The sequence below is a fragment of the Kitasatospora sp. NBC_01246 genome (assembly GCF_036226505.1).
Lineage (GTDB): Bacteria > Actinomycetota > Actinomycetes > Streptomycetales > Streptomycetaceae > Kitasatospora.
In genome coordinates, this window is record NZ_CP108484.1 from 8209011 (window position 1) to 8323787 (window position 114777).

The window sequence follows — 114777 nt, forward strand, 5'->3', positions numbered from 1 at the left end:
GGGCGGCGACCAGGTCCGCGGCATGGGCGGCCGTCGTGGTAGTCATCGGGGCTCAGCCTTTCGAGAACATGGACAGCATGCGGCGGGTGACGGCGAAGCCGCCGAAGATGTTCACGCTCGTCAGCAGGATGGCCACGAAGGACAGGACGGTGACGAGCGCACCCCCGTGTCCGATCTGCAGCAGCGCGCCGACCACGACGATCCCGGAGATCGCGTTGGTCACCGACATCAGCGGGGTGTGCAGGGCGTGGTGGACCTTCCCGATCACGTAGTAGCCGATGACCACCGCGAGCGCGAACACCGTGAAGTTCTCGGCGAGTTGGGCCGGTGCCACGGCGACGAGGAGGAACATCGCCAGCATGCCGAGGCCGATCAGGCCGAAGCGGGCGGCCGGGGTGAGCCGGGGCCGCTTCGGTTCCGGCGCGGCCGGCGCGGCCGCGGGCTGCGCGGCGGGGGCGGCCGAGACGGCCACCGGCGGTGGCGGCCAGGTGACCTCGCCCGCCCGGACCACGGTCACCGCGCGCTGGACCACGTCGTCGAGGTCGAGGACCAGCCGCCCGTCCTTGCCGGGGGTCAGCAGGGTGAGCAGGTTGACCAGGTTGGTCCCGAACAGCTGGGAGGCCTGGGCGGGCAGCCGGGCCGCGAGGTCGGTGTAGCCGATCAGGGTGACGCCGTTGGCGGTGACCACCGTGCGGCCCGCCACAGTTCCCTCGACGTTGCCGCCCTGGGCGGCGGCCATGTCCACCACGACGCTGCCGGGCTTCATCGCCGCCACGTCCGCGGCGGTGAGCAGCCGCGGGGCGGTCCGCCCGGGGATCAGCGCGGTGGTGACGACGATGTCCACGTCCTGGGCCTGCGCGTGGTACAGCTCGGCGGCGGCCCGGTCGTAGTCGGCGGAGGTCGCCTTGGCGTACCCGTCGGTGCTCGCCTCCTGGGCGACCCGCACGGGGAGGTACTCGCCGCCCAACGACTTGACCTGGTCGGCGACTTCGGGCCGCGGGTCGGTCGCCCGGACGATCGCCCCCAGGCTGGAGGCGGCGCCGATGGCGGCGAGCCCGGCCACGCCGGCGCCGGCCACCAGGACCTTCGCCGGCGGGACCTTGCCCGCGGCGGTCACCTGGCCGGTGAAGAAGCGGCCGAACACGTGGGCGGCCTCGATCACGGCCCGGTACCCGGCGATGTTCGCCATCGAGCTGAGCACGTCCATCGACTGCGCGCGCGAGATCCGGGGCACCGCGTCCAGGGCGAGCGCGGTGACCGGGCGCGCGGACAGCGCCTCCAGCAGGTCGGGCCGCTGGGCCGGTGCGAGCAGGCCGACCAGGGTCGCGCCGTCACTCAGCCGGGCGATCTCGTCGGTGGACGGCGCGTTGACCTTCAGGACGATGTCGGCCCGCCAGGCGTCCCCGATCCGCGCGCCGGCCTCGGTGTAGGCCTCGTCGGCGAAGCCGGAGGCCGCGCCGGCCTCGGACTCGACCGCGACCTCGTAGCCGAGCGCCAGCAGTCCGCGCACCGTCGAGGGTGTCGCGGCGACGCGGGTCTCCCCGGTGGCCGATTCGGCGACCACACCGATGCGCAGCGGGGGGTGGTGCGTGGCGTCCTGTGCAGACATCACTCGTGCCTCTCTCGTCGGAGGAACTCTTGACGGCGGGACCTGCGCCCGAAGGGGGAGTCTCCTCCCCTTGGACGCAGGAACCTACCCGCCCGGGCCCTGCCGGGGGACGGGGCGAAGCCGTGACATGCTTCACCCGTTCGCGCCCTGTCGGGCGGGTCGGGTCGCGTGCTCGCCACCCGGGTGCGCCCCGGGTGTCGAGCCATCCTCGCTCCGCAGCAAGGTTTCTGACACCCCGTCCGATCGGCCGTCGCTTCGCGCCCGCGTTCGGTAACAAAGGTTGCCAGATGCGTTTTCGGAAACTAGGGTTGTCGCATGACTTCGGCTGGGATCACCCTGGAAGAGCAGGCGCAGCTGGCCAAGGCGCTCCTCGACGCCCTGAATCCGCTCGCCTCGGCCCTCCACGCGCGCACGTCCGGGCTGCCCGAGGAGCGGATGTGGGAGGCGGAGCCGGTCGAGGTGGCCCTGTCCGTCCTCGCCGCCTGGAAGGTGGTGGACGCGGAGGTCAAGCGGCTGACGGCGATCGCGGCCGGCACCGCCGGCTCCTACGGCGCGAGCTACGAGCAGCTCGGTGCGGTGTGGGGGATCACCCGGCAGGGCGCGCGCAAGAAGTGGCCGGAGGCGGTCACCCGCCCCGCGGCGCGGGCAGGCGCGGCCCTGCGGCTGTTCGGCGGTACGGCCGAGCTGGTGCGGGCCCCGGAGTCCGGCGGCTGGAGCTGGTCGGGCGAGGGTGCGGACGGCACGCACGGCGCCGCTGACACCTGGTGCGCGAGCAAGGAGGAGGCCGCCGCCCACGCCGGAGCCTTCCTGGCGGCGCACGCCGCCTGACAGTGACGATGTTCATGAGCGTCTCCCGGCGGGGTCTGACCCACCGCCTGACTGACCCTCGCTGACCGGCCACCCCGCCGGACGGAGGTGGCCGGGGCGGTCGGGCTCGTGTGATCATCTCCGGATGATCTTCCGTGCTGCCACCGCAGACCCCTCCGACCTGGACCGTGCCGTCGCCTACCCGGCCGACGGCCCCGTCCCCGCCCTGACCGCCGAGAAGGTCCGCGAGGAGCTCGCCGAGAACCGGATCCGCCCCGAGTGGGTCTGGGTCGCCCAGGACGAGGACGGCGGGATCCTGGCCCGCGCCCTGTGGTGGGGCCGTTCCGACAGCGAGCGCCCGATCGCGCTGGACTGCCTCCAGGTCCGCGCGGGGGTGGCCGATCCGGCCGCTGTCGCCACCGCCCTGCTGGAGGCCGGCCACGCCGCCTTCGGGAACCGTCCGGGCTACCACATCTCGCTGCCGCGCGGCTGGCGGGCGGAGCCCGAACTGGCCGAGGCGGTCGCCTGGCGCCGGCAGGCGGCGGAGCGGGCCGGTCTGACCCGGGAGATCGAGCGGCTCCGCTACGAGTGGACCCCGCGGCGCGGGACCGCCGAACCGACCGGGCGGCTGGTCTTTCGCGAGGGCACCGACGAGGAGTTCCTGGAGGCCTTCGTGCGCCTCTCGCAGGACAGCCTCGACCTGGCGACGCAGAACGAGCTGCTCACCATGGATGCCGGGCAACTGGCCCGGGAGGACTTCGACTTCTACCTGAGCTGCCCCGGCGAGCGCTCGTGGTGGCGGCTGGCCGAGCTCCCGGACGGCACGCCGGCCGGGATGGCGATCCCCTCCGCGACGCCCTACCACCGCAACGTCGGCTACCTGGGCGTCGTGCCGGAGCAGCGCGGCAGGGGCCTGATCGACGAGATCCTGGCGGAGATCACCCGCTTCCACGCGGCGGCGGGCGCCGAGCGGATCACCGCGACCACCGACACCGTCAACGTCCCGATGGCCGCCGCGTTCGACCGTGCCGGGTACGAGGTCACCGAGATCCGCCTGGTCCTGGAGTGCCCCCCGCGGTAGCCCGGGGACCGGTGGCGACCGGCGCAGGTCGCCACCGGCTTCCGGAATCTGACGCGCCGTCATCCACTTGTGTCCGGTTCGGAACACGGTGCGCGGCGTGCCCGTGCCACGGGCGGGGGAGGCTCGGGGAATGCGCGGGACGGGGGAGTGGGGAGCGGTCCGGCCGGTCGTCCGCTGGGCGGGACACCCGGGGACGTCGGGCGCCGTGCTGGTGCTGCTGGTCAACGACCATGTCGCCAAACGGCTCTGGCCGGGCGCGGTCACCGGGAAGGTCAGCGACCTGGCGTGGATGCTGGTCTCGCCGGTGGTCCTGGCCCTCCTGCTGACGCCGCTGCCGCGCCTGCGCGGTGACCGCCCGGCGATCGCCGGGCTGGCGGTCACGGCGGTGATGTTCACCGTCGCGAAGTCCGGCGAGGCCGGTGGCGAACTCGCCTCGACCGTCTGGTCGTGGAGCGGCGTACCGAGCCGGATCCAGGGGGACCGGAGCGACCTGCTGGCCCTGCCGGCGCTGGGCGTCTCCTGGTGGCTGTGGAAGCGGTCGCGGGCGACGCGGCGGCCCCGGCGGTGGGCGGCCCTGCTGGGCGTGCCGCTGGCCGTGGTCGCCATGGTGGCCACCTCCAAGATCGGGGAGCCGCCGCGGCCCGTCCTCTGGCACGCCGGGGCGCGGGCGATCCTGGACACCGAAGCCGGCCGGTGGGCGTCGCAGGACGGCGGCGCGACCTGGACCGAGGAGAAGCGGTCCGGTGACGTCGAGAAGTCCCGGCGGAACAGCCGGCCGCAGGACGGCCACTGCCTGGAGGGCGAGCCGGGGCCGTGCTTCCGACTGCTCGACTCCACCTCGCCGATCGAGATCAGCGAGGACGGCGGCCGGACCTGGCGGGCCGCGTTCGACCCCGGTCCGCCGTGGCGCGACGAGCCGCTCCCGCCCCCGACTCCGTCACCCACCGGCGTGGACGGGGAACCGGTCGACCCCGCCGTGCCGTCCCCTGCCGTGCCGTCCCCTGCCGTGCCGGCCCCCGGCGCGGAACCGACCGGGGGCCGCGCCGGGTACCCCGCCGACCTGTTCATCGTCCCCGCGCCGGAGGGCTGGGCGGTGCTGGCCCACTACCCGGGCGGCGGACTGGTGCGCGGCACCCCCGACGGCACCTGGTCGCGCCGGAGTTACCCCGTCCACCAGGCGATCGTCGTCCCCGAGCAGCCCCGCCGTCCGGCGCTGGGCCTGCCCGTGGCGCTGACCGCCGGTTTCGCCGGCGTGCTGGCGGCCACGGGCGCCCGGCTGCTGGTCGCCGCCGGACCGGCGGGGCGGTCGCGCGAGCTGCTGCTCCTGCTGCTCCGTCAGGGGATCTGCCTCCTCTGGGTCCGCCTCGCGGCGTACCTCTGCGGCGGCGCGCTGTTCTGGAAGGTGCCCGGGGTGCTGCCGGCGAGTGTGCTGACGGTGGGCCTGCTGCCGATGCTGTGGTTCCTGCGGCGCGGCCCCGCGCCGACCGGCCGCGCGGTTCCCGTCCTGGCCGTCCTCGGCTCCGGGGCCGCCGCGGTGGCGCTGATCCCCTACGTCCACTGGGCGGCCCACCGGCTGGCGGCCTGGTCGGACGCCTCGGACCAGGCCTTCCTCTGGGCCCTCGCCGCCACGGCCGCCGGCGCGGCGGTGGGCGCGGCGGTGGGCGCCCTCGGCCGCCCCGCGAGGCGGCCGAGGCGGGTGTGACGCGACGAGGCGGGTGTGACGCGACCGCTCGGGGTACGAGCGGCCGGTACCGGAGCGCCTCGCCGGTGATCGCCTCGATCCCACGAGCTCGCTCCCACCGGCGGGGGAGCGGTTCCGGTCGGTTCGGCGGGGCCCGTCACCGTCCGACGCACGGGCCCACCCCGCGGGCGGCTCCCGGGGGCCGCCCGCCGCCGTGACCGCTCCTACCCGCCGTGCACGAGCTGGATCAGGTTGCCGCAGGTGTCGTCCAGCACCGCCGTGGTCACCGGGCCCATCTCCTGCGGCTCCTGGGTGAAGCGGACCCCGAGCGCGCGCAGCCGCTCGTACTCGGCGGGCACGTCGTCCACGGCGAAGGAGGCTGCCGGGATGCCGTCCTCGACCAGCGCCGTCCGGTACGGCCGCACCGCGGGGTGGCCGCTGGGCTCCAGCAGGAGCTCCGTGCCGCCCGGATCCTCCGCCGAGACGACGGTCAGCCACCGGTCCTGGCCGAACGGGATGTCGTGCTTCGTCACGAAGCCCAGCACCTCGGTGTAGAAGCGCAGGGCCTCGGCCTGGTCGTCGACGAAGACGCTGGTCAGGTGGATCCTCATGGACTACTGCTCCCGGGGTCACGATGCGTTCGGTGGGCACGTGGGTGACGGCGGCCGGAGCCGGCCGGTCCGGCCCGGCGTGCGGACGGCTCTGACGCCCCGGGCCGGCCGTCCCGTTCTACCAGGCCGTCCGGAGCGGAGGCAGCCTCGGCCCCGCCGTGTCGCGACCGGGAACGCCCCCTGGGGGCGCGCCGGGAACCGGGTGGTTTGTCCGGCCGGATCCGGGTGAGAAGAGGACCGGGTGGGAAGACCGTGACCCGGGCGGCGGGTACCCCCACTCCCCGCCGTCCGGGCCCGTCCCGCCACGGCTCAGAGCCCGGCCACCGTGACGACCGCTACCGGCGGCCGGGCGGCACGCCGAATCCGTGCCGCGTCCCGCCGTGACGCCCTGAGCCCGCACCCTCCTCCCGGGGAGGGCCACGGCCATTCGGCGCAGCCCGGCCCGCGCGTCGCCGACCCGGTGCCTAGCGTGGGCGGATGACCGATCGTCGGATCGCGCGGCCGGCCGCCGGACGGCTGGGCTACCTGGGGGCTGCCGCCGCCTTCGCCGTCTGCATGGCGGGCACCACGCTGCCCACCCCGCTGTACGGGCGCTACCAGGCGGAGCTCGGCTTCTCCGAGCTGATGGTGACGGTCGTCTTCGCTGTCTACGCGTTCGGCGTGATCGGTGTCCTGCTGCTCGTCGGCAACGTCTCCGACTCCGTCGGCCGCCGGCCCGTGCTGCTCGCCGGGCTGGCGCTCGCGGCCTGCAGCGCCGTCGCCTTCCTGGCGGAGGGCGGTCTGCCGCTGCTCTGCCTGGGGCGGCTGCTGTCCGGCCTGTCGGCGGGTCTGTTCACCGGGACGGCCACCGCGTACGTGCTGGAACTCGCCCCGCCGGGGCGCGAGGCCAGGGCGGGTTTCGTGGCGACCGCCGCCAACATGGGCGGCCTGGGCTGCGGCCCCCTGCTGTCGGGGCTGCTCGCCGAGTACGCGCCCGGGCCGCTGGTGCTGCCGTTCGTCGTGCACCTGGTGCTGCTCGCCGCTTCGTTCGCGGTCCTCTGGTTCCTCCCGGAGACGGTCGACGGGGCCCGGCCGCTGCGCACCGCCCGGCCGCACCGGCCGTCGCTGCCACCGGAGGTCCGGGGGGTGTTCGTGCCGGCCGGGATCGCCGCCTTCGCCGGCTTCGCCCTGCTGGGCGTCTTCACCTCGGTCAGCCCCGCCTTCCTCGCCGAGAGCCTGGACGTCCACAACTCCGCGGTCGTCGGCCTGATCGTCTTCACGGCCTTCTTCGCCTCCACCCTCGGGCAGCTCCTGGTGCCCCGCCTGGGTACGGCACGGGCGATCCCGCTCGGCTGCCTGGTGCTCATCGCCGGGCTGGCCCTGCTGGCCGCCTCGCTCGCCCGGACCACCCTCCCGCCGCTGGTGCTCAGCGCCCTGGTGGGCGGCGCCGGCCAGGGCATGGGCCTGCGCGGCGCGGTGGGCGAGATCGCCGCCGCCGCTCCCGCCGAGCACCGCGGTGGCGCGCTCTCGGCGCTCTTCGTGGTCGCCTACTTCGGCATCTCGATCCCGGTCATCGGGGTCGGCCTGCTCGCCGAACCGCTCGGCCTGGCCGACGCCGGCCTCGTCTTCGCCGCCTGCATGGCCGTCCTCGCCGCCGCCTCCGCGCTCTACCTGCTGCGCCGGGCCCGCACCGCCCACCGACCGCGCGCCGGCCAGTGACCCCGCACCGCCCACTGACCGCGGCCGGCCACCCGCTTGCCGCCCGGCCTCCCGCTCCGTCGGCGCGGGAACCGCCCGTGCGGCGTCCCACCCGCTATCCATGATCCATGTCGCCTGCGCACCCCCGTAGCCCCCGGTCCCACCGCCGGCCCCCGACGCCGGGCGGCCGCCCACCCGCGCGTGGTGCCGGGCCGGCGGGCGCGGCGGCCGACGGTGCGGCATGCGGGTGAGACGGCCCGGGCCGCGCAAAAGGCCGGCTCCCGCGGCGGCCGCTCCCGGCGCGGGCCCGGGGCTGCGCCGGCTCTCCGACTACGCCTGGCGACTGCTGGTCGTCGCGGTGGCCGCGTACCTGGTGCTGACGGTGCTGGGGCAGTTCCACCTGATCACGCTGGCCGCCTTCCTCGCCCTGGTGATCACCTCGGTGATCCGCCCGCTGGTCGACCTGGCGGCCCGCGCGGTACCCCGCCCGCTCGCCGTCCTGATCGGCCTGGCGGTGGCGCTGCTGCTGCCGGCCGGCCTGCTCGCGCTGATCGGCGAGAACGTGGCGGACGACGTGTCACGCCTCGCCAGGGAGTTCCAGGGCGGCCTGGACCGGCTGGAGAAGCTGCTGAAGGGACCGCCCCTCCACCTGGAGCCGACGTCCTTCGACGACCTCAAGCAGAAGGTCTCCGACTTCGCCGCCAAGCACCGCGCGACGCTGATCAGCACGGTCGTCAACGGCGCCCACCGGGCGGTCGAGATCGGGACGGGCGCGGCGCTCGCGCTCTTCATGTCGGTGTTCTTCCTGCACTCCGGCGAGCGGATGTGGCGCTGGACCGCCGCCCAGCTGCCGCCGGCCGCCGCCGACCACCTCGACCGGGGCGGGCGGGTGGCCTGGCGGACCTTCGCCGGCTACACCAGGGGCATCTTCGTCGTCGCGGCGAGCAACGCGATCATGGTCGGCATCTCGCTGTTCCTCCTCGACGTGCCGCTCGCCCTGCCCCTGACGGTGCTGGAGTTCCTCGCCTCGTTCGTCCCGCTGGTCGGCTCCCCGATCGCGATGCTGGTCGCCGCCCTGGTGGCGCTGGCCGCCCGCGGCCCGGTGATCGCGATCGTGGTGCTGCTGCTGATCGTGGTGATCGGCCAGATCGAGGGCCATCTGCTCCACCCGCTGGTGATGAGCCGGGCGGTCAGCCTGCACCCGGTGGTGGTCGCGGTCTCGGTGCTCGCGGGCAGCATCGCGGCCGGGGTGATCGGCGCGGTGGTCGCCGTCCCCGCCGTCTCGGTGCTCTGGTCGGTCTACGCCGAGCTGCGCCGCCCGCGACCGGCGCCGCCGTCGACGCCCTGACGGCGAGGAAGGATCCACCGGGTACGAACGGATGGCGAGCTCCGGCGGCGCGGGGCGAGGTCTTTCGGACGCGCCGTCGGTGCGCGACCGGCGGTGGCACGCAAGGCCGTTCACGACCGGGTGTCGGACAGGTGTTCAAGAGATGCCAAAATAATGGCGCACCCCCTTGCGGATTGTGTGATCAGATGTGAGGTCGCTGTGGCGCTTCCTGCCACAGGGGAGGGATCGGCCTGCCCCCGCACCAGGCCCCGTCACACAGGAGACGTACCATCAACACCGCTATCCGCCGGGCCGCGCGCGGCGCAGTTCCCGTCGTCGTCAGTGCCTCCGTCCTCGCCGCTGGCCTGACCGCCTGTGGGACGGTCGAGCAGCTCACCGCCGCCCAGAAGGTGACCAAGGCCTTCGACAAGCTCGGCGACAGCAAGGCCGCCGGCCTCACCTTCTCCGTGGACGCCTCGCCGGAGCAGATCGTCGCCTTCGGCAACGCCACCGGTGACAAGATCGAGCAGAAGACCGCCGAGGCGCTGTCCGGCCTGAGCATCTCGGTCGCGATGGCCGCCGACAAGCCGCTCAAGGACCTCGACACCTTCAAGAACACCCGGGGCGCCGGCAAGGAGGTGACGCCGGACAAGTCGCTGCGCGTCTCCTACCTGCTCGCCGACAAGAAGGGCACCGCGCTCCTGGAGTTCCGTCAGGTCGACGCCAAGGCGTACGTGCGCGCCGACGCCAAGGGCCTGGTGAAGCTGGTCGGCGAGGACCCGGCGGAGGTGGACGCGGTCGCCGAGGACCTGCCCACCGAGCTGAACCCGGTCAAGGACGTGCTGGCCGGCAAGTGGGTCGCCTTCGACCTGCAGGAGCTCGCGGACACGGCCAAGAAGCCCGCCGACGCCGGCACCCCCGCCCCGTCCGGCCGGCCCACGCTGGACCCGGAGACCGCCGAGCAGCTGGCCGTCTCGCTGAAGGACGTCTTCTCCCGGACCGTCACCTTCGACGACAAGGGCAAGAAGGACGGCGCCGAGCACCTCCTGGTGAGCGCCCCGGCCCGACAGCTGACCGACGAGCTGCTGAAGGCGCTCAAGCCGCTCTCCGCGAAGCTCCCCGAGCAGTTCGGCAAGCTCCCCACCAAGGTCCCGGACGACCTGGCCGACACCAGGATCGGCGTCGACCTGTACCTGAAGGGCGGCACCTTCTCCTCGGCCACCTTCGACCTCGCGCAGCTGGAGCCCAAGGCCGGCCCGGGCAGCACCTTCCCGGTCAAGCTCGCGTTCAACAGTTCCGCCCCGGCGGTCCAGGCGCCCGCCGACGCGGTGAAGATCACCGACAAGGACATCCAGAACGCGACGCTCGCCCTCGTGAGCGCCGCCGCCGGTGAGGCCGGTGGCCCCGGTGCCCCCGCCGGCGCCGGCCGGCCCGGCACCCCGGGCAAGCCGCTGACCGACGCCCAGGTCAAGGAGCTGGTCGGCCTCGGCATGCCCGAGCAGCAGATCCAGGTCTTCAGCCGGCTCGGCATGGACTACGAGGAGATCAAGAGCCTCGCCCAGGAGGGCTGAGAGCGGTCCGGAGGAGCCGGGGCGTGATGAGTCGGTTCAGCCGGCCCGCCACGCCCCGGCGCTCGTCGGGGCCCGTCCGGCCGCGGCCGTCGTCGCTCAGAACGTCCACCGGGTGTGGCTGTAGACCCCGTCGTCCCGGCCGAAGCCGTACGCGGTGACCGGCGCCACCGCGAACACCGTCACGCTCCCGTTCCGGAACGCGTCCCCGATCCCGTGGAAGGTGCCCTCGGGCGAGGTGATGTGCGAGCCGTACTGCGACTCGTACGCCGTGATCACCGCTTCCAGCACCGCCGGATCGGTCACCGGCTCGGCCGTGCCCTCGATCACCAGGTCGAGGCCCTCGGTGAGCGAGTTCCCCCCGGTCGTCAGCGCGCAGTGCCCGTCATGGGCGAGGTTCCTGGCCTTCTGCTCGTCCGGGCCGGTGGAGAAGTACAGCACCCCGTCGTGCCAGGCGGCGATCACCGGAGTGACGTGCAGCCGGCCGTCGGGCCGCACCGTCGACACCCAGAAGATCTCGGCGGCCTCCAAGCGGCGCCGGGCCTCGGCCCACGGCGTGGCCGTGACCTCCTCGGCGCCCGGACGGGGGCGGAGCGCGGAGCTGTAGCGGGCGTCGAGCTCGGTGGTGGGCTGCTGCGCGGATCCGTGGGCCTGCATGGCGGTTCCTCCTCACCTGTGGTCACCCTCCGGGTCATTCTCCCCGCCGCCCGCCGGCCCTGCCACGCGTCCGTCCCCCGCCGGCGACCCGGGCGACCGGGGCCGGGTGGTCGGCCTCGGCGGCCTCGGCCACGTGGCCGTCAAGCTCGCGCACGCGCTCGGCGCCGAGGTCACCGTCCTGTCGCAGTCCCTGCGCAAGAAGGAGGACGGCCTGCGGCTGGGCGCCGACCACTACTACGCCACCGGCGACCCGAAGACCTTCGAGGCGGCGGGCCGGTACGACCTCGTCCTCAACACCGTCTCCGCGCCGCTCCGCCGCCTACCTGTCGCTGCTGCGCACGGACGGCACCATGGTGAACCTGGGCCTCCCGGAGGAGCCGGTGCGGCTGACCCTCCAGGCGCTGTCGGGCAACCGCCGCAGCCTCAGCAGCTCGGGCATCGGGGGCATCGCCGAGACCCAGGAGATGCTGGACTTCTGCGCGGCGCACGGCGTCGGCGCCGAGATCGAGCTGATCGGCGCGGACGAGATCAACGAGGCCTACGAGCGGGTCCTCGGGAGCGACGTCCGCTACCGCTTCGTGATCGACACCGCCACCCTGTGAGGCCCCGCGCGCTCGGCCGAGCGAACGCGGGATCAGGTCGAAGCGCGGCCCGGCGCCGACAGCCCGGGGTCCGGCCGCCCGCGGCCCGAGGCCGCCGTAAATGCCGTGCGCGGCGGCCGGGTTGCGGGTTAGGGTCCTGAACATGTGCTTCCACCAGATCTACGGCTGACGGGACGGGGCAGGCCCCCGTCCCGTCTCGCAGACCCGAGTGACGCTCCGCCGGCGGGCTCTCCCGCGCCGGGCCGGGCGCACGGGTCTGCCGTGTCCTCCCCGCCGCAGACCTGAAACGAGTGATCGCCCATGTCCCGTCGCCGTGCCCACATCGCGATGGTCGGTGTCCCCGCCGTCAGCCACGTCCTGCCCAGCCTTGAGGTCATCCGCGAACTGGTGGCCCGCGGCCACCGGGTGACCTACGCCAACGACCCGGCGGCCGCCGCGCTGATCGAGGCCACCGGCGCCGAACTGGTCCCCTGCGCCTCCGTGCTGCCGGTCGGTGACCAGAGCTGGCCCGATGACCCGATCGCCGGGATGGACCTCTTCCTCGACAACGCCGTCCAGGCCCTCCCGCAGCTGCGCACCGCCTACGACGACGACCCCGCGGACCTCTACCTGTACGACATCGGCGGCTACGCCGCGCGTGCCCTCGCCGAGTCCCAGGGCCGCCCCGTCGTGCAGCTGTCCCCGACCTTCGTGGCCTGGCAGGGCTACCACCAGGAGGAGGCGGTCCAGCTGCGGGAGCTGCCGGGGGCCGCCGCCCACCGGGCGAGGTTCGCCCGCTGGTTGGCCGAGAGCGGCGCCACCACCACCGACGTGGACGCCTTCGCCGGTCTCCCCGTCCGGGTCCTGGCCCTGATCACGCGGGCGATGCAGCCGAACGCCGACCGGGTCGACGCGGACGCGGTGACCTTCGTCGGCCCCTGCTACGACCTGAGCGCGGGCGCGGACGCCTGGACCCGCCCCGCCGGTGCCGAGAAGGTCCTGCTGATCTCGCTGGGTTCGGCGTTCACCCGCCGCGCGGAGTTCTACCGGCAGTGCCTGGCGGCCTTCGGCGACCTGCCGGGCTGGCACGTCGTCCTGCAGATCGGGAAGTACACCGACCCGCGGGACCTCGGCACCGTCCCGTCCAACGTCGAGGTGCACCCGTGGGTCCCCCAGCGGGCGATCCTGGCGCAGGCGGACGCCTTCGTCACCCATGCGGGGATGGGCGGCTGCGGCGAGGGGCTGCTGGCCGGGGTGCCGATGATCGCCGTCCCGCAGGCCGTCGACCAGTTCATGAACGCGGACCGTCTGGTGGAGCTGGGGGTGGGCCGCCGGATCGACACCGAGGACGCCTCGGCGCAGACCCTGCGGACGGCGCTGGCCGAGCTCGTCGGCGACCCGGAGGTGGCCCGCCGCTCCGCGCGGCTGCGGGCCGGCGCCCGGGCCGAGGGCGGCACCCGGCACGCCGCCGACCTCATCGAGCGCATGCTGGACTGATCGCCCGGGCGACCCGGCCGGGGCGGTGGGCCCGACCCGGCCGGGGGCCGCGCGGGATCAGCGGTGCGGTGTGCCGCCGACGAAGTCCTTCAGGGCGTCGAGGCGGGTCCGGCGGTCGGGCGGGTAGCGCCGCAGCGCGCGCTCGGCCTTGCGCGAGCCGGGGCGGTAGCGCCAACGGGCCCAGGGGGAGGTCGGCTTGGCCAGCCGCAGGATGCCGACCAGCCCGACCACCAGGGGCACCAGCAGGCCGATCACCCCGAGCGCCGTCTTGCCCTTGAGGATCGTGCCGACGCACAGCGCCAGGTTGACGAGCATCAGCGCGGCGAAGACCAGGTGGTTGGCCGTGCCCTGACCCACATCGGAGAACGGGTTGAACCCGGCGACCAGCAGCAGGCCGACCGCCACCGCGAGGAACGCCGCGTCGACCGACTTGCGGCCCTCCTTCGCCCAGTAGACGTCCTCCAGGTGCAGCCAGAGCGCGAACTCGTCCACGGCCAGGGCGGCGCCGGCGCCGAACAGCACGGCCAGCACCTGCGCCCCGGGACTGTCCGGCCGGTAGGAGAACTCGATGGCGCCCGCCACCAGCATCGCGAGGATGCCGTACACCTGGTGGTGCACATGGGTGCCGCCGACCGCGACGTCGCGGAACGGTCCGCGGCCCGCCCTGATCAGCCGGGTGACCACCCTGGTCCCGGCGAAGGTCAGCACGAACGCGCCGAGCATCCAGAGCCCGACGCCGTGGTTGGGGACGGTGATGACCACCTCGACCTGGACCGATGCGCTCCGCACGGCGGTTCCGTTCCCGTCAGCCGTGGTGCGCGGGGACCTTGAGCAGGTCGCGCATCGTGGCGGAGGGCAGGTAGCAGCGCAGCAGGGCCAGCCCGATCCGGGGCAGGTCGGCCTCGTCGCGGTAGAGCAGGAACATCGGCTCGTAGCGCGGCTGGAACTTCGCCTTGAAGGAGTGCAGCGAGCGGAAGCCGTAGTACGGCTCCATGGCCGCGCCCAACTGGTCGAGGATCCGGTCCAGCACGGTAGGTGCGTGGGTGGGGCCGGTGCGTGCCAGCGGCGCGCCGGAGAGCGAGAGGTAGTGCGCGCCGTCGTCGCGCAGGGCGAGGCAGCTGGAGGCGATCATGAACTCGACGACCGGCCGGAAGCCCTCGCGGCGGCGGCGCATCATGTCCAGGGTCCAGCCCTGCGGGACCCCGTCCGGGCCGTACACCGGCATCCACGAGGTCACCCCGTGGAGGTGTTCGTCGCCCTCCAGCGCCAGGCCGACCCGCATCCGCGGATCCATCGCCTCCTCCACGCCGCCGAGCGTGAAGCCCATCTCCGGCAGCCCCATGTCACCGACCCACTCCTCGGAGATGCCGCGGACCTGGGACAGCACCGGTCGCGGCTGTTCGGCGAGGGCGCCGAGCCGGTACTCGACGCCGTCCTTCCTGGCGCGGTTCAGGGCGGTGCGCACGTCCTGCCAGGCCTTGCCGCGGAACTCCAGGTCCGGCAGGTCGATCACGGTGTCCTCGGCGACCTGGACGGACCGCCAGCCCAGCGCGTCGGTGGCCCCGGCGGCCCGGGCGGTGGCGGAGAACAGGCACGGGACCAGCCCCGCGCGGTCGCACATCTCGGCGAAGCGGGTGATCGTCCGGCCTCGGTCGTCCGGTGCTCCCACCGGATCGCCCAGCGCGACCGCGACGCCGGCGTGGGCCCGGTAGGCGATGTAGCTCCCGTCGTCGCCCTCGGGGAAGAAGTAGGAGTTGTCCGGCCAGGTGGTCATCCAGGAGAGGTTCGCCCCGCCGCGGTGGACCAGCAGGTCCGCGGCCCGGGTGCGCGGGTCCCCGTCGGACGCCGGCGCGGCTGCGGGCGCCGACTCGGCACCGGGCACCTGGGCCCGGCCGCGCGGCCGCCTGGCCCGGAACGCCTCCCGGCCGGCGATCAGCACCACCAGCTCGGCCGTCCACACCACCGAGGTGGGGACGAACACCGCCGCGCCGGTGACCGTGACCTGCTCGTCGAGCGCCTTGCCGATCAGGTACGCGACCGCCACGAACAGGCCCAGCAGCGCGTTCAGCGCGCAGAGCAGCACCGTCCAGCGCCAGGCGGTGCGGCGCCCCCGGCGCAGCCCGTTGACCAGCAGGGCGATCAGCGCCACCGAGAGCAGCACCTGCCAGCCCGGTCCGCCCAGCCCTCTGGTCTCCCCGACCGGACCGCTGCCCGGTACCAGCCAGACGACCAGCAGGATCGCCGCGATCAGGACCAGGCCCGCCACCGCGAGCAGCCGCCACTCCCGGCGGCTGAGCCGGCCGGAGGTCCGGGCCGCGCCCGGGACCCGCAGCCAGTGGGTCGCCACGAGGCCGCCGGCGACCGCCAGCGCGTGCTCCAGGTCGTCGAGCCCTCCGACGTACAGCAGCGAGACGCCGGCGTAGGCGGCCAGGGCCAGCCGCAGCCGCTGCCGCCACGGCGAGGCGAGGGCCGCCGAGGCCACCGCGCCCGCGCAGAGCGCGCCCGCCGAGATGCCGACGTCGACGGTGCCGGCCAGGTCCTTCGCCCAGGTCCACGCGGTGTGCCGGAGGGCGAACAGCAGCAGGGCGGCCAGCAGGACGGCGCCGAGCTGGCCGGCCACCGTCACCGCGGCGGTCCAGCGCGTGCCGAGCCTCGCCTCGGCGAGGCCGCAGAGCAGCACGACGGCGACGAGCACCGGGAGGTAGTCGATCGGTGTCGAGCAGAACAGCGGACCGGTGGCCAGGGTCCACCAGCGGCCCTTCTCGAACGAGGGCAGGCCGTACGCGACGTTCGCGTACCACGACCGGTCGGACGTCGCGTCCCACAGGCCGCCCACGGCCAGCCCGACCACCAGCACCACCACGGCGGTGGCGACGGTGAAGGGGAAGCGCCGCAGCGCGGCGGTGACCGCGGGCAGGACGTCACGCCGCCACCGCGGCTCTGATTCTCCCGGCACCTCGCACCTCCGCACGGTGTGGCCGACACCCCCGCCTCGGGCCCGGAGCCTCCTTGCTCAGCGTAGCCGGATTCGGCGGACGGGGCCGGGCGGGGAGACCGGACCGGGGCGGGCCCGTCCGGGCGACGGGACGGCCGCCCTTCGCTAGGCTCGGCGGTATCCGCGGCCCCGGTCACGGCCGGTCGGCCGGCGGTGTGCCAGGGCGCCCCCGGCGCCACGACGGCATGACGGGAGGACACCGGATGTCCACCGACCCGGTCGCGCCGGGCCCGGCCGGAGCCGACGGCGGGTACGGCGAATCCCTCTTCGAACCCTGGCAGCCCGGCGAGGGCGAACGCATCGATCTCGGCTCCCTCGCCTACGACCACGTCACCCGCGCCCGGCTGCGCGCCCTCGGGGTCGGCGCGGGAGTGCGTTGCTGCGAGGTGGGAGCCGGTACCGGCACGATCGCGCGCTGGCTGGCGACCGCGGGCGGGGCCGGCGAGGTCCTCGCCGTCGACCGGGACACCCGCTTCGTCGAACCGTTCGCGGGCGGGGCGCTGCGGACGCTCACGGCGGACGTCTCCTCGCCCGACTTCGACCCCGGCGGCCGGTTCGACCTGGTGCACGCGCGCTTCGTGCTGATGCACCTGCCGGAACGGCACCGCGTCCTGGCCCGCCTGCGGGACCTTCTCGTCCCGGGCGGGTACCTCGTCCTCGGGGACCCGGTCGACCTCACCACGGCCGCGCCGCCGGACACCCCGTACCGGCTCGCGATGCGGGCGATGTGGCGGGCGCTGCGGACGTCCATCGGCACGGACATCAGCTGGACCCCCGACTGTCCGCGGCTGCTGCGCGACCTCGGGCTGTCCGAGGTCGGCGCGGAGGTGTTCGTGCCCGCCCTGGTCGCGGACGCCCCGATCACCGCGTTCTGGCTGGACACCTGGGACCGCACCCGCGAGGCCATGCTCGCCACCGGCCTCGTCGACGCCGGGCTCCTCGACGAGGCGCGGGAGTCCCTCGCCACGGGCACCGTCGCGGACCTCTCGCCCGGCCTGGTCACCAGCTGGGGGCGGCTGCCCTGAGCGGCGCCCGCCCGGGGGCCGCCATCAGGAACGGCACGGCCAGCGCCGTCCGGTGACGGACCGCCGTGTGCGGCCGCCGCAGCGCGACGGCCAGGTCGTACCCGTGGCCGAGCATATGGGTGATCAGGTACGAGGCCGGCGTGGCCAGGTCCATCGGTCCGAGCGGGTTCAGCCCCCCGGTCGACGCGGGCCCCTCGTCGGACTGTCCGTCAGAGCGTTCGCCCCGAGGGCGTGGCGAATGCTCGCCCGAGGTCCGGTCGCCACCATCGGCCGACCGCTACCGGCGGGTTGGGTGCCCGGCGTGCGGTGGCGGGGGCCGGTCGGGCCGGACCCGCTGTCCGGGGCCCCGTTGACGATCCGTGGAAGCTGCCCGCCGCCATCACATATCAGGCAATTAAGACATTTGCCGTGTTCGGGTGAGAAGTGTCACCCGGTCCGCCCGGCCGGAGCGCGCGGAGCGGTGCTTCCCGGGCCTGGCAGGCCGAAGCCCCCGCCGCACGGGTCCCAGGGCCCGTCCGGTTCGGGACCAAGGGCCCGGAACCGGCGGACCTTCGTCCCCGTCGGGACCGGTTCGGAGCGGGCAACCGTGGACGGTCGCCCGGTGGGTCCGGGTGACGGGGTCGTCCGACCGGGCGGCCCCGACTTCTGCCGTCTACCAGGCGCACGGAGTGCGGGAGCACTGCCGTACGCCCCGGAGGACCCGAATTCCATGTCCCGAACCATCGACAACGCCCCGTATACCGCCTTCCACCGGAGACTGGCCCTGGCCTGTTCCGGTGGGCCCCTGCTGGACGGTTACATCCTGAGCATCGTCGGCGTGGCCCTGATCGGGATGCGTCCCGAGCTCGGCCTCTCCACCGCCGAGGTCAGCCTGATCGGCGCCGCCGCCCTGGTCGGCATGTTCGTCGGAGGCGCGCTGTTCGGCGTGCTGACCGACAAGATCGGCCGGGAGGTGATGTACACCGCCGACCTGCTGGTGATGGTCGTCTGCTCGGTGCTCTCCTTCTGGGTCGACCAGGTGTGGGCGATCGCCGTGCTGCGCTTCGTGCTCGGCCTGGCCGTGGCCGCCGACTACCCGATCGCGACCTCGCTGCTCGCCGAGTGGCTGCCGGCCCGCCACCGCGGGCGGCTGCTCGGCCAGCAGATCATCGCCTGGTACGCCGGTTCCGTCCTCGCCTACCTGACGGGCTACCTGTTCCTTCGGATCGGCGGGAACGGCAGCTGGCGCTGGATGCTGGCCAGCTCCGCGGTGCTCTGCGTGGTGTTCCTGGTGATCCGGCGCGGGTCGCCCGAGTCGCCGCGCTGGCTGGCCGCCCACGGGCGGGTAGGGGACGCGGTGCGCGTGGTCGAAAAGCACCTGGGCGTCCGGGTCGACGGGCGGGAACTGATGCCCGACCCGGCCGAGGCGGGCCGTCCCAGCGGCCTGCGGCTGCTGATGACCGAGCCCTACCGGCGCCGCACGCTCTTCTGCGGGCTGTTCTTCCTCTGCCAGGTCGGCCCGCTCTTCGCGATGCTGACCTTCGGCCCGCAGATCCTGGCCTCCTTCGGCATGCCGGGCGGCACCGTGCTCGACACCCTCGGTACGGCCCTGGTGAGCCTGGTCTTCCTGCTGGGCTGCTTCCCGGCGCTCCGGCTGATCGACACCTGGGGCCGTCGTCCGGTGATCATCTGGTCGTTCGCCCTGATGATCGTGCCGCTCGCCCTGCTGGGTGTCTGGCCGGCCGCCCCCGCGGCCGTCGCCGTCATCGCGCTGTGTGCCTACGCGTTCCTGTGCGGCGGCCCGAACGTGCTCGACTGGACCTACCCGAACGAACTCTTCCCGACCGAGATCCGGGCGACGGCGGTCGGTGTCGCGACCTCGGTGAGCCGGATCGGCGCGGCCGTGGGCACGTACCTGCTGCCGCTGTCGCTCAGCGGCCTCGGGACCGGGCCGACCATGCTGATCGCGGCCGGTACCACGGCGGTCGGCCTGCTGGTGTGCGTCCTGTGGGCCGAGGAGACGCGCGGCACCGGCCTGGGGGCGGCCTCGGCCGCCGGCCCCGCGTCGGCCGCGCCGGCCCGGCCGACCCCTGAGCCGGTCGGCTGACGGCCGGGCGTCGTAGTCCTGCCGGAGTGGGACGTCGGCCCGTCCGACGTCCCACTCCGGCGTCAGCGCGTCGTACGGGGGGTGCCGGGGACGGACTCCAGCCGGTAGGCGTCGCCGTGGGCGACCACCCGGCCGGCGGTGGGCGGGGGGAAGTGGGTGCCGAGGACCAGCGTGCCGGTGCCGGCGAGCGACTCCAGCAGGGACCGCCGGGTCGCCCGCGACCGGGCGGGGTCGATGTCGACGCAGCTGCCGATGGCCGGGTGGGCGAACTGGACCGGGTGGTGGACGCAGTCCCCGGTGACGAGGGCCGCGCCGCCCTCGCCGGACAGCTCGACGGCCAGGTGGCCCGGGGTGTGGCCGGGCGTGGGGAGCAGCCGCAGGCCGGGGGCGACCTCGGCGCCGCCCGCCGGGACGTCGACCAGGTCGAGCAGCCCGGCCTCCGCCACCGGGTCCACCGAGTCGCGGAACATCCGGCGGCGCGGCTCGTCCATCTCCCGGCCGGCCCAGAACTCGCGCTCGGTGCGCGAGGTGAGGTAGCGGGCGTTGGGGAAGGTGGGGACCCACGCCCCGTTCCCGTCGGCGCGGGTGTTCCAGCCGACGTGGTCGGTGTGCAGGTGGGTGAGGATCACGAGGTCGACGTCGGCGGGCGGGTACCCGGCGGCGGTCAGCCGGTCGAGGTAGTCGGTGTCGAGGTCGTGCCAGGCCGGGTTGGCGCGGTCCTTGCCGTTGCCGATCCCGGTGTCCACCAGGACCTTCAGACCGCCGACGGTGAACGCGAAGGTGTGGCTGTCGATCAGCAGCCGGCCGGCCGGGTCGGCGAAGTCGGGGCGCAGCCAGTCCTGCCCGCGCACGACCTCGGGCGTGGCGTCCGGCAGGAGCCACTGCCCGGTGTCGGGCGGCAGGGGGATCTCGTCGATCCGGTGCACGGTGAGGTCGCCGACGGTCCAGGCCGGGATGGTGCCGATGGCGGGTGAAGCACCGCGCGGGTCGTCGGACGTCGTGTGCATGGACCGGGGTTCCCTTCGTACGGGTGGCGTCGTCGCGGCGGCGGGAGCCGTTAAAGCTCCGCCTTTGCGTTAGTCGATCGTAGATCACGCCGGGTCGCTAACGCAACGTCTTCGCTTTTAGGGCCACGGCGCTGGCCGGGTGGCTACCGCAGGGCCGCCAGGTGGTCGAGCACCTCCTGGCGGGCCGTCGCGGGGGCGAGGAGGGCGAGGTGGTTGTCCGGTCGGACGAGGGCGAGGGTGTCGGTGGCGATCCCGTAGGTCCGGTGGGCGTCGCCGGAAGGGTCGTCGAGCAGGACGGGCCGGACGTGGGCCGGGAGTCCGGCGAGTGCGGGGCGGGTTCCGGGACCGAAACCGAGCAGGGTGTAGTGGTCGCCGGCGAAGTGCTCGAAGAGTCGGGCCGGCCTGCCGTCGGGGCCGGTGAAGACGGCGTCCGGGGCCCGGTCGCCGGCCCGGAGCGGGCCGTCGGGACCGGGGGCCGCGAGCCGGCTCCATCGGTAGCCGAGCGAGAGGCCGGTGAGGTCGCCCACCCGGCCGGCCTCGACGCCCACGCCCGGAGTGCCGATGCCCGCCATGACGTTGGTCATGCCGGCCGTGGTGACGTCGAGCGTCCAGGCGGCGACCGGCCTGCGTTCCTCCTGGTAGGTGTCCAGCAGGGCCGGTGCGGCGAGGCCGCGCAGGACGTGCCCGAGCTTCCAGGCGAGGTTCCAGGCGTCCTGGATGCCGGTGTTCATGCCGAGCCCGCCGGCGGTGGGGTGGACGTGCGCGCAGTCGCCGGCCAGCAGGACCCGCCCCCTGCGGTACTCCTCGGCGATCCGGACGTTGACCCGCCAGGTGGAGAGCCAGGTGGCGTTGGTCAGCGCGAGGTCCGTCCGACCGGTGTGCAGGGCGGCCAGCCGCCGGAAGCTCTCCAGGGAGGGGGCGACCGCCCGGCCGTCGGCGTCCGTCTCCGGGCTCGCCTGGAGCTGCCAGCGGCGGGTGCCCTCGAAGGGGCAGAGCATGAACACGCCCTGCGGGCCGAACCACTGGTGCCAGGCGCCGCGGTCGAGGCCCTCGACCTCGACGTCGCCGCAGACCATGAGCGGCTCCGGGTCGCCCTCGCCGACGAACGGTATCCCCAGCAGCTTGCGCACGGTGGAGCGGCCGCCGTCGCAGGCGACCAGGTACTCGGCGGAGATCCGTCCGCCGTCCGCGAGGTGGACCTCCACGCCCTCGTCGTCCTGGGTGAAGTCCACGAGTTCGGTGGCGAGTTCGACCGTCACCCCGTACTCGGCCAGCTTCTCGCGCAGCAGTCGCTCGACTCGCCTCTGCGGCAGCCACAGGCTCGCCGGGTAGGGGGTGGCCGTGCTGCGGCGGGCGCCGGCGAACGGTTCGGTCTCGTTGACGAACTCGCCGCCGAAGTACTTGCGGAACGGGAGGTGCGTGCGGCCGGCGGCCGCCAGCCGCTCGCCGAGCCCCAGGTCGGCGAGGACCTCCAGGCTCCGCGGGTTGAGCGTCTTGCCGCGTGAGCCGGTGTGGAACGCGGCCGCCTTCTCGACGACCCGCACGGCGACCCCCTGCCGTGCCAGCCCGCAGGCCAGTGTCAGTCCGGTCGGTCCCGCCCCCACGATCACCACGGTTGTCATGGTGTGCCCGCCCTTCCGTCTCGTCGGTGATGCACACCAGCAAACTGCAACTCGGTAAGAAAAGCAACCGAGTAACAAACATTTCCTGGTTATGATCGAGTCATGAGCGAGTCGGACACGGGTCTGCGGACCCTCAAGAAGCAGCGCACGCGGCAGGCCATCGCGGAGGCGGCGATCGCCCTGTTCCTGGCCCGCGGGTTCGACCAGGTCTCGGTGGCCGAGATCGCCGCCGCCGCCGAGGTCTCCAAGCCCACCCTCTTCCGCTACTTCGGCAGCAAGGAGGAGCTGGTCCTGCACCGTTTCGCCGACCACCTCGGCGAGGCCGGACGGGTGGTGCGCGCCCGCCCGACCGGGACCACCCCGCTGGACGCGCTGGAGCGCCACCACCTGGAGCGGCTGGCCGCGCGCGACCCCAGCAGCGGGCTGACGGACAGCCCCGAGGTGCTGGCCTTCCTCCGGCTGGTCTACGAGACCCCCAGCCTCTCCGCCCACCTCTTCGACTACCTCGACGCCGACACCCGCGCGCTCGCCGAGGCGCTGGGCCCGGACGGGAACGTCACCGCCCGGCTGCTCGCGGCCCAGTACACGGCGGTGCGCCAGGTCCTCGCCCACGCCACCTGGGCGAGGCTCGCCGAGGGGCAGGACGTCGGCGAGGTGGCCGTGCTGGCCGCCGCGGAGACGGCCGAGGCGTTCGCCCTGCTGCGCGACGGCGCCGCCGCCCGCGGATTCTGAGCCCGGCGCGCGGGCGGCGGCCCCACCCGGGGCCGGTCGGCCGCCCGGCTCGCGGCGGTGGTGAGGTCCGGGTCGTGCTCCTGGGCGTCGCGGTCGCTACCCCGCCTGCGCGCTGCTCACGGCCGCCGCGGAGTCGCCGGCCGGGCGTGGCCGGGGAATCCGGCCCCGCGCCGCGGTCAGGAGCCGGCGCTCCCGGGGGCGGCCCCGCGGTTCTCGACGAAGTGCTTGAAGCGCCGCAGGTCACCGCTGACCATCCGGTCGAGCACGCCCAGCTTGTCCGCGGCCTTCTCGGCGAATCCGGTGGGCTCGAAGTCCATGGTCATCCTGACCCGGGTGTGGGTCGCGTCGATCGGGTGCAGGGAGACCGTGCCGGTGTGCTTCACATTGCTGCTGCTGGTGCGCCAGGACACCCGTTCGTCGGGGACCCGTTCGACGATCTCGGTCTCGAACTCGCGGGACAGCCCGGCGATCCTGGTCTTCCAGTGGGCGTGCAGGTCGTCCAGCTGCCGGACCTCCTCCACCCCCTCCATGAACTCCGGGAAACGCTCGAAGCTCGTCCACTGGTCGTAGACGACGCGGACCGGCACGTCCACGTCGATCGACTCCTCCACCTTGCTCATCGCCACACCCACCTCGACCTCGTCGGGCGGCCTGCCGGTGGACGGACTCCCCGGGGCGGGTTCCCGCCGACAGCGCCACCACGAATGTCCGTCCTCCGGCGGTCGTCGGCAAGCCGCCCCGCCGGTCCGCCGCGTGTCGGTCGGACGCCCGGACCGTGCGCCGACCGGTGGCTCCCGGCGGCCGGGCGGAAGAGGCCCGCGGGCGTGGGGTTTGGCCCGGCGGAGCGGGGTGAGAAGAGGGCGCGGTGGGTGCGCCCGCCGCGCCCGGACGGTGGCCGTCCCCCCTCGCCCGCCGTCCGGGCCGGGCGGCCCCCGACCACGACCGGCGGGCCCGCGTCCCTGACGCCCGGCGGTGGCGGGCTCAGGAGGCGGGGCCGAGCACGGCGCCGGCGATCAGGCGGGCCACCGCGTCGGGCTGTTCGAGCAGCACCAGGTGCCCGCTGTCGGGGACCACTTCCAGGGTCACCGTGGGGCAGGCCGTCAGTGCGGCCCGTTCGGCGTCGGTGAGCCCCACCTCGTCCCGGTCGCCGCGGACCACCAGGGCCCGGGCGCCGGAGCGGCACAGCCGGGGTACCAGTTGGCCGTGCCGGTCCAGGTACGCGAAGTACTCGATCATGGCCCGGCGGCAGAACGACGCGGAGTTCTTGCCGAGGTCGGCGAGCAGGGCCTCCCGCCGCGACTCCGGAATGCTGTCGGCCAGCGCCTTCGGCGTCAGCCACAGCATCGCCGGCCAGGCCAGCGAGCCGAGCCCGGGGACCCGGCCGATCGCGGCGGCGATCGCCAGCGCTCTGGACTCGTCCGGTCGTGAGAACGTCGGGGAGAGCAGCACCACCGGCCCGGAGAAGTGCCCGCCGGCGACCATCTCCAGCGCGATGTTGGCGCCGATGCTGTGGCCGACCACGGTGGTGCAGCCGTGGTCGGCCGCGAAGGCACCGGTGATCGCCGCGTAGTTCTCCATCGACACGTCCGCGGGTGCGACCGTCCCGGCGTGGCCCGGGACGGTCGCCGCCACCAGCCGGACCGGCGCGCCGGCGAGCGGCGGGGCGGCCATCACGTCCTCGTAGAACGCCGCGCCGCACAGCCCGCCGGGCAGCAGCAGGACCCGGTGCGGGGCGTCGGCCGGACCCGACTCGCGGACGTCCCAGGCGCGGAACTGCGCGGTGCTGTCCATGATTTGACCTCCAGTCTCGTACGACCTCCGGCATTGTTCCGCGCCGTCGGCCGCCCGTCGGCGACCTTGGGCCGTGCGCGGCATGTCGGGCGGCGAGGGGGTGCGTGGTGCGGCACCGGGATGAGGACCGTGACCGGGACCGGACCGGGCCGGAAGGAATTCGGTTGCGCCGATCTTGGAAGTCGCTAAGCTTTCACCGTTCCCGCCGCGGTGTCGCCCGTGGCGTCGCCGCGGCGCTCTCGTGCCGTGGCACGAGGACCGACGTGGAGAAACAGAGGAGGTGCGTACCCATGGTTGCCGCCGTGATGCGGCGCGCCCTCGTGTGCGCGCCAGACGCCTCTTCCTCTCGTCTTTCGCCCACCGGCTGACGACGCCTCACGACTGGCGCATCGGTGGGCCGTTCCTCAGGAGCCACCGCAGTGCGTGAGCGCTTTGCCGACAACGATTCCTTCTCCCGTATCCGCCCCAAGGGCGCACCCCGTCGCGGCCGCCGGTCCGAGCGGGACGGCGACTTCGAGCCCGAGGTGGCCTACCACTTCGAGGCCTTCGAGCCCGCGGGCCACCCGCACGACACCCACGGCGCGGACAGCGCCGACGACTTCGCCGACGCGTACGTCACCGACGATGACACCCCCGACGGCAGCTACGACGACGGCTCGACGCCGGTCGCCGACGGTCCCGCCGAGGGCGATCGCTGGTCCACCTGGGACCAGTCCACCCCCACCGAGAAGGGCCCCGCGCCGCGCCCTGCCTGGGTGGTGACCGAACTCGCGGCCGTGGACACCGAACTCGGGCTGGTCAAGACCGGCAAGGAGGCCGACGTCTTCCTCCTGGAGCGCGGCGTGCCCGGGACCGACCGGCGCACGCTGATGGCGGCCAAGCGCTACCGCGACGCCCAGCACCGGATGTTCCACCGCGACTCCGGCTACCTGGAGGGCCGCCAGCACAAGGAGTCCCGGATCGCCCGGGCCATGGCCAAGCGCACCGCGTTCGGCAAGGAGGCCATCGCCGGCCAGTGGGCGGCCGCCGAGTTCACGGCGCTGTGCCGGCTCTGGTCGGCCGGCGTGGCCGTCCCGTACCCCGTGCAGATCCTGGGCACGGAGATCCTGATGGAGTTCGTCGGCGACGCCGGCGGCACCGCCGCGCCCCGGCTCGCGCAGCTGCGCGCCGAGGAGGTGGACGTCGAGGACCTGTGGGAGCAGCTCGGCCGCAACCTGTCGCTGCTCGCCGTCGACGGCTACGCGCACGGCGACCTCTCGGCGTACAACATCCTGGTCCACGACGGGCGGTTGGTGATCATCGATGTGCCGCAGATCGTGGACGTCGTCGCCAATCCGCGCGGCCGTTCGTTCCTGGAGCGCGACGTGCGCAACGTCGGCGCCTGGTTCGTCTCGCGGGGCCTGCCGGAGCGCCGGGTCGGCGAGCTCGTCGAGGCGCTGACCTTCGACGCGCGCCTGCGGTGAGCGGGCCCGCTCGCCCCTTCCCGGAGTGTCGGGCCGCGCGCCGGCACCCCGGGCGGGGGCCCTCCCGGCGTGCACCCGACTACGTCATTTGACCGAAGGTCAGGCCGCGCCCCGCGCGCACGGGGGCACCGGCTTCCGAATCCCGTCAGTCATTGGACGGATCCGCCCCGGGCGGATCACGGCCATGCTCGATGTGCGCCGCCCCGCAGCTGCCGGGCGGCCCCCATCAACTCCTGACGAAACAGGGAGACATGAACAGTTCCTCGCTGACCGGCCCGGCCACCACGGCCCAGGGCTCCGCGACCGGGCGCGCGACCCGCACCCGGGGCCGGATCGGGACGGTCCTCGGCGCCGGTGTCCTCCTGCTCACCTTCTCCGGGCCGGCCGCCCAGGCCGACTCGCTGCCCAATCTGCCGCAGCGCGCCGGCGGCTACGAGGCTTCGTTCTCGCCCGCCTACGACTACGACGTGGACGGCTGCTACGCCGTCTCGGCCATCGGCCCCGACGGCACCCTCAACCCGGGTCTGAAGACTTCCGGCGCCATCAACGGCAACTGCCACGACCAGTCCGACCTGGACCGGTCCCAGACCTACGCCCGGTCCAAGTGCAACAACGGCTGGTGCGCGATCGTGTACGCCAGCTACTTCGAGAAGGACCAGACGGTCAACGGCTCGGGCGGCCACCGCCACGACTGGGAGCACGTCATCTCCTGGGTCAAGCAGTCGTCCAACCAGGTCGAGTTCCTGACCGTGACCCAGCACGGCGGCCAGGCCACCTACCCGCGCTCGTCGGTGCGCTTCAGCGGCAGCCACCCCAAGGTCGTCTACCACAAGGACGGCCTGCCGGCGCTCACCCACCTGTTCCGGCTGGCCAACAGCAACGACGAGCCGCCGGAGAACCACTACCACAGCTGGCGCCAGCCGCCCATCGTCGACTGGAACGGCTGGCCGAGCACCTGGCTGCGCGACCGGCTCAACAACGCCGACTTCGGCTCGGCGACCATCAAGACCACCGACAAGGACGACCGCTTCCGCAACCTGCTCAACGCCTCCAAGCCCGGCGGCATCCCCTTCAACCCCTGGGCGTGACGCCACCGGGCCCGGGCACCGCACGGTGCCCGGGCCCGGCCGCGTCAGCCCCCGCGCTTCCAGAGCCCCCGGTCGGCGAGGAGCGGCAGGACGTTCTCGCCGGCCCAGTACGCCTCCTCCAGGTGCGGCGCCCCGGAGAGGACGAACTCGTCGATGCCCAGCCGGTGGTACTCCTCGATCCGGGCGGCCACCTCGTGATGGCCGCCGACCAGGGCGGTGCCCGCGCCGCCGCGCACCAGGCCGATCCCGGCGGGGGAGGCGGGCGGGTGCGTGGGAGGGGGCGCTGGGCGTGGAAGGGGCTCCTTCGCGGTAAAAGCAATTGATTTGCTTTAGCTGGCCGTAGAACCTACGTTCGGCTAAAGCAAACTGTTAGCTTTTGGGTCGGGAGTGCTTCGCGGCTCCCGACCCGACGAGGAGAGGACACCCATGTCTGCCGCCGAACTGACGCCGCAGGAGGCGGCCCGCTGGGCCGCCCGGGCGGGCCTTCCGTTGCCCGACGACCGGCACGGGCCGGTCGCGGCCACCGCCGACCAGCTCCACGCCGTCGTCGCGGTCCTGCGGGAGCTGGACTTCGGGGACACCCCGCCCGCGATCGCCTACCGCGCGGGAACGGAGCTGTCCGATGCGGCCGTATGAGCTCACCGTCGCCGCCGCGGCCGACGAGATCCGGGCCCGGCGGCTGTCTCCCGTGGAGCTGGTCGGCTCGGTGCTCGACCGCATCGAACAGGTGGAACCGCGGCTCAACGCCTATGTCTCGGTCCTCGCGGAGCAGGCGCGCGGTGCGGCGCGCGAGGCCGAGCACGAAGCGGCGCACGGCCGCTTCCGGGGGGCGCTGCACGGCATTCCGATGGGTCTCAAGGACCTGATCGACGTCGCGGGCACCGCGACCACGGCCAGCTCCCGGGTCCGCGAGGGCCACCGCGCGCAGGCCGACAGCACGGTCGCCGCGCGGCTGACGGCGGCCGGCGCGATCCTGCTCGGCAAGACGCACACCCACGAGTTCGCCTACGGCCTGACCACCCCGCAGACCCACAACGCCCGGGACCGCGCCCGGGTCGCCGGCGGGTCCAGCGGCGGCTCCGCGGTCGCCGTCGCCTCGGGTGCGGCGGCTTTCGCGCTGGGCACCGACACCGGCGGCTCGATCCGGGTGCCGGCCGCGCTCAACGGCGTCGTCGGCCTCAAGCCGACCTACGGCCTCGTCCCCCGGCACGGCGTCACCTCGCTGTCCTGGTCGCTGGACCACGTCGGTCCGATCACCCGCACCGTCGAGGACGCGGCCGTCGTCCTGACGGCGATGGCCGGTCACGACCCGCGCGACCCCGCCTCGCTGGCCGCCGCCGCCGTGGACCACCGGCCCGGCCCGGGCACCGACCTGACGGGGCTGCGGGTCGGCGTGCCGCGCGACTACTTCTTCGACCACCTCGACGCGGAGGTCGAGACCGCCGTCCGGCGCGCCATCGGGCACCTGGCGGATCTCGGTGCGGAGCTCGTCGACGTCGGGATCCCGATGGCTCGCTACATCCGGGCGACCCTCTGGGGGCTGGTGGCGCCGGAGGCCAGCGCGTACCACGAGCGCACCCTGCGGACGGTGCCCGAGCTGTACCAGGCGGACGTCCGGGTCCTCCTGGAGGCCGGCGAGCTGATGACCGCCGGGGACTACCTGCGGGCGCAGCGCTCCCGGACCCTGATGCGGGAGGAGTGGGCCCGTGTGCTGGCCGGGGTCGACGTGATCGCCGCCCCGACGGTCCCGACGACCGCGGTGCGGGCCGGTCAGACGACGGTGACCTGGTCGGACGGCACGTCCGAGGGTGTCGCCGACGCCCTGGTGCGCCTCAGTGCCCCCGCCAACATCACCGGGGTGCCGGCGCTGACCGTCCCGGTCGGCCACGACGCGTCGGGCCTGCCGATCGGGATGCAGCTGCTCGGCCGGCCCCTCGGGGAGCGCCTCCTCCTGCGGGTCGGTCACGCCTACGAGCGGTCGCGGCCGGCCCCCGTGCCGGCGCCGGTCGGTACCGGGGTGGGCGCCCCCTAAACGCAAGGACTGTGCTTTAAGCTGGTCCCATGAGTCGCAAGCAGATGCTGCGCCCCGGCGGTCGCAGCGCCCGGGTCCAGGCGTCGGTGCACACCGCTGTGCGTGAACTCCTCGCCGAGGTCGGCCGCGACGGGCTGACGGTTCCGCTGGTCGCCCAGCGGGCGGGCGTCACCCCGTCGACGGTGTACCGCCGCTGGGGCGATCTGCAGGAGCTGCTGTCGGACGTCGCGGTGGAGCGGCTGCGGCCCGACGCGGAGCCGGCGGACCACGGCGACCTGCGGTCCGACCTGACGGCCTGGGCCGAGCAGTTCCTCGACGAGATGGCGTCCCCGTCGGGGCGTGCCTACATCCGCGACGCCCTGCTCGGCGACCCGGACGGCAGCAACGCCGGCCAGTGCTCGGCCTACGCGGCCGAACAGGTCGACGTCGTGCTGGCCCGGGCGGGCGACCGCGGGGAGGCCGCCCCCGAGGTGGAGACGGTGATGGACCGCGTGGTGGCCCCGATGATGTACCGCATCCTCTTCCGCCCGGCCGGCCTCGATGCCGGATACGCACGCCGGCTCGTCGGGGAGCTCCTCGCCGGGTGACGCGCCGGCTCCGGAGCGGCCCGCCGTTCCTCCGCCCGCTCCCCGCGCGGGCCGCGCTCAGGAGCCGTCGGCGAGCCGGTGCCGGAGGTGGTCGTAGGCCCAGGCGGCGAGCGTGGTCGGCGTGGTGGTCCGGACGCTGCGGTGCTGTTCGGGCGTGAAGTCCGCACGGAGGCCGGTCGACATGCCGAGCACGGCCTCCACCAGCCCCTCGGTCATCCCGGACCGCCTGAGCCCGGCGCGCATGGCGTCGTCGGTGATCCGCTCGACGCCGATCCGCCGGCCGGTCGCGGCGGTGAGGATTCCGGCCACCTGCCGCCAGGTCAGGTCCGCCGGTCCGTGCACCGCCCGCACGCACCGCCCGGACCAGGCGGGGGAGAGCAGACGGGTGGCGGCCACCTCGGCGATGTCGCGCGGTGCCACCCAGGCCATGGGCTGATCGAGGGGGAGGACCACCTGGAGCGTGCCCGCCCGGAGGGAGTCGAGCTGGAGTTCGAGATTGGTGAAGAAGTAGCCGCACCTCAGATGGGTGACGTCGACCCCGAGGTCGTCCAGGGCGGTCTCGGTCCCCGCCAGGCCGTCGATCTCGCCGGCGCCGTGCCGCTTCTCGGCGCCGACACTGCTCTGGAAGACCACCCGGCCGATCCGGTTGCCGGTGACGGCACGGACCACGGCGGCGGTGGCGCGGGCGTAGTCGGCGAGCGGGTCCTCGCCGCCCGTGGTCGGGTCCACCCAGTACAGCGCGTCGACGCCCTCGGTGGCGGCCGCCACCGCCTCGGGGTCGAACTGGTCGACCCGCACGGCGTCCACCTCGCCCCTGACCTCGGGAGCCAGCCGGCCGGGTTCGCGCAGCAGGACGCGCGGCCGGACGCCGGCCCGGATCAGCGTGGCGACGACGTGGCGGCCGACGTTGCCGGTCGGGGTGGTGACGGCGATCTGCATGGGCTTCCTCTCGTCCGGGGGAGGCTCGGCCTCGGGCCGGGCACCTGGGGCGGCCCGAAGCTCCCATCCTTCCTCCGGTGCGGCCGGGGACGCGTTCGACGGGCGCCGCGTGTCGCCGCCTTCCCCGGAGACCCCGGCCGACACCGGGGGAGTCCGGGCACCGTCGGCGACCGTGTCACCAGCCCCGGACGAACGCACGGCCGGGTGCGGGTGGTGTTCCCGGCCCTCGCGCTCCGCTCATGGTGACGCAGGCTGTCGGCGGTGCGGGCCAGGCGGGTCGGGCTCCTGCGCCGGGGCCGGTCCGCCGCCCGCCGCGGCCCGGCCTCAGTCGCCCGTGACCGGCAGGAGGCCGCGTTCGGCGAAGACCTTCTTGGCGACGAAGGTGGCGTTGAGGGCCCTGGGGAAGCCGCAGTAGCCGGCGGAGTGCAGCAGGGCCTCGACGATCTCCTCGGGGGTGAGGCCGACGTTGAGGGAGGCGTTGACGTGGACGTCGAGCTGGGACTCGCAGCCGCCGAGCGCGGTGAGCATCCCCAGGGTCACCAACTGCCGGTCGCGCGGCGCCAGCCCGGGGCGCCGGTAGATCTCGCCGAACCCCCAGGCCACGATCTGGTGGGCGAGTTCGGGGCTGATGTCGGCCAGCGCGTCGACCACCCGCCGGCCGGCCTCGCCGTCGATCCGGGTGAGCGTCTCCAGGCCGCGGTCGTAGCGGTCCTGGCGGGTTTCGGCGGCGTTCGGGGGGATGTCCATGGGGTCACACTCCGTTCCCGGCGGCGCCTCGGCGCCTGCCCGTGGTGTCCGGTCCTCGCCCGACCGTAGGACCTGGAGCGTGCCCGCTCCCGGCTCCGACATGCGGCCGGCCGTCGCGCGCAGGTGCGTCTGGAGATATTCCTTGACACGAATATTCTTTGTGGCGAATACTTCTCCTCATGGAAGCACTCCTCGCCGCACTGGCCGATCCGGCGCGCTGGCGCCTCGTGAGCCTGCTGGCCGAGCGGCCCCGCCCGGTCGGGGTGCTCGCCCGGCTCGCCGAGGCGCGCCAGCCGCAGACGACCAAGCACCTGCAAGCCCTTGAGCGTGCCGGTGTCGTCACCTCCGAGCGCATCGGTCAGCGGCGTGTCTACGCGCTCCGTTCCGCCCCCCTGCGGGAGCTGGCGGCCGAGCTCGCCCGGCTCGCCGACAGCGCGGACCGGCCCGGCGGCCCGGGCGAGACCCACGAGCGCTATGGGCTCGGCGTCCACGCGGAGCGGCGCGCGGCGGGAGAGGCAGGGTGGGCCGACGGCCGCTCGTTCCGGTTCCACCGCGAGCTGCCGGGGCGCCCGGACCTGGTCTGGCGCCACCTGGTCGAAGCCGCCCTGCTCGCCCGCTGGTGGACGCCCGACGACCTCCGGGTCTCCGAGCTCGTCTTCGAGGCCCGGCCGGGCGGCCGGATCGTCCAGGAGTACCGCGACATCGAGGACACCGACGGCTCCGGCCCGGTCGCCGGCCGAGCGGAGGGAGTCGTCGAGGACGTCCGCCCGGGCGAGCGCCTCGCCTACCGGCTCTCCCCGCTGCGCCCCGGCGGCGGCACCGCCTTCACCGCCCACGTCGAGCTAGGCCTCCGGCCGACCGGCACTGACCCGGGCACCGGGCTCGACGTCCACTGGCGGATCACCGACAGCACCGTCGACTCGGCGGACTTCGTCGCCGGGATCGAGACCGGCTTCGGCCAGAGCCTCGACAAGCTCGCGGCGGCCCTCACGGCCGCCGACGACGGCCGGCGACGGCGACAGCCACCGACGACAGCCACCGACCACTGACGACAACGACACGAGGAGTACGCAATGACCGAGCAGACCGCAAGCCGCCGGGTCGTCACCAACATGAGCCTCTCCCTCGACGGCCGCTACGCCCGGCGCGACCCCCGGGACATGAGCTGGGTGATGCCCTACGCCCACACCGACGTCGCCCGCGACCACCTGACCGGCCTCTGGGAGCCCGCGACGACCGCCCTGCTCGGGCGGGTCAACGCCGAGGGTTTCCTCGGCTTCTGGCCCACCGTCATCGGTATGCCGGGCGTCGACCCGCGCGACGAGGGCTTCGCGAAGTGGCTCGTCGCCGCCGACAAGGTGGTCCTCTCCGGCACCCTCGGCGAGTCCGCCCCCGGCGGGGCGCCGTGGGAGCGGACGACGGTCGTCGACCGGCCGACCACCGAGGTGGTCGCCGGCCTCAGGGCCACCGGGGGCGGCGACATCCTGGTGCTCTCCAGCGCGAGCGTGATCAAAGCACTGCTGGCGGCCGACGAGGTCGACCGGCTGGCACTCACCGTCTTCCCGGTCTTCCTCGGCGACGGACCGCGCCTGTTCGACGACGGCCTGCCCGCCGCCGAGTGGGCGCTCGTCAGCCAGACCGCGGGGGAGCACGGCACGCTGGCCCTCGTCTACGACCGGATCCGCTGAGCCGGGCGTGTCGCTCCTCCGGGGCGGCCGGCCGGAGTGCCCGTTCGGCCGTGCCGGAGGTGCCTCTTCGGTCCATGCTTCGCCCGGGAACCTTCCGGTCCCGGGCGCTGTTCTGGCACCATCGGCCGCTACTGCGTGACGGACCGTCGGTGACCGCCGTCCTGCCCCGACGGAGGTTCCCGTGACCAGCTCCGACCCCACCCGGCCGGCGAGCCCGGCCCGTCCCGCCCGCCCGGTGACCGCCGGTGCCCACCGGCCGGCCCGGTGGGTGCGGACGAGGCTGCGCACCGGCCCCTGGGCGGCGCTGCTCACCGCCGGACTGGCCTTCGTGCTGGTGTTCCTGGCGGTGGCGATCCCGAGAGTGCTGGACCGCGGCGCGGACGCGGCGCTGCGGGACTTCCTGCACGACCGGGGCCCGCTGGAGACGAGCCTGCTCAGCACCGCTCGCTCCCCGGAGGGCGGCGGGACGGAGGCGGAGCTGGAGGCGGTGGCGGCTCAGCTGGTCGCCCGGGCCGGGGCCGGCCTCCCGGTGGCGCCGTCGGGACCGGTGTTCGGCGCCGAGGCCCTGCTGCGCCACGCGCTGACCACCCCCGGCCTGGACCGCCCGGACGGGCACTCCCCGCCGACCCTGCACCTGCGCTATCTCCACGGCTTCACCGAGCACACCACCCTGGTCGCCGGCGCCTGGCCGTCCGGCGGGAGCAAGGGCGAGCCGATCCCGATCGCGGTGGCCCGCGGCGCGGCGGAGACGATCGGGATCCGGCTCGGTGCGGTCCTCGACGACGACTCGGTGCCCCCGCAGCGGGTGCGGGTGACCGGCCTCTACACCGTCACCGACCCGGCCGAGCCGTACTGGGCCGACCTGCCGTGCACGGGCCGGGCCTGTCTGGAACGCTCGCTCAGCGACCCCGACATCAGGAGCTGGCACACCGCCGCGGTGATCGGGGGCGACGACCTGGGCGCCCTCGGGCGCTGGGGGCGCAACACGCGTGACTTCTGGCGGCTCCCGGTGGACACCGGCGTGCTGCGGGCCGACCGGCTGGCCGGGGTCAGGCACGATGTCGCCGCGTTCCTCACCGGGCCGACGGCCACCGCACTGCTCGCCGCCACCGGCCGCTCCGACCTCTCTACGACGTCCCGGCTGCCCGGCCACCTCGACCGGGCGGCGGCGCGGCAGGCCACGGTCGCGCCGACGGCCCTGATCGGGCCGGCCGCCGTGGCGGGGGTCGCGGGGGTGGTGCTGGCCCTGGCCACCGCGCTCACCACCGACCGGCGCGGCGCGGAACTTCGGCTGCTGAGGGCCCGGGGCGGGTCCGGCACCGGGGTCCTGCTGCGGCTCTGCGGGGAGGGCGCGGTCACCGTCCTGCCGGCGGCCGTCGCGGCCACCGCGTCGGCGCTCTGGCTGTGGCCCACGCCGCGCTGGGCGGCGGCGGTGGCCGCCGCGCTGGTCACCACCGCCCTCGCCCTGCTCGCCGTTCCGGTCCGGGCCGCGCTGCCGCCGGCCGACGGCTCCGGCAGGGCCGCGCGCCGGGGCCGGCTGATCGCCGAACTCGTCGTCCTCGCCCTGACGGTGGCGGCGGTGTCGGGTGTCCGGCGCCGCGGCGTCGCCCCACCGGACGCGGGCCCCGACCTGCTGCTGGTGGCGGCCCCGCTGCTGATCGCCCTCACCGCGGCGCTACTGCTGGCACGCCTGCTGCCCGTCCTCGCGGGCGGCCTGGCCCGGGCGGCCGCCCGTTCCTCCAGCACGGTGGCGTTCCTGGGCCTGGCCCGCGCCGCCCGGGGCTCCGGTGGCCGGGGCGGCCGGCGGTCGCGGCCCTCCGTCCTGCCGCTCCTGGCCCTCGTGCTCGCGGTCACCACCGCCGGCTTCGGCGCGAGCGTGCTGGCGGGCGTCGGGCTCGCCCGGGAGCAGGCCGCGAAGCTCGTGGTCGGGGCGGACGCCTCGGTGGCGGCGCCGGCCGGGATGACCCTGCCGCCCGGGTTCGCCGCGGCCGCCGCAGCGCTGCCGGGGGTCACGGCCGCCACCGCTGTGCGGCTGGAGAGCGAGGCGTTCCTGCTGGAGGGGGTCCCGGGCGTGCGCGCGGGTGTCGACCCGGAGGCCACCCAGGTCACCCTGGTGGTCGCCGAACCCCGGGCCTACGCGCGGATCGCCAGGACTGTCGGGGCGGGCACCTTCGACCCGGCGGCGCTCGACGCGCCGGCCGCGGCGGATCCGGGGGCGCCGCCCGTCCCCGCCCTGTTCAGCGCCGGCCTCGCCCGCCACCTCGGCCCCGGCGGCCACCGGCTGCGACTGCCCAGCGGCGGCGAAGTCCTCACAGCCCACGCCGGCACGGTCGACGCGACCCCCGCCCTGCCCGGCGCCACCCGCCCCTTCATCGTCCTGCCCACCCCCGCCGCCAGCGCCGCGCTGCCGGAACTCGCCCGCATCACCGACTGGTTCGCGCTCGGCCGGATCGACGAGCCGGCCCTGGCCGGCCTGGTCCGCGCGCTGCCGGCCTCCTCCCTCACCGACCCCGCCGCCCCGCCGCCGCCCGGGCCGACCGCCGCCACCGCCGTGGTCGGCAACGACCCCGACGCGCTGCGCAGCGGCTACGTCACCCGGACCAGCGCCGCCGTCGCCGCCGACCTCGCCCAGGACCCCCTCCAGCACGCGGCGGGCCGCCTGTTCGGCCAGGCCCAGGCCGCCGCGGGCGCCTTCACCCTGCTCGCCGTCCTGCTCACACTGCTGCGCGCCGCCCCCGACCGGGCCGCCCTGCTGGCCCGGCTGCGCACCATGGGCCTGCGCTCCCGGCAGGGCCTCGCGCTCGTCCTCGCCGAGACGCTGCCGCAGACCCTGCTGGCCGCGGCCGGCGGCGCCCTGGCCGCGCTAACCGCCGTCGCCGTGCTCGGGCCGGCCGTCGACCTGTCCACCCTGGTCGGCGCCCCGGTGCCGACCGGGTTGCGCCCCGCGGCGGCGCCCCTGCTCCTCCCGGCCGCTGCGCTCGCCGCGCTGACCGCCCTCGCGGTCGTCGCCGAGGCCCTGACCGGCGGCCGCCGCCACCTCACCACCCACCTACGACTCGGCGACCGGCCCTGAGCCGTCCGGCGTCGGGGCGACCGGCCTTGAGCCGACCCGTCCCGAGCGGACCGGCCCTGAGCAGACCCGCCCCGAGCCGACCGGTCCTGCCGGGGCGCCGACCGGTCGCCGGCACCGGTCGGGCCCGCCGCGCGCCCTCCGGGGCTCGGCCGAGGAGGAGGCCGAGCCGCGATCCGGGGAGCCGCTGTCGGGCGATGACCAGGGGAATCCCCCTGCGAAGGGCGGTACGCCGAGGCGGGCAGCGGCTCCCCCGATCGAGGCCGGACCGCCGGCCCGGCCTCACGGCACCGCCCGAGAAGTGACGAGCCCACAGCACCGTCGGCCCGGGCCGTGAGCGCGAGCGGCCGCGCCGGTGGCCTCCTGTGCCCTGGGCACGGCACCGTTCCCGACCTGATCGTCTCCATCGCGGCCCCCGGCGAGACCGCCGGGATCAGGCCCGGCATGACCGGTGGAGAGGCCGATCGGCTGTTGGGCGGCGGGACCGGCCTGGACCGGGCCGGGGCCCACCACCGGGCGAGGGGCCGGTCACAGGGGCGGCAGCCTGGAGGTCCGGGGCGGTCCCCAGGGGAGCTCTCGGACTCGACCCGGTGGACACCGGAGGGCGGTTCCGCGTTCCCTCGCACCTGGCCATCGGCGAGCGCGACTCCGCCGGCCCCGTGACGTACGAGACGGTTCTCGGCCGTCTCGCGGCACGCGGCTGCGCTTGGCGCCAGGACGAGGCTCCGACCTTCGACGACCAGCTCCGCGTCCGCACGGAGGCCGGCGTCCCTCGGCTTCGTGCGCGCGCCCGACGGGTGGCTGCCGCCGATCCCCTACATGTCGGCTCTCACGAAGGCCGGCCGAGCTCCCCGGTGCGGGCGGCGGCTGCCTCCTCCAGCAGCGACCAGCCGTCGAGCTCCACCGCTCGCCGGTCTCCCGGCTGCCATCCACGGGCCGCGGCCGTGCCCAGCAGGGCCCGGACGGCGCCCGGTTCGTGCAGGTTCAGTGAGCCACCCCGGACGAACCCGACGTCCCCGGAGCCCAGAGGGAACCCGCCGGGGACGTACCGGTCGGGTCCGCCGGCGAAGACGATGCGCAGCGTCCCGCCGGAGCCGGCCGGCTGCGGGTGCAGGGTGGGGGTCTCGCGGCAGTCGGTGAAGGCCTCGCCGGCCGGTCCGGGGTGGCTGTGGCGGAGCGACCACAGGTACGTCCGGCCGTCGGCGACCAGTCGGCGGGGCTTTCTCGGGTGGCGTGGCACAGAGCCGAGCGTACGCGGCGCGGTCCGCCGGGTCCGGCGGGGCCGGGGGCCGGAGAGGGCGCGGACCTACGGTGCGGCCGGTCCGCGCGGGTCGGCGCCCGAGGTCAGCCAGGCCCCGATCCCGGGGAGGGCGTCCGGCCCGTTGTCGGCCTCCACCGTGGCGGCCAGGTCGGCGATCGTGACCCCGGCCAGCGAGGCCCGCCAGGCGGCGTCCGCGGCCCCCATCGCGCGGGCGATGGGGCACGGCTCGGTGCACTGCTCAGCTGGTGTCGCGAACGGCCCGCGCCGGCGTATCTCGGTGCACACGAACGCCGGGGTTGCGCCGTCGACGGCCTGGACGACGTCCAGCAGCGTGATCTCGTGGGCCGCCCTGGTGATCACGTAGCCGCCGGTCTTGCCCTGGACCGAGCGCACCAGACCCGCCCGCGAGAGGGCCTGCAACTGCTTGGCCAGGTAGCTGGGCGACACCTCGTGCAGCTCGGCCAGCCGGGCCGCCGGTACCGGCTCCCCGGCGGCGGTCAGGACCACACAGCAGTGCAGCGCCCATTCGACGCCGCCGGACAGCTTCATGTCGCCTCCACATTGACTCGGACATAGACTATCCGAGTATTATCCCGGACATCTGATATCCGGGTTTGCCCCCAGGGGAAGCCCCCGCCACGAAGGAAGGCACACCATGAGGATCACCGTCATCGGCACCGGCCTGATCGGCTCCCGGCTCGCCGACGTGCTTGAGCGGCAGGGTCACGACGTGACGGCGGTGTCCCGGTCGTCCGGCCTCGACCTGCTCACCGGCGAGGGCCTCGACCAGGCGGTCGCCGGCGCCCACACGGTCGTCAACGTGACCAACTCCCCGACCTTCGACGAGCAGTCCCTCGACTTCTTCCGCACCACCGTCGGCAACCTGCTCGACGCCGGCGACAAGGCGGGCGTGCGCCACCAGGTCGCCCTGTCGATCGTCGGCGTGGACCAGGTGCCCCAGCTCGACTACTACCGGGCGAAGACCCTCCAGGAGGACCTGCTGCGCGGCGGCCCCACCCCCTACTCGATCGTCCGCGCCACGCAGTTCTTCGAGTTCGTGGAGCCCACGATGTCGTGGACCTCGGACGACAGCGCCGTCCGGCTGCCCGCGACTCCCCTCCAGCCCATCGCCGCCGACGACGTGGTCGACGTCCTCGCGGAGGTGGCCACGGCGGCCCCGCTGACCGGCACCCTCGACATCGCGGGCCCCGACCGGTTCACGCTGGACGAGCTCGGCCGGATCACCTTGGCCGCCAAGGGCGACGGGCGCCCCGTCGTCACCGACGACCAGGCGGGCCTGTTCGCCGCCGTCCGCGGCGACGTCCTCACCCCCGGCCCCGAGGCCCGCCTCGCGCCCACCCACTACCGCGACTGGCTGGCGGCCGCCATCGCCGGCTGAGGGCCGCGCCGGGCGCGAGCCCGGGCGCCCGGCGTGTGGTGCGGGTGTCGCGCCCCTGGGTCGGACGCCCGGCCCCGTCGGTACTCGGACGCGCACCGTTTGCGCGGGCCCGTAGCGGAAAGGCGCGGCGCATGGCAGTCATCGATCTCACCCGGACCACTCCACTCGCCGCGGACGGGGCGGGCGCACACCTCTGGCTGATCGCCGTGGGCGTCCTCCTGGTCGTCGCACTCATGCTCGCCTTCGTCCTGGGGCAGCGCCGCAAGGACCGCGAGCCGCCGCCCGTCGACCTGTCGGGGGCACGGGAGTCCGACCCGCGGCGCCAGCCGCCGCCGGGGTGACCCCGCTCGCCGGACCGCCCCGAAGGGCCCCGGGCCGGTCTGCCGACCCGTGAGCACCCGGCCTCCGCCGCACCTGCCCCAGCACGACCTCCGCCCCGGTACCGGACCCCGGTACCGGGGCGGACGTGTGCGGTGGTGGTGCCCGCGGGGCCCGTGAGCGGTGGTGGCGGAGTCCGGGTGGACGGTGGCGACGGCGGGATCGAGCCTGTCGCCGATGGTCCGCACCACGCGGTGCGGACCATCGGCGGTTGGGCGGGGGTGCGGTGAGGCTTCGGGCCGGTGGGGGAGCCGACAGTGCCCGATGGGCCGTCAGGCACCCGGGGGGTCAAGCGGCGGACGGGTGGGCCGGGTTTCGGCCAACCCGGCGGGCGGGTGCTGACATGTCCGCGCAAACATGGCACGCTGCCGCTAGCCGTTCGCGTCCAAGATGGCCGTACAACTTCGGTAGTTGACGTTGAGTCAGCACTTTGGTTCCCGCCCCCTGCTCCGTCGGACGAACACGGTTCCGCTCCACCCGGACGGCCAGGGTCCTGCCCGTCCGGGCCTGCACCGGCCGAGGTCGTACATCGGCCGCCTCCACGAGGAGTTCCGTTGAGAGGTTCCCCCCGCAAGGCCGTCGCTGCAGGTGCGTTGATCGCCGCATCCGCGATGATCGCCGTCACCTTCCCGGCACACGCCGCCCCCGCCCCCGTGTCCGAAGCTCCCGCCCCCGTGTCGGAAGCCCCCGCCCCCGTGTCCGAAGCTCCCGCCCCCAGGGCCGGTGCCCTCGCGGCGCCGTTGGGCGAGGAGGAGCGGACGGCGCTGCTGGCCGACGCCCAGGAGCGCCGCGCCGCCACCGCGAAAGCCCTCGGCCTGGGCGCCCAGGAGGAGTTGGTGCCGAAGGCGGTCGCCAGGGACGCGGACGGCACGGTGCACACCCGGTACGACCGCACCTTCGCCGGACTGCCCGTCCTCGGTGGTGACCTGGTGGTGCACACGGCCGCGAACGGCGCCACCACCGGCGTCGACAAGGCCACCGGCGCGGCCATCGCGATCGCGCCCGCCCTCGCGGCGGTCACCGCCGAGTCCGCCGACTCCGCCGCCCTGGAGCGCGCCAGGGCCGAGGGGGCGAAGGACGCGAAGTCCGAGTCCGTCCGCAAGGTGGTCTGGGCGGCCTCCGGCAGCCCGGCGCTCGCCTGGGAGAGCGTCGTCGGCGGTCTGCAGCACGACGGCACCCCCTCCGAGCTGCACGTGATCACCGACGCGGTGACCGGCGGCAGGCTGTTCGAGTACCAGGACGTGAAGAACGGGGTCGGCAACAGCCAGTACTCCGGTCAGGTCACCATCGGCACCGCCGGGTCGGCCGGCGCGTACAGCCTGACCGACAACGCCCGTGGCGGGCACCGGACGTACGACCTGCAGCACCAGGAGACCGACGACACGCCGGGCACGCTGTTCACCGACGCGGACGACGTGTGGGGCGACGGCGCCACCGGCAACGCGCAGACCGCCGGTGTGGACGCGCAGTACGGTGCCCAACTGACCTGGGACTTCTACCGGAACGTGCTGGGCCGCAACGGCATCAGGAACGACGGCGTCGCCGCCCACAGCCGCGTGCACTACGGCACCTCGTACGTCAACGCGTACTGGTGGGACGGCTGCTTCTGCATGACGTACGGCGACGGCGAGGGCGATGCCAACCCGCTCACGTCGATCGACGTCGCCGCCCACGAGATGACGCACGGCGTCACCTCCGCCACCGCCGACCTCGTCTACGGCAACGAGTCCGGCGGCCTGAACGAGGCCACTTCCGACATCATGGGCACCGCCGTGGAGTTCTGGGCGAACAACGCCGCCGACCCGGGGGACTACCTGATCGGCGAGAAGATCAACATCGACGGCGACGGCAAGCCGCTGCGCTACCAGGACCAGCCCTCCAAGGACGGCTACTCCAAGGACTACTGGTACTCCGGCGTGGGGTCCGAGGACGTCCACTTCTCCTCGGGCGTGGCCAACCACTGGTTCTACCTGGCCTCCGAGGGCAGCGGCGCCAAGCGGGTCAACGGCGTGAACTACGACTCGCCGACCCACGACGGCCTGCCGGTCAACCCGGTCGGCCGCGACGCCGCCACCAGGATCTGGTACCGGGCGCTGAGCACCCACATGACCTCCACCACCGACTACGCCGCCGCCCGTACGGCCACCCTCAAGGCGGCCGCCGACCTCTACGGCGCCACGAGTCCGACCTACAAGAACGCCGCCAACGCGTGGGCCGCGGTCAACGTCGGCGCGCGCCTCACCCAGGGCGTGACGGTCACCAACCCCGGTGACCAGGTCACCAGGACCGGTACGGCCGTGAGCCTGCAGACCAAGGCCGTCAGCAGCAATCCCGGCGCCCTGGCCTACTCGGCCACCGGGCTGCCCGCCGGCCTGACGATCAACGCCGTTACCGGCCGGATCACCGGCACCCCCACCGCTCAGGCCGAGAGCACCGTGACGCTCACCGTCAAGGACTCCACCGGCGCGCTGGACGTCGTGTCGTTCCTCTGGACCACCTACACCCTCGGTCAGTGCGCGACGTCCCAGCGACTCGCCAACCCCGGCTTCGAGTCGGGCCCGACGGCCTGGTTCGCCTCCGGCGCCCGGGTGATCGACTCCACCAATCCCTACACCGCGCCGCGCAGCGGCAGCTGGAAGGCGTTCCTGGACGGCTACGGGAGCACCCACACCGACACGCTGTCCCAGACGGTGTACATTCCCTGGGGGTGCCGGGCCACCCTCGGCTTCTGGGTGGACATCACCACCGACGAGGGCACCAGGAGCATCCCCTACGACAAGCTCACCGTGCAGGCCGGGGACACCGTGCTGGCCACCTACTCCAACCTGGACGCCACCACCGGCTACGTCCGCAGGAGCGTCGACCTCTCCGCATACGCCGGTCAGTACGTCAACCTGCGGTTCGTGGGGTCGGAGGACCTCGCCGCCCGGACCACGTTCCTGATCGACGACACCTCGGTCGACCTCGGTAACTGAACCGTCCGCCCGGACGGTTCCGCCGGCCAGTGACGGGCCGGTGCACCGGGGTGCAGGGCGAGGCCCGGCCCGGCGGGGCCGGGCCTCGCTCCGCGCACCGGTCGGTGCGGCCGGTCATTTCGGTACGGCGGTGGGCCAGTTGTTCTTGACGACGGTCTGCGCCTTCGCCACCTGGGACTCCTTCGGGAAGGCCGGGGTGCCCTCCACCGTCGGCAGTTTCGCGGCGAGCGCGGTGTCGAGGGTGCCGTTCTTGGCCATGGCGTCCATCAGGACCGGGCGGGCGAAGTCCACCAGCCGCAGGTTCTGGCCCTCGGGGGAGGCGAGGTACTCCTCCCAGAGGCGGGCGGCGGCCGGGTGCGGGGCGTCCTTGTTGACGGCCTGCGCGTAGTACTGGGAGAAGCTGCCGTCGAACGGGATGGAGACCCTCCAGTCCACGCCCGCCGGGCGCAGCTGGTCGACGTGCTGGAGGTTGAGGAAGTCCCACTCGATGCTGATCGGCGTCTTCCCGGTGGTGATCGCGGTCAGGTCGGAGTTGGCGTGACTGAAGTTGCCGGCCTCGTTCAGCCGGGCGAAGAAGTCGATGCCGGGCTGGATGTCGTCGAACGACCCGCCGTTCGCCAGGGCCACGGCGTACACGGCGGCGAAGGCCGACCCGGCGCTGGTGGGTTCGCCGGTGAACGCGATCATGCCCCTGTACTGCGGGTCGAACAGCTCGGCGAAGGAGTTCGGGCAGGTCTTCACCCGGTGGGCGTCGCAGCCGATGGAGACGTAACCGCCGTAGCTGTTGTACCAGCGGGCCCGGTGGTCCTTCTGGGCGGCGGGTATCTGGTCGTACCCGGCCGTGCGGTACGGGGCCAGCAGGCCCTCTGCGGCCGCGGACTGGGCGAAGGAGTCGCCGAGGTCGAGCACGTCGGGCGCGCCGGGCTGCCCCTTGAGCCGCTTGATGTCGTCGATCTCCTGCTGGCTGGAGCCCTCCGGGTTGTCGTTGACGACCCTGATCCCGTACTTCTTCGAGAACCCGTCCATCAGGCCGCCGTAGTTCGCCCAGTGGGGGAGCAGCGTGGTGGTGTTGAGCTGGCCCTCCGCCTGCGCCTGCCGGACCAGCTCGTCCATGCCGCCGATGTCCTGGGCGGAGGCGGAGCGGGCCGCCGCCACCGGCGTGCCGGCGCTCTGGCCGCCGCAGCCGGCGAGTCCGACGGTCACCAGGGTCAGGCAGGCGGCGAGAGCGGCCAGGTGGCTTCGACGAGGTGTGACCACGACGCCTCCAGAAGGAGTGCAGGGAAGTTCGGGGGCCGGGCCGCCGCCGGAAGGGCGGGGGCGGCGAGGTCTCGGCGGGGGCCCGGTGCCGGGCGGCGGGGTGTCCGGCGACCCGTGGACCCACGGGTCCCGCGTCCGGCCCGTGGGCCGGGTGTCGCCGACCGGAGGACTGCCGACCGCGGGGTCGCCCGGCCGGGCCACGGAGCCTGCGGCCGGTTCCGATGTGGTGACGATGAGTTACGGATCCCGGGTCGCGGTGACGCTGAGTACCAGACTACCGGTCCGGTGGGCGGTTCCGCCGGAAATGGCCGGCCGGCCTCACGAATCCCCGCCCGACCCCGCCCCGTGACCGGCCTCAGAGCTCGATGTCGTCCCAGGAGCCCAGCAGCATGGCGCCCAGCGCCTCCTCGTCCTGCGCCCCGCCGCTGTCGAGCGTCTGGGAGGCCCAGATGGTCTTGCCCCGCGGGGAGTACCGGGTGCCCCAGTGCTGGGCGTACTGGGCGACGAGGAACAGGCCGCGGCCGCCCTCGTCGGTGTCCTTGGCCCGGCGGATGTGCGGGGCGGTGCTGCTGCCGTCGGAGACCTCGCAGACCAGCGTCTGGGTGAGGAGCAGCCGCACCCCGACCGGGTCCTTGCCGTAGCGGACGGCGTTGGTGATCAGTTCGCTGAGGATGAGCTCGGTGCCGAAGGAGATGTGCTCCAGGCCCCACTCCGCCAGCTTGCGGGCACAGGCGTTGCGCACCGGGCCGACCGCGGCCGGGTCCCGGGCCACCTCCCACTCGGCGACGTGGTCGCGCTCCAGCAGCCGGGTCCGCGCCACCAGCAGCGCGACGTCGTCGTCCGGTCGGCCGGGCGGCAGCGTCGCCATCACGGCGGCGCAGACGGCCTCCGGCGAGGAGTCCGCCCCGCCGACGGTCGTCCGCAGCTCCTCCAGTGCCGCGTCCACGTCGCGGGTGCGGTCGCCGAGCAGCCCGTCGGTGTAGAGGACCAGCCGGGAGCCCTCGGGCACGGTCAGCTCGGCGGTCTCCACGGGCAGGCCGGCGCCGAGGCCCAGCGGCGGGGAGACCGGTGGGCGCAGGAACGTCACCGTCCCGTCGGCGTGGGCCACGGCGGGCGGCAGGTGACCGGCGGTGGCCGCGGTGACCTGCCCGGACACGGAGTCGTAGACCACGTAGAGGCAGGTGGCGCCGGTGATCGCCTGGACGCTGGTCTCGCTGTCCTCGTCCTGGACGTCGATCCGGGAGACGAGCTCGTCCAGGTGGCCGAGCAACTCGTCGGGGGGCAGGTCCAGCGCCGAGAAGTTGTGGATGGCGATGCGCAGCCGGCCCATGGTGGCCGCGGCGTGCAGTCCGTGCCCCACCACGTCGCCGACCACCAGTGCGACCCGGGCGCCGGGCAGCGGGATCACGTCGAACCAGTCGCCGCCGGCCCCGGCCTGCGCGGGCAGGTAGCGGTGGGCCACCTCCAGGGCCTGCTGCTCCGGCATGCCGCGGGGCATCAGGCTGCGCTGCAGGCTCACCGCCATGGCGTGTTCGCGGGTGTAGCGCCGCGCGTTGTCGATGCACACCGCGGCGCGGCCGGCGACCTCCTCGGCGAAGGAGAGGTCCTCCTGGTCGAACGGCAGTGAGGCCCCGGCGCGCCAGAAGTTCACCAGACCGAGCACCACCCCGCGGGCCTGCAGGGGCACCACCGCGAGCGAGTGGATCCCGTAGTCGAGGATCTGCTGGGCGCGTTCGGGGTCCTGGGAGCGCCAGCCGCTGGAGCCGGCCAGGTCCGGCTCCACGACGGATCGCCCGTCGTGCACGCTGGCCGCCATGGGCGTGTCGGGCGCGAACCGGATCAGCTTGCCGACCGGGTAGAGCGGGTGGTCCTCGGCCAGCCCGGCGACCGCGCTGCGGCGCAGCCGGACGCTGGCCCCGTCCGGCTCCTCGCCGCGCAGCACGGCGTCGCGCAACTCGACGGTGACGACGTCGGCGAACCCGGGGACGGCGACCTGGGCGAGCTCCTCGGCGGTGCGCACCACGTCCAGCGTGGAGCCGATCCGCATCCCGGCGTCGTAGAGCAGCCGCAGTCGCCCCCGGGCCACCTCCGCCCGGCCGGACAGCGCGCGCAGCTCGGTGGTGTCGCGCAGGGTCACCACGTTGGTGCGGTGCACGCCGAAGGGGGTGGTGGAGCGCTTGTTGAGGGCCAGCAGGCGGTCCGCCGCCAGGTGGACCTCGTCGCTGGCGATCCGGTCCGAACTCAGCAGGTCGGCGGTGCGGGCGTCCAGCCCCAGGTCGCCGATCCGGCGTCCCTCCGCGTCGGGCGGGAGGTCCAGCAGCCGCCTGGCCTCGTCGTTGGCGAGCAGCAGCCGGTCGTCGTCGCCGGTGATGAGCACGCCCTCCCGCACGGCGTGCAGGACGGCGTCGTGGTGTTCGTACATCCGGGTCATCTCGGCCGGGCCCAGGCCTCGGGTCTGCCGGCGCAGCCGGTGGCTCACCAGGGCGGCGCCGCAGGCGGCCAGCGCGACGGCCACGCCGGCGCCGGCCAGGAAGAGGGGCAGCTGCCGGTTCACCGAGTGCTGCACCGATTCCACCGTGACCGGGACGGAGACGATCGCGACCACCTTGCCCGAGGGGTCCTTGACGGGGGCGGCCGAGATCACCGACGGGCCCAGTACTCCGTTGAAGGTCCGGGTGAAGGAGATGCCCTGCGCCGCCTGGGCGTACGGACCGATGACGTGCTTGCCGATCTGCGAGGTGTCGCTGTGGGTGAGGGTGATCCCGTCCAGCTTGTACACGATGATGGCGTCGACGCCGGCGGCCTTGCGGGCCTCCTCGGCGAGGGGCTGCAGCGTCGCGCTGGGATCGTCGCTGTCCAGGGCCTCCAGGAGGCCCGGGGCGTGCGCGAAGGACTGGGCGGCGGCGACGGTGCGGTCCCGGGCGTCGGCCAGGGTCTCGCGCCGGGTCTGCAGGACGAGGGCCACCAGCGCCCCGGCGATGAGCAGGATCACCAGGAGCAGCTGGAGGAAGAAGACCTCCTGGGCGAAGCTGCGGGTGGCCGGCCCGGTCCGGCCGGCGAACGGGCGCGACCCGGCTGCCGACTCGCCCGTCGACTCCGGGGCGGTGGCCTCGGTCCGGGGCGGTGCGGTGGCGCCGGGCTTTCCGGAGCGACGGGTGAACCATCGCCGGAAAATGCCCGAATTTACGCTCATACCCCCTTTTATCCTGGTTTCCGCAGAACTGGCAAGGAAATCGTGACCGCCCGGTCCCTCCTGGGGGGCGGCTGCGGCTGCGCGGGCTGCCGGCGTGCTCCCGGTGTCCTCTCGGTGTCCTCCCGGGCACGGTCGGCGACGCGGCGCCGACCCCGGGCGGCGCGCGCACAAAACGCTGCACAAACGATTCGACTGGGCCGATGGAGCGGAATCGCTGCAGCGTGGAGACGTGACCCCACCCACGCGGACCTGTGTCGGCGTCCCCCTCCAGCGGGCGGCGCCGGCCGGCGACGACCTGCCACGGCTCCTGGCCCGCTCGGCGCGCGGCGACGAGGCGGCGTTCGAGCAGCTGTACCGCGCGGTCGCCGGGCCGGTGTACGGAACCGCGCTGCGGACGCTGCGCGATCCGGCCCACGCCGAGGAGGTCGCCCAGGAGGTCCTGTTCGAAGTGTGGCGCACCGCCGCGGCCTACCGGCCCGAGCGCGGGTCGGTGCTGACGTGGGTGCTGACCATCGCGCACCACCGGGCCGTGGACCGCGCCCGCGCCGCCCGGGCGGCCACCGAGCGCGACCGGAGCCTCGCCCGCCGGGACGCCACGGAGGCCGACCCGCCGGACGAACAGGCCGTCCGCTCGCTGGACCGGCTGCGGGTCCGGTCGGCACTCGCGGGTCTGAGCGGCGTCCAGCGCGAGGCGGTGGTGCTGGCCTACTTCGGCGGGTACTCGCAGCGCGAGATCGCGCACCGGCTGGAGGTGCCGCTGGGCACCGTCAAGACCCGGATCCGCGACGGTCTGACCCGGCTCCGGGCCGCGTTCGCACGGCCGGACCGGGGCGGAGCGCGCCCGGGGGGAGTGCCGGCCCAGCCGTCCCCCGGCACCGGCCGCCCGGGCCGGTCACCGGCCGGGAGCGGCCCGCGATCGCCGGAAGCGGGCCGAGGCGCCGCGCCGGCAGGGATCCGCCCGCGCCCGCCGGCGGGCCCGCCGGCTCCGGCCGCGCACAACGGTGCGGGAACGCTGCGCCGGGCGGCGGAGTGCCGTGCGGGAGAGCATGGAAGCGTCACTTCTGACGACGGGCCACCGTCGGTGGCCGTCGCCACCGGGCGTCCGCGGCCGCGTATACGGTTGACCACGCGAGCCCCTACGCGCACGCGAGCACCTACCCGATGCCCGGGGCGGCAGCGCTCCGACGCAGGCCCACGCACCGTCCCACCAGCGGGAGGACATCATGACTCTCGACCACCGCACCCCCGCGCACGAACGCCCCGTGCCCGCGAGCCCGCCCACCGAGACGCCCGAGTGCGAGTCGTCGACCTGCGCGGGCATCTCCACCCCGGAGTCGACCGAGCTGCACACGGCCTGGCCCGGCTGGATCCCCCTCCTGGTGATCACCGTGCTGGTGGTCTGCTGCGTCGGCTTCGCGGTGGGGAGGATCGGGGGATGGTGACCCTGCCCGCCGAGCACGGCGCCGGCCCGTGGGGCGGTGGCCGGGCGGGCCCACCGGACGCCCCCGAGGACGCGGGGCTGCCCACCGGCGGAGTCGCCCGCCGCCTCGGCGTGTCGCCGACCACGGTCCGCTCGTGGGAACGCCGCTACGGCATCGGCCCGGCCGACCGCGCGGCCGGGCACCATCGCCGCTGGAGCCGGCAGGACATCGCGGTCCTGGAGGCCATGTGCCGCCTCACGGCCCGCGGAGTGCCGCCGGGCGAGGCGGCCCGGGCCGCCCTGGCCGAGCGCCGCGCCGCGCTCCACGACGCACCGCCGCCCGCTGGCCGGCCGCCCGGAACGGAGGGGCCGGATGACATCCCGGCCCGCCGCGACCCGGGCGGCAGCCGTGCCCTGCGGGTCGGGACGGTACGCCCCGAGTGCCGCGGCCTGGCCCGGGCGGCGGTCCGGCTGGACGCACCCGAGGTCGCCGGGATCCTGCGCGACGCGGTCGTCGCACTGGGGGTGGTCGAGGCGTGGACGGAGGTCATGATGCCCGCCCTGCGGGCCGCGGGCCGCAAGTGGGCGGCCGACGGCGAGCAGTACGTCGAGGTCGAGCACCTGCTCTCCTGGCACGTCTCCAGCGTCCTGCGCGGCGTGGCCGTGGAGACCGGCCCGACCCGGCCGGTGCCGCCCGTCGTCCTCGCGGCGGTGCCCGGCGAGCAGCACACCCTCCCGCTGGAGGCGACGGCCGCGGCGCTCACCGAGCGCGGCCTGCCCTTCCGGATGCTGGGGGCGGCCGTCCCCTTCCGGGCCCTGCTCGACGCCGTCCACCGGATCGGCCCGGGCGCCGTGATGATCTGGTCCCAGGACCGGCACACCGCCGACCCCGAGCTGCTGCGCCGGGTGAGCGGCAGCATGTGGGGCCCGCGCGGCTCCCGCACCCGGGCCCTGGTGGTGGCCGCCGGCCCCGGCTGGGCCCGCGCCCTGCCCCCGGCCGGAGCCGCCTGCCCCCGCACCCTCGCGAGCGCCGTGGACCTCCTCGAACAGGCGCTCACGGGCTGACCTCCGCCGCCCGGCGGGCCGGTTCCCGGCCGCGCCGGGCCCCCGCCGGATCCGCGCCGGTCCCGCCCGGTGTGCCGGACGCCCGTCGGCCACGGTGCGCGGTGCGTACGAGCCCCCGCAGCCCGACGCCGGGCCGCTCCACGAGCCGGGATCCACGAGTCGGGCCGGTCCCCACGAGCCGGGCCAATCCGAGGACCGGGTCGGCTCCGAAGATCCGGTGCAACGACAAAGCGGGCCGCGCCGCGGCCCCGTCGGGAGGGGCTCTCGTGACCATGTTCGGCATCGTCTCCACCTCGCGGGCCCCCGCCCGCGGCGACGGCGGCGCGCGTCCGCGCCGGGTGGCCGTGGTGGGGTCCGGCGTGGCCGGACTCACCGCGGCGTACGAGCTGTCCCGCGCCGGGACGGAGGTCGAGCTGTTCGAGGCCGACGGGCGCCTCGGCGGCCACGCCCACACCCAGCGGGCGACCGCGCGGGACGGGCGGGTGCTGGCCCTGGACACCGGCTTCCTGGTCCACAACACCCGGACCTACCCCCACCTGCTGCGGCTCTTCGCCGAACTCGGGGTGCGCACCCAGGACACCGAGATGAGCATGTCCGTGCGCTGCGACGGGTGCGGTCTGGAGTACGCGGGCGCGCGCGGACCGGCCGGCCTGCTGGCCAGGCCCGACGCCCTGACGCGCGGCCGGTACCTGCGGATGCTCACCGAGGTGCCGCGCTTCCACCGGCGGGCCCGCCGCCTGCTCGCCGACCCGGCCGCCGGCGACCCCAGCCTGCGTGACTTCCTCACCGCCGAGGCCTTCTCCCCGTACTTCGTGAGCCACTTCATGACCCCGGTGGTCTCCGCGGTGTGGTCCTGCGCCCCCGACCTGGCGGGCGACTACCCGGCGCGGTACCTGTTCACGTTCCTCGACAACCACGGCCTGCTCGGGGTGACCGGCGCGCCGGCCTGGCGGACCGTCGTCGGCGGCTCCCGCACGTACGTGGAGAGGATCGCCGAGCGGCTCACCACCGTCCGCCGGTCCGCCCCGGTCCGGGCGGTGCGCCGGCACCCGGACGGGGTCAGCGTCGTCACCGCGGACGGACACCGGACCGAGGCCGACGCCGTCGTCGTCGCCACCCACGCCGACCAGGCGCTGCACCTGCTCGCCGATCCGACCGACGCGGAGCTGGAGATCCTCAGCGCCTTCACCTACTCGCGCAACCCGACCGTGCTGCACCGCGACCCCTCCGTGCTGCCCACCGCCCGGTGGGCCCGCGCCTCGTGGAACTACCGGATGCCCCACTGCACCGCCCCCTCGGACCGGGTACGGGTCAGCTACCACCTCAACCGGCTGCTCCGGCTGGACGCCGACGACGACTACCTGGTCACCCTCAACGAGGACCGGGACCAGCCCGTCCCGGAGCACCTGGTGGTCTCCCGCACCGTCTACGAGCACCCGGTCTACACCGCGGGCACCCTCGCCGCGCAGCGCCGGCTGCCCGAACTCGCCACGGCCCGCACCGCGTTCGCCGGCGCCTACCACGGCTGGGGCTTCCACGAGGACGGCTGCCGCTCCGGGGTCGAGGCGGCCCGGTCGCTGCTGGGGGTGGGCGCGCCGTGACCACCCCGCCCGGGCCCTGGGGCGCGGTCCTCTACGACACCCTCACCACCCATGTGCGCACCGATCCGCCCAGGCCGCCGTTCCGCCACCGCGGCTACCTGTGGCTGGTCGACCCGGACCGCCTCCCCCGGGTGCCGTGGCCGCTGCGTCCGCTGGCCTCCTTCCGCCCGCGGGACCACCGGATCGACCGGGGCGCAGGAGAGTTGACGATCCGTCAGGACATCGACCGGTACCTGGCCGAGCACGGCGTACGGCTCGGCGAGGGCCGGATCCTGATGCTCACCCAGGCGCGGTCGCTCGGGCACGTGTTCAACCCGCTGACCGTGTACTGGTGCCGCGACGGCGCGGGCCACCCGCTCTGCACGGTCGTCGAGGTCCACAACACCTACGGCGGCCGCCACCGCTACCTGCTGCCGCCCGATCCCGGCGGCCGTGCCGAGACTCCCAAGGACTTCTACGTCTCACCGTTCTTCCCGGTCGACGGACGCTACCGGATGGTGCTGCCGGAGCCGGGGGAGCGGCTGGCCCTGACCGTCCACCTGGACCGCGGCGGCGGCCGCGCCTTCACGGCCACCGTCCGCGGCACCGGCCGCCCGGCCGGCCCCGCCGCCCTGCTGCGTGCCGCGCTCGCCCACCCGCTCGCCACCTGGGCCGTCAGCCTCCACATCCGCTACCGGGGCGTCCGCCTCTGGCTGAGCGGCCTGCCTGTCCACCCCCGCCCGACCGCCGGCCCGGACCGGTGCGCAGAGCGGTCCACGCCCACGGAAGAGCCCACGGAAGTGCCCACGGAAGAGGTGCCCGCCCCATGACGACCACGGTTCCCCCGACGGCGAGGCCGACGCCCGTCGTCGATCCCGCCCGCTGGCCGGACGTCGCCAGGGTGCCGCACGTGCCGCTGCGCGCGGCCGTCGCCGGACGCCTGCTGCGCCGGGTCGCCGCGCGGCGCGGCCTGCTCGTCGAACTCCCCGGCGGCCGTGCCCTGCGGCCCGCCCCGCCCGGCGCGCCGGTGCTGCGCCTGCACCACCCGCGGGCCTTCCTCCACCGCCTCGGCGAGAGCGGCCTGATCGGCTTCGGCGAGTCCTACCAGGCCGGCGACTGGGACAGCCCCGACCTGGTCGCCCTGCTCACCGCGCTGGCCAGCGCCCCCGAGACCCTCGTCCCGGCCGGCGCGCGCTGGCTGCGCCGCTTCTACGTCCGGCGCCCGCCGGCGGCGGAACTGCCCACCGCGGCGAACGCCCGGAGCAACGTCCGCCGGCACTACGACCTGTCCAACGACCTGTTCGCCCTGTTCCTCGACCCGACGATGACCTACTCCTCGGCGCTCTTCGCCGCCGGACCGGACCGTCGGCCGACCGCCACCCGGGAGGAGCTGGCCGCCGCCCAGCACCGCAAGATCGACCGGCTGCTCGACCTCGCGGACGTCGGCCCCGGCACCCGGCTGCTGGAGATCGGCACCGGCTGGGGCGAACTCGCCCTGCGTGCCGCCGCCCGGGGCGCCCGCGTCGTCAGCCTGACCCTCTCCGAGGAGCAACTCGCCCTCGCCCGGCGGCGGATCGCCGAGGCCGGACAGCAGGACCGGGCCGAGGTCCGGCTCTGCGACTACCGCACCGCGGAGGGCGAGTACGACGCCGTCGTCAGCGTCGAGATGATCGAGGCCGTCGGACGCCCGTTCTGGCCGGACTACTTCACCGTGCTCGACCGGGTCCTCGCCCCCGGCGGCCGGGTCGCCCTCCAGGCGATCACCATGCCGCACGACCGCATGCTCGCCGGCAGCCGCAGCCACACCTGGATCCTCAAGTACGTGTTCCCCGGCGGCCGGATCCCGTCCGTGCGGGCGATGACCGAGACCGCCGCCCGCCACACCCGGCTGCGGGTGACCGGCACCGACGCCTTCGGGCCGCACTACGCCGAGACCCTGCGGCTGTGGCGCGAGCGCTTCTGCGAACGGCCCGAGGAGGTCGAGTCCCTCGGCTTCGACGAGGTGTTCCGGCGGATGTGGGAGCTGTACCTCGCCTACTCCGAAGCCGGGTTCCGCACCGGGTACCTCGATGTCCACCAGCTGCTGCTGACCCGTGCGGAGGGGGCGACGTGAACACCGGAGCCTTCGTCCTCGGCCTCGCGGCGACCGCCGCCGCGGCCCTCGTCGTCCTGCTCGTCGCGTTCGCGGTGGGCGTGCGGACCGGCCGCCACCGGGGTGTGGACGTCGCCTGGGGCCTGGCGTTCGCCGCGGTGGCGCTCACCGGGTACGCGCTGTCGGCCGGGCACGGGGACGACGGCCGCCGGCTGCTCGCGACCGCGCTCGTCCTGGTGTGGGGCCTGCGCCTGTCCGCCCACCTCTGGTGGCGCGCCCGGGGAGCGCCCGAGGACCCCCGCTACGCCGCGATGCTCTCCCGCGCCCCCGAGGGCCCGGCCCGCACGCGGTACGCGCTGCGGATCGTCTACCTGCTCCAGGCCGCCCTGGTGTGGTTCGTCGCGCTACCGGTCCTGGCCGCCCAGTACACCGACCGGCCGCCGGGCGCGCTCGCCTGGGCGGGCACCGCGCTCTGGGCGGTCGGCGTGTTCTTCGAGGCGGTCGGCGACCGGCAGCTCGCCCGGTTCAAGGCCGACCCCGGCAACCGGGGCGCGGTCATGGACCGCGGGCTCTGGCGCTACACCCGCCACCCGAACTACTTCGGCGACGCCTGCGTGTGGTGGGGCCTGTTCCTGCTCGCCGCCGACACGCCGGCCGGCGCGGCGTTCGTCCTCAGTCCGCTCCTGATGACCTACCTGCTGGCCTTCGGCAGCGGCAAGCCGATGCTGGAACGCCGGATGGGCGCGCACCGCCCCGGCTGGGCCGAGTACGCGGCCCGCACCAGCGGCTTCCTGCCCCTGCCGCCCCGCCGGACCCCGCGGGAACCCCGAACTCCCCGCACCCCCCAGCCCCCGTCGTCCCCGAGGTCCCCCCGATGACCGTCTCGATCGCCCTGTTCACCCAGGACCTGCGCCTGCACGACAACCCCGTGCTGCACGCCGCGCACTCCGCGGCCGACCAGGTCGTCCCGCTGTTCGTGCTCGACCCCGCCGTCGCGGCCGCGGGGTTCGCCGCCCCCAACCGGCAGGCGTTCCTCGCCGACTGCCTCGCCGACCTCGACGCCTCCCTGCGCGCCGCCGGCTCCCGGCTCGTCCTGCGCACGGGCGACCCGGCCGAGCAGGCGGCCCGCGTGGCCGCCGAGACCGGGGCCGCCACCGTGCACGTCGCCGCGGGCGTGAGCGGCTTCGCGCACCGGCGCGAGGCACGGCTGCGCAAGCTCCTCGACGACCGCCTGCACGTCCACGACGCGTCCCTGACCGTCGTCCCGCCCGGCCGCGTCACCCCGGCCGGGCGCGACCACTACACGGTCTTCACCCCGTACCACCGCGCCTGGCTGGAGGCACCCCGGCGGACCGTGCTGGCCGCACCCCGCCGGCTCGCCACCCCGGAGCACGTCCGCGGCGAGGACCTCCCCGCCGCCCGTCCGAGCTCACCCGCCCTGCCGCCCGGCGGCGAGACGGCGGCCCGCCGGCGCCGGCGGAACTGGGACGTCGACGGCTACGCCGACCTGCACGACGACCTCGCCGCCGACGACACCTCCCGGCTCTCCCCGTACCTGCACTTCGGCTGCCTGTCCCCGACCGAACTCGCCACCGACGCCCTGCGGCACGACAGCCCCGGCGCACGGGCGTTCGTCCGGCAGCTCGCCTGGCGCGACTTCCACCACCAGGTGCTCGCCGCCCGCCCCGAGGCCGCGCACCGCGACTACCGCACCCGGGACGACCACTGGCACCACGACGAGCGCGAGGCCGAGGCGTGGCGCCGGGGCCGCACCGGCTACCCGATCATCGACGCCGGAATGCGCCAACTCGCCCACGAGGGCTGGATGCACAACCGCGCCCGCCTCCTGACGGCGAGCTTCCTCACCAAGAGCCTCTACCTCGACTGGCGCATCGGCGCCGCCCACTTCCTGTCCCTGCTCGTCGACGGCGACGTCGCCAACAACCAGCTCAACTGGCAGTGGGTCGCGGGAACCGGTACCGACACCCGGCCCAACCGGGTCCTCAACCCGCTGCGCCAGGCCGACCGTTACGACCCCGACGGCGATTACGTCCGCCGGTGGGTGCCCGAACTCGCCCACCTCCCCGGCCCGCTGGTCCACCGGCCCTGGCTCCTGGACGACGGCTACCCGCCGCCGATCATCGAGCCGGAGGCCCTGACCGCGCGGTTCCGGCACGGGCGCTCCTGACCCCGGGCGCTCCTGACCCCGGGCGCTTCTGACCCCGGGCGCACGTGCCGGCCACGCCAACGGCGGTGGGTGGTGGGCCCGCCGGCCCACCACCCACCGCCGCGGTCCGGTCGGGCCCTACTCCTCGGTCGGCCCGAGGTCGGCGTGCTCGCGCAGTTCCACGGTGCGCGCGCGGTGGGCGGCGTGCAGTTCCAGCACGGTGATCTCGTTCGCCCCCGGGCGCAGGACGGGGCCGGGCACGAACAGCGAGCGCTGCGGCCCGCGCGACCAGTAACGGCCGAGGTGGAAGCCGTTGACCCAGACGTTGCCCTTCGTCCAGCCCGGCAGGTGGACGAAGGTGTCGCCGGCCTCGGCCAGCCGCACGGTGCCGCGGTGGAAGGCCGGACCGACCTGGGTGCCCGCGTCCTCGGCGAAGGGCAGCGCGTCGAGGCTGCTCAGCGGCAGCGGCCGGCTGGTCCAGCCGGCCGCCTCGGCGCCGTCCAGCAGCACCCGGCCCAGCAGGCCCTTGCGGTCGTGGATGCCCGGGCCGTAGTTGACCCGGCCCTGGTTCTCCACCAGCAGGCTCAGGACGGCGCCCGCGCGCGGCGCGGTGAACGCGATCGCCCGCTCGTGCCGCTCGCGCTCCAGCACCCCGACCGGCTGGCCGTCCACGAACACCTGGGCCCGGTCCCGCACCGTCTCCGCCTCCAGCAGGACCGGCCCCGCGGCGGGCAGGACGGTCTCGTAGAGGACGAAGCCGAAGTCCTGGCCGAGCTGCTCCATGGTGAGCGGCCGTTCGGCCCGCACCGCCTCGCCCAGCGCCGGCAGGTTGGCGAACAGCGGTGCGCAGGAGGTCAGTTCGACGGTGAGGGGACCGATCTTCGGTGCCCGCGCGGGCACCGGCTCGGCCGGCACGGGGGCGTACTTGGCGATGACCTGGCGGAACGCCTCGTACTTCTCGGTGGGGTCACCGGCCTCGTCCAGCGGGGCGTCGTAGTCGTAGGAGGTGACGGTGGGCCGGTAGGTGTGCTTGTCGTTGGCGCCGTTGGTGAACCCGAAGCTGGTGCCGCCGTGGAACATGTACAGGTTGACGGAGGCGCCGGTGGCCAGCACGGTGTCCAGCTCCTCGGCGGCCTGGGCGGGGTCGCGGACCACGTGGTGGCCGCCCCAGCGGTCGAACCAGCCGATCCAGAACTCGGTGCTCATCAACGGGCCGGTGCTCTGGTGGGCGCGTAGGGTGGCCAGGCCCTGCGCGGAGCGGCTGCCGAAGTTGGCCGTGGCCAGGGTCCCGGGCAGGGCGCCGCGGACGACGTCGCCGGGCTGGTCGCAGGTGAACAGCGGCACGTCGACGCCGCAGCGGCGCAGCGTGGCGGCGAGGTGCGCCAGGTGGGCGGTGTCGCCGTCGTAGGCGCCGAACTCGTTCTCGACCTGCACGGCCAGCACCGGGCCGCCGTTGGTCGACAGGTGCCGGCGCAGCGGCGTCAGCAGCCGCTCGAAGAAGTCCTCCACCGCGGCGAGGTAGCGCGGGTCCTGGCTGCGCAGCAGGATGTCGGGATCGGCGAGGAGCCAGGACGGCAGCCCGCCGCCCTCCCACTCCGCGCAGATGTAGGGGCCGGGGCGGAGCAGGACGTGCAGCCCCTCGGCGGCGGCCAGGTCGAGGAAGGCCGGCAGGTCCAGCCCGGCGTCGAGGCGGAACTCGTCCGGGCGCGGCTGGTGGAGGTTCCAGGGGACGTAGGTCTCCACCGTGTTGAGGCCCATCAGGCGGGCCTTGCGCAGGCGGTCGGCCCAGTGGCCCGGGTGGACGCGGAAGTAGTGGAGGCCGCCGGAGATGATCCGCAGCGGCTGGCCGTCGAGGGTGAACCCCTCGTCGTGGATCTGCAGGACGGGCATGGTGTGCTGCTGCTCCTGGGAGAGGTGGGTGCGCGGACCGGCCGGCGAGGTCCGGTCGGCCGGTCCGGGCGGGTTCGTCACCGGCCGGCGCGGACGCGGGCGGTGGACCGCCCGGGACGCCCGCGCCGGCTGCGGGTCACGGCGCGGTGACCTTGAAGCCCTGCTGGTTGCCGTAGTCGGTGATGCGCTTCTGCCAGGCGCTCAGGCCGGTGTTGATGTCGGTCGAGATGTTCGGGCCGACGGTGTCCTTGAAGACCGAGTTGGCGTACAGCTGGTAGGGCAGGTACTGCCAGCCCTTGGCGACGGCGGCGGAGGAGTCGGCGAAGACCTGGTTGGCCTTCTGGCCGCCGAGGCCCTGCACCGGCTGGTCGAGGAAGGCCGGGTCCTTGAGCAGCTCGTTGGTCGCCGGGAAGAGGCCGTTGGCGGAGAGCGAACGGACGGCCTGCGGGTCGGAGTTCAGCCAGATCGCGAAGGCCGCGGCGGCGGCCTTGTTCTTGCTGCTGCTGGTCACCGCGACGGAGGAGCCGCCGTTCTCGGAGGAGACGTTCTCGCTCGCGCTCCACTGCGGGATGGGCGCGGCGCGCCAGTCGGCCGCGGTGTCCGGGATGGTGGAGGCGATGTTGCCGGGGGCCCAGGCGCCGATGATCCACATGGCGTACTGGCCGCTGCCCATCGACTGCCACCACTCGTTGGTCCACCCCGGGGCGGTGTCGACGAGCTTGCGGTTGATCAGGGAGGTCCACAGGTCGGCGGTCTTCTTGGCGCCGGCGTCCTGGAGCTTGACGGTGACCGAGGTGGAGTCGGTCTGCTGGAACGGGCGGCCGCCGGCCTGCCAGATCAGGCTGTCCACGCCGCCGGCGTCGCCGGGGTCGATGGAGGTGATGAACCGCTTCGGGTCGGACGCCTTGATCTTGATGGCCGCGGCCTCGAACTCGGCCCAGGTCTTGGGGGGTTCGATCTTCAGCTCGTCGAGGATCTTCTTGTTGTAGAACATCGCCATCGGGCCGGTGTCCTGCGGGATGGCGTAGACGCCGTCGGCGATGGCCACCTGGGACCAGGCGGAGGCCGCGAACTTGCTCTCCAGGGCGGCGGCGCCGTAGTCCTTGAGGTTCACCAGTCGCTTGGACAGGGCGAGTTCGGGCAGCGCGAAGTACTCGACCTGGGCGACGTCGGGGCCGCCGCTGCCGGCCTTCACGGCGGTCTGGAGCTTGGTGTACTCGGTCGCCGACTGGCCGGCGTTGACGATGTCGACCTTGATCTTCGGGTACTTCTGCTCGAAGAGCGCGACGGTCTTGTCCATGTTGGGGGCCCACGTCCAGAAGGTGAGCGTGGTGGGCGTGTCCAGGGCCTTCGCCGGGTCGGCGGGCGTGGCCTCGCCGCCGCCCGAGGAGCTGCAGGCGGTCAGGGTCAGGGCCAGCGCGGCGGCGGGCACGAGCGCGAGCAGTCTGCGGCGCGGGGTGGAGTGCGCAGGGGTCATGGCGGGTTTCCTTGCCGGGAGGTGGGGTGGGGTGGGCGGGGTGGGAGCGGGGGGCGTCATTCCTTGACGCTGCCGGCGGCCAGGCCGGACTGCCAGAACCGCTGGAGGAACAGGAAGGCGACGACGAGCGGGACGATCGCCAGCACGCTGCCGGTGATGACGAGCGGGTAGAAGCCGGTGGTGGTGGCACCGCTGCCGGCCGCGCCGGTCGCCAGCGAGTTCCACTGGTTGAGGCCGACGGTGAGGGGGAACCACTGCGGGTCGCTGAGCACGATCAGCGGCAGGAAGTAGTTGTTCCAGGTCGCCACGAGGGAGAACAGCAGCACCGTGACGAATCCGGGCGCGAGCAGGCGCAGCGAGATGGTGAAGAAGGTGCGCAGCTCGCCGGACCCGTCGATGCGGGCGGCCTCCAGCATCGAGTCCGGGACGGCGCCGAGGGCGTAGACCCGCATCAGGTAGACGCCGAACGGGCTGGCCAGGGAGGGCAGCAGGACGGCCCAGGGGGTGTCCACGATGCCGACCTTGCTGAACAGCAGGTAGGTCGGCACGGCCAGTGCGGTCCCGGGGATCGCGACGGCGCCCAGGACGATCGCGGCCAGCGCGGTGCGGCCCCGGAAGCGGTACTTGGCCAGGGCGTAGCCGGCCGCGGTGGAGATGAAGGCGGCTCCGCCCGCGCCCACGACGGCGTACAGCAGGGTGTTGGCGAACCAGCGCAGGTAGATGCCGTGGTCGTAGGTCAGGACGGCGTGGATGTTGTCGAAGAAGTGGAAGTCGCGGCCGAACCAGAGCCCGAACCCGGTGGTCAGCGAGCCGGTGTCCTTCGTGCTGGACATCAGCAGCCACAGCAGCGGCAGCAGGGCGTAGACCAGCATCAGGCCCATGGCCACGGTGAGCGCCGTGCTGGAACGCCTGCGCCCCCGCCCCGCCCGGCCGCTGGTGGTGTTCGCGCTCACAGGCTCTGTTCCTTTCGCATCGACCGGGCCTGCACGGCGTAGGCGACCACTGCGGTCACTCCGCCCAGGAGCACGGCGACGGCCGCCGAGTAGTTGAACTGCTGGCCGTTGAAGGCCAGGTTGTAGGCGTACATGTTGGGCGTGTAGCTGGTGGAGATGACGTCCGGGGCGAGGGACTGCAGGACGTTCGGCTCGTTGAAGAGCTGGAAGGTCCCGATGATCGAGAAGACGGTGGCCAGGGCCAGCGCGGGCCGCAGCGCGGGGAGTTTGATGCTCCAGGCCGTACGGATCGCGCCCGCGCCGTCGACCTCGGCGGCCTCGTAGAGCTCCTGCGGCACGGTCCGCAGGGCCGCGTACAGGATGAGCATGTTGTAGCCCACGTACTCCCAGGTCACGACGTTGCCGATGGAGGCGAGCATCCACGTGCCGCCGAGCAGGCGGGGCACGTCGGTGTGCAGGGCGTCGCCGATCTGGTGGATGAGCCCGAAGCGGTCGCCGTACAGGTAGCCCCACATCAGCGAGGCCACGACGGCCGGGACGGCGTACGGGACGAAGATGCCGATCCGGAACAGCCCGGGCCAGCGCAGCCGTCCGCTGTCGATGGCCAGCGCCGCCAGCAGGGCGAGCAGCAGCATCAGCGGGACCTGGACGACCAGGAAGAGGGTGACCCGCCACAGCCCGGTCCGGAAGAGCTCGTCCCCCAGGGCGCGGGTGTAGTTGTCGAACCCGACGAAGACGTTGCCGCCGACCAACCGGTCCTGGAAGAAGCTCAGGTAGGCGGCGTAGCCCAGGGGGGCCGCGATGCCGATCACGAACACGATCAGGAACGGGGCGAAGAAGACATAGCCGAAGGACCCGTGACCGCGCCGGCTCGAACGCAGCTGTGGACGGGGCCGGCCCGGGGGCCGGACGACGGGGGCGGGTGGGGCGGGGAGTTGCGACGTGCTCACGGGGTGCCCTTCACGGCCGATGTTTACGCCAACATGAAGCTGGCGTTGAGTCTTGACCGCTGATGGCGGGGGAGTCAAGGGCCTGTCCCGGCGTGATGCGGCTTCGTGATGAACCGCCACCGGGCCTGCGGCGGCTGGTGCGTGCGGCCGGGCCGGGGGAGTCGACACCTGCCCGGTGGGCGGATGTCCGCCCTGGTCGGGAGGGGTGCCGGTGGCCAGGGTGGCCGGTTCGCCGCCCCCCTCGGGGGTGCCTGTCGGGGGCTGTCGGCCCACCGGATTCCGCCCCGGGGAGGGTGTCGGTGCGGGGTGGAGAAGATTACGACCGCGTATCAGTCGGTTTACCAGCTTGACGCCCGCACGGGCGGCGAGTGTCATTGTTCCAACGCGTTTGAACATGTTGAGTTCTGAGCGTTATTGCTGATCTCGCCTCGCCGTCCTTGCCCGCTTTCCCGGTGGCGCCCCGCCGCGCCTCCGCCGCTGCACCCGGTGGGCCGTTCGCGGCCCCGCCCCCTCCCCCCACACCACCGTGCGGGCACCGACCCGGTACCCGCGCTAAGGAGCTCCCCCATGTTCCGTCCCCCCAGCCGCGCCGCCGCCGCAGCCGGCCTTCTCCTCACCCTGGGCCTGGCCACCGCCTGTTCGACCGGTCAGGAGTCCGTGAAGTCGGGCGACGCCTCGGTGGCGCCGGTCTCCGGGAAGATCTCGATCACCTACCTGCAGAAGCAGGGCGACCAGGAGTACTTCGTCGGGGAGGCGGCGGGCGCGAAGGCGAAGGCCGCGGAGCTGGGGGTCGACCTGAAGGTCGTCAACCTCGGCAACGACGCGAACAAGACCATCAGCGAGGTGCAGTCCGCGGTCGCGCAGAAGACCAACGGTGTGATCATCGTGGTGCCGGACCCGGCGGTGGGGCCGCAGGTCGTGCAGACCGCGCGGGATGCCAAGGTGGCGCTGCTGACCTCGGACGACCAGATCTGCGCCAGCGGGCCGGACCCGGCGGCGTGCTCGAAGGACGACCTGGTGTCGCGGATCGGGTTCTCCGGGCTGCAGATGGGCGGCGAGGTCGGCAAGCGGGCCGGTGAGGAGTTCAAGAAGGCCGGGTGGAACCCGGCGGAGACCCGGGTGATCTCGGCGTGGAAGCAGGACGTGACGGTCTGCGGTGACCGGGTGAAGGGCGCGAAGGAGGCGTTCGCGGCCGCGGTGCCGGGGGTGCAGAACATCGACGTGGCGACGGACAACACGCCGACGGGCGCGCAGGACAAGATCGCGGCGACGGTGACGGCCAACCCGGGTGTGAAGAACTGGGTGCTGTGGGGCTGCAACGACGAGAACGTGCAGGGCGGGGTGACGGCGCTGCAGAACGCGGGCGTCTCCGCGGACCACGTGGTCGGGGTGGGTCTGGGCGCGTACCTGGCGTGCAAGGACTGGAGCGGCGGCAAGCCGACCGGGATGAAGGCCGCGCTGTTCATCAACGGCAAGGACGTCGGCGCGCTGGCCGTGCAGACCATGTACGACAAGCTCAAGAACAGCAAGGACTTCCCGAAGGAGGCCTTCGCGCCCACCACCATGGTCGACGCCACGACCTGGCAGAGCGCCGGAGTCACCTGCAGCTGACCCCCCTGAACCGGCCCGCCCCCACGCCCCCACGGGGCCGGCCCGGCCGCCTCCGGCCCCGTCATGGTCGGAGGCGGCCCCTCCACCTGCCTCCGGCACCCTCCCGCACTACCCCTTGAGGTGATCCGTCATGACCACAGCGCACGGCCCGTCCAGTCCAGGGTCCCGGCCACCCACCGGAGCGGCCGCTGTCGTGGCAGTCACCAAGCGGTTCGGCGCCGTCCAGGCCCTCGGTGGCGTGACCCTCGACTTCCCGGCCGGTCAGGTGACCGCGTTGATGGGGGAGAACGGGGCGGGCAAGTCGACCCTGCTGAAGATCCTGACCGGTGACCACCAGCCGACCGAGGGCCACGTCGTCCTCGACGGCCGCCCGCTGGCCCTGTCCTCACCGACCGACGCCCGCCGCGCCGGGATCCGGATCATCCCCCAGGAACCCGAGATCATCCCGCACGTCTCGGTCGCCGAGAACGTCTACGCCGGCTCCCTGCCCCGCAAGGCCGGCCGCCGCCTGGACCGCGCCGAACTGCGCCGGCGCATCACCGCCGACCTGTCGCGCCTCGGCTTCGCCGGCGTCCTGGACCCCGACCTGCTCGGCTCCCAGCTGACCCCCGCCCAGCGCCAACTCGTCGAGATCCTGCGCGCCCTGACCGGCGACGCCAAGGTCATCGCCTTCGACGAACCCACCTCCTCGCTCTCCGAGCACGAGGTCGACGCCCTGTTCGCCCTCATCCGCCGCCTGCGCGACCAGGGCGTCGCCGTCATCTACGTCTCCCACCGCATGCAGGAGATCTTCCAACTCGCCGACCGCATCGCCGTCCTGCGCGACGGCGCCCTCGCCGGCGTCCAGGACGCCGCGACCACCACCGAGGGCGAACTCGTCCGCCTCATGGTCGGCCGCGACCTCAGCAGCATGTTCTCCCGCCAGGACGTCGCCACCGACCGCGTCGTCCTCGACGTCCGGAACGTCACCACCGACGCCGTCCACGACATCACCCTGCGCGTCCACGCCGGCGAAGTCCTCGGCCTCGCCGGCCTGATCGGCGCCGGACGCTCCGAACTCGCCCTCGCCCTCGCCGGCGACCTGCCCATCCACTCCGGCACCGTCACCCTCGACGGCGAGCGCCTGCCCTCCGGCAACCCCGGCGCCGTCATCCGCGCCGGCCTCGGCCTGGCCCCCGAGGAACGCAAGGCCCAGGCCCTGTTCCTGCAGCGCTCCATCCGCGACAACACCTCCCTCGTCGTCCTGGAACGCCTGCGCCGCCTGCGCTTCGTACGCCGCGGCGCCGAACGCGAACTCGCCCAGGACTACACCGACCGCCTGCGGGTGCGCACCCCCTCCATCGAGCACGAGGTCCGCAAACTCTCCGGCGGCAACCAGCAGAAGGTCGTCCTCGCCCGCTGGCTCGCCCGCAAGCCCAAGGTCCTCATCCTCGACGAACCCACCCGCGGCATCGACGTCGGCGCCAAGGCCGAGATCTACCAGATCATCGCCGACCTCGCCCAGGAAGGCATCGCCGTCCTGGTCATCTCCTCCGAACTCCCCGAAGTCCTCGGCCTCGCCGACCGGATCGTCGTCATGCAGAACGGCCGCATCACCGGCGAACTCGACCGGGCGGAGGCCTCCGAGGAGGCCATCCTCGCCCTCGCCATGGCCGACGACCTCGCCGGGACCGCCTCCGCCGGTTCGACCGCCCCGGCCCGCCCGACCGCCCCCACCCTCCCTGGAGCACCCCGATGAGCACGACCACCCCCTCCCCGGCGGTGAAGAACCGGCCCGCGCCCGCGCCCGCACCCGCCGCGCGCCGGAGGCCCCTGCTCGCCGCCGTCGGCGGTCAGAACCTGAGCCTGATCGGCGCCCTCGTCCTGGTGCTGGCCCTGTTCGGCATCCTGAACGACAACTTCCTCAGCATCACCAACATGCAGGTCATCGCCGAGGCCGCCACCATCACCGGCCTGCTCGCCGTCGTCCAGACCGTCGTCATCATCTGCGGCGGCCTCGACATCTCCGTCGGCTCCCAGGTCGGCATCGCCTCCGTCGTCTCCGCCATGGCCTTCACCTCCGCCGGCTCCAACGCCCTCGCCGGCATCGCCGCCGCCATCGGCATCGGCATCGCCGTCGGCATCCTCAACGGCGTCATCATCGTCTACGGCCGCGTCAACCCCACCATCGCCACCCTCGCCGGCCTCGCCGCCTACAAGGGCATCGCCCAACTCGTCTCCAACGGCCGCGCCCAGGGCTACGTCCTCAACAACGACCTCTTCGTCTTCCTCGGACGCGGCAAGATCGCCGGCCTGCCCGTCATGGTCTGGCTCCTCATCGTCGTCGCCACCACCGTCCACCTCCTCCTCAAGTACACCGACATCGGCCGCAACATCTACGCCATCGGCGGCAACGACACCGCCGCCCGCCTCGCCGGCATCAACATCAACAAATACCTCGTCTCCGTCTACGCCCTCATCGGCATCGTCGCCGCCGTCGCCGGCATCCTCCTCACCGCCCGCACCGGCTCCGGCCAGCCCACCTCCGGCAGCGAAGGCCTCGAACTCAAGGCCATCACCGCCGCCGCCCTCGGCGGCTGCGCCCTCAAGGGCGGCAAGGGCGGCATCGGCGGCACCCTCCTCGCCGTCGCCCTCCTCGGCTGCCTCGAGAACGGCCTCACCGTCGAAGGCATCAACTCCTTCTGGCAGAACGTCGCCCAAGGAGCCCTCCTCGTCGCCGCCGTCGTCATCCAACAGCGCCGCAACGGCGAACGCGCCATCGGCCTCCCCGCCTGAGGCCTGCCACCCTCCAACCCCCTGATCCTCCGCCCCCTCGCGGAGCCGGACAGCGGCCGCCCCATGGCTGTGGCGTCCGCGGCTCCCCGGGAGGGCGGACCGGCGGCGCGCCGCTGAGGGTCGGCCGCGCCGCCACCGGCTGCCGGTTCCCCCGCCTCCTTACGGGCGGGCGGGGCCGGCAGCCTCCTTTTCTCAGCGCATTCCCAGGGCCTGCGCCGGTGGCCCCGGGCGGCGCACCGTCTACGATGTTCACGCAGACACGAGAGAACGGACCGGTATGGACCACAGCGTGACGCCCGGCAGCACCACCCGCGGCAAGCAGCGCCCGCCGTCCCAGGCGGACGTCGCCGCGCTCGCGGGCGTCTCCTCCCAGACGGTGTCCCGCGTGGCCAACCACCGTCCCAACGTGGAGCCCGAGACGCGTGACCGGGTCCTGTCCGCCATGCGGATGCTGGGCTACCAGCGCAACAGTGCCGCCCGGGCCCTCACTCTCGGGCGCTTCCACGTCCTCGGTGTGGTCACCTTCGACATCGCCGCCCAGGGCAACGCCCGCACCCTGGCCGCCATCTCCCGCGCCGCCCAGGCGGCCGGGTACTCGGTGAACGTGGTCTGCGCCGAGGCCCAGACCGAGGACGCCGTGCAGCAGGCCGTCCGCCAGCTCACCGACCAGGCCGTGGACGGCCTGATCGTCATCGAGGCGCAGATCCTCGACCGGCGCGGCTTCGACATCTCCTCCGGCGTCCCGGTGGTCGTCGCCGACGGCGACCCCGAACGCTGCTTCCCCTCGGTGGACACCGACCAGGCCGCCGGCGCGATCGCAGCCACCCGCCACCTCCTCGACCTCGGCCACCGCACCGTCTGGCACATCGGCGGCCCGCAGGACTCCTACGCGGCGCGCCGGCGCGCCGCCGCCTGGCACAGCACGCTCAAGGAGGCCGGCGCCCCCGTCCCGCCCCTCGCCCTGGGCGACTGGACCGCCGCCTCCGGGTACGAGCTCGGCCGGGAGCTGGCCGCCCGCCCCGAGGTCACCGCCGTCTTCGCCGCCAACGACCACATGGCCCTGGGCCTGTCGCTGGCCCTGCGCGAGGCGGGCCGCCGGGTCCCGGAGGACGTCAGCGTGGTGGGATTCGACGACGTCCCGGAATCGGCGTACTTCGCGCCCCCGCTGACCACCGTCCGCCAGGACTTCGAGGAGGTCGGCCGCCAGTGCGTCGCCCTCCTCCTCGACCGGATCGACCCGCCGGGCGGACAGCGCGCCGGGACGGAGCCCGTCTCCGTCACACCTCACCTGCTCGTCCGGTCCAGCTCGACCCGCCCCCCGGCCGCCGGCCGGGCCTGAGCACCGCAGGCCTCCCGGGCGCACCACGGGTGCCGGGCCGCGGACGGTGATCACCGTCCGCGGCCCGGCACCCGGTCGTCAGCTCAGCTTGATCTGCTGACTGCGGCCGCCGCCGCAGGTGGTCTGCACCAGCGGGGCGCCCTCGGCGGTCGAGGCCCCCGAGATGTCCAGGCACTTCCCGCTGTGCCGCGCCAGCAGGGTGAGGTAGCCGCTGCCCGTGCTGCGCACCGACCACTCCTGGTTGGCGCCGCCGTTGCAGGTGTACTGCACCAGCGGGGCGCCGTCGGCGGTCGAGGCCTCGGTGACGTCCAGGCACTGCCCGCTGCCCCGCGCGACCACGTTCACGTAGCCGGGGCTGCTCGCCCGCAGCGACCACTGCTGGCCGGTGGCGCCGTTGCAGGTGGACTGTACGGCGGGCGCGCCGGCCGTGCCGGGGGCGCCGGGGACGTCGGCGCACTTGCCGCTGCTCCGCAGCTGGAGCGCCTTCCAGCTGTCGGGTGCCGTGCTGCGCAGGTTCCAGGACTGGTTGCTCCCGGTCGTGGGCCGGTAGACCCCCACCGGAGCCCCGTCACCCGTGGACGCGCCCGTGACGTCGAGCAGGTCGCCCGTCGCCTTGTTGACCAGGGTGCCGTGGCCGTCGCCGTTGGTGGAGAGCATCCACAGCTGCTGCGCGGACGAGTTGGCCGCCGCGAAGCCGAGCGTGCCCGGGGTGGCGGTGGCGGTCAGGGCCTTGCCGTTCGCCGTGTTGGTCAGGCGGTAGGCGGCCGTGTTGTCGGAGCCGCCGGAGACCTTGGTGAACTTCCACTGCTGCGCCGGGTCGGCCGGGTTGGCGGGGTGCTGGACGGGGCCGCCCTGCGCGCTCGCGGCCGCGGACAGCGCCAGGCCGCTGTTGTCGTTGACGAGCTGCCGCACCTGCCCGGCGGGGGCGGCGGCGGTCACCGCGGCGTCGGTGCCGATGGCGCCGGGGATGACGAAGGTGGTCACCGAGCCCGGGCCCACCGTGGTGGTGAGCGTCTTGGCGGCGGTGGCCCGCAGGTCGCCGTCGCGCTGCAGGTTCTTCCCGGCGTCGGTGGTGTAGCGCTCGACGGGGGTGGTGGTGCTGACGCTCTGGAAGGCCGCCAGGTCGAGGGTGACGCTCTGCGGCGCGCCGGTGGGGTTGGTGTAGACCGCCACCGTGCCCGTGCCGCCGGGGCGCAGGGCGGCGAGGGTGTTCGCGGAGTCGGTGGTGATCACCTGGGCCCCGGGCCGGATGAAGCGGCTGTAGTTGGCCATGGCCCAGTACTTCTTGTTCTTGCGGATCAGCTCGGCGCCCGGGTTCGTGGAGGTGAAGTCCACCTGGACGAGGCCCCAGTTGGCGTTCTCGTGGGCGGGCGTCATGTTGGCGTAGTCCTCGACGGCCTGCCACATCACCCAGGCGCTCGGCTCCAGCTCCCGGATGTCGTCGGTGACGTGCTGGGCGAAGTCGAGGGCGGGCGACATGTCGGTGAAGCTCTGCGGGACGGTGCCCCCGAGGTCGACCTCGGACATCCAGAGCGGCTTGCCGGCGCCCTTGGCGATGTCGCGCGCCCCGGTGCGGCCGCCGGTCTCGTACGTGTGGGTGTTGAGCTTGCCCACGGTCGAGCGCACCGCCGGTGCGTAGGAGTCCCAGTCGGAGCGGAACAGGTCGGGCCTGGTCTCGTCCATCGCCGAGACCGGGGTGCTCACGCCGGCCGCGTCCAGTGCGCCGCGCAGCGCGGTGACCAGGTGGGCCTGCGAGGCGACGTCCCAGTGGGAGCCCTCCTGCCTGCCGCCGGCGCCCCAGTAGGAGGTGCTCGGCTCGTTCATCGGGGAGAGGGCACCGAAGGTCACGCCGGTGGCGGTCTGGGCCCGCTGCAGGGACCCGGCCAGGTAGGCGGCGAAGCGGTCGTACTGGTCGGGGCGGAGGTTGTCCTCCCAGCTGTTGGCCGCGCCGGAGACCAGCCCGCTCCTGGTCATGAAGTAGGGCGCGGAGTTGGAGAAGGCCTCGAAGGTGTCCGCGCCGCGGGTCTTCGCGGCCTTGAGCCACCACTGCTGGTTGGCGTCGGCGGCGGCGTTCCAGTGCGTGGGGTCGGCCGGGTTCCACCAGTCGGCGGGCTCGGTCCAGCCGGCGGTGCCGGAGGCCGGCGGGCCGAACGCCGCGGGGCGGTTCCAGTACCCCGGCACGGCGGCGCCCGGGCGGAGGTAGGGCGTCGTCTCGGGGCTGTCGCCGCCGCCGATGTTGTAGCGGGCGACGGTGAAGCCGAGGCCGTCCGGGCCGAAGAGGTCGTCGGCGAGCTGGGAGCGTTCGGCCTCCGGCCACCCGCCGGTGACGTTGGCGAACCAGGCGAGGGAGGTTCCCCAGCCCTGGAACGGCTGCTGCTGGTAGCCGGGGTCGAGCCGGACGGTGACGTGCGCGGCGGCTTCGTCGGCGAAGGCCGGCGGGGCGCTCAGCGTGCCGGCCGCCAGGGCCGCGGCGGCGGTGACGGCGGCGCCGAGGCCGGTGCGGGCCCGGCGGGTGCGGGCTCTGCCGGCGCGGTCGGTCGGTTGCTTGCGCGGGGACACGGGTCCTCCTGGGCTGATGGTGGTCGGGCAGGGCGAAGCCCCTCCGCCGGACACGGTGGTGGTGGAGGGGCTTCGTCGGGGGGCTCGGGTCAGACGGTGGTGCGCTTCCACTGCTGGTTGGTGCCGGTGCCGCAGGTCCACTGCTCCAGCGCGGTGCCGTCGGCGGTGGACTGGTTGGTCACGTCCAGGCACTTGCCGCTGTGCCGGGCGATCAGGCGGACGTAGCCCGTGGCACCGGTGACCTTCTGGACCTGCCACTGCTGGGACGGCCGGCCGTCGCAGGGGTTCTGGACGGCGAGCGCGCCGTCGGCGGTGGACGCGTCGGCGATGTCGAGGCACTGTCCGCTGTGTCGGGCCATGATCTGGGCGTAGCCGGTGCCGAGGTTCTTGATCCAGAAGTTCTGGTTGGCGCCGTTGCCGCAACCCCACTGGATGAGCTGGCCCGCCCGGGCGAAGGAGTAGTCCCGCACGTCGACGCACTTGCCGCTCTGGCGGCCCGTCAGGCTCTCCCAGGTGGCCTTCATGCCGGCGACGACGCCGGTGGCGGCGTTCACGGTGATCTGCGGGGAGTAGCCCATGGTCATGGTGGTGGCGGTCGGGAACGTCAGCGGCAGCCAGACGTACCGGGAGTCGTTGACCGTCCCGCCGCTGGCGTTGCCCCAGCGGTCGCCCATGTACAGGTAGCCGGTGCCGCCGCTGCCCTGGACGGGCAGCACGAAGGCGGTCTGGCTGGAGTAGGTGACGGAGTCGCCGATGTCCTGGAGGTCGCTCCAGGAGCCGGTGACGCTGGTGGCGGTGCCGTACTTCTGCTGGTTGGGCGCCCAGCCGGTGGCGTGGGAGGAGAGCAGGAAGTAGACGCCGTCGCGCTTGAACATCGCCGGCGCCTCGCGGGACTGGCCGTTCCACAGGCTCTGCACCTGGGCGTCGATGCCGGTGTAGTCGGCGGTGAGCCGGTAGACGTGCAGGTCCCGGTTCTCGTTGGCGGCGGAGATCATGTACCCCGTGCCGTCGTCGTCCACGAAGGTGGTGATGTCACGGGACATCTCGCCCAGCGGCCGGAAGCTGCCGCGCCAGGTGTAGCTGCCGTCGACGGTGGAGGAGACGGCCACCGCGGCCCGGGCCTCGCCGTAGTCCGCGCCGTTCTCCTTGTGCATCCACATGACGAACTGGCCGGTGGCGGCGTTGTACATCACCTTGGGCCGCTCGATCACGGCGTACTGCAGCTCCGGGTCGGTGGACTGGCTCAGCACGTGGCCGCGGAACTCCCAGGTCCGGAGGTCGCTGGAGCGGTAGCTGGAGACGTAGTGGAAGGTGTTGTCGGCGTTGCGGTCCTCGCCGAACCAGTAGTAGTACTTGCCGACCTTGATGACGCCGCCGCCGTGGGCGTGCACCGGGTTCCCGGCGGTGTCGGCGAACTGGGTGCCGTTGGTGATCGTCACCGTGGCCGCCTGGGCGGTGCCGACGCCCTGGAAGAGGGGGAGGAGCAGCGCCAGCAGGGCGCCGAACAGGATCGTTCTCAATCGCGGCATGACTTCATACCTCTGGGTCTCGCAGATGCACGCGTGACGGCCGCGTCCGGTCCTGGTGGCGCGGGACTGCCAGGGCCGACGTGCTGTCAGGCACCCTGTTTCAGGGCATGCCTGACGTCAAGTTCCCGCGCACGGCGAGTGCGGTGGGGGCGGGACCGTCGTGCGGGCATCTTGGGTGGGGGTGGAATTCGTCGTGCGGGGTCGAGGACGGCGGGCCGGTGGAGCGGCGCGGCGCAGGGGCACTCATTCCCGGTGAAGGAGCTTGCGCGCCGGATCGACAGGCCGGGGGCGGCCTTGTGGGCAGTCCCCGGCGTCCCGTCCGCGGCGTCCGGAGGATGACCGGGGAGCAACCGTCTGCCTGCGCCCCCAGCGCGTCCGTCGCGGGGATGTTGGCGCAAACAAGCGGTCGACGGAGAGTCTCGGAGCGCCGTCCGGCAGTGTCAAGGGTTTCGTCCAAGTTGCGCCCGGACGGGACGAATCGGCCCATCCGGTAAACTGCGCGTTACCGGTCCATCACTTCTCCGTGACGGAATCGGCGGTGCCGCCCGCGGAAGCGACAGGATCCCCCGGGCGCGCCGGGGGTCCTGGTGTGCGTTGTGGTCCGAACATGTGGGTTTCCGGGGTATCCCTCCGGGGGCCGGCGGGCCGCGGCCCGCCGGCGGGCTCAGCGGCCGTCGAACAGGTGGGCCAGCCGGGTGGGCGTCAGGCGGATGTCGTCGAAGTCGACGCGGCAGCCCTCGCCGACCGGCGACTGGACTTCGATGCCGACCCGGACGGGAGCCGGCCCGTCCAGGGCGAACTGCCTGATCAGACGCCAGGTACGGCCGTCGGAGGAGACGTGGAAGGCGAACGCCGGCGCGATCCGGCTGATCCGTAGCCACAGTGCGTCGCCCTCGACCGGTCCCGCGACCGCGTCGTCCGAGCGCCCGCGGGTGACCACCGAGTAGACGCTCGGTGCTCCGTCCGGTGACTGCTCGAAGTTGAGCTTCGCCCAGTGGTCGGCGTCCGACCGGACGATGAGGGCGCCCGCGTCCCACGGGGCCCGGAACCCGGCCCGGAGCCGGGCCGAGAACTGCCAGTCCCCGTCCGGCGGGTCGACCAGCGCCGTCGCGGCGTTGCGCCTGGCCTCGCCGGTGAGCGGGTCGGTGAAGACGTCGGTTCGGGGGGCGGCGGTGACGGACAGGACGTGGCCGGCCAGGGAGCAGGCGGCCGGGGCGGGCACCCAGCGGAGGGGGGAGGCGAATGCGTCGTCGAGGCTCATGGCGTCATTGTCGACACTGGGCGAGGGGGATCCACCAAAGATCCACAGAATCAGCCAGATCCGATCGTTCGGCCGTGATCCGACGAGTCGCCCGATGAAAGGTTGTTGCATTGTGGTGACTTCGGTTTAATGCTGTGCGTTAATGGAGAGGAGGTTCCTGTGGGAGGCGCATCATGAGCAAGTGCACCGGCGACGTCGGCCGCCCCGGGCGGCGCGGTCGGGGCCCACCTGCCGTCGGCCGCCCACCGTCCCACCGCGCCGCGCGTCCCGACAGAACCGTCCGCGAGGGGTGCCGGCGTGCACGGGACGGTCACCAATCTCGCGGACGGCCGCGAGCTCACCTACTACCACGTCGAGGCCGGGACCGGCCGCGACACCGCCGACAGCCGCCCGCTCGAACCCGCCCCGGGCCACTCCGAAGCCAGACTCGACCCGGTGGCCGGCGACTGGGTCACCATCGCCGCACAGCGCCAGGGCCGCACCCACCACCCACCCGACCACGACACCTCCTTCGCCGACCTCCCCGAGGAGCGGGCCCGCCTCGTGCTGGACGCCTGGAGCGACCGAACCGCCGCACTGTCCGCCCTGCCGGACGCCGCCGAAGGCGTCGACACCCGCCGCCTGGTCGTCAACGGCGAACGCGGGAGCGCCTTCGTCCCGTTCGCCGCCCGCCGGCCCTACGAAGTCCACCTCCACCCCAAGCGCCGGGTGACCGACCTCACCTGCCTCGACGCGCACGAACGGGCCGAACTCCCCACCTTCTAGCTGGACTTGCTGTGCCGCTCCGCCCGCCTCTGCCACGGCGGAGCGGGCCGGCCGGCCCCACTCCCCACGTCGCCGCCTGGCACCAGGCCCCCAAGCGGGGCGGGGCGGAGCCGGCCCCGCACCTCGAACTGTTCACCGTCCGCCGGACGGCGGACCGGCTCACGTACCCGGCCGGCGTGGAGCCCGGGGCCGACGCCTTCGTCAACGACGTGTGCCCCGAGGACGCCGCCCGCCGGCTTCGCGAACTCGCCGCGTAGACGCAGGTGGCGGCCGGGTCGGGGGTCTGGCGGCCGGCCCGGCGGCCCGCCGCCGCAGGGCGCCCCGAGCCCTCCCGAGCGCCCTGCACCCGGCCCCGGGAGGCCGGGGGCGGCCCCCGGGGGCCCGGCTGTCGGTTTCTGATCGTTCCGGCGGTAGCCTGCCCTCTGGACGTAGCGGGACATCGATGCCCGCCCAGGTCGTCAGGGGAGCTCGTGACCGATCAAGGGATGCTGGCACCACAGCGTCAGGCACTGATCCTGGAGGCCGTGCGCCGTCGTGGCGCGATGCGGGTCGCCGAGCTGGTCGAACAGCTCGGGGTGTCGGACATGACCATCCGCCGCGACCTGGACACCCTGGCCCGCCGGGGAACGGTGCAGAAGGTGCACGGCGGCGCCGTGGCGATCGGCGCCTCCAGCACCGACGAGCCGGGCTTCGAGGCGAAGTCCTCGCTGGAGGAGGCCGCCAAGGCCGCCATCGCGGACGCCGCCGCCGCACGGGTGGAGCCCGGCAACGTCGTCGCGCTCTCCGCCGGCACCACGACCTTCGCGGTGGCGTCCAGGCTGCTCAAGGTGCCGCAGCTGACCATCGTCACCAACTCGCTCGCGATCGCCGACCTGGTGTGGGCGGCCGGCCGCGACGCCGGGGCGAGCACCCCCTCGCTGCTGCTGACCGGTGGATCGCCCACCCGCTCGGCCGCCCTGGTCGGCGCCCTGGCCGAGCAGACGATCCGCTCCCTCCACGTGGACCTGCTGATCCTGGGCGCGCACGGCGTCTCGGAACGGGCGGGCCTGACCACGCCCAACCTGGCCGAGGCGCAGGCCAACCGCGCCATGATCGGCTCCGCCCGCCGGACCGTGGTGGTCGCGGACCACACCAAGTGGGGGGTGATCGGTCTGAGCAGCTTCGCGGAACTCGCCGAGATCGACTGCTTCATCACCGACGACCCGCTGCCGGCGCAGGCCCGCGGCACGCTCGAAGAGGCGGTCGGCGAGCTCGTGGTGGTCTCCACCGCCACCGGCTGACCCGCGCGAGCGGGCGCGGGCGGGTGCGAGCGGGCGCGGGCGGGGCCGAATGCCCCCGCCCGCGGCCGGTCTCAGGCCGCCCGCGCCCCGGACCCCGACCCCGACCGGGGGCGGGGAATCGACACGAAGCGGTCCGGCAGTTTGACCGTGCGACAGTTCGCACCCGCGAACGTGGACGTGATCAGCCGCGCCAGTCGCTCGTCGGTGGAGAACACCCACATGCCCGGCACGAGCACGATCCGGTGCTGCCCGTCGAGGACGGACCTGGTCAGCAGCTCCAACTGCGGGCGCACGCCCGCGGACGGGGCGCCGTTGTCGAAGTAGAGGGTGGGGGCGAGCAGGCCGAGGCGGTTGGCGAAGCGCCGCAGGGCCTCGCGGTGGGCGGCCATGCCCCGGGGGTCGAAGGGGAAGCAGCGCAGATAGGCCGCGGGGGCCAGACGGGCGGTCGGAGCGGTCACGGAAAGCCTCCTCTTCGCAAGCCCCCCAGAACCTCGCCGGAACGCCGGCGGCCCACCCTCCGTACGGACGGCCGGGGTGGCGCCGGGCGGACTCTCCCACCCGCCGGTAGCGCCCGGACCGCGTCCTTGCGTTGCATCATCGGGTCCGCCGCGTGCCGAGTCAATGCCCAACCGCATCCTGGGTGGCTCGGGTGGCTCTGGCGTGCGGTCGGCGGTAGCGCGCTCCGCGCGCCGACGCGGCCGCGGCCGTCGGGCAGGGAAGCCGGTGCCGGCCTGGTCGCGGACGGGCGCCGGCGGTGTGATCCACCCCGGGACCGAGCGGTCATCCGGACGGATAGCCTGAGGGCGTCGCTCGCGTCCGGAGCGTCACGATGTGAGGAGTCCCGACATGGCCGACGCCAAGAACGCTGTGATCCACACCAGCCACGGTGCCATCACCGTGGAGCTGTTCCCGAACCAGGCGCCGAAGACGGTGCGCAACTTCGTGGAGCTCGCCGAAGGCACCCGGGAGGGGGCGACCGACCCGCGTACCGACGAGCCGATCAGCGGCCCGTACTACGACGGCACCCCCGTCCACCGGATCATCGACGGGTTCATGATCCAGGCGGGCGACCCGACCGGAACCGGTCGCGGCGGCCCCGGGTACACCTTCGGTGACGAGCGCTACCCGGACCTCGTCTTCGACAAGCCCTACCTGCTCGCCATGGCCAACTCCGGCCCCGGCACCAACGGCTCCCAGTTCTTCATCACCCTGGGCCCGGCCGCCTGGCTGAACTTCAAGCACACGATCTTCGGCAAGGTCGCGGACGCCGCCTCCGAGAAGGTCGTGGCCGAACTCGGCTCGGTGGCCACCGACGCGAACGACCGGCCGCTTGAGGCGGTCACCATCGACCGGATCGAGATCAAGCGCTGAGACCCCTCGGTGAGCACGAACCGGCCGGACCACCGGCCCCGGGGCGAGTGGCTCAGGGGGACGGGACCGGCGCCGGCGCGGGTCGGCCGTCGCCGTACACGCTCGCCATCGAGGAGGTGCCGGTGGTGAGGAAGTCCCGGATGGCCGCCAGGTAGGTGTCGCGGTCGACGGTGCCGCCGCCGTCGGGGTCGAGGGCGTCGAAGGCCGCGTCGACGTCGCCCTCCGCGTTCCCGGTCGCGGTGCGCAGCCGGCTGAACTCCTCGCGGGTGAGGCGGCCGTCGGCGTCGGCGTCGGCGAGGTCGAACAGCGAGCCGAGGGCGGGCCGGCAGGTCGCCTCGAACGCGTCGTGTCCCGCCCAGGAGCGGTACTCCTCGAAGGTGACGCGGGAATCGTGGTCGGCGTCCATCTGGCGCCAGACCTCCTCGTGGGCGGTCCGGGCCGCGACGACGAGCGGGTCCCGGGCGTCGCGCCCCACGGCCGCGGCCGCCCGGTCGACCCGGGCGGCGTACTCCGCCCGCGAGATGACGCCGTCGCCGTCCGTGTCCAGCATGGAGAAGATGCGGCGCTTCGCCGGATCTGACATTGCGTGTCCTCCTGGTGGCTGTCCGTGGTTCTCGCCGGTCACGCTATCCAGTGGGACCGCCCTGGCGGCGCAGGCGCGTCGACGCCCGGCCCGGGCCCGGCTCCGGGCCCGCCCCGGGGTCACAGCCAGCCGCGCTCCTTGGCGCGCAGGGCGGCCTGGAAGCGGGTGGTGGCGCCGAGGCGGGTCATCAGGCCGGCGACGTGGGTGCGGTACTTGCGCAGGGAGATGTTCAGCTCGCGGGCCGCGTTCTCGTCCTTGCTGTGCTCGCTCAGGGTGCGCAGGACCTGGGCCTCGACGGTGGTGAGGTCGAGGTGGTCGAGGTCGGTGGCGCGGGTCCAGAGCCCTTCGAACAGGTCGACCAGCGCGGCGACGATCCCGGGTTGGCCGATCTGCAGGGTGTCCGACTCCGGCCGGGCGGGGTCGAGGCGGACGAAGGCGACCCGCCGGTCGACGATGAGCAGCCGACGGAACGGTTCGGGCGTCACGCGGTGGACGTCGCCCAGGTCGTGCCAGTGCCGGGCGTAGGCCATCTGCTCGGGCCGGTCGAGAGCCGCCGTGCTGACGAGGGTGCGGCAGGCCATCCCGTCGGCGAGCGCCCGCCGGAACCGGAGGGCCGTTTCGTCGCGGAGCGGAACCCCGCTGCGGGGCAGCGGTTTGGCGTTCAGCGTCTCGACGCGTCCCGGCATCGTACGGATCCGGTGGGTGACCTGCGCGGTGTCCCTGATGCGCTCGACGAGCTCGACGCGGCGACCGTGGCGGGCCTCCTCGGCGAGCTCCCACACCACGTCGAACGCGGAGTCGAGCCGGGCCAGTTCACGGGAGGTGTGCTCCACGCGGCGGCGGACGAGCAGGTCGACGGCGGCCGCGGGCGGCAGCGGGGCCAGCGTCGCGTCGAGCAGCCCCAGGTCCCGCAACTCCCCGAGGACCGCCCGCACATCGGGCAGGCCCAGGTCCGCGCCCGCGGTGTCGGGATCGCCCGGCCGGGTACGCAGCACGTAGCGGTAGACGCGCTCCTGGTCGTCCGTCAGACCCAAGCTCTGCAAACTCATGGCCGCCCCCGGGTCCGTGCAGTTTCCTGCATCAAGTCTTGCACCAACTGCCCGTTCCGCCGAGAGCGGGTGCTTGACAGGCTGAGGGATTGCCGGGGCGGAGCGACCGCCCGCGGCGCCGACCGACAGCGGATCGCACGATGGACACCGCATCGCACGCTCGACACCGCATCGCACGTTCAACAGGGGAGACATCGTCATGGGCCACCTCCGCAGCTTTGCCCCGTGGATCGCCGTCGCGGTCCTCACCGGCACCGTCGACCTCCGCTGGGCCGCGCTCACCGGCCTCCTGCTGGCCCTCGCACTCGTGGTGACCCAGCGCCGCGCCGGCCGGGGCTGGGACGCCCTGGTGATCGAGGCCAGTGCCGTCGTCTTCCTGGCCGGCTACACCTGCGCCGCCTTCGCCGCGCCCGACTCCACCGCCGTCGCCCACTACGGCCCGCCGCTGTCCTCGCTCTGGCTGGCGGCCACCGCCTGGGGCTCGCTCGCGCTCGGCCGGCCCTTCACCCTCGGCATCGCCCGCACCCAGACCCCCGAGCACGTCTGGAAGAGTCCGCTGTTCCTCCGGGTCAACCGCGTCATCACCGCGGTGTGGGCGGCCGCGTTCACCCTCGCCGGCCTCGGTGGCGCGCTGCTGCGCCACTACCGGCCGGACGCGGGCGACGCCCGCACCCTGCTCACCGTCGCCACGTTCGTCCTGCCGCTCCTGTTCACGGTCCGCTATCCGACGCTCGCCCGTGCCCGGCACGCGGCCGCGGCGGGCCCGGCCGCCCGGTGAGCACCCCTGACCCCGGTCGCCCGGTCCGTGCGTCGTCCGCGGCGACGGGCCGGGCGGCGTCGTCGTAAGTCGGTTGCCCCGTCCGCCGGGCGGGCGTCACAGTGGGCGCATCGCGCCGAACCACCAGGGAGGAGCGCGACCGTGAACGCCTTCACCAGCTCCCCGTGTCAGTGCTCCCCGTATCAGCGCTTCCGGTACTCCCGGATCCGGGGGACGTCCTCGTAGTGCGCCCGCCGGCCGCCGGCCGGGCCGCCTCGGGGGACGGTCCCCGAGGCGGCCCTCTTCGATGCGGCGCCTCCGCCGAGGGCGAGCTGGGCACGGGAGGGCCCAGGGGTCTGTAACACCCCCGCTTCGGCTGTGACGGTTCGACTCCGTCCTCGCCCACCCACGCCGGCTCCGCACGGCAGCCGGCTTGCCGCACCGGTGGTCTGATGCCGTTTCAGTGTCAGACCCTCCGAGCATAATGAAGTATCGCCGCAGACGGGGGCCGTCCTGGCGCGGCCGGATCCGCATTCCGAGCGACCCGCGCGAGCGGGGCGGAATCCGCGCGCCGCAGGTCGTCAGGCACCTCGTCCGGCGCCAACTGGGGGAGTGGATAGATGATCATCATCGGTATCGTCATTCTGGCCGGACTCGTCCTGTTCGGCATCATCGCCGGCTCGCTGACGGACGGCGGGGACCGGAAGAGGAAGTCCCGTTACCGCGGCGGGGATTCCGGCAGCGGCGACTCCGGCGGCAGCGGCGGCGGTTGCGGCGGGGGCGGCTGTGGCGGAGGTGGTTGCGGCGGCGGCTGCGGCGGCAGCTGAGCGCCCGGCCGCCGGGAACGGAGCAGGCGTGCTCTCACGAACGTACTCCCGTCGCGTCGACCGCGTGCAGGCGGCCGTCGACGCGCTCGAACTGCCCCCCGCCGTCTACCGGACGTGCCCGTTCGAACCGCGCGAGCTGGTCGAGACCGGGCTGCGCCAGTGGCTGCGCTGCTGCGGGGCGGCGATGCTGGACCGGCAGGTCATCGGCATGCCGTCGTTCGCCGTGGACGAGGCGTGGCACGGGCTGATCCTCTGCACCGAGCGCTACGCGGCCTTCTGCCGGAGGGCCTACGGGAGGTTCCTCCACCACCATCCGCAGGGCGGAGAACTCGCCGGCAGCGCGCGGCGCGCCGGATCGATGGCGGAACAGCTGCGCCGCACCGCCGTGGCCTGGTCGTTCGTGGCCCGGCCCGGTGAGGAGTGCGTCCTGTGGGACCTCGACGTGCGGGTGGGCGTGCCCGAACCGTGGGGCGCGGGCACCCGGCCGTAGTGGCGACGGTGCCCGCGGCCGACATGGTTCGGGGCGGGTCGGCCGGGATTCCGGCCGACCCGCCCCGGGATCGTGTTACTTGGTGAAGCCGATGTTCTCGTACAGGTAGTCCGAGAGGCCCGGGGCACCGAGGTTGGCGACCGACTTCTTCACACCGAAGATGGCGGGGCGCTGGTACAGGGTGACCAGGGCGGCGACCTTCCAGGCCTCGGCGTCGGCCTTGTTGATGGCCGCGAACTCGGTCTCGGGGGTCTGGGCGGCGGCGGCGTCGGCCATCGCCTGGTCCAGCTCGGGGCTGCCGACCTGGCTGTAGTTGGCGCCGCCGTCGGTCTTGAAGTTCGCGGTCGCGGAGCTGGCCGGGAACGGCGTGCCGATCAGCGAGAACGCCGTCATGTCGAAGTCGTACTTGTAGATGTACTTGTCGAAGAACTCGTTCGACGGGGCGGTGAAGATGTTCACCTTGACGCCGACCTGCTGCAGCATCTGGGTGAGCATCGAGCCCTCGTTGGTGGCGATGGTGACGCCGGCCGGGATGACGAACTTGAGGTTGAGCTCCTTGCCGTCCTTCTTGCGGACGTCGCCGTCCATCTTCCAGCCCGCCTCGTCGAGCATCTTCTTGGCGGCCTCGGGGTCGAACTTGCTCAGGCCGTCCGAGTTGTCCTTGTAGCCGTTCTGGTTCGGCACCAGGAAGTGGTTGTTCATCGCGGCGGCCGGCCAGCCCAGGCCGGTGAGGTCCGACTTGGCGATGGTCTCGCGGTCGATGGCCTGGAAGAGCGCCTGGCGGACCTTGGGGTCGGTCAGCATCGGGCTCTTGCCGTTGAACATGAAGTGGCGGAAGTTCGGGCCGCCGGCCTCGCGGACCTCGCCGTCGGCGGTGGACTGGATCTGCTTGAAGCCGGACGCGTCCGGGCCGTTGTCGTAGAAGTCGATCTCGCCGTTCTGGAACGCCTGCGGCATGGTGTTGGTGTCCATGGCCTTGTAGACGATCTTGTCGAGCAGCGGCTTCTGGCCCCACCAGGCGGGGTCGGCGACGACGGTGACGGTCTTGGCGGTCTGGTCGATCTTGTCGAGCTTGAACGGGCCCGCCGAGGTCGGGATCTTGTCGACGTACGCGGTGTTGAAGACGTCCGGGGTGGCGACGTACTTGGCCGGGAACAGCGGCGCGTTGGCGGCGTTGTTGAACAGCGCCTGCCACTCGGAGAACGGCGACTTGAAGGTCATGATCGCCTGGTAGTCGTCGGCACCCTTGACGACGCTCTCGACCTGGTCGAAGCCGGTCGTCGAGGTGGCCTTGAACTCCGGGTTGGTGCCGTTCTGGGCCTTCCAGTTGGCTTCCAGGTCCTGCCAGGTGATCGGCGTGCCGTCGTTCCACTTGGCCTTCGGGTTGAGGGTCCAGGTGACGACCTGCTTGCCGTCCTTGGTCTCGGACTTGGCGTCGAGCAGGTAGTCCTTGTTCGGGGTCTGGGTGCCACCGGCGTCCGAGTGCCAGAAGGTCGGCATGAGCGCCTTCATGACGTCGGTCGTGGAGACCTCGTTGCCGTCCGCCTCCAGCGGGCTCCACTGGCTGGAGAGCTGGTCGATCGCCCAGTTGAGCGTGCCGCCCTGCTTCAGGTCGGCACGGTCCTTCTCGTTCATGGCCCGCTGGGTCATCTTCGGGGCCTCGGACTTGGCGGGAGCGGCGTCCCCTCCGGAGGAGCTGCTGGAGCAGGCGCTGAGGCAGAGCGAGGCGGTGGCGACGGTGGCGACCAGCGCGACCGGGATCCGGGTGTGCTTCAAGGGATTCCCCAGGGAGTGTGCGGAAGGGTGGATGGACCCAGCGGGCCGCCGGAGCGGAAGGTGCTGGAGGGTTGGCACTGCGGACTTGCGGGTGGGGCCGGACCGGGTTGTTCCGCCGGGCCCGGCCCCCTTTCGTGGGGGTCGGATCGTGGGGTCAGATCACTTCGAGGGCGGCGGCGAAGTGGCAGGCGGCGACGTGGTCGTCGGAGAGCCTGCTGTTGCCGGGGTCCTCGTCGCGGCAGCGCTGCTGTTCGGCCTCGCTCAGCGCCGGGTGCTTCGGGCAGCGGTTGCGGAACCGGCACCCGGTCGGCACGTTGGCCGGGCTGGGCAGGTCGCCGCTGAGCAGGATCCGGGTCCGCTCGCGTTCCCGGCGCGGGTCCGGGAGCGGGACGGCGGAGAGCAGCGCCTGCGTGTACGGGTGGGAGGGCGCGTCGAAGATGGACCGGGAGTCGCCCAGCTCGACGATCCGGCCCAGGTACATCACGGCGATCCGGTCGGCGATGTGCCGGACCACCGAGAGGTCGTGGGCGACGAACAGGTAGCTCAGACCGAGCTTCACCTTGAGCTCGTCCAGCAGGTTGAGCACGCCCGCCTGGATCGAGACGTCGAGGGCGGAGACCGGCTCGTCCAGGATGACGAGGCGGGGCTCCAGGGCGAGCGCGCGGGCGATCGAGATGCGCTGGCGCTGGCCGCCGGAGAACTCCTGCGGGTAGCGGTCGGCGTGGTCGGGGTTGAGGCCGACCATCTCCAGCAGCTCGGGGACGCGGGCGGCGATCCGCTCCTTGTCCCAGCGGTGCGTGCGCAGCGGCTCGGCCAGGATGTCACCGATCGGCATCCGGGCGTCCAGGGCCGCCATCGGGTCCTGGAACACGATCTGCATGTCGCGGCGCAGCGCCTTGCGGTCGGCCCGGCCGAGGCCGCGGACGTCCTTGCCGAACACGGTGACGGTGCCGGCCTGGCCGCTGGGCAGGTCCAGGATCTCCAGCAGGGTGGTGGTCTTGCCGCAGCCGGACTCGCCGACCAGGCCGAGCGTCTCGCCCTCGCGGATGTCCAGCGTGATGCCGTCCACCGCCTTGACCACGCCCACCTTGCGCTTGATCACGGCGCCCTGGGTGAGCTGGAAGTGCTTGGTCAGCCCGTCGATCTCCAGCACCTTGGGGCGCTGCTCGCGCGGCACGCTCTCCAGCGTGACGGCGGCCGGGAGTTCGGGCACGGGGTAGATGGTGGCGGGGTCCAGCGCGCCGGCCAGTTCGTGGCTGCGGTGGCAGGCGGTCGGGTGGGTGTTGCCCTCCTTGACCGACAGCGCCGGCTCCACCTCGCGGCAGCGCTCGACGGCGATCGGGCAGCGGGCCGCGAACGGGCAGCCCTCGGGCAGCTCGACCATCGACGGCGGGGTGCCCTCGATCGGGGTCAGGGCCCGGCGCCCGGTGTTGTCCAGCCGGGGGATCGAGCCCAGCAGTCCGATGGTGTACGGCATCCGCGGGCGGTAGTACACCTCGTCGACACCGCCGGACTCGACGGCCCGGCCCGCGTACATCACCTGGACGCGGTCGGCGAAGCCGGCGATCACGCCGAGATCGTGGGTGATCATCACGATCGCCGCGCCGGTGACGTCCTGGGCCTTCTTCAGGACCTCCAGGACCTGCGCCTGGATGGTCACGTCGAGGGCGGTGGTGGGCTCGTCGGCGATGATCACCTTGGGGTCGTTGGCGATCGCCATGGCGATCATCGCGCGCTGGCGCATGCCGCCGGAGAACTCGTGCGGGAAGTTGTCCACCCGGCGCTTCGGGTCCGGAATGCCCACCACGTCCAGGAGTTCGACGGCCCGGGTGCGGGCCTGCTCCTTGGTCATGTCCTGGTGGATCCGCAGCGCCTCGACGATCTGGGTGCCGACCGAGTAGACCGGGGTGAGCGCGGACAGCGGGTCCTGGAAGACCATGCCGATGTCCTTGCCGCGGATCTTCGAGAGCTCGTTGTCGGACAGGCCGAGCAGCTCACGGCCGCCGAGCCGGACCGAACCGGAGACCTCCGCGGCTTCGGGCAGCAGCCCGAGCACGGCCATCGAGGAGACGGACTTGCCGGAGCCGGACTCGCCGACGATGCCGAGCACCTCGCCCGGGCGGACGGCGTAGGAGACGCCGCGGACGGCGCGGACCTCGCCGGCCTCGCTGGGGAAGGAGACATGAAGGTCCGTCACTTCGAGTACGGGCTGCGGCTTGTCCAGCCGGGTGTCGGTCACCGGTCGGAGTCCTTCCTTGGTACCGGGGGTGCTGGTGTCGGGCTGCGGGGGCTGGAGCGCGTCCGTCATGACGAACTCACGACGTCCCGGGTGCCGCCGGGGAGCGTGGCGCCCCGGCGGGCGGCGTTGCGCTCGGCGAGGGCCCTGCGGCGGCGCCCCTTCGACTTCGCCCCGCCGGAGGTCGGGTCGAAGGCGTCGCGCAGACCGTCGCCGACGAACGCGACCGCGATGCCGATCAGCACCAGGCAGGTGGCCGGGAAGTAGAACAGCCACTGGAAGGTCGGCGCGTTGGTGGTGTTGTCGGCGATGATCGTGCCGAGCGAGACGTCCGGGGCCTGCACGCCGAAGCCGAAGAACGACAGGCCGCTCTCGCCGATGACCGCGGCACCGACCTGGATCACCGTGTCGATGATCAGTAGCGAGGCCATGTTCGGCAGGATGTGCCGGATGATGATGACCGGGCCGGGGACGCCCATGTACTTGGCGGCCTTCACGAACTCCCGGTCCTTCAGCGTCAGCGTCATGCTGCGGACCACCCGTGCGGTGATCATCCAGCTGAACGCCGCGAGCAGGACCACGAAGATCAGCCAGCTGGAGTTGCGGAAGATCGGCGACAGCACGGCGATGATCAGGAAGCTCGGCAGGACCAGCAGCAGGTCGACGAACCAGGTCAGGCCCTTGTCGATCCAGCGGCCGTAGTAGCCGGCGAAGGCGCCGACGAAGCCCGCGACCACGGTGCTGATGCCGCCCACCAGCAGGCCGATCACCAGCGACTTCTGCAGTCCGCGCATGGTCAGCGCGAAGAGGTCCTGGCCGCCCTGGTTGGTCCCCCACCAGTGGGTCCCGCCGGGCGGCGCGTTGAAGGCCATGTAGTCGTGGAAGCGGTAGTCGTACTTGCTGAACGACGGGCCGGCGTACGCGGCCACGAACAGCACGACCAGGATGCCCAGGCCGACGAGGGCGAGCCTGTTGCGGGCGAAGCGGCGGGCGGTGAGCCGGCCCCGGCCGGTCCGCTTGCGGGCGGTGGCGGGGGACTTCGGGGCGCTGGCGGCCGGGGTCTGCGGGACACCGGCCGTGGCGGCGGCCAGGGCGGAGACCGCCTCGCCGCCGGCGGCGGAGGTGTTCGAGGGGGCGGGTTGGTCGGCGCTCATGTTCTCTCTCCTCTACGGGTGTTGGGGTGCTCGGCGGGGCGGGGTGCGTCAGCGCACCCGGACCCGGGGATCGAGCGCCGCGTAGAGCAGGTCGGACAGCAGACCGGCGATCAGCACCAGGCCGGCGGTGAACAGGGCCACCGCCGACGTGGTGTTGACGTCGTTGCGGGTGATCGAGTTGATCAGCAGCTCGCCCATGCCGTGCCAGCCGAAGGTCTTCTCGGTGAAGGTCGCACCGACGAACAGCAGCACGATGTTGAACACCAGCAGCGGCACCACCGGGAGGATCGCCGTGCGCAGGCCGTGCTTGACCAGGGCGGTGCGCCGGCGCAGGCCCTTGGCCCGGGCGGTGCGCAGGAAGTCGCTGCCGAGGACGTCGAGCATGGTGCTGCGCTGGTAGCGGCTGTACAGGGCGATCTGGATGAGGATCAGCGTCAGGCCGGGGAGCAGCATGTGCTCGGCCCGGTTGCCCAGGGCGGCGAAGTCCCAGCGGCCGGCGAACTCGGCGTCCGTCTCACCGGTGAAGTGGATGGTGCCGGCGCCCAGGAACTTGATCGTCAGCAGCTTCAGGAAGAGGCCGAGCACGAAGACGGGCATCGCGAGGACGAAGAACGAGGCCAGGGTCGTGAACCGGTCGAAGAACTTGTACTGCTTGATCGCGCCGATGGTGCCGAGCGCGACGCCGCCGACCGAGCCGACCAGGGTCGCCAGCAGCAGCAGCCGGGTGGAGACGCCGATCCGGCGGCCCACCTCGCTGTTGACCGGCGAGCCGTCGATCGACTTGCCCAGGTCCCCGTGGATCACACCGTTCGCCCAGGTGCCGAAGCGGCTGACGATCGGGGTGTCGGGGTTCATGTTGACGTCGTCGAGCGTCTTGCTGATGGTCGCCTTGGCCAACGGGGGGTTGCGGCCCTCGTAGTTCGCCTGCGGGTGCAGGCTGAGCCCCGCGACGAAGTACGAGAGAGAAGCCGCAAGTATGACGAGTATCAAATAGTTGGCCAACTTGCGGAGCATGTAGCGGCCCAAGGCGGTTCTCTCCCTCGTGCGGACCCGCGCCCACCGACGGAACAGGACTCCGGGGTCCGTGAGGACGGAGGACCGTGCGCGGACTGCCGTGGAGCGTCTTTGATGTCGGACGGATGGTCGGAAAGGTCGGCCGCCACTGTCAGGCGGCTCGGATGCACATCTTGCTGACCGGGCGGAGGGCTGTCGACTGACGCTTTGTCAAAGGTTAGGTAAAGAAGGGTTCAGTCCTTTGGGTGGCAGCCCTCTTTGACCATGGCTTCCTCGGTCCGAGTCGCAGGCCACGAGGTGTTTTGCAGGCTCAGGGGCTCCCGGAACGCATGGTTCCACCGGTCGAAGTGTTTGTCCGGTTATGTTCGTGCATGTCCCGCCAGTGGCGAGGATTCGCCAACAAACGGACGCCCTGAGCTGCCTGATCGAGCAGTCATTTCACCGCCTCCCAGCTGTCACTCCGGCCCCACGGGACGGTGTCGCGGGAGCGTCGGGACGGTTGCGGCAGGGGGGTCTCCGATCGACCTTAGTTGACGTGTGCGCGTCGGGCGCGATCATTTTCGGTCGACCGGGACGGGTGCCCTGGCGCGCGGTGCATTGGTGCCCCGGAGGCAGGGCCGTGCGGGTGGGTGTGCAACGGAGGTTCGGGGGCACGGAACGGGGCCGGTGCGGGTGACCGAGGGGGCTCGGTCACCCGCACCGGGGGTGGGGTGTCGCCGGGGGTGTCGTGCTGCTTCACCCCGTGGTCAGGCTCAGTTGTCGCCCATGCTCCAGTTGCCGCACTGGAAGATGCTGAACGGGAAACAGATGTAGCCGCTGCCGGCCTGCTCCTCGCTGTCGAGCAGCTGCAGGGCGTTGACGTCCTCGGTCATGGTGTTCTCCTTCTGTGGAGGGGGAGTTGTCACATGTCGTTGATGCTCCAGTTGCCGCACTGGAAGATGCTGAACGGGAAGCACATGTAGCCGGTGGTGGTCTGCTCCTCGCTGTCGAGCAGCTGCAGGGCGTTGACGTCCTCGGTCATGGTGGTCACCTCCTTTCGGCCGGGTCGGGGGCGGGGAGCCAGAGGCGCGGTCCGCCGTGGTGGAGCCGTACCAGCAGGCCGAGGGGCCCGCCGAGTCCGGTGTTGTAGCCGACGCCCACCCTGCTCAGGGTGTCGTCGGGGATCAGGAGCAGCCCGTCGTGGACGACGTGGCGTGCGTGGGCGCAGGCGAGGAGTTCCTCGGCGCGGCGCCGCTGGAGGGGGTCGTCGAGGGCGTCGGCGAGGTCGAGGAGGAACTCGGCGTTGCCCGCGAGGCCGTGGCAGGCGGCCGGTGAGCTCTGCCACCGCCAGCGGTACACCTCGGCCGCGGCCTGTTCGGCCGTCTCGCGGTAGCGCGGGTCCCCGGTGGCCTGCCAGAGCCGGATCAGGAAGGTGCCGATGCCGGAGGCGCCGCTGCACCAGTGGGGCGCGTGGGCGGGGGCGTCGGCGCCGCGGTCCTCGACCGGCCAGGCGGCGGCGCCGTCACGGACCCGTGCGGTGGCGAGCAGCGTCTCGGCGGCGACCCGGGCGGCGTGGACGAAATCCTCCCGTTCGGCGGCGAGTCCGGCGAGGAGCAGGAAGGTCGCGACGCCGGCGACGCCGTGGGCGAAGCCGAGGTGGGTGATGCCCGCGAGTTCGGAGTCGAAGTCGGCCGGGACGGGCCACACCACACCGGAGCGGCCCTGCGCGGCGGTGGTCAGCAGGTGTTCGGCGGCGGTCACCGCGCGTCGGCGGAACTCCTTGTCGCCGGTGGTCCGCCAGAAGTGGAGCTGGGCCAGGCCTGCGCCGGCCACGCCGTGGCAGACGTCGGGGTTGGGCCACCGCAGCGGGACGGCGCGGGCCAGCTGGGCGGCGTGTGCGGCGAGGCCGTCGTCGCCGAGCAGCCGGGCCGCGTCCAGCAGCGCCCAGGCGGTGCCGGAGCGGCCGAAGTGCAGTCCGGGCAGCAGCTGTCCGCCGGCCCCGGCCCGGGCGGCGATCCACTGCGCCGCCTCGGCGACGGTGGCCCGCAGCCGCGGGTCGGCGCGGTGGGCGGCGGCCGCGGTGAGGACGGACAGGACGCCGGCGGCACCGTGCTGCACGTTCAGCGGATCGGTCCCCTCGCCGGAGGGGCCGGCGGGCCAGAGCCGTACCGGGTCCTGCGGGGTCATGGTGTCCATCAGATGGGTCAGCCCGTCGGCGAGCAGCCGTCGCGCGGTCCGGTCGTCCAGGACGGTGCCGCTCCCCGGGGCGGCCGCGGTGGCGGCGGGCAGCGCGGCGAGCGCCGCGCGGGCCTTCGCCAGGCTCCACCGCTCGTTCCGGTCCTCGGCCATGAGCCCGAGGACGAGCGGGCGGAGGTCGGTGAGGTCCGGGCGGTCGGCGAGCGCGGTGGCGAGCAGGGCGGCGGTCCGTTCGTCCCGGCCGCGGGCCGCCCCGCGGTCCGGGGCGAGCGCCGGGTCGGTACCGGTCAGCAGGTGGAACAGCACGGCGCCGAGGCTGTAGAGGTCGGACTCCGGCGCGGGGGCGGGGCCGCTCGGTGCGCCGTCGACGACCTCGGGCGCGCCGAAGCCCGGGGTGTGCAGGCGCAGGACGTGGTCCCCGGGGCGGGCGAGGGACTCCAGGTCGATCAGGCGGACCTCGCCGTCCGGGGTGACCATCAGGTTGTTGGGGTTGAAGTCGCGCAGGACCAGGCCGAGTTCGTGGACGGCCGCGACGACGTCCAGCAGTTGCCCGGCCAGGTCGAGCACCTGGGCCCGGTCGGGGCGCAGCCGCTCGGACACCCAGGCGCGCAGGGTGCGCCCGGCGACGAGCTCCTCCACGAGGTACCGGTTGCCGCCCTGGCCGAAGACCTCCACGACCTGCGGACATCGGCCGAGCGGTGCGAGCAGGGCGTGCATGGCGGCCTCGTGGTCGAGCAGGTCGCCGGCGTCGGTGCCTTCGAGGACGGCCCCGACGTGCCGGCGGGCCTCCTTGACGACGACCTCCAGGCCGGTCCGCCGGTCGGTGGCGAGGAAGACGCCGCCCTTGAAGGCGTGCCGGATCGCCTTGTGCACGACGTAGCGGTTGTTCAGCAGCACGCTCGTCCCGGGGGCGGCCGGGGGAGTTTCGGGGAGCGGGAGCGGCGAGGCGGCCCAGGCGGGCGGGGTGAACCCGGCCGTGCGCCGGTCGCGGACGAAGGTCCCGTCCGGCGCCTGCAGCATGGGTTCGACCGAACCGTCGTTGGTGAGCCGGGGGGAGCCACGGAAGGCCCCGTAGCGGTAGTGGACCGGGCTGTCCGGCCGGTACCGGCGGTCGGAGAGGATGCCCGGCCCCGGCAGGTGCGCGGTGGCCCGGTGCAGTTCCTCGGCGAGCCGGCGGAAGTGGTCGTCGTCGTCCGGGTAGACGGTGATGAACTTCCCGCCGCCGCCCCGGTCGTAGCGGGCGGAGACGAGTTCCGTCAGCCGGCCGGGTGTACCGGCGCACTTGAACGGGGCCCGGGCGGCGACGAGCACTTCGGCGGCCCGGGTCAGCACCGTCGGGGCGGAGAGCGGGGTGGCGGACACGTGCAGCTTCCAGCCCTGCCGGCGGCCGAGGCCGGCGTCGTCCGGCCGGACGTGGCACCAGAAGTCCCCGGGAGTGACGGTCCAGCCCCGCGCGCCCTGACGGCGCAGCACCGCCCCGATCAGGTCGGGGTAGAACGTGGCGTACGGATCCGCCGAGCCCTGACCCGCCGTCTGCCCCTCTGCCATCGTTCTTCCTTCGTCCGTGGAGCCCTGCCGGAGCCGGTCGGCCTCCGAGCGCATCGCTGATCCTGGCGGCGCGGGGACATCCGGTTCATGGGGGACGACCACGTATCTTCCGGCCGTGAACCCCCATGGGGCCGGTCGACGGCTCGCCGAACGGTCCCGACCCCGGGCCGGGTCCGGTGGGTCCGCCGGGGCGCGTGGTGCCGTAACGGCCCGTCGGCCGCCACGGCCGGCGGGCGGGGGCGGGTTGACGTGCCCGTTCCCGGGGCGGAGCGGGAATCGCGCGCAGGTTCGGAAACTGTCGGCCGGCGAGGCGAGGAGTGGGTTGTTCCCGTACCGGGGGGCCGGTTCCGGTCCTGCCCCGGCCCGATCGGGCTTTGAGCCGTACCCGGGGGCGGCCGAGACGCCGGCCGGGGAGCCCGGACGGGCCGGGAGATGCCCGGCCGGCGCGGTGCGCCGTCGGGCCTGCTGACGCTCCCGGCGCCCGGTCCGCGCGATGAACCGCCCGTTCGGCCCGTCCGCGCGGGGCGGGAGGCCTGGTAGCTCCGGGGGAGGAGCCCCCGACCCCCGGGTGGCGGGGCCGTCCTCGGCACCCACGAGGGGCACCGATCCTCGTGAACATGTCCAGCAGCGTCGGCTCCGCCGACCCACCGGTGCGGCCGGCCCCGATCGTCGGCTGTCGGCACACTCGAATCGGCCAACGTCGGGGGAGATCCGGCTGAGGTCCCGCCGCCGGCCGCACCGATTGCCGTACCGTGACCGGCAGCGAAGTGGAGGACCCTTTGAGCGCCCAGCCCGACCACCTTCCCGCCGCGCCGGCGGCTCCGGCGCCGCGTGCCGCCGCCCGACTGCTCGCCCGTATCCACGCCGAGCCGCCCGAGCGGGCAGCCAGGTGGCTGCCGGCGTTCGAACGGGACTGGGCCAAGGCGCTCGACGACTCGCGTCAGACCTACGACCTCTCCCCGCTGCACCACGTGGTCCGGACCTGGCGGGTCCGTCTGGACAGCGCACCGGCGGTCGACGCGTTCGTCGCCGCCGGCCCGGACGACGGGGACGGGATCGACCTCGCCGAACTCACCGGGACGGACCGGTGAGCGACCGCGTCTGGCCGGCCCGGCTGTCCCCGCAGGCGGCCAAGACCTTCGTCGACCTCCCCCCACACGCCCAGCGGACGGTCCGCGACCTGCTGGACATCGCCTCCCGAACCCCCTGGGGGTGGCCGCAGTGGGACGCCACCGACCTCGAAGGCGAAGACGTCCGCTGCGCCTCCGTCGGCCAGCTCAGCCTCGTCTACCTGGTGAACCGCCCGGCCGGGCGCCTGCACGTCATCGACATCGTCTGGCTCGGCTGACAGCCTCCGCGGATCCGGCCGACCTTCACGGCGGGGGTCGACCTTCACGGCGCCGGCGGCCCGAACGGGCCGCGCCCGACGGTCGCTTTGGACGACGGTCGGCGACGCTCCGGTCCTCCGGACGGCGACCGGCCGTGGCTCCGTGGACGGTCGGGCGGCCCAGGCCGACGGACCAGAACGACGGCATCCATCGAACCGAAGTGGCGGAACCCCTCGTTCCAAGTGTTGTAGAGGGAACGGCCGTGGAGCACCGTTCTCGACGTTCCGTCCCCCGAAGGAGCCCGCCGCCCATGGGAAATCACCGCAAACCCAGCCGTCCGAGCCGGGCCCGCCTCGCTGTCCTCACCACGGCCGTGGCCGGCGGCGCGGTGCTCGCCGCCGGGACGGCGCACGCCGAGCCGGCGCCCACCCTGGCCTCCGTCAAGGAGCAGGTGGACAGGCTCAACGGGGAGGCCGAGCAGGCCATCGAGCGTTACAACGGGTTCCAGGAGAAGCGGCAGTCGCTCCAGGCCGACGCCAACCGCATCCAGGACAAGGTCGCCCGCGGCCAGGACTCGCTCAACGAATTGCGCACCTCGCTCGGCGCGGTGGCCGGTGAGCAGTACCGCAGCAACGGCATCGGCCCGGGCGTCCAGCTGATGCTCGACTCCGACCCGGCCGGCTACCTGGAGCGCGCGGCCGTGCAGAACCAGGTCGCCGACAGCCAGGCCGCGTTGCTGAAGCAGGCCCGCGACGCGCAGCGCAAGCTCGACCAGGACCGCGCCGAGGCCACCGCGATGCTCGCCCGACTCGACGCCGCGGGCGCGTCGCTGGGCGAGGAGAAGAAGCAGATCCAGGCCAAGCTCGCCGAGGCCGAGGCCCTGCTCAACAAGCTCAGCGCCGAGGACCGGGCCAGGATCAACGCCCAGGAGAGCGCCGAGAAGGCCAAGGCCACCGCCCAGCAGGCCGCTGCGGCCGACCGCGCCGCGCGCGCCGCCGAGCGGCCCGCGCAGGGCGCCGCCACGGCACCCGCGACGCGCCCGGCCGCCGGAGCCACCCCGGCGGGAGCCGCCCCTGCCGGAACCCCCGCCGGAGCCGCTGCCGAAGCCCCTGCCGGAGCCGCCGCCGGACCCGCTCCGGCGAGCGCGGGCGGCCGGGCCGCCGACGTCGTCAAGTTCGCCACCGCCCAGCTCGGCAAGCCCTACGAGTGGAGCTCCACGGGACCGAACTCCTTCGACTGCTCAGGCCTCACCGGCGCCGCCTACCGCGCGGCCGGCGTCAAGCTCCCCCGGATATCCCAGGACCAGTGGAAGTCCGGCCCGCACGTCGCCCGGGGCGACCTCCAGCCCGGTGACCTCGTCTTCTTCTACGACGACATCCACCACGTGGGCCTCTACATCGGCGACGGCAAGATGATCCACGCTCCGCGCAAGGGGAAGAACGTCGAGGTCCTCCCGATCAGCGTGATGCCGTACATGGGCGCGGTCCGCCCGGCCTGAGCCGCGGTGGCCGGGGCGGCCGTGCCTCGGTACCGCCCCTGGCGCCACGGGCCGGCCGCCCGCGGGCAACGCCGTAGCGAGGCGCTGCCCCGGCGGGGCACCGTCGGCGTGCTCCTCGGGGAGGGGCAGCGGGGCCACGGCGAAGCCGTGTCCGCACCGACGGCAGGACCGCCGGAGGAACGGGCCCGTCCCGCAGCAACCGGCAGCCCCGTGTGGTGATCACCCGAGGAGGGCGACGCCCGCCCGGCCGTGCTTTGCGCCCGGTGGCCCGGCGACGGCGTGCCGCCGGGCCCCGTCCGGTCGAAACCCCGGCGCGCCGGGCTCGTCCACGGCCGGTCCGTCCGGGCCGGAAGCTAGGTTCGGCTCCGTGACGGGCAACGACGCGGTCCTGGCCCTGGTGGTCACCACCGCGCTGGGTTTCGACTTCACCAACGGATTCCACGACACCGGCAACGCCATGGCGACCTCGATCGTCACCGGCGCCCTACGCCCGCGCGTGGCGGTCGCCCTCTCGGCGGCGCTGAACCTGGTCGGCGCGTTCCTGTCGACCGCCGTCGCGGCGACCATCGCGAGCGGTCTGGTCGACAGCGCCGACGTGACCCTGGTGGTGGTCTTCGCGGGACTGGCCGGCAGCATCCTGTGGAACCTGACCACCTGGTACCTCGGCATCCCCTCCAGTTCCTCGCACGCGCTCATCGGCGGCGTGGTCGGGGCGACGATGGCGGCGGCCGGGGTCTCGGCCGTCAAGTGGCAGGGGTTGGTCTCCAAGGTGATCGTGCCCGCCACCCTGTCGCCGTTCATCGCCGGGACGGTCGCGGTGGTCGGCACCCACCTCGTCTACCGGCTCACCCGCGACGTCTCCCAGGGCCCGCGCGACCACGGCTTCCGGATCGGCCAGATCGGTTCGGCCTCGATGGTCTCGCTCGCCCACGGCACCAACGACGCGCAGAAGACCATGGGCGTCATCACCCTGGCCCTGATCGCCAACGGCACCCTCCAGGCCGGCGCCACCTCCCCGATCTGGGTGATCACCTCCTGCGCGATGGCCATCGCCCTGGGCACCTACCTCGGCGGCTGGCGGGTCATCCGGATGCTGGGCAAGGGACTCATCGAGATCGAGTCGCCGCAGGGCATGGCCGCCGAGTCGGCCTCGGCGGCGGTGATCCTCTCCTCCACCGACTTCGGCTACTCGCTGTCCACCACCCACGTGGCCACCGGGTCGATCCTGGGCGCCGGGGTCGGCCGCAAGGGCGCCGTGGTGCGCTGGAACACCGCCCGCCGCATGGCGGTGGCCTGGCTGCTCACCCTGCCGGCCTCCGCGACGGTCGGCGCCGCGACCTACTGGGCCGCCCACGGGATCGGCGGGACCATCGGCGTCGTAGTGATCTTCATCGTGCTGGTCCTGGCCTCAATCGCCTTCTTCGCGGCCTCCCGCCGGCCGGCCGTGGCGGTGACGCCGGAGAACGTCAACGAGGCCTGGACCGGCTCGCTGGTCCCGGCCCCGGACGCCGGCGAGGTGGCCTCGTGAACTCCTGGATCAACCTCGACGCACTGTGGGGGATCGTCGTGGTGGGCCTCGTCGCCGGAGCCGGCCTGCCGGCCCTGTTCGCCCTCGGCCTGCGCGCCCTCAACCCGTCGGCCCGCCCCGCCGGGCGGTCTGCCGTGACCGGGCCCCCGGCCGCCGTCGGACCGGTCGGCTACGCCGTGGCCGTACTCTGCTTCGCCACCGTGCTCGCCGCGATCGCCTGGGGCATCTTCGTCATCGTCAACCACAGCTGAACGGCCGTGCCGCGGGCGAGGGAGCGTCACCCCGCCGCCGGGGCCCGCGCGGTGAGGGACCAGGGGGCGGCCCACAGCGGAAGGACCTCGACGGTGGCGCGGGCGTCGCGCCGGTGCCCCTCGGCGCCGCGCCCCGGGCCGACGGCGGGACAACGGGGACGGGTGCCGGCCGGCTGACGGGCAGCCTCGGAGTTCACTGGGCTCATGCGTCGCAACCTACTCCGGGGCACTGACAGGCCCGGTGCGGGCGGATCGACGGTCCGACCGGCTACCACCTTCCGGCACGGAACGGGCGGTGATGGACCGAGTCGTGCCCCCGCCGGTTCGGACGAGCCCGGTCGTCGGAGTGGCCGGGACGGGCCGTGCACCCGGCGGCGCCCCGCAACCGTCCGGGCGAACGGTGCGCCGGGGTGGGGGTGCTGCTCGACGAGGGGGTGGCCGCCGGGGCCGGCGGCCGTCGCGCCCGCGGTGTTGTCGGTGTGCCGGGTTAGGTTGACGATCATCAGCCGGACCGGATGGGGGACGTCGTGACCGACCGTACGAGCGAGTCGATCAGCTGGGAGGAGACGCGCGCGCTCATCGCCGCGCGGATCCCGCAGGGGGTGATCGACCGGCTCCGGCCGGTGCCCGCCGGTGCGCTGCGCCATCTGCGGACCCCGTTGCGCAAGCTCCGCACCGAGCTGGTGCGCGAACTCTCGTCGGGCGACCGGGGCCGGTACTCCACCGCGTACGACCAGCTCGCCGCACTGCAGCTGGCCGGGATCCTCGCTGCCGCCACCCCGGCCGAGGCGTTGGAGTGGCTCACCTCCCGCCGCCTCCTCGACGTCACCTGGCCGCGGCCGGGCGGCGGCTCCAGCAGCCCCGACCACCACACCGTCCTGCTGACCCTGCTCGCGCCGCACCGGGACGCGGCGTTCCACCGCGAACTCGCGGGCCGGCTCGCCGCATGGCTGCCCGCACGTGGCGACGCCGCCCGGTGGCTGATCACCCAGGGCCTCGCCCTCCGGTCCGGCGCCGAGCCCCCCACCACCGACGGCTACGTGATCGGGTGGCTCCGCGAGGGCCGGCTGATGGGCTCCCACCACCGGGAGATCGGCGAGTGGCTCGCCGACCAGGGCCTGCGCGAACCGGTGCCGCACCACCACTCGCTGCTCTCCTGGCTGCGGACGCAGCCCCGGCTCGCCGAGTTCACCCGTCGAGCGTTCGAAGTCCCGGACGCCGGGGCCGAGTTCACCGAGTCCCCGTCGACCTGCGGCTGGGCCGAGTCGCTCGCCGTCGTGGCGGCCGAGGGACTGCTCGACCGCGCCGAACTGATCGACCTCTGCCTGGGCCGACTGCTGCGCGGCGACCGGCCCGGCAACCTGCGCGGATTCCTGCGGCTGTACGCGGTGCTGGCCCTCGACGCCGACGAGATCCTCGCCCGGGCCGGGGACCACGTCCGGCTGGCCGCCGACGGTGCGCCGGGCGCCGCCAAGGCCGCCCAGGCGGCGCTGGTTTCCGTGGCGGAGCGGCTGCCGGCCGAGCTGTTCGTCGAACTCACGGGCGCCGTCCTGGCCCGCCCGGAGAAGGGCCTCGCCACCGTCCAGCTGGGCCGGGTCGACGCCGCGCTGCGCCGCGACCCGGCCGGGGCCGACGGCCTGCTGCCCGCCGTCGCCGTGGCCTTCACCCATCCGCTCGCCGCGGTCCAGGAGCAGGCGCTGCGTCTCGTCGCCCGTCACCTGTCGCACGCCGCACCCGCCGTCGCCGGGGCCGTGCGCGCCGCGGCCGCCGATCTCGGACCCGCCCTGCGGCCCGACGCCCACCGCCTGCTGGAGATCCCCGCCCCGCCCGCGGAGCCGCAGTCGGACGCGCCGGTCGCGGCGGTACGAGTGGCGTGCGCCGAACTGCCCGCCGCACCCGCGGGGCCGCTCGACACCGCCGAGCGGCTGAGCGCCCTGATGGCCGACCGGGTGCCCGACCCGGGTGAGTTCGAGGTGGTGCTCGCCGCCCTGGTGGCGGAGCACCACCGTGACGCCGCCGCGCTCCGGGCCGCGCTGGCCCCGCTCGCCGCACGGCGCGCCGCGAACCCGGACCGGTTCCCGTTCATCCGTGAAGTCGGCGGAGCGCTCGCTGTTCTGCTCGACGCCCTGACGGGCCGGCCGCAAGCGCCCCGGGCGAGCCTGGCCGTGCTGCTGGGGATGCCCGCCTTCATGCGCACCCTCGGTGTGGTCACCGCGGTGCGCGTGCACGAAGCGGCGTGTTCGGCCGTGGAGGCGCCGGTGCCGCTGCTGCTCGCCACGCCCACGGCCGGCGACGGCACGATCGACCCGGCCGTGCTGCTCGACCGGCTCGCCGCGTACCGGACCGCCGGTGCCCGCCCCTCACCCGCCGACCTGGCCCAGGCGTTGCTCCGGGTGGCCCCGCCCGCGCTGCCGGCCGTCCGCGCCGCGGCCGCCGGGCTCGGCTGCGAGCTGCCGCCGGACGTCGCGCCGCCCGCACCCCGGCGGTTCCACACCCAGACCGCGAACATGCCCGAGCGGCTCAATGGCGTCGGCCGGGCCGCTGCTCCGGTCGTGCGCATCGCACCGTGTGCCCCCGAGGCCGCGCCGGCACCCGAAGGCGTCACCGGCCTCCTCCACGCCGTCCCCGACCCCGCCGAGTACGCCCGGTTCGTGGACGTGCCGTCGACGCCGGCCATCGAGCTCGTCCAGTTCGCCTGGGTGGCGCCGTGGCACCCGGAGGCCGTCGCGGCGCACGGCGTCCCGGGCGCGGTGTTCCGGGTGGACGCGCCCGGTCCCCGGGAGCCGAACCCCCTGCTGCCCCGGCTCGCGGAGGTGCCGGGCGAGTTCGGACCGGTGTGCCACCTCCTGCTCGCCTACGGGCTGACCGCGTCCCGGGCGGAGAACCGCACCGCCGCGCTGGACTTCCTGCTGGCGGCGGGCGCCCAGGGCCGGCTCCGGCCGGATCTGCTGGGCGGATGGATCGCGGCACTCTGGAGGCTGTCCGTGGCCAAGCCGAACCGGGTCCTGCCCGTCCTGGCCGAGGCCGCCCGCGCCGGTGCGGGCCGGACGACCTGGGCCGTGCTCACGGCCGTGATCACCGAGTCCGCCACCGAGCCCGGCCGGCGAGGACTGGCCGACGCGCTGGTACTCGCCGCCGAGTGCGCGGTGGCCGAGGGCATCCGTGAGGCGCTCCCGGCCCTCGACGCCCTGAGCGCCGCGGGGGCGCCGGCTCGCGTCCGGGCGGAATCGGCCCGACTGGCCGCAATCCTGACGGGGTGACGGCCGCGCGGGCTGTCGACGGCCCGGTCCAGGCGCCGGCGCGCGCCGTCGTCGTCCACCGCACCGCTTCGCGGTCCGCACCGCCCGGGTCCACCGGTGCGACCGTCATCACCGGCTGGAAGTACGCCGGCTCCGCCGGTTCGCCCACCGGGGGGCGGCCGAGGGCGACCGACCCGGCAGCTGGAGGCCGGTCCGGACCTCTGAGCACCCGGGCCACCCTTCGGCCTCCGGTGGCGCAGGCGGTGGCGGGAGGCCCCGCCGTCACCGGATCGGGTGAAGATCGACCGATCGCCGGACAGTACGGCCCGGGCCCCGGCACGCTCATGACGGCCTCGCGGAGAGCGCGGGCCGGCGGCGAGCGGAGGGGGCGGCAGTGGTGGTGGAGCAGGTCTTCGGAGGTCTCGCGCCGCCCGGGGGAGCGGCCGTGCCCCGGCCGGCCGCAGGGGAGCGCTCGGCCCCGGTGCCACGTCATGTCGCCTGTGTGATGGACGGGAACGGCCGCTGGGCGGCGCGGCGCGATCTGCCCCGCACCTCCGGTCACCGCGCGGCCGAGGCGACGGTGATCGACGTCATCGAGGCGGCCCGGGCGTCCGGCGTCCGGTGGCTCAGCCTGTACGCGTTCTCCACCGAGAACTGGAGCCGCCCCGGCGAGGAGGTCGACTACCTCCTGCACCTGGTGCGCCGGGTCGTGCGCAAGCACGCTCCGCTGTTGCACGCGCGCGGGATCCGCTGCCGCTTCCTCGGCGGCGCGGATCCTCGGATCCCGGCCGCACTGGCCCGCGACTTCGCGGACCTGACGACGCTCACCAGCCGCAACCGGGGCATGACACTGACCGTGGCGTTCGACCATGGCGGGCGCCGGGACATCGTCGAGGCCGCGCGCTCGCTGATCCGCAGCGGTGCGGCGGCCGAGACCCTCGACGAGGAGGGCTTCGCGGCCCACCTGCCGTTCCCCGACACCCCCGACGTGGACCTGGTCATCCGGACCTCCGGGGAGCAGCGCATCTCGAACTTCATGCTCTGGCAGGTCGCCTACGCCGAGTGGATCTTCCCGCCGGTGCTCTGGCCCGACTTCCGGGCGACGCACTTCCTGGAGTGCCTGAACACCTATCAGCGACGCCACCGCCGCTTCGGCGGGGTGGCGGCCGACACGAATGGAGAGGCCGGACCGTGACCCGGACGACCGACGACCACCCGGAGGGCGAGCACACCGCCCCCGGAAGCGGAGCCATCCCCACAGCCGGGGCCACTCCCACATCCGGAGCCACTCCCGGAGCCGGGTCCACCGCGCGGCCCGGACCGCTGTTCGGCCCGGGCACGCGGTTCCACCGCCTCTTCGACGACCCGTGCTGGGCCGTGGCCATGATCCGGGCGACGGTCCTGGAAGCCGCCCACCCGCAGATCGGTGCGGCCCTGGTCGACAGCTCCACCTTCCTCACCCACCCCTGGCGCCGGATGGCCAACACCCTGCGCAGCCTGCAGCGCGTGACCGGGGCGGACGAGGCGGCCCGGGACCGGGAGGTGGCCCGGCTCAACCGGATGCACGCGCGGATGAGCGGCACCGACGCGGCGAACCGGCCCTACGACGCGATGGACCCGGCGGCCCGCGCGTGGGTGGTCGCCACGATGTTCGAGAGCGCCGTCACCATGTTCCGCTGGAGCGGGCGGCCGCTCGACCAGGCCGCGATGGAGGAGCTGTACGCGCAGTTCCTGGCCTTCCAGGCGCTGCTGGGCGACTCCTCCGGCCAACTCCCCGCCTCACTGCGGGACTTCTGGCCGTACTACGACCGGGTGGTCGAGGAGGAGCTGGAGAACACCGAGGCGCTGCGCACCATCCTGTACCACCTCTTCGACCACCTTCCGGCGCCTCCCTTGCTGGAGGGCGTGCCGACGCTGTGGGCGGCCGGCCGGGCCCTCGCCGGGCCGGCGATCGGGGTGGTCACGGTGGCCTCCCTGCCGGAGACGTTCCGCAGGCGGGCCGGACTGACCGAGGTCCCCGGCGCCCAGGCCCTGAGCCAGGCCGCCTACCTGGCCCTCGGTTCGGCGCGCCTGCTGCCGGAGGGCTGGGTCACCGCCGACAACCTCCTCGACCTGATCTCCCTGTCACCCGACAGCGACGACCCCCGGGCCAGGGCGCTGGCCGCCGTGGGCGACGGGATGAAGCGGTTCGGTGCCCTGCTGCGACTGGTCACCCCGCTCCCGGACGAGCCCGGGCGGCCCGGCGCCGGGAGGCCGTCGGGGCGGTCGGCGCGGGCGGGTGCCGGGCGGCGCGGCGCCGAGGAGTTCTTCGACACCGTGCTGGACCAGACCGGGAACGGCTACCTGGACTGGCCCGACCTGGCGGCCATGGCACGGGAGCTGTCCGGCCGCCTCGACCTGGACGAGCCGGAGGAGACCAGGCTCTACGACGCCTATGCCGCCTGGTGGCGTGAGCTCCAGTCGACGCTCGACACGGACGGCGACGGCCGGGTCAGCCGGCAGGAGTACGCGGAGGCGGTCCCCTTCCTCGCCGGCCCCGCCCTGATCCGGGTCGCCGAGGTGCTGTTCGACGTGACCGATGCCGACGGCAACCAGAGCATCGACGCGGACGAGTACCGCGCGCTCTTCCGCACCGGCTTCCACCGCGAACTGCTCGACTCGAACGGGACGTACACGCGGGCCGCGTTCATCAAGGACTTCCTCGCCTTCATGGCGGGCCGTCAGCGCTCCACGGCCTACGACCCGCTGCTCGCCCAGGCGTGATCCGGCCGGGGCGGTGAGGTGGGGGACGTCGGCGGGCACGGCGGCGGCGCTCGGGGCGACCCGGTCACGCCGCCGTCACGGGAAATTCACAGCACGGGGTCTACTCGCATAGAGGGCGCCGGGGCCATCCTGGCCCGGTCCGAGGTTCAGCGCCCTCACCGGGAGACGCAGATGAAGCCCCGCACCGCAGCCACCGTCATCGCCCTGGCCCTGGCCGGGCTCGCCGTCACGGCGCCCACGGCCGGCGCCAGTGGCACCAAGGTCTCGCAGTCGACCGCCGCCGGTCAGTTCAGGAACGCCGGCATCACGTGGAGTTCCAGTGGCGGCTGTACTACCCGGTCCAACTCCACCTGCACGTCGTTCGAGCAGATCAACTCCGGCACGGTGAGCACGATCATCACCCTGAAGCAGTCCAGCGGCTGCGCCATCAACATCACGGGCGGCACCGAGGTGGGCCACGCCTCCGGAACGTACAGCCACTACAACGGCTACAAGGTCGACATCTCCCGCAACTCCTGCATCGACGCCTACGTCCAGAACTCCTTCACCTACATCGGCTACCGGGGTGACGGCTACCCGCAGTGGAAGGCCGCGTCGGGCAACCTCTACTGCAACGAGGGCAACCACTGGGACATCCTGGTCTACTGACCCCGGCCTCCGGTGGGGGCGGGCCCGGCCTGCCCCCACCGACCGGCCGGACCGCGGTGCCGCGGGAGCCCGACGAACGCGCGTCGCCGCGGTCGGGGCGACCGGCGGCGACGGAACTCCGCTGCGGCGCAGCCCACTTCCGCCGGCCGCGCCTCCTCTCCCCGGCCCGCTTCCTGCTCCTCACCCCTGCTCCTCACCCGTGCCCCGCGCCGGGAACCGGCCCGGCATCGGCCCGGCGGCGAACCCTGGCCCGGTCGCCGGCCGTTCAAGGAGGAGGAGTACGGAACAGTCGAACCAGCCTGCGGGAGTGACAGATGCCGAAGTACCGAGGCGCCCACCGGATCACGGTGACCGGCGTGCAGGCCGACCGGCCGCAACGGGCCGTGGCGACCGTCCGGGGCGGCGGCACCGTCGTGGTGCCGGGCGTCGTCGGTGCCAGCGAGCTGATCGATGCCGCGGACTGGGAGCTCTCCGTCGAGCACGAGCACGACGGCGTCTGGGAGCCCAGCATCCGCGCCGTCGTGGGCCGCTGGGAGGAGCGTGGCGGCACCCACAGCCAGGTGGTCCGGTGCACCGACCGCGACCGGAGCGGCTACCCCGGCGGCCGCAGCCTCGTCCTGCGGATCGACCGGGAGGACCCGCGCCCCCCGGCGGCCCCCGCGTCCGCCCCCGCGCCCCGGTGGGCCGGTACCGAGTCGGCCGGCCGCCAGGAGGCCCCGGGCCGGGGCGGCGCCCGGATCAGCACCTCCGGCTCCGACCTCCCGTCGACCCGCACCGCCGACACGGCCACCACCTCCGGCGGCTTCCACACCACCTCCGGCGGCTGGTAGTCCGCGGCCTCGTCGGCCGTCAGGGGCGGCGTCCACGACGTGGGCACCGTCCCGGCGGCCGCTCGCGCACCCGCCCGGCCCGTGCCCGGTACCGCTCCCATGACAGTGAGGTCGCAGACCGGGCGCGCGGGGGCCCGGAGAGCGCCGGCGACCCACGGCGGCTCAGCGCAGGTCGTGGCGGGTGCCGTCGCCGACGGCGCGGAGCTTGTCCGGGTTGGCCACGTTGTGGATCGTCGAGATCCGCCCTTCGGGGTCGAACTCGAAGGTCAGCGTGGCGACCACGCGGTCCGGGCCGCGGAAGACCAGGCCCGGGCCGCCGTTGATCGAGGTGAGCTCCGCCCGCATCTGCCCGGGCTCGATGCCCTGATAGGTCACGCTGCCGAGCGCGGCGAACCAGCGGGCCACCGTCTCCAGGCCGACGACCGGCTTGAGGGCCTGGCGGACCTTGCCGCCGCCGTCGGTCCACAGCGTCACGTCCGGGGAGAGCAGCTCCATGAGGGTGTTGATGTCGCCGCCCGACGTCGCCGCGAAGAACCGTTCGGTGACGTCGCGTCGGCGGGCGGGGTCCGCCGTGAAGCGCGGCCGGCGGGCCTGGACGTGCTCGCGGGCGCGGTGCCCCGCCTGGCGCACGGCCGGCTCCGAGCGCTCCACCGCCTCGGCGATCTCCGCGTAGCTGAAGGCGAAGACCTCCTTCAGGACGAACACCGCGCGCTCCAGCGGGCTCAGCGTCTCCAGGACGACCAGCAGGGCCATCGAGACCGAGTCGGCCGCGGCGATGTCCTCGGCGGTGTCCGGGAGGGTGAGGATCGGCTCGGGGAGCCACGGGCCGACGTAGGTCTCGCGCTGGTGGCGGGTCGACCGGAGCCGCTCCATCGCCAGGTTGGAGACGATCCGGGCCAGGTAGGCCTTGGGGTCGGCGACCTGGGAGCGGTCGGCCGCCGACCACTTGAGCCAGGCGTCCTGGACCACGTCCTCGGCATCGGCGGCGGTGCCGAGGAGGCGGTAGGCGACGGAGAAGAGCAGGGTGCGGTACTGCTGGAAGACGAGCTGGTCGGCGTCGTCCTGTCGCGGCTGGGTCACTTGGCGCTCCGGATCCTGGTGTAGCGGCCGCCGTGCGGCCAGAACGCGCCCGAGGCGGGCATCTTCTTCATGCGGGCGAAGGTCGGCCACGGCGCGGCGCTGACCGTCTCCTTGTACTTCGCGGCCCGCTTGCCGGTCAGCACGAGCCGGCGCGGGGTGTCGTCGGGGTGGGTGAACTGGACGACGGCGTCGTGCCGGCCCAGGCTGACGGGTGTGTGGTAGTAGCCGAAGCGGAAGGGCTTGGGCTCCTTGCCGGCCAAAACCCGCAGGATCGAGAGGGCCGCGTGCACGCCGGTGGGCATGCCGCTCTGGCAGGTCCCGTGCATCACGCCGTAGCCCTGGCGGACCGCCGCCGCGTCGCCCACGGCGTAGACGTCCGGGTGGGAGACCGAGCGCAGGGCCGGGTCGGTGACCACGCGGCCGCGCTCGTCGACGGTCAGGCCGGCGGCGGCGGCCAGCGGGGAGACGCGGGTGCCGCTGGTCCACAGCACCGCGTCCGCGGGGAGGACGGTGCCGTCCGCGAGTTCGACGCCGTCCGGCAGGACCTTGGCTACCTCGACGCCGCCGCGCACCCGCACACCGAGCCGGGCGAGCGCCGCGTCCAGGTGGGCCTTGGCCTTCGGGTGCATGGTCGGGCCCGGCTCCTGACGGCCCAGCAGCTCCACCCGGAGCTCCGGGTACCGCTCGGCGATCTCCGCCGCGGCCTCCACGCCGGTGAGGCCGCTGCCGCCGACCACGACGGTCCCGCCGCCGAGCCGGGCCAGCCGGTCGGCGAGGAGCGCGGCGTCCTGCGGGCTGTTGAGGGTGTGGGCGTGGTCGTCCACGCCGGGGACGGCGTCGGTGTCGGCGACGCTGCCCAGGCCGTAGACCAGGGTGTCGTAGCGCAGGACCCGGTCGTCGTCGATCCGGACGGTCTTCGCCCCGGCGTCCACGGCGGTGACCCAGCCGCGGACGAAGGTCGCACCGGTGCCGTCCAGCAGCTCCGGGATGCTCATCGCGGCCGTCTGCTGGCCGGTGGCGGTCATGTGCAGCCGGAGCCGCTCGGTGAAGTGCTCGTCGGGGTTGACCAGCGTCACCCGCAGATCCGCGCGCTTGCGGGTGCGGGCCGCGAGCTGGATCGCCGCGGAGAGTCCGGCGTAGCCGGCTCCCAGGACCAGGACCTCGTGCTGCCGTGTTGCTGTCGTGTTCGTCATCGTCATCGTCGCCTTCGTGTCGGTCGTTCCCGCCGTGCGGACAACCACCAGACGCGAGCTGCCCTCCCGTTCGTGACACGGGGCCGAAGTGACCCGCGTCACATCGCCGAGAGGAGTGCGCGGGCGCGCGGCACAAGCCCCCCGAGTGCCGCGACGCAGAGCATTCAACCATGATCGACTCGGCGTCGCGGGGGAGCCGGGGGACGGCGGGACCCGCAGGTCGGCGGCGGCTCCGGTCCCTCCGCACGCCGCCCGGCCGGGCCCACCGTCGGTCCGGCGCCGGCCTTCGGAGGAGCTCCGGAGGTGTCCACTAACTTCCCTGTGTTCTTTGGAAGTTGGCCGCCCGAGCGGGATCGGCCCGGTAGGAATGGGGGTGCTCGGCCCGCCCGGGCCGGGCGGGGGGCGTGGGGCACGGAGCCGGCCGCGCCCGGGTGCGGCGGCCACACCCGGGTCCTGGGCTGCGTCGACACGGCTTGCGGCACGCTGCCGCAGGCCGTGGCCCGGGCCACCGTGGACGACTGCCTCAGGACCGCCGACCACCGGCCTCCCAGTGGTACGGCGTTCTGGCACCTGGTGTACGACACCCCGGACGCGACCGCCATGCGCGCCACCCTGGACTCGGCCTTCACCCGCGGCGCCGGCTACGTCTACGCCACCGACGACGAGCTGGACATCCCGTGGGACGCCGCCCCGGGTTGGGGTTTCGCCACCGAGACCGCCTACGCGGCCACCAAGGGCTGACGGGGGGTCTGCCCGTCGCCGGGGTCAGGGTGCCCCGGCGACGACGGCGGCGGGCGTCACCCCGGTGGGGTGTCCTCGCCGCCGCCTTGCGAAGGGCCGGGGCTGAACCGGAGTGCGGCTCCGTTTCGTTCTTCCTGGTGTCCTCGGGTGCTCCGCCGACTCGTGCCGGAGCGCCCGGACCGTCGGTGCGCACCCGAACGCCCCGTCGGCGTGCGGTGTTCCGGGGTCCGCCGCCGCGGCGGGTTGCTCTTCTGGACATTATATGTCGGTAGCCTATATATGTAGCTGCATGACACAACGCTCCACGCAGCCGCAGACCCTGCCGCGGCCCGCCGTCCCCGACGCGGGCCGGGCCGGTGCCACGGAGACCGCCGGGCCCGCCCGTCCCGCCGACGGCCTGTCAGGCCTGTTGGGCCTGGTGGCGCTGCGGTTCGAGGTGGCCCGCGGCCGGCGCTGGTTCTGGCCGGTGGTCCTGGTGGCCGGATACACGGTCGAGGTCCTCTTCCGCCTGGTGCTCGTCCGGCACCTGAGCTACCCCTCGGTGCACCCTGACGAGGACTCCTACCTGGTCCTCGCCCGCGTGCTGGCTGGCCGGCCGACCACCGAGATGCCGGTCGGCGTGGTGATCCCGGGCGGCTACCCGCTGCTGGTCTCCCCGGCGTTCCGGATCGCCGACGACCCGGTCACGGCCTATCACCTGATCATGGGGATCAACGCGCTGCTGAACGCGCTGGTCTTCCCGCTGGCCTACCGGGCGCTGCGCCGGCTGGGCCTGCGCCGGCTGCTGGCGTACGTCTTCGCGGGGGCCACCGCGCTGCTGCCGCCGGTGATCTTCTACTCCGAGTTCGTCATGTCGGACACCGTGCTGCCGGTGCTGGTCCTGGCCTGGCTGCTCTGCCTGCACGGCTGGCTGAGCGAGGGCCCGGTCAAGCACCGCTCCTGGTACGCGGCCGGCACCGGCGCGGCCGCCGCGTACACGATGGCCACGCACGACCGCGGCGGCGTGGTGGTGGCGCTCACCGGGGTGGTCCTCGTCGGCGTCCTGGCGCTGCGCTGGGCCCCGTGGCGCACCACGCTGGTCGGCCTCGGCTCCCTGGGCGTCGGCGTGGTGGGGGTCAAGGCGCTGTCCTGGTGGCTCGACCGCCAGTTCACCGTCGAGCCGAGCGACGTCGGCGGCTACCTCTGGAAGGGCCTCACCGACCCCGACAAGACCGGGATGACGCTGACCCGGGTGGCCGGGCAGATCTGGTACTTCATCGTCTCCACCTGGGGCATCGGCGGCCTGGCAGTCGTGGTCTGCCTGTTCGCGCTCTTCAGCGGCCGCTTCCCGCGGCCCGACCGGATCGTCGGCGGGGTGCTGGCGGCCCTGCTGGTCGGCACCGCGCTCGCCTCCGCCGCCGCCCTGCCGGACGACGGGCGGGTCGACGACTGGGTCTACGCCCGCTACCTCTCGTTCCTGGTCCCGGCGGCCTTCGTCGTCGGCGCCGCCGTGCTCTCCCGGCTCGGCCGCCGCCGGCTCGCCGCCACGGCGGCCGTCACGGTCGGCCTCACGGTGCTCCTCGGCAAGCTGGTCGTCTGGTCCGCGGGCTCGGCGCTGACCACCAAGCTGTTCATCGGCTGGGCCCTGCCGGACGTCACCTTCCTGGCCACCGACTGGATGCGGCTGAACGTCATGCGCTCGTCCGTCGCCGCCTTCGTCGTCCTGGGCGCGGTGGTCCTGTTCCTGGCCGCGGGCGGGCGCCGGGTGCTCTGGGCGATCGGACTCTCCCTCGCGCTGTTCGCCGGCTTCGCCACCGCCACCATCACCGAACAGGTCAGCTACCCGCACGCGAACTACCGCAAGCCGCTGGCGACCGGCTTCACCAAGGCCTCCGGGATCAAGCCCACGGACAACGTGGTCCTGGCCTGGGACCTCGACGGGGGTCTGCGCAACGCCCAGGCCTTCGAGGTCTACCGGGGCCGGGTTTGGTACCGCGACCCGCGCTGGCAGCCCGTCCCCGCGGAGGCGACCGTCCTGGTCACCCCGGCGGCCCCGGAGGGCAAGGCCACCGACGGGTACTGGCCGGAGCACCCCGCCGAGTGGTACGTCGCGAAGGAGAACCGGGCGCAGGGCTGGGCGCTCTGGCGCAAGTCCTGACCGCGGGCGCCCGTCGGCCGTCGGCTGGCGCCCATGCCCGTCGCCCGCCGGGCCGACCGCGCGACCGGGTCGGCCGGGCGGGCCGACGGGGTCCGCCGAGCGGACGGCGCGGTCCGGCCGAGCGGACGCCCCGTGTGGCCCCGGTCACCTGTGCCGCACCTCACAGGTGTTCCCGCAGGCGGCCCTCACACCCGCTCTGACCTGCTGGTTCGCCCGTGGGCAGGCCGTCGCCCCAGGTGCCTGCACGGGGTGGGCCCGGGCTCCGCGGCTTGCGAAGGACGCGTCCGTTCGCACAAGCTCCACCCTCGACGGGCTCTCCTCCGCTCCTGCCGCGGACGGGGCCCGCGGCTCTCCAGGGGGGCAGGAAAGGTACTGCCACAGCATGAGAACCCTGCGAAACAACGCCCGACACCGCCGGGGCGCGCCGACGGCGTGGAAGCGGCTGACCGTCGCCGGACTCGCGGCCGCGGCCGTGACCGCCGGCACCGCGACCTGGGCGGTGCAGTCCGAGGCGGCCACCAGCCCGGTCACCGTCGACTCGCTCGGCATCACGCCGACCTCGCCCGCGCCGGACTCGGCCGTGACCGCCACCGCCAAGGTGCACGCGAACAAGCGGCTCAAACTGCAGAGCCTGACCATCGCGGTGCGCTCGGCGAGCGGCGCCAACTACGACTTCCCCGGGGCCGTCGCCACCACGCTGGGCACCCGGCAGACCACCGTCACGCCGAAGAGCCGGACCTTCCCCAGCGGCTCGTACACCTATTTCGTCGCCTACCAGGCCTCGGACGGCTGGCACAACCTGACGCCGGTCCACAGCTTCACGTCGAGCGGCGGCACCGTGACGCCCACGCCGACGCCGACGCCCACGCCGACGCCGACCTCGACGCCCACGCCGACGCCCACGCCCACGCCCACGCCCACGCCGACGCCGACGCCGACGCCGACCCCCACGCCGACCCCTACCCCTACCCCGACTCCGACGCCGACCCCCACCGGCGGTCCGCTGGGCATCGCGGGCAGCTGGCGCCCGGTGTTCGCGGACGAGTTCAACGGCAGCACCGTCGACAGCGCCAAGTGGACGCCCAACTGGTTCGGCTGCCAGACCTGCACCACGCAGCCGGTCAACCCCGACATCGAGCTGGCGGCCTACGCCCCGTCGCAGTCCACCGTCAGCGGCGGCTCGCTGCACCTGAACATCGCCCAGCAGCCGACCGTGGTGAACGGCAAGACCTACCCGTACCGCTCCGGCATGCTCTCCTCCAACGGCAAGGCGGAGTTCACCTACGGCGCCTTCGAGGCACGGATCTACCTGCCCGCCGACGGCTCGCAGATCGCCAACTGGCCGGCGTTCTGGACGGACGGTCACAACTGGCCGGCCGACGGCGAGATGGACGTCATGGAGGGCCTGGGCGGCCAGGCCTGCTACCACTACCACTCGCCGTCCGGCGGCCCCGGCGGCTGCGCCACGGGCAACTACAGCGGCTGGCACACCTACGGCGCCGAGTGGAAGCCGGGTTCGGTGACCTACTTCTACGACGGCAAGCAGGTCGGACAGATCACCACCGGCATCAGCTCGTCGCCGCAGTACCTGATCCTGAACAACGCCGTCTGGTCCGGCGGCGGTCCGTCGGCGACGCCGGCCGACATGCAGGTCGACTACGTGCGGGTCTGGCAGCACTGACCTGCCGTCCAGCAGCACAGTACGGCGGTGGCCCGACCTCCCGGGGTCGGGCCACCGCCGTTCCCGGAGCGTCCGCGTCGTCGGATCCCCGTTCGGCCTCCGGGGCCCGAACGGCCGCCGGTCGACCGGCCCGGACCAGGTGCGCGTCCGTGGCCGACCGAGGCGGGGAACCGGAAACCGGCTCCCCGCGGGTGCGACCGAGGCCCCGCGCTCCGGGGGAAGCGCGGGACCTCGGTGGATCAGGAGCCCGGACCGGGCGACCCGGCCGGGCCGGGGGCGGTCGCCGTCCGAGCGGTGCGGTTGTGGTGTGCAACCGCGGCACGGCGGGGTTTCCCGTCGAGCCGTGCGCAGGCTGGGCCGGCCGCTACGGGACTTCGGGCACGGGAGCCGTCGATCGCGTCGGGGGACGCGGGACGATCGAGGCGGCGGCCAGGCAGCCGGCGGCGAGGAGCCAGGCGCCGAGGACGTCCAGGGGCCAGTGCACCCCGAGGTAGATACGGCTGAGGCCGATCGAGCCCGCGAACAGGGCCGCGGTCACGACGGCGGCCCGGGCCGCCCGGGGGTGGGCGCGGGCGACGGCGAGGGCGAGCAGGCCCGCGCAGAGCGCGGAGGTGAAGGCGTGTCCGGACGGGAAGGCGAATCCGGAGGCGGTGAACGCCCAGTCGGTCCGCGGCGGCCGGGGGCGGCCGAAGGCGTGCATCAGGCCCTGGCGCAGCAACTGGCCCGCGGCCAGGCAGAGCACGGGGGCGAGCACGGTCCCGGCGGTCGCACGGCGGGACCGGGGGGCGGGGGAGGCGCGCAGGGTGACGAGGCCCGCGGCCAGCACCAGGAGGTAGGGCGCGACGCCCGTGCCGAGCGAGGTGACGGCGAGGGCCACCGTCTCGGCGACGGGCGGGCGGTGCGCGACGCTCCAGTCGACGGCGGTCCGTTCGAACGGGAAGGGTGTCCAGTCGTGCGCGGCGAGTACGGCCGCCAGCACGGCGAACGCCGCCCAGCTCCCGGCGAGGACGGCGGGCCGGCGGCGGCCGGTCACGCGGTGAGCCATCGGTGCGCGCCGCCCGACCGGGCCCGGTCCACCACGCCCCCGCCCCGCCCGGCCAGGAGGCCGAGCCCGTATCCGGCGCAGACGCCCACCAGCGCGCCCAACGCGACATCGTGCGGGTAGTGGACGCCGACCAGCACCCGGGAGGCGCCCATCGCGGCGGCCAGGAGCAGCGCGAGCGCGCCGATGCGGCGGCTGACCTGCCACAGTACGGCGGCGCCGGCGAACACGATGACGGTGTGGTTGCTCGGCAGCGACCAGTCCCCGGTGCCGGGGCACGCCTCGAGCGTGGTGCCGGCGTCGAGGACCTGGCACGGCCGTGGCTCGTGCAGCAGGGTCTTGAGGACGGTGTCGGCGGCGAACACGGCGGTGACCACCAGCGGCGCGCCGAGAGCCCGGGCCATGGCGGCGCCGTCGTCGGCGCGGGCGCGCCACCAGGCCCAGAGCAACAGGACGGCCAGAAGTCCCAGCCCGTAGGCGGAGAACGCGGTGATCACCTCCCGGGCGGGAGCGGGAAGGTGCTGGGCCCAGTGGTCGGCGCGCAGGTACAGGCCGGCGTCGATCGGGCGGCCGTCGAGGGCGAGCGCGGTGGCGGCGGCCGTCATCGGGCTTCCCGGCAGCGGCGCGAGCGGAGGACTTCGAGCACGAGGGGCAGCAGGGAGACCGCGATGACGACGCCGACGATCGGCAGGAGGTAGTGGTCGACATCGGGCACCGACGAGCCGAGCGCGTAGCCCGCCAGGACGAGACCGAAGGTCCAGACGAGGCCACCCACGGTCTGCCAGATCGTGAAGGTGCGGAGGTCGACCCCCAGGGCTCCGGCCAACGGGTTGAGCACGGTGCGGACCACGGGGACGAACCGGGCGAGGACCACGGCCTTGCCGTGGCCGTAGCGGGTGAGGAGTTCCTCGGCCCGCAGAGCTCCCTCGTGCAGCCGTCTGTTGCGGGAGCGGGCGAGCAGCGCGCTGCCACCGCGCCGCCCGATGACGTAGCCGACCTGGGCACCCGCGAGGGCCCCGACGGCGGACGCGCCCAGGACCTGGGCCAGGTCGAGGTGCGGTCCGCTGTGCGAGCCGGTGGTGCACAGCAGGCCCGCGGTGAACAGCAGGGAGTCACCCGGCAGGAAGAAGCCGATCAGCAGACCGGTCTCCGCGAAGAGGACCACGGCGATGCCCAGGGCGCCGAACGCGCCGAGAAGGGAACTCGCGTCCAGCGGATTGACGGCCAGCAGGGCGGATGAGGAGAGCATCACGGGGTTGCGCCTTTCCAGAGGGAGCTGTTCGAGCCAGTCGGGGCGGCCGCGGCCGGAGCGCGGTTGCGGTGTCTCCGCGCGCGGCCCGGCCACGCCGACCCGGTGGATCAGCCGCCCAGGACCGCGTTGCCGGTGACCGTGCCGGTGGCCCCGTCGACGGTCACCAGGTGCCGGACACCGTCCGGGCCGAGGACCACGGCCTGCCGGCCCCGGCCGCCGCCCGGCTCCTGCGGCGACCGCGTCCCGCCTCTGGGCTCGCTCACTGCGCCCACCCCGATCCTGTGACAAGGCCCGGGACCTGCGCCCGGACGGTACGGCCAGCATGACCGGGCGTTGCTGAAGGACAGCTGAAGACCTGAAGGCACCTTCAGCCGCCCGGTCCGCGGACCTGCCACCCTGGGGGCATGCGAGTACTGGTGGTGGAGGACGAGCGCCGACTGGCCCTGGCGCTGCAGCACGGGCTGACCGCCGAGGGGTTCACCGTCGACATCACCCACGACGGCCTCTCGGGCCTGGCCAAGGCCATGGACCAGGCCTACGACGTGATCGTGCTCGACATCATGCTGCCCGGTCTCAACGGGTACCGGGTGTGCGCGCGGCTGCGGGCCGCCGGCAGCGACGCCGGCATCCTGATGCTGACCGCCAAGGACGGCGAGTGGGACGAGGCCGAAGCCCTGGACACCGGAGCCGACGACTACCTGTCCAAGCCGTTCTCCTTCGTCGTCCTCGTCGCCCGCCTCAAGGCCCTCGCCCGCCGGATCGGCAGCCGCGCACCCCGGCGCACCGTCCTGGGCGACCTCGTGGTCGACTCCGCCGCCCGTACCTGCACCCGGGCCGGCACCGCCATCGCGCTCACACCCCGCGAGTTCGCCGTCCTGGACCACCTCGCCCGCCGGGCCGGCGAGGCCGTCTCCAAGCGCGAGATCCTCGACGCCGTCTGGGACAGCGCCCTCGACAGCGACCCCAACACCGTCGAGGTGCACGTCAGCGCGCTGCGCCGCAAGATCGACACCCCCTTCGGCAGGGCCTCGGTGCAGACGGTCCGCGGCACCGGCTACCGCCTGGCGGCCGACGGTGGCTGACCCGACCGCCGGCCCCGCACCCCGCCGGCCCGCCGCCTACCGCCGGGCACGCACCGCCCTCGGCAGGCTCCTCGGCCACCCCCGCACGGTGGCCCTCCTGGACCGCCTGGCCCCGCGCTCGGTCCGCACCCGGACCACCGCCGCCGCCTGCCTCAGCGTCGCCGTCGTCCTCGCCGTCGCCTCGGCCGCCGTCATCCTCCTGCTGCGCGTCAACCTGGAACGCACCGTGGAGACCGGCGCCCGCGAACAGGCCCAGGCCGTCGCCCGGCTCGCCACCGACGGGCACCTCGGCAACCCCTTGCCGCTCGACCACGGCACCGACTTCATCCAGGTCGTCGACGCGAACGGCACGGTGGTCGCCGCCAGCCAGAACCTGGCCGGCCACCCGCCACTCACCCCCGCCGGCCACCGGGAGGGCCACGACACCTTCAACCTCGGCGCCCTGGGCGACGAGCACCACCAGCGCGTCACCACGGTCACCGCCGCCACCCCCACCGGGCCCGCCACCGTCCATGTCGGGGCCTCCCTGCGCACCGCGGACGCCGCCGAGGACCTCACCACGGGCGCCCTCGCCGCCCTGAGCACCGTCCTGCTGCTCACGGTCGGCGCCCTCACCTGGCGGGCGACCGGCCGCGCCCTGCGGCCGGTCGAGGCGATCCGCGCCGAGGTGGCCGCCATCGGCGACCGGGACCTCGACCGGCGCGTTCCCGACCCGCGCAGCGACGACGAGATCGCCCGCCTCGCCGACACCATGAACGCCATGCTCGAACGCCTGGAGGCGGCCGGCACCCGACAGCGCCGCTTCATCGCCGACGCCTCCCACGAGCTCCGCAGCCCCCTCGCCGTGCTGCGGACCCAGCTGGAGGTGGCGCTCACCCACCCCGACGCCGAGGTGCGCGCCGACCTGGTGGCCGGCGCGCTCCAGGACACCGAACGGCTCCAGTCGCTCGCCACCGACCTCCTGCTCCTGGCCCGTCTCGACGCCGGCGGCCACCACCACCCCGACGAGCCGGTCCGCCTCACCGAACTCGTCCGCACCACCGCGCGGGCCTACGGACCCGAGCCCCACCCGGTCGTCCTCGACGCCCCGGACGAGATCACCGTCCCGGGCAACGCCCTGTGGCTCGGGCGCCTGCTGACCAACCTCCTCGACAACGCCCGGCGCCACGCCCGACACCGCGTCACCGTGCACCTGTTCGAGGACAGCGCCACCGGGTGCGCCGTTCTGGACGTGAGCAACGACGGCCCCCGGATCGACCCCGCCGACCGGGAGCGGATCTTCGAGCGGTTCACCCGCCTCGACGACGCCCGCAGCCGCGACGACGGCGGCTCCGGCCTCGGCCTGTCCATCGCACGTGACATCGCCACCGTCCACGGCGGCACCCTCACCGTCCTCGACACACCGGACACCACCACGTTCCGCACCCGGCTGCCCGGCGCGAGCCCGGAGCCCGGGGCACGACGGCCTGCGTAGCCGCCCCGAAGGCCGGCCGGCGGCAGACCCCTCCAACTGGCGACGCGACCGGACGATCTCCGGCCGGCGCGGGCGATGAGCCTCGGTGCCGCGCGCGAGGCGCGTGGTCGCCCCAGTGGTCGGAACCGCCGGGAGTCCTGCCGACTGCCGACCTGGGTGGATGATCATGCCTCTGAACTGGGAGGAAACATCGGGCACGGGACATCCGGGGGGCGCACGGCCCCGCCGAGGTTTGCGACGCCGGGTTCGGGTGACACGTAGGGCATGGGCAGCTATGTGATCACCATTCCCGGAACAGTCCAGCGACCGGTCGAGGACTCCGCTCGCCGTACCCTGCTGGCCGTCGTGCGCGGCGCCGATCCCGAGGAGGTCGGTACGGAGGAGGTCCCCGACCTCGATGTGCTGACCCTGGACGAGCCGGAGGGGACGTTCGTGCTGCGCTTGGAGGTCGAGGCGGCCGACCGCACGGCCGCCGGTGAGGCGGCCCTGGACCTCACCAGGCGGGCCTTCGCGGCGGCCGGGTACGAGGCGGACGCGGTGGGCATGGGCACCCCGGCGGTCACCGGCATCGACGTCGGCTGAGCCGCCCCCGGGGTCCGGCTTCCGCCCCGCTGTCGTCCACGTCCGTGGACGACAGCGGGGCGGTCGGTGTTCGGTTCCGCAGCGGTCAACACGGACGTCCCGAACGCGGCGGCCCCGTCGGCCGCCGCCTTAGTCCGGCGCCTTCGCCCGCCCGGGAGTCACCGATCGGGAGTCACCGATCGGGTGGTTTCGCCGGTGCGGGGTCGAACGTGGGGTGAAGGTTTCGGTCGGCCGGTTTCCGCCGCCGCAGGGCCCGGTATGGAGGCTGTCACCGCTGCCACGACCCAGGGAGAGACCAGCTGATGAGTGATTCGGAGCGCTACGTACGCGCGTGGGAGGGGTTCTGGGCGGAGAACACGGGTGAGCCGGGCGAGCCGTTCTGGGACGCGGATCCGGCGCTGACGGCGGCCCCGCACACCGCCCTGTTCGCGAGCCACGCCGACCGCACGCTGCCGATCGTCGACCTCGGGTGCGGCAACGGCACCCAGACCCGCTACCTGGCCGGACGGTTCCCCCGGGCGGTGGGCGTCGACCTGTCCGCCTCGGCCGTGGCACACGCCCGTCGGGCGGACCGCGACGCGGTGGCCGAGTTCGAGCAGCTCGACCTCACCGACCTGGCGGGGGTACGGCGCCTCGGTGGCCGGCTCGGCGACGCCAACGTCTACCTGCGGGCGGTGCTCCACCAGAGCGAACCGGCGGACCGGCCACCGGTCGCGGCCGCCGTCGCCCTGCTGCTCGGCCGGCGAGGCCGGGGCTTCGTGGTCGAGCCGACCGCCGCCGCGAAGACGGTGCTCCAGCAGGTCGCCGAACGGCCGGGTGGGCCGCCGGAGAAGCTCCGCCAGGTCCGCAAGCACGACCTGCGCCCGGCCGAGGTCACGCCGGGGGAGATGCCCGGGCTGCTGCGCGGCGCCGGGTTGGAGATCCTCGACGAGGGCGGGACGGACCTCGCGATGAGCGAACACCACCCGGACGGCTCCCGGGTCGCGCTGCCGGCCCACTGGTACGTGGTCGCGGCGGCCGGGGGTGGTCCGGCGGGCGGCTGAGGTCGGGGCGACGTCCCGGGGAGAAGGCGGCCGGGACGACCCGCCGCACCTTGGAGGCTAGCAGCGCTAGACATTCGAGCGGCGACACCTCTAGCATTGCCCCATGACCTAGCGGCGCTAGAAGGCGCCGGGTCCGAACTTGGGGAGGGAACATGCAGAACGCACTGGCCGTCGTCGCGGTCGTGGTCGTCGGCCTGCTGGTGGGTGTGGAGTTCGCGGTGGCGGTCTTCGTCAACCCGATCGTCGACGGGCTGCCGCACAACGGCGGACTCGCCGCCCGCAGCGAGGGGGCCCGGCTGCTCGGGCGGGTGATGCCGTTCTGGTACATCGGATCGGTGGTGCTCGGCGTGGCGTGGTCCGCCGTGACCTGGGGGGACGCCGGGGCGGGGCTGGTCGCCACGGCCGCCGGGCTGCTCGTCCTCAGCGTGGTGATGTCGGTCGCCCTGCTCGTGCCGATCAACTCCCGGGCGGCGCACTGGACACCGGAGAGCGCCCCGGCGGACTGGCGCGAGCAGCTCGGCCGCTGGGACCGCCTCCACTACCTGCGGGTGGCCGTCATCGTGACCGCGTTCCTCCTCCTGGTCATCGCCCTCGTCTGAGGGTCCGGCGCCCCTCCAGCAGCGTCCGGCGGGCCTGGTCCCGGCGGGCGTTCTGCGCGTCCGGACCGGGCGGGTGACCGCTGGGCCGGGTCGCGGTCCGCGTTCGGGAGCGGGGCGAGGTCGACGGCGAGGAAATCCGCGCCGGACGGTGGCGGGTGCGGTATTCCGAATTCGGGTGACCGCCGGGCGACGAGCGGTGATTCGTCCGACCCGTGCCCGGCGCCGCATTCCGGTTTCCCGTCCTCGGGCAGGCGAATCAGACGGGTCGTCAATGGGCGGTGAAGCCCCAGGCCAGGGAGGATTGTCAGTGCCTCGCCGTAGTGTGGAACCAACGTTGGAGGGGGCGCCGGAAGGCGTCGCGAGCGCGTTGGGACAAGGGGTAGAAGAATGTCTGCGAACAGGATCAAGCACAAGGTCAACCACGTTTCCCTGGTGGTCGACAATTCCGGCTCGATGCGCCAGCACGCGGCGCAGCTTGTTCGCGTGGTGGACGAATTCGTGAAGGGCCTTCAGGAGGAGTCCGACCGGCTCGGTCACGAGACCCGCATCAGCCTCTACGCGTTCGACCACGAGGTGGAGAACCTGGTGTGGGACATGGACGTCAAGCACCTGCCGTCGCTGCGCGGTCTCTACAAGGTCAACGGCGGTGCGACGGCGCTGAT

Annotated in this window: 96 protein-coding genes, 1 tRNA gene and 4 pseudogenes (2 of these 101 running past the window's edge); 60 read left to right on the top strand and 41 right to left on the bottom strand. The window is 74.0% G+C overall.

Going from position 1 to position 114777, the window contains the following annotated elements; all coding sequences use genetic code 11:
• A protein-coding gene (gene pntB / locus OG618_RS34460; protein ID WP_329491559.1) for a Re/Si-specific NAD(P)(+) transhydrogenase subunit beta crosses the window boundary here: on the bottom strand, positions 1–46 show its start. Its footprint begins 1430 nt before the window's first position; the window shows 46 of its 1476 coding nt (coding positions 1–46); the start codon lies at positions 44–46; the stop codon falls past the left edge of the window.
• 6 nt (positions 47–52) lie between these two features.
• A complete protein-coding gene (locus OG618_RS34465; protein WP_329491560.1) occupies positions 53–1609 on the bottom strand; it encodes a Re/Si-specific NAD(P)(+) transhydrogenase subunit alpha in 1557 nt (518 codons plus the stop codon).
• 315 nt (positions 1610–1924) lie between these two features.
• Between OG618_RS34465 and OG618_RS34470 the strand changes: the two genes are divergently transcribed.
• From OG618_RS34470 to OG618_RS34480, 3 genes are all read left to right on the top strand, one after another.
• Complete coding sequence (locus tag OG618_RS34470; protein ID WP_329491561.1) at positions 1925–2437, top strand: hypothetical protein; 513 nt, start codon at positions 1925–1927, stop codon at positions 2435–2437.
• A 124-nt stretch (positions 2438–2561) separates the two neighbouring features.
• Positions 2562–3497, top strand: coding sequence for a GNAT family N-acetyltransferase (locus tag OG618_RS34475; RefSeq protein WP_329491562.1), 936 nt, complete (start codon positions 2562–2564; stop codon positions 3495–3497).
• Between the two features lie 130 nt (positions 3498–3627).
• Complete coding sequence (locus tag OG618_RS34480; RefSeq protein WP_329491563.1) at positions 3628–5199, top strand: hypothetical protein; 1572 nt, start codon at positions 3628–3630, stop codon at positions 5197–5199.
• Positions 5200–5402: 203 nt separating this feature from the next.
• On the opposite strand, the gene OG618_RS34485 is transcribed toward OG618_RS34480, so the two are convergent.
• Positions 5403–5789 carry a VOC family protein gene (locus tag OG618_RS34485; RefSeq protein WP_329491564.1) on the bottom strand — a complete coding sequence of 129 codons (387 nt, stop codon included), beginning with the start codon at positions 5787–5789 and terminating at the stop codon, positions 5403–5405.
• A 477-nt stretch (positions 5790–6266) separates the two neighbouring features.
• Between OG618_RS34485 and OG618_RS34490 the strand changes: the two genes are divergently transcribed.
• From OG618_RS34490 to OG618_RS34500, 3 genes are all read left to right on the top strand, one after another.
• A complete protein-coding gene (locus tag OG618_RS34490) occupies positions 6267–7487 on the top strand; it encodes an MFS transporter (protein ID WP_329491565.1) in 1221 nt (406 codons plus the stop codon).
• Positions 7488–7707: 220 nt separating this feature from the next.
• Positions 7708–8814: an AI-2E family transporter gene (locus OG618_RS34495; protein ID WP_329491566.1), complete on the top strand. Its 1107-nt coding sequence runs from the start codon at positions 7708–7710 to the stop codon at positions 8812–8814.
• A gap of 389 nt (positions 8815–9203) precedes the next feature.
• On the top strand, positions 9204–10364 hold the full coding sequence (locus OG618_RS34500) for a hypothetical protein (RefSeq protein WP_329491567.1): 1161 nt from the start codon (positions 9204–9206) through the stop codon (positions 10362–10364).
• Positions 10365–10460: 96 nt separating this feature from the next.
• Here OG618_RS34500 and OG618_RS34505 read toward each other — a convergent pair whose 3' ends face one another.
• A complete protein-coding gene (locus OG618_RS34505; protein ID WP_329491568.1) occupies positions 10461–11018 on the bottom strand; it encodes a pyridoxamine 5'-phosphate oxidase family protein in 558 nt (185 codons plus the stop codon).
• Between the two features lie 88 nt (positions 11019–11106).
• On the opposite strand from OG618_RS34505, the pseudogene OG618_RS34510 reads away from it, so the two are divergent.
• Together OG618_RS34510 and OG618_RS34515 are read left to right on the top strand one after the other, a co-directional pair.
• Positions 11107–11620, top strand: a pseudogene (locus OG618_RS34510) (zinc-binding dehydrogenase); the annotation flags it as partial.
• 300 nt (positions 11621–11920) lie between these two features.
• Positions 11921–13096, top strand: coding sequence for a macrolide family glycosyltransferase (locus tag OG618_RS34515; RefSeq protein ID WP_329491569.1), 1176 nt, complete (start codon positions 11921–11923; stop codon positions 13094–13096).
• Positions 13097–13153: 57 nt separating this feature from the next.
• Here the strand turns inward: OG618_RS34515 and OG618_RS34520 are convergent, their stop codons facing one another.
• Both OG618_RS34520 and OG618_RS34525 read right to left on the bottom strand, forming a co-directional pair.
• A complete protein-coding gene (locus tag OG618_RS34520; protein WP_329491570.1) occupies positions 13154–13885 on the bottom strand; it encodes a hypothetical protein in 732 nt (243 codons plus the stop codon).
• Between the two features lie 16 nt (positions 13886–13901).
• Entirely contained in the window at positions 13902–16052 is a 2151-nt protein-coding gene (locus OG618_RS34525) for a bifunctional lysylphosphatidylglycerol flippase/synthetase MprF (protein WP_329491571.1), read from the bottom strand.
• Between the two features lie 242 nt (positions 16053–16294).
• Between OG618_RS34525 and OG618_RS34530 the strand changes: the two genes are divergently transcribed.
• Positions 16295–17116 (top strand): class I SAM-dependent methyltransferase, encoded by an 822-nt coding sequence (locus OG618_RS34530; protein ID WP_329491572.1) that lies wholly within the window; start codon positions 16295–16297, stop codon positions 17114–17116.
• On the opposite strand, the gene OG618_RS34535 is transcribed toward OG618_RS34530, so the two are convergent.
• Positions 17091–17270, bottom strand: coding sequence for a hypothetical protein (locus tag OG618_RS34535; protein ID WP_329491573.1), 180 nt, complete (start codon positions 17268–17270; stop codon positions 17091–17093). The genes OG618_RS34530 and OG618_RS34535 overlap by 26 nt on opposite strands.
• A gap of 555 nt (positions 17271–17825) precedes the next feature.
• On the opposite strand from OG618_RS34535, the gene OG618_RS34540 reads away from it, so the two are divergent.
• Positions 17826–19202 (top strand): MFS transporter, encoded by a 1377-nt coding sequence (locus OG618_RS34540; RefSeq protein ID WP_329491574.1) that lies wholly within the window; start codon positions 17826–17828, stop codon positions 19200–19202.
• Between the two features lie 62 nt (positions 19203–19264).
• On the opposite strand, the gene OG618_RS34545 is transcribed toward OG618_RS34540, so the two are convergent.
• Both OG618_RS34545 and OG618_RS34550 read right to left on the bottom strand, forming a co-directional pair.
• Positions 19265–20209 (bottom strand): MBL fold metallo-hydrolase, encoded by a 945-nt coding sequence (locus OG618_RS34545; RefSeq protein ID WP_329491575.1) that lies wholly within the window; start codon positions 20207–20209, stop codon positions 19265–19267.
• 143 nt (positions 20210–20352) lie between these two features.
• Entirely contained in the window at positions 20353–21831 is a 1479-nt protein-coding gene (locus tag OG618_RS34550) for an FAD-dependent monooxygenase (protein WP_329491576.1), read from the bottom strand.
• A gap of 102 nt (positions 21832–21933) precedes the next feature.
• On the opposite strand from OG618_RS34550, the gene OG618_RS34555 reads away from it, so the two are divergent.
• A complete protein-coding gene (locus tag OG618_RS34555; RefSeq protein WP_329491577.1) occupies positions 21934–22563 on the top strand; it encodes a TetR/AcrR family transcriptional regulator in 630 nt (209 codons plus the stop codon).
• A gap of 176 nt (positions 22564–22739) precedes the next feature.
• Here the strand turns inward: OG618_RS34555 and OG618_RS34560 are convergent, their stop codons facing one another.
• Positions 22740–23183 (bottom strand): SRPBCC family protein, encoded by a 444-nt coding sequence (locus tag OG618_RS34560; protein WP_329491578.1) that lies wholly within the window; start codon positions 23181–23183, stop codon positions 22740–22742.
• A 361-nt stretch (positions 23184–23544) separates the two neighbouring features.
• Complete coding sequence (locus OG618_RS34565) at positions 23545–24354, bottom strand: alpha/beta fold hydrolase (protein ID WP_329491579.1); 810 nt, start codon at positions 24352–24354, stop codon at positions 23545–23547.
• Positions 24355–24773: 419 nt separating this feature from the next.
• Here OG618_RS34565 and OG618_RS34570 point away from each other — a divergent pair, with 419 nt between their 5' ends.
• Both OG618_RS34570 and OG618_RS34575 read left to right on the top strand, forming a co-directional pair.
• Positions 24774–25817, top strand: a complete 1044-nt coding sequence (locus tag OG618_RS34570) for a serine protein kinase RIO (RefSeq protein WP_329491580.1) — start codon at positions 24774–24776, stop codon at positions 25815–25817.
• 251 nt (positions 25818–26068) lie between these two features.
• Positions 26069–26905: an NPP1 family protein gene (locus tag OG618_RS34575; protein WP_329491581.1), complete on the top strand. Its 837-nt coding sequence runs from the start codon at positions 26069–26071 to the stop codon at positions 26903–26905.
• A gap of 44 nt (positions 26906–26949) precedes the next feature.
• Here the strand turns inward: OG618_RS34575 and OG618_RS34580 are convergent.
• Positions 26950–27156 (bottom strand): annotated as a pseudogene (locus OG618_RS34580) (LLM class flavin-dependent oxidoreductase); the annotation flags it as partial.
• Positions 27157–27331: 175 nt separating this feature from the next.
• Between OG618_RS34580 and OG618_RS34585 the strand changes: the two are divergent.
• Genes OG618_RS34585 through OG618_RS34595 form a run of 3 tightly spaced genes read left to right on the top strand, consistent with a single transcriptional unit; the run spans position 27332 to position 29524 of the window.
• Positions 27332–27541 (top strand): hypothetical protein, encoded by a 210-nt coding sequence (locus OG618_RS34585; RefSeq protein WP_329491583.1) that lies wholly within the window; start codon positions 27332–27334, stop codon positions 27539–27541.
• The gene (locus OG618_RS34590) at positions 27528–28937 is read left to right on the top strand and encodes an amidase (protein WP_329491584.1); all 1410 of its coding nucleotides are present in this window, start codon (positions 27528–27530) and stop codon (positions 28935–28937) included. The genes OG618_RS34585 and OG618_RS34590 overlap by 14 nt, the downstream gene beginning before the upstream one ends.
• Before the next feature lie 29 nt (positions 28938–28966).
• On the top strand, positions 28967–29524 hold the full coding sequence (locus OG618_RS34595; RefSeq protein ID WP_329491585.1) for a TetR/AcrR family transcriptional regulator: 558 nt from the start codon (positions 28967–28969) through the stop codon (positions 29522–29524).
• Positions 29525–29581: 57 nt separating this feature from the next.
• Here the strand turns inward: OG618_RS34595 and OG618_RS34600 are convergent, their stop codons facing one another.
• Both OG618_RS34600 and OG618_RS34605 read right to left on the bottom strand, forming a co-directional pair.
• The gene (locus OG618_RS34600; protein ID WP_329491586.1) at positions 29582–30463 is read right to left on the bottom strand and encodes an NAD(P)H-binding protein; all 882 of its coding nucleotides are present in this window, start codon (positions 30461–30463) and stop codon (positions 29582–29584) included.
• A gap of 324 nt (positions 30464–30787) precedes the next feature.
• Entirely contained in the window at positions 30788–31210 is a 423-nt protein-coding gene (locus tag OG618_RS34605) for a carboxymuconolactone decarboxylase family protein (protein ID WP_329491587.1), read from the bottom strand.
• A 179-nt stretch (positions 31211–31389) separates the two neighbouring features.
• Between OG618_RS34605 and OG618_RS34610 the strand changes: the two genes are divergently transcribed.
• The 3 genes from OG618_RS34610 to OG618_RS34620 all read left to right on the top strand — a co-directional run bounded on the left by OG618_RS34610 (position 31390) and on the right by OG618_RS34620 (position 35971).
• The gene (locus tag OG618_RS34610; RefSeq protein ID WP_329491588.1) at positions 31390–32259 is read left to right on the top strand and encodes a metalloregulator ArsR/SmtB family transcription factor; all 870 of its coding nucleotides are present in this window, start codon (positions 31390–31392) and stop codon (positions 32257–32259) included.
• A 24-nt stretch (positions 32260–32283) separates the two neighbouring features.
• On the top strand, positions 32284–32898 hold the full coding sequence (locus OG618_RS34615) for a dihydrofolate reductase family protein (protein ID WP_329491589.1): 615 nt from the start codon (positions 32284–32286) through the stop codon (positions 32896–32898).
• A gap of 181 nt (positions 32899–33079) precedes the next feature.
• On the top strand, positions 33080–35971 hold the full coding sequence (locus OG618_RS34620; RefSeq protein ID WP_329491590.1) for a hypothetical protein: 2892 nt from the start codon (positions 33080–33082) through the stop codon (positions 35969–35971).
• Positions 35972–36797: 826 nt separating this feature from the next.
• On the opposite strand, the gene OG618_RS34625 is transcribed toward OG618_RS34620, so the two are convergent.
• Positions 36798–37208 (bottom strand): hypothetical protein, encoded by a 411-nt coding sequence (locus OG618_RS34625; RefSeq protein WP_329491591.1) that lies wholly within the window; start codon positions 37206–37208, stop codon positions 36798–36800.
• Positions 37209–37274: 66 nt separating this feature from the next.
• Entirely contained in the window at positions 37275–37778 is a 504-nt protein-coding gene (locus OG618_RS34630; protein WP_329491592.1) for an RrF2 family transcriptional regulator, read from the bottom strand.
• 106 nt (positions 37779–37884) lie between these two features.
• On the opposite strand from OG618_RS34630, the gene OG618_RS34635 reads away from it, so the two are divergent.
• The 3 genes from OG618_RS34635 (at position 37885) to OG618_RS34645 (ending at position 41981) form a co-directional block, all read left to right on the top strand.
• Positions 37885–38628 carry an SDR family oxidoreductase gene (locus OG618_RS34635; protein ID WP_329491593.1) on the top strand — a complete coding sequence of 248 codons (744 nt, stop codon included), beginning with the start codon at positions 37885–37887 and terminating at the stop codon, positions 38626–38628.
• A 131-nt stretch (positions 38629–38759) separates the two neighbouring features.
• On the top strand, positions 38760–38969 hold the full coding sequence (locus OG618_RS34640; protein WP_329491594.1) for a DUF6479 family protein: 210 nt from the start codon (positions 38760–38762) through the stop codon (positions 38967–38969).
• 732 nt (positions 38970–39701) lie between these two features.
• Positions 39702–41981, top strand: a complete 2280-nt coding sequence (locus OG618_RS34645; RefSeq protein ID WP_442906907.1) for a M4 family metallopeptidase — start codon at positions 39702–39704, stop codon at positions 41979–41981.
• Between the two features lie 114 nt (positions 41982–42095).
• Here the strand turns inward: OG618_RS34645 and OG618_RS34650 are convergent, their stop codons facing one another.
• Together OG618_RS34650 and OG618_RS34655 are read right to left on the bottom strand one after the other, a co-directional pair.
• On the bottom strand, positions 42096–43238 hold the full coding sequence (locus OG618_RS34650; RefSeq protein ID WP_329491595.1) for an ABC transporter substrate-binding protein: 1143 nt from the start codon (positions 43236–43238) through the stop codon (positions 42096–42098).
• A gap of 355 nt (positions 43239–43593) precedes the next feature.
• Positions 43594–46431: a SpoIIE family protein phosphatase gene (locus tag OG618_RS34655; RefSeq protein ID WP_329491596.1), complete on the bottom strand. Its 2838-nt coding sequence runs from the start codon at positions 46429–46431 to the stop codon at positions 43594–43596.
• A 229-nt stretch (positions 46432–46660) separates the two neighbouring features.
• Here OG618_RS34655 and OG618_RS34660 point away from each other — a divergent pair.
• The 8 genes and pseudogenes from OG618_RS34660 to OG618_RS34695 form a co-directional block, all read left to right on the top strand.
• A pseudogene (locus tag OG618_RS34660) lies at positions 46661–47227 on the top strand (sigma-70 family RNA polymerase sigma factor); the annotation flags it as partial.
• Positions 47228–47654: 427 nt separating this feature from the next.
• Positions 47655–47873, top strand: coding sequence for a DUF6480 family protein (locus OG618_RS34665; protein ID WP_329492387.1), 219 nt, complete (start codon positions 47655–47657; stop codon positions 47871–47873).
• Positions 47867–48916: a MerR family transcriptional regulator gene (locus OG618_RS34670; RefSeq protein WP_329492388.1), complete on the top strand. Its 1050-nt coding sequence runs from the start codon at positions 47867–47869 to the stop codon at positions 48914–48916. Before OG618_RS34665 ends, OG618_RS34670 begins: the two co-directional genes overlap by 7 nt.
• A 272-nt stretch (positions 48917–49188) precedes the next feature.
• Entirely contained in the window at positions 49189–50517 is a 1329-nt protein-coding gene (locus OG618_RS34675; protein ID WP_329492389.1) for an NAD(P)/FAD-dependent oxidoreductase, read from the top strand.
• Entirely contained in the window at positions 50514–51326 is an 813-nt protein-coding gene (locus tag OG618_RS34680) for a DUF1365 domain-containing protein (protein WP_329491597.1), read from the top strand. Before OG618_RS34675 ends, OG618_RS34680 begins: the two co-directional genes overlap by 4 nt.
• The gene (locus OG618_RS34685) at positions 51323–52609 is read left to right on the top strand and encodes a class I SAM-dependent methyltransferase (protein ID WP_329491598.1); all 1287 of its coding nucleotides are present in this window, start codon (positions 51323–51325) and stop codon (positions 52607–52609) included. Before OG618_RS34680 ends, OG618_RS34685 begins: the two co-directional genes overlap by 4 nt.
• Complete coding sequence (locus tag OG618_RS34690) at positions 52606–53466, top strand: DUF1295 domain-containing protein (protein WP_329491599.1); 861 nt, start codon at positions 52606–52608, stop codon at positions 53464–53466. The genes OG618_RS34685 and OG618_RS34690 overlap by 4 nt, the downstream gene beginning before the upstream one ends.
• Complete coding sequence (locus OG618_RS34695) at positions 53463–54776, top strand: cryptochrome/photolyase family protein (protein WP_329491601.1); 1314 nt, start codon at positions 53463–53465, stop codon at positions 54774–54776. The genes OG618_RS34690 and OG618_RS34695 overlap by 4 nt, the downstream gene beginning before the upstream one ends.
• A gap of 117 nt (positions 54777–54893) precedes the next feature.
• On the opposite strand, the gene OG618_RS34700 is transcribed toward OG618_RS34695, so the two are convergent.
• The 4 genes from OG618_RS34700 to OG618_RS34715 all read right to left on the bottom strand — a co-directional run bounded on the left by OG618_RS34700 (position 54894) and on the right by OG618_RS34715 (position 60025).
• Positions 54894–56645, bottom strand: a complete 1752-nt coding sequence (locus OG618_RS34700; protein ID WP_329492390.1) for a beta-galactosidase — start codon at positions 56643–56645, stop codon at positions 54894–54896.
• Positions 56646–56781: 136 nt separating this feature from the next.
• A complete protein-coding gene (locus tag OG618_RS34705) occupies positions 56782–58122 on the bottom strand; it encodes an ABC transporter substrate-binding protein (RefSeq protein ID WP_329491602.1) in 1341 nt (446 codons plus the stop codon).
• Positions 58123–58178: 56 nt separating this feature from the next.
• Positions 58179–59075: a carbohydrate ABC transporter permease gene (locus OG618_RS34710; protein WP_329491603.1), complete on the bottom strand. Its 897-nt coding sequence runs from the start codon at positions 59073–59075 to the stop codon at positions 58179–58181.
• Entirely contained in the window at positions 59072–60025 is a 954-nt protein-coding gene (locus tag OG618_RS34715) for a carbohydrate ABC transporter permease (RefSeq protein ID WP_396487148.1), read from the bottom strand. The genes OG618_RS34710 and OG618_RS34715 overlap by 4 nt, the downstream gene beginning before the upstream one ends.
• 567 nt (positions 60026–60592) lie before the next feature.
• Here OG618_RS34715 and OG618_RS34720 point away from each other — a divergent pair.
• The 4 genes from OG618_RS34720 to OG618_RS34735 all read left to right on the top strand — a co-directional run bounded on the left by OG618_RS34720 (position 60593) and on the right by OG618_RS34735 (position 65750).
• Positions 60593–61636: a substrate-binding domain-containing protein gene (locus OG618_RS34720; protein WP_329491604.1), complete on the top strand. Its 1044-nt coding sequence runs from the start codon at positions 60593–60595 to the stop codon at positions 61634–61636.
• Positions 61637–61766: 130 nt separating this feature from the next.
• Positions 61767–63374 (top strand): sugar ABC transporter ATP-binding protein, encoded by a 1608-nt coding sequence (locus OG618_RS34725; RefSeq protein WP_442906908.1) that lies wholly within the window; start codon positions 61767–61769, stop codon positions 63372–63374.
• The gene (locus OG618_RS34730) at positions 63371–64411 is read left to right on the top strand and encodes an ABC transporter permease (RefSeq protein WP_329491606.1); all 1041 of its coding nucleotides are present in this window, start codon (positions 63371–63373) and stop codon (positions 64409–64411) included. Before OG618_RS34725 ends, OG618_RS34730 begins: the two co-directional genes overlap by 4 nt.
• A 277-nt stretch (positions 64412–64688) precedes the next feature.
• Entirely contained in the window at positions 64689–65750 is a 1062-nt protein-coding gene (locus tag OG618_RS34735) for a LacI family DNA-binding transcriptional regulator (protein ID WP_329491607.1), read from the top strand.
• Between the two features lie 78 nt (positions 65751–65828).
• Here OG618_RS34735 and OG618_RS34740 read toward each other — a convergent pair whose 3' ends face one another.
• The 3 genes from OG618_RS34740 to OG618_RS34750 form a co-directional block, all read right to left on the bottom strand.
• The gene (locus tag OG618_RS34740) at positions 65829–68309 is read right to left on the bottom strand and encodes an RICIN domain-containing protein (protein ID WP_329491608.1); all 2481 of its coding nucleotides are present in this window, start codon (positions 68307–68309) and stop codon (positions 65829–65831) included.
• Positions 68310–68398: 89 nt separating this feature from the next.
• Complete coding sequence (locus OG618_RS34745) at positions 68399–69838, bottom strand: RICIN domain-containing protein (protein WP_329491609.1); 1440 nt, start codon at positions 69836–69838, stop codon at positions 68399–68401.
• Positions 69839–70502: 664 nt separating this feature from the next.
• Positions 70503–71099 (bottom strand): DUF1349 domain-containing protein, encoded by a 597-nt coding sequence (locus OG618_RS34750; protein WP_329491610.1) that lies wholly within the window; start codon positions 71097–71099, stop codon positions 70503–70505.
• A 297-nt stretch (positions 71100–71396) separates the two neighbouring features.
• On the opposite strand from OG618_RS34750, the pseudogene OG618_RS34755 reads away from it, so the two are divergent.
• A pseudogene (locus OG618_RS34755) lies at positions 71397–72121 on the top strand (hypothetical protein).
• Between the two features lie 228 nt (positions 72122–72349).
• Positions 72350–73144: a DeoR/GlpR family DNA-binding transcription regulator gene (locus OG618_RS34760; RefSeq protein ID WP_329491611.1), complete on the top strand. Its 795-nt coding sequence runs from the start codon at positions 72350–72352 to the stop codon at positions 73142–73144.
• A gap of 71 nt (positions 73145–73215) precedes the next feature.
• On the opposite strand, the gene OG618_RS34765 is transcribed toward OG618_RS34760, so the two are convergent.
• Complete coding sequence (locus tag OG618_RS34765) at positions 73216–73602, bottom strand: hypothetical protein (RefSeq protein ID WP_329491612.1); 387 nt, start codon at positions 73600–73602, stop codon at positions 73216–73218.
• A gap of 388 nt (positions 73603–73990) precedes the next feature.
• Between OG618_RS34765 and OG618_RS34770 the strand changes: the two genes are divergently transcribed.
• Entirely contained in the window at positions 73991–74515 is a 525-nt protein-coding gene (locus OG618_RS34770; RefSeq protein WP_329491613.1) for a peptidylprolyl isomerase, read from the top strand.
• Positions 74516–74567: 52 nt separating this feature from the next.
• Here OG618_RS34770 and OG618_RS34775 read toward each other — a convergent pair whose 3' ends face one another.
• Both OG618_RS34775 and OG618_RS34780 read right to left on the bottom strand, forming a co-directional pair.
• On the bottom strand, positions 74568–75098 hold the full coding sequence (locus OG618_RS34775; protein WP_329491614.1) for an EF-hand domain-containing protein: 531 nt from the start codon (positions 75096–75098) through the stop codon (positions 74568–74570).
• Positions 75099–75217: 119 nt separating this feature from the next.
• Entirely contained in the window at positions 75218–76147 is a 930-nt protein-coding gene (locus OG618_RS34780) for a hypothetical protein (RefSeq protein ID WP_329491615.1), read from the bottom strand.
• Between the two features lie 199 nt (positions 76148–76346).
• Between OG618_RS34780 and OG618_RS34785 the strand changes: the two genes are divergently transcribed.
• The 4 genes from OG618_RS34785 to OG618_RS34800 all read left to right on the top strand — a co-directional run bounded on the left by OG618_RS34785 (position 76347) and on the right by OG618_RS34800 (position 78221).
• A complete protein-coding gene (locus OG618_RS34785; protein WP_329491616.1) occupies positions 76347–76925 on the top strand; it encodes a hypothetical protein in 579 nt (192 codons plus the stop codon).
• Between the two features lie 304 nt (positions 76926–77229).
• A tRNA-Tyr gene (locus tag OG618_RS34790) sits at positions 77230–77309 on the top strand.
• Between the two features lie 215 nt (positions 77310–77524).
• On the top strand, positions 77525–77731 hold the full coding sequence (locus tag OG618_RS34795; protein ID WP_329491617.1) for a hypothetical protein: 207 nt from the start codon (positions 77525–77527) through the stop codon (positions 77729–77731).
• A 28-nt stretch (positions 77732–77759) separates the two neighbouring features.
• On the top strand, positions 77760–78221 hold the full coding sequence (locus OG618_RS34800) for a hypothetical protein (protein WP_329491618.1): 462 nt from the start codon (positions 77760–77762) through the stop codon (positions 78219–78221).
• A 75-nt stretch (positions 78222–78296) separates the two neighbouring features.
• Here the strand turns inward: OG618_RS34800 and OG618_RS34805 are convergent, their stop codons facing one another.
• The 7 genes from OG618_RS34805 to lanL all read right to left on the bottom strand — a co-directional run bounded on the left by OG618_RS34805 (position 78297) and on the right by lanL (position 88124).
• On the bottom strand, positions 78297–79997 hold the full coding sequence (locus OG618_RS34805) for an ABC transporter family substrate-binding protein (RefSeq protein ID WP_329491619.1): 1701 nt from the start codon (positions 79995–79997) through the stop codon (positions 78297–78299).
• Between the two features lie 154 nt (positions 79998–80151).
• Positions 80152–82305: an ABC transporter ATP-binding protein gene (locus OG618_RS34810; RefSeq protein WP_329491620.1), complete on the bottom strand. Its 2154-nt coding sequence runs from the start codon at positions 82303–82305 to the stop codon at positions 80152–80154.
• A complete protein-coding gene (locus OG618_RS34815; protein WP_329491621.1) occupies positions 82302–83387 on the bottom strand; it encodes an ABC transporter permease in 1086 nt (361 codons plus the stop codon). The genes OG618_RS34810 and OG618_RS34815 overlap by 4 nt, the downstream gene beginning before the upstream one ends.
• A 48-nt stretch (positions 83388–83435) precedes the next feature.
• On the bottom strand, positions 83436–84401 hold the full coding sequence (locus OG618_RS34820; RefSeq protein ID WP_329491622.1) for an ABC transporter permease: 966 nt from the start codon (positions 84399–84401) through the stop codon (positions 83436–83438).
• A 752-nt stretch (positions 84402–85153) separates the two neighbouring features.
• The gene (locus OG618_RS34825) at positions 85154–85273 is read right to left on the bottom strand and encodes an ALQxL family class IV lanthipeptide (RefSeq protein ID WP_329491623.1); all 120 of its coding nucleotides are present in this window, start codon (positions 85271–85273) and stop codon (positions 85154–85156) included.
• A gap of 29 nt (positions 85274–85302) precedes the next feature.
• Positions 85303–85422, bottom strand: coding sequence for an ALQxL family class IV lanthipeptide (locus OG618_RS34830; protein ID WP_329491624.1), 120 nt, complete (start codon positions 85420–85422; stop codon positions 85303–85305).
• Between the two features lie 5 nt (positions 85423–85427).
• Complete coding sequence (gene lanL, locus OG618_RS34835) at positions 85428–88124, bottom strand: class IV lanthionine synthetase LanL (protein WP_329491625.1); 2697 nt, start codon at positions 88122–88124, stop codon at positions 85428–85430.
• 779 nt (positions 88125–88903) lie between these two features.
• On the opposite strand from lanL, the gene OG618_RS34840 reads away from it, so the two are divergent.
• The 10 genes from OG618_RS34840 (at position 88904) to OG618_RS34885 (ending at position 100209) form a co-directional block, all read left to right on the top strand.
• Entirely contained in the window at positions 88904–89215 is a 312-nt protein-coding gene (locus OG618_RS34840; protein WP_329491626.1) for a DUF6247 family protein, read from the top strand.
• Positions 89212–89472 carry a hypothetical protein gene (locus OG618_RS34845; RefSeq protein WP_329491627.1) on the top strand — a complete coding sequence of 87 codons (261 nt, stop codon included), beginning with the start codon at positions 89212–89214 and terminating at the stop codon, positions 89470–89472. The genes OG618_RS34840 and OG618_RS34845 overlap by 4 nt, the downstream gene beginning before the upstream one ends.
• A 290-nt stretch (positions 89473–89762) precedes the next feature.
• Positions 89763–90950 (top strand): C40 family peptidase, encoded by a 1188-nt coding sequence (locus tag OG618_RS34850; protein ID WP_329491628.1) that lies wholly within the window; start codon positions 89763–89765, stop codon positions 90948–90950.
• Positions 90951–91317: 367 nt separating this feature from the next.
• Positions 91318–92478: an inorganic phosphate transporter gene (locus OG618_RS34855; RefSeq protein WP_329491629.1), complete on the top strand. Its 1161-nt coding sequence runs from the start codon at positions 91318–91320 to the stop codon at positions 92476–92478.
• Positions 92475–92729 (top strand): hypothetical protein, encoded by a 255-nt coding sequence (locus tag OG618_RS34860; protein ID WP_329491630.1) that lies wholly within the window; start codon positions 92475–92477, stop codon positions 92727–92729. The genes OG618_RS34855 and OG618_RS34860 overlap by 4 nt, the downstream gene beginning before the upstream one ends.
• Positions 92730–93256: 527 nt before the next feature.
• Positions 93257–95989, top strand: coding sequence for a DUF7824 domain-containing protein (locus tag OG618_RS34865; protein ID WP_329491631.1), 2733 nt, complete (start codon positions 93257–93259; stop codon positions 95987–95989).
• Positions 95990–96473: 484 nt separating this feature from the next.
• Positions 96474–97163 carry a polyprenyl diphosphate synthase gene (gene uppS / locus OG618_RS34870; protein WP_442906969.1) on the top strand — a complete coding sequence of 230 codons (690 nt, stop codon included), beginning with the start codon at positions 96474–96476 and terminating at the stop codon, positions 97161–97163.
• 128 nt (positions 97164–97291) lie between these two features.
• A complete protein-coding gene (locus OG618_RS34875; RefSeq protein WP_329492392.1) occupies positions 97292–98731 on the top strand; it encodes an oxygenase MpaB family protein in 1440 nt (479 codons plus the stop codon).
• Between the two features lie 171 nt (positions 98732–98902).
• Complete coding sequence (locus OG618_RS34880; protein ID WP_329491633.1) at positions 98903–99379, top strand: hypothetical protein; 477 nt, start codon at positions 98903–98905, stop codon at positions 99377–99379.
• Between the two features lie 314 nt (positions 99380–99693).
• Positions 99694–100209, top strand: coding sequence for a hypothetical protein (locus OG618_RS34885; protein WP_329491634.1), 516 nt, complete (start codon positions 99694–99696; stop codon positions 100207–100209).
• 162 nt (positions 100210–100371) lie between these two features.
• Here OG618_RS34885 and OG618_RS34890 read toward each other — a convergent pair whose 3' ends face one another.
• Positions 100372–101289: an RNA polymerase sigma-70 factor gene (locus OG618_RS34890; protein WP_329491635.1), complete on the bottom strand. Its 918-nt coding sequence runs from the start codon at positions 101287–101289 to the stop codon at positions 100372–100374.
• Positions 101286–102488, bottom strand: a complete 1203-nt coding sequence (locus OG618_RS34895; RefSeq protein WP_329491636.1) for an NAD(P)/FAD-dependent oxidoreductase — start codon at positions 102486–102488, stop codon at positions 101286–101288. The genes OG618_RS34890 and OG618_RS34895 overlap by 4 nt, the downstream gene beginning before the upstream one ends.
• A 489-nt stretch (positions 102489–102977) precedes the next feature.
• Here OG618_RS34895 and OG618_RS34900 point away from each other — a divergent pair, with 489 nt between their 5' ends.
• From OG618_RS34900 to OG618_RS34910, 3 genes are all read left to right on the top strand, one after another.
• Positions 102978–103223 carry a hypothetical protein gene (locus tag OG618_RS34900; RefSeq protein ID WP_329491637.1) on the top strand — a complete coding sequence of 82 codons (246 nt, stop codon included), beginning with the start codon at positions 102978–102980 and terminating at the stop codon, positions 103221–103223.
• 289 nt (positions 103224–103512) lie between these two features.
• Complete coding sequence (locus OG618_RS34905) at positions 103513–105360, top strand: hypothetical protein (RefSeq protein WP_329491638.1); 1848 nt, start codon at positions 103513–103515, stop codon at positions 105358–105360.
• A 382-nt stretch (positions 105361–105742) separates the two neighbouring features.
• Positions 105743–107041, top strand: a complete 1299-nt coding sequence (locus OG618_RS34910; RefSeq protein ID WP_329491639.1) for a glycoside hydrolase family 16 protein — start codon at positions 105743–105745, stop codon at positions 107039–107041.
• Between the two features lie 364 nt (positions 107042–107405).
• Here the strand turns inward: OG618_RS34910 and OG618_RS34915 are convergent, their stop codons facing one another.
• The 4 genes from OG618_RS34915 to OG618_RS34930 all read right to left on the bottom strand — a co-directional run bounded on the left by OG618_RS34915 (position 107406) and on the right by OG618_RS34930 (position 109598).
• Entirely contained in the window at positions 107406–108086 is a 681-nt protein-coding gene (locus OG618_RS34915) for a phosphatase PAP2 family protein (RefSeq protein WP_329491640.1), read from the bottom strand.
• Positions 108071–108688, bottom strand: coding sequence for a phosphatase PAP2 family protein (locus tag OG618_RS34920; protein WP_329491641.1), 618 nt, complete (start codon positions 108686–108688; stop codon positions 108071–108073). The genes OG618_RS34915 and OG618_RS34920 overlap by 16 nt, the downstream gene beginning before the upstream one ends.
• Positions 108685–109332 carry a DedA family protein gene (locus OG618_RS34925; RefSeq protein ID WP_329492393.1) on the bottom strand — a complete coding sequence of 216 codons (648 nt, stop codon included), beginning with the start codon at positions 109330–109332 and terminating at the stop codon, positions 108685–108687. Before OG618_RS34925 ends, OG618_RS34920 begins: the two co-directional genes overlap by 4 nt.
• 110 nt (positions 109333–109442) lie before the next feature.
• Positions 109443–109598, bottom strand: coding sequence for a hypothetical protein (locus OG618_RS34930; protein WP_329491642.1), 156 nt, complete (start codon positions 109596–109598; stop codon positions 109443–109445).
• Positions 109599–109739: 141 nt separating this feature from the next.
• Between OG618_RS34930 and OG618_RS34935 the strand changes: the two genes are divergently transcribed.
• The 6 genes from OG618_RS34935 to OG618_RS34960 all read left to right on the top strand — a co-directional run.
• The gene (locus OG618_RS34935) at positions 109740–110417 is read left to right on the top strand and encodes a response regulator transcription factor (RefSeq protein WP_329491643.1); all 678 of its coding nucleotides are present in this window, start codon (positions 109740–109742) and stop codon (positions 110415–110417) included.
• Positions 110410–111891, top strand: a complete 1482-nt coding sequence (locus tag OG618_RS34940; protein WP_329491644.1) for a HAMP domain-containing sensor histidine kinase — start codon at positions 110410–110412, stop codon at positions 111889–111891. Before OG618_RS34935 ends, OG618_RS34940 begins: the two co-directional genes overlap by 8 nt.
• Positions 111892–112155: 264 nt before the next feature.
• Positions 112156–112473: a hypothetical protein gene (locus tag OG618_RS34945; RefSeq protein ID WP_329491645.1), complete on the top strand. Its 318-nt coding sequence runs from the start codon at positions 112156–112158 to the stop codon at positions 112471–112473.
• A 302-nt stretch (positions 112474–112775) separates the two neighbouring features.
• Positions 112776–113516: a class I SAM-dependent methyltransferase gene (locus OG618_RS34950; protein ID WP_329491646.1), complete on the top strand. Its 741-nt coding sequence runs from the start codon at positions 112776–112778 to the stop codon at positions 113514–113516.
• Positions 113517–113668: 152 nt separating this feature from the next.
• The gene (locus OG618_RS34955) at positions 113669–114115 is read left to right on the top strand and encodes a DUF1772 domain-containing protein (protein WP_329491647.1); all 447 of its coding nucleotides are present in this window, start codon (positions 113669–113671) and stop codon (positions 114113–114115) included.
• A gap of 387 nt (positions 114116–114502) precedes the next feature.
• Positions 114503–114777 carry the start of a vWA domain-containing protein gene (locus OG618_RS34960; protein ID WP_329491648.1) on the top strand. The gene runs 817 nt beyond the window's last position, so the window shows 275 of its 1092 coding nt (coding positions 1–275); its start codon is at positions 114503–114505; the stop codon falls past the right edge of the window.

Bases quoted from the DNA above. Each gene is read 5' to 3' on its own strand.
- OG618_RS34465 (WP_329491560.1), bottom strand. From the start codon at position 1,609: ATGTCTGCACAGGACGCCACGCACCACCCCCCGCTGCGCATCGGTGTG.
- OG618_RS34470 (WP_329491561.1), top strand. From the start codon at position 1,925: ATGACTTCGGCTGGGATCACCCTGGAAGAGCAGGCGCAGCTGGCCAAG.
- OG618_RS34475 (WP_329491562.1), top strand. From the start codon at position 2,562: ATGATCTTCCGTGCTGCCACCGCAGACCCCTCCGACCTGGACCGTGCC.
- OG618_RS34480 (WP_329491563.1), top strand. From the start codon at position 3,628: ATGCGCGGGACGGGGGAGTGGGGAGCGGTCCGGCCGGTCGTCCGCTGG.
- OG618_RS34485 (WP_329491564.1), bottom strand. From the start codon at position 5,789: ATGAGGATCCACCTGACCAGCGTCTTCGTCGACGACCAGGCCGAGGCC.
- OG618_RS34490 (WP_329491565.1), top strand. From the start codon at position 6,267: ATGACCGATCGTCGGATCGCGCGGCCGGCCGCCGGACGGCTGGGCTAC.
- OG618_RS34495 (WP_329491566.1), top strand. From the start codon at position 7,708: ATGCGGGTGAGACGGCCCGGGCCGCGCAAAAGGCCGGCTCCCGCGGCG.
- OG618_RS34505 (WP_329491568.1), bottom strand. From the start codon at position 11,018: ATGCAGGCCCACGGATCCGCGCAGCAGCCCACCACCGAGCTCGACGCC.
- OG618_RS34515 (WP_329491569.1), top strand. From the start codon at position 11,921: ATGTCCCGTCGCCGTGCCCACATCGCGATGGTCGGTGTCCCCGCCGTC.
- OG618_RS34530 (WP_329491572.1), top strand. From the start codon at position 16,295: ATGTCCACCGACCCGGTCGCGCCGGGCCCGGCCGGAGCCGACGGCGGG.
- OG618_RS34535 (WP_329491573.1), bottom strand. From the start codon at position 17,270: ATGGACCTGGCCACGCCGGCCTCGTACCTGATCACCCATATGCTCGGC.
- OG618_RS34540 (WP_329491574.1), top strand. From the start codon at position 17,826: ATGTCCCGAACCATCGACAACGCCCCGTATACCGCCTTCCACCGGAGA.
- OG618_RS34545 (WP_329491575.1), bottom strand. From the start codon at position 20,209: ATGCACACGACGTCCGACGACCCGCGCGGTGCTTCACCCGCCATCGGC.
- OG618_RS34550 (WP_329491576.1), bottom strand. From the start codon at position 21,831: ATGACAACCGTGGTGATCGTGGGGGCGGGACCGACCGGACTGACACTG.
- OG618_RS34555 (WP_329491577.1), top strand. From the start codon at position 21,934: ATGAGCGAGTCGGACACGGGTCTGCGGACCCTCAAGAAGCAGCGCACG.
- OG618_RS34560 (WP_329491578.1), bottom strand. From the start codon at position 23,183: ATGAGCAAGGTGGAGGAGTCGATCGACGTGGACGTGCCGGTCCGCGTC.
- OG618_RS34565 (WP_329491579.1), bottom strand. From the start codon at position 24,354: ATGGACAGCACCGCGCAGTTCCGCGCCTGGGACGTCCGCGAGTCGGGT.
- OG618_RS34575 (WP_329491581.1), top strand. From the start codon at position 26,069: ATGAACAGTTCCTCGCTGACCGGCCCGGCCACCACGGCCCAGGGCTCC.
- OG618_RS34585 (WP_329491583.1), top strand. From the start codon at position 27,332: ATGTCTGCCGCCGAACTGACGCCGCAGGAGGCGGCCCGCTGGGCCGCC.
- OG618_RS34590 (WP_329491584.1), top strand. From the start codon at position 27,528: ATGCGGCCGTATGAGCTCACCGTCGCCGCCGCGGCCGACGAGATCCGG.
- OG618_RS34595 (WP_329491585.1), top strand. From the start codon at position 28,967: ATGAGTCGCAAGCAGATGCTGCGCCCCGGCGGTCGCAGCGCCCGGGTC.
- OG618_RS34600 (WP_329491586.1), bottom strand. From the start codon at position 30,463: ATGCAGATCGCCGTCACCACCCCGACCGGCAACGTCGGCCGCCACGTC.
- OG618_RS34605 (WP_329491587.1), bottom strand. From the start codon at position 31,210: ATGGACATCCCCCCGAACGCCGCCGAAACCCGCCAGGACCGCTACGAC.
- OG618_RS34610 (WP_329491588.1), top strand. From the start codon at position 31,390: ATGGAAGCACTCCTCGCCGCACTGGCCGATCCGGCGCGCTGGCGCCTC.
- OG618_RS34615 (WP_329491589.1), top strand. From the start codon at position 32,284: ATGACCGAGCAGACCGCAAGCCGCCGGGTCGTCACCAACATGAGCCTC.
- OG618_RS34630 (WP_329491592.1), bottom strand. From the start codon at position 37,778: ATGAAGCTGTCCGGCGGCGTCGAATGGGCGCTGCACTGCTGTGTGGTC.
- OG618_RS34635 (WP_329491593.1), top strand. From the start codon at position 37,885: ATGAGGATCACCGTCATCGGCACCGGCCTGATCGGCTCCCGGCTCGCC.
- OG618_RS34640 (WP_329491594.1), top strand. From the start codon at position 38,760: ATGGCAGTCATCGATCTCACCCGGACCACTCCACTCGCCGCGGACGGG.
- OG618_RS34655 (WP_329491596.1), bottom strand. From the start codon at position 46,431: ATGAGCGTAAATTCGGGCATTTTCCGGCGATGGTTCACCCGTCGCTCC.
- OG618_RS34665 (WP_329492387.1), top strand. From the start codon at position 47,655: ATGACTCTCGACCACCGCACCCCCGCGCACGAACGCCCCGTGCCCGCG.
- OG618_RS34670 (WP_329492388.1), top strand. From the start codon at position 47,867: ATGGTGACCCTGCCCGCCGAGCACGGCGCCGGCCCGTGGGGCGGTGGC.
- OG618_RS34675 (WP_329492389.1), top strand. From the start codon at position 49,189: ATGTTCGGCATCGTCTCCACCTCGCGGGCCCCCGCCCGCGGCGACGGC.
- OG618_RS34685 (WP_329491598.1), top strand. From the start codon at position 51,323: ATGACGACCACGGTTCCCCCGACGGCGAGGCCGACGCCCGTCGTCGAT.
- OG618_RS34695 (WP_329491601.1), top strand. From the start codon at position 53,463: ATGACCGTCTCGATCGCCCTGTTCACCCAGGACCTGCGCCTGCACGAC.
- OG618_RS34700 (WP_329492390.1), bottom strand. From the start codon at position 56,645: ATGCCCGTCCTGCAGATCCACGACGAGGGGTTCACCCTCGACGGCCAG.
- OG618_RS34705 (WP_329491602.1), bottom strand. From the start codon at position 58,122: ATGACCCCTGCGCACTCCACCCCGCGCCGCAGACTGCTCGCGCTCGTG.
- OG618_RS34720 (WP_329491604.1), top strand. From the start codon at position 60,593: ATGTTCCGTCCCCCCAGCCGCGCCGCCGCCGCAGCCGGCCTTCTCCTC.
- OG618_RS34725 (WP_442906908.1), top strand. From the start codon at position 61,767: ATGACCACAGCGCACGGCCCGTCCAGTCCAGGGTCCCGGCCACCCACC.
- OG618_RS34730 (WP_329491606.1), top strand. From the start codon at position 63,371: ATGAGCACGACCACCCCCTCCCCGGCGGTGAAGAACCGGCCCGCGCCC.
- OG618_RS34735 (WP_329491607.1), top strand. From the start codon at position 64,689: ATGGACCACAGCGTGACGCCCGGCAGCACCACCCGCGGCAAGCAGCGC.
- OG618_RS34745 (WP_329491609.1), bottom strand. From the start codon at position 69,838: ATGCCGCGATTGAGAACGATCCTGTTCGGCGCCCTGCTGGCGCTGCTC.
- OG618_RS34750 (WP_329491610.1), bottom strand. From the start codon at position 71,099: ATGAGCCTCGACGACGCATTCGCCTCCCCCCTCCGCTGGGTGCCCGCC.
- OG618_RS34760 (WP_329491611.1), top strand. From the start codon at position 72,350: ATGCTGGCACCACAGCGTCAGGCACTGATCCTGGAGGCCGTGCGCCGT.
- OG618_RS34770 (WP_329491613.1), top strand. From the start codon at position 73,991: ATGGCCGACGCCAAGAACGCTGTGATCCACACCAGCCACGGTGCCATC.
- OG618_RS34775 (WP_329491614.1), bottom strand. From the start codon at position 75,098: ATGTCAGATCCGGCGAAGCGCCGCATCTTCTCCATGCTGGACACGGAC.
- OG618_RS34780 (WP_329491615.1), bottom strand. From the start codon at position 76,147: ATGAGTTTGCAGAGCTTGGGTCTGACGGACGACCAGGAGCGCGTCTAC.
- OG618_RS34785 (WP_329491616.1), top strand. From the start codon at position 76,347: ATGGGCCACCTCCGCAGCTTTGCCCCGTGGATCGCCGTCGCGGTCCTC.
- OG618_RS34795 (WP_329491617.1), top strand. From the start codon at position 77,525: ATGATCATCATCGGTATCGTCATTCTGGCCGGACTCGTCCTGTTCGGC.
- OG618_RS34810 (WP_329491620.1), bottom strand. From the start codon at position 82,305: ATGACGGACGCGCTCCAGCCCCCGCAGCCCGACACCAGCACCCCCGGT.
- OG618_RS34815 (WP_329491621.1), bottom strand. From the start codon at position 83,387: ATGAGCGCCGACCAACCCGCCCCCTCGAACACCTCCGCCGCCGGCGGC.
- OG618_RS34820 (WP_329491622.1), bottom strand. From the start codon at position 84,401: ATGCTCCGCAAGTTGGCCAACTATTTGATACTCGTCATACTTGCGGCT.
- OG618_RS34825 (WP_329491623.1), bottom strand. From the start codon at position 85,273: ATGACCGAGGACGTCAACGCCCTGCAGCTGCTCGACAGCGAGGAGCAG.
- OG618_RS34830 (WP_329491624.1), bottom strand. From the start codon at position 85,422: ATGACCGAGGACGTCAACGCCCTGCAGCTGCTCGACAGCGAGGAGCAG.
- lanL (WP_329491625.1), bottom strand. From the start codon at position 88,124: ATGGCAGAGGGGCAGACGGCGGGTCAGGGCTCGGCGGATCCGTACGCC.
- OG618_RS34850 (WP_329491628.1), top strand. From the start codon at position 89,763: ATGGGAAATCACCGCAAACCCAGCCGTCCGAGCCGGGCCCGCCTCGCT.
- uppS (WP_442906969.1), top strand. From the start codon at position 96,474: ATGGACGGGAACGGCCGCTGGGCGGCGCGGCGCGATCTGCCCCGCACC.
- OG618_RS34880 (WP_329491633.1), top strand. From the start codon at position 98,903: ATGAAGCCCCGCACCGCAGCCACCGTCATCGCCCTGGCCCTGGCCGGG.
- OG618_RS34885 (WP_329491634.1), top strand. From the start codon at position 99,694: ATGCCGAAGTACCGAGGCGCCCACCGGATCACGGTGACCGGCGTGCAG.
- OG618_RS34895 (WP_329491636.1), bottom strand. From the start codon at position 102,488: ATGACGATGACGAACACGACAGCAACACGGCAGCACGAGGTCCTGGTC.
- OG618_RS34905 (WP_329491638.1), top strand. From the start codon at position 103,513: ATGACACAACGCTCCACGCAGCCGCAGACCCTGCCGCGGCCCGCCGTC.
- OG618_RS34910 (WP_329491639.1), top strand. From the start codon at position 105,743: ATGAGAACCCTGCGAAACAACGCCCGACACCGCCGGGGCGCGCCGACG.
- OG618_RS34915 (WP_329491640.1), bottom strand. From the start codon at position 108,086: ATGGCTCACCGCGTGACCGGCCGCCGCCGGCCCGCCGTCCTCGCCGGG.
- OG618_RS34920 (WP_329491641.1), bottom strand. From the start codon at position 108,688: ATGACGGCCGCCGCCACCGCGCTCGCCCTCGACGGCCGCCCGATCGAC.
- OG618_RS34925 (WP_329492393.1), bottom strand. From the start codon at position 109,332: ATGCTCTCCTCATCCGCCCTGCTGGCCGTCAATCCGCTGGACGCGAGT.
- OG618_RS34935 (WP_329491643.1), top strand. From the start codon at position 109,740: ATGCGAGTACTGGTGGTGGAGGACGAGCGCCGACTGGCCCTGGCGCTG.
- OG618_RS34945 (WP_329491645.1), top strand. From the start codon at position 112,156: ATGGGCAGCTATGTGATCACCATTCCCGGAACAGTCCAGCGACCGGTC.
- OG618_RS34950 (WP_329491646.1), top strand. From the start codon at position 112,776: ATGAGTGATTCGGAGCGCTACGTACGCGCGTGGGAGGGGTTCTGGGCG.
- OG618_RS34955 (WP_329491647.1), top strand. From the start codon at position 113,669: ATGCAGAACGCACTGGCCGTCGTCGCGGTCGTGGTCGTCGGCCTGCTG.